Origin of the sequence: Streptomyces sp. 2A115 (assembly GCF_052245575.1) — a bacterium.
In the GTDB taxonomy this organism is placed as follows: Bacteria; Actinomycetota; Actinomycetes; order Streptomycetales; family Streptomycetaceae; genus Streptomyces.
Genome location: NZ_JBQQCG010000049.1, coordinates 1 through 83,981, shown reverse-complemented (window position 1 = coordinate 83,981; position 83,981 = coordinate 1). Strand labels below are relative to the sequence as shown.

Genomic DNA, 83,981 nt, shown 5'->3' with positions numbered 1-83,981 from the left:
GGCCCGTGCGTAGCACGCCGGGCCTGCCGCCGATCCGCTTTCACCGGGTCGCTTTCACCGGGTCGCCTTCGCCGAGCGTCGTTTCCACCCGCCTGCCCCGCCCGTCCCCCAACGCCCCGTCCAAGTCTTTCCAAAGATCCTCCACGTCCTCCAGCCCCACCGACAGCCGCAACAACCGGTCGCCGACCCCGGACCCGCGCCGGTCCTCCGCGTCCACGACGCGATGACTGATCGAGGCCGGATGCTGGATCAGCGTGTCGACGCTGCCGAGGCTCACCGCCGGAGTGATGAGGCGAACGGAGGCGATCACCTCGTGGGGAGCGCCATGGATCTCAAAGGCGATCATGGCGCCGCCGAGCCGCGGATAGTGGACGCGAGCGACGCGCGGGTCGGCGGCGAGGCGGCGGGCCAGTTCCGCGGCGTTCGCGGAGGCGGCCCGGACCCGTACGGGCAGCGTGGACAGCCCGCGCAGCAGCAGATAACCGGCGAGCGGATGCAGGACACCCCCCGTGGCGAACCGGACCTGGCGCAGCCGCCCGGCGAACTCCTCGTCGCAGGCCACCACTCCGGCCATCACGTCACCATGACCGCCCAGGTACTTGGTGGCGCTGTGCAGTACGAGCCGGGCGCCCTGCTCGGCGGGCCGCTGCAACACCGGCGTGGCGAACGTGTTGTCCGCGAGCAGTGGAACGCTCCCACAGGCGTGGGCGATCGCCCGCAGATCGAGTTCGGCGAGCGTCGGATTGGCGGGCGACTCGACCAGCACCAGACCGGTGTCCGGCCGCAGGGCGTCCGCGATCCCTGCCGGATCGACCCACGTGACCTCGGACCCGAGCAGGCCGGCCGTCAACAGGTGGTCGCTGCATCCGTAGAGGGGCCGTACGGCCACGACATGGCGCAGGCCCATCGCGTTCCGCACGAGCAGCACGGCACTCAGCGCGGCCATGCCACTCGCGAACGCGACCGCGCTCTCGGTGCCCTCCAGCCGCGCGAGGGCCGTCTCGAAGCGGGCGACGGTCGGGTTGCCGAGGCGGCCGTAGACCGGCGGTCCCTCCGGCGCGGCCCCGTCCGTGGCGAAGGCGTCGATACGGGCGGCTTCGCCGCGGCTGTCGTACGACGGATAGGTCGTTGACAGGTCGATGGGCGGGGCGTGCAGCCCCTGCCGGGCGAGGTCGTCCCGCCCGGCGTGCACGGCCTCGGTGGCCAGGGCCCGCGGCGCGGTCCCCCTCACCTTGACCCTGACCCGCACCGCTCCGTCCACGTCGTCACACGTGTCGTCCACATCAATGCTGCCGAAGTCCATGCGCACCAGCCTGAACAACGAACGGAGCGTGAGCGCGGAATCCCGTGTTACGTTCGGTCCATGGCCGAATCCGTCGTACTGGACCCGGTGGATCTCCACCTCCTGCGGCTGTTGCAGAACGACGCCCGGACCACCTACCGCGACCTCGCGGCCCAGGTCGGTGTCGCGCCGTCGACCTGTCTGGACCGGGTGACCCGGCTGCGCCGCTCCGGCGTCATCCTCGGCCATCAGCTGAGGCTCGATCCGGCCAAACTGGGCAGGGGCCTGGAAGCGCTGCTGTCCGTACAAGTCAGGCCACACCGGCGGGAGTTGGTGGGGCCGTTCGTCGAGCGGATCAGGGCCCTGCCGGAGTCTCGTACCGTCTTCCACCTCACCGGGCCCGACGACTATCTCGTGCACGTCGCGGTCGCGGACATGGCGGACCTGCAACGGCTGGTCCTCGACGGCTTCACCGCGCACCGCGAAGTGGCCCGCGTCGAGACCCGGCTGATCTTCCAGCAGTGGGACTGCGGGCCCCTGCTGCCGCCGGCCGCCCCTCGCACGGCCGCGGCGGAATCCAGCTGACGCGCACGACCTCCTCGTATGAGGATGGTTCGCATGTCAGAGACGAAGAACCCGCTGCCCCGAGAGGTCGCCGACGCGTACGTCGACGACCTCATCGCCCTCGACCCGGTCACCGGTACGTATCTCGGCGTGAAGGAGAGTTCGAGCAGGCTGCCCGACACCTCGCCCGCCGGTCAGGAGGCGCTCGCGGAGCTGGCGCGGGCGACGCTGGCACGGCTCGACGAGGCGGAGCGGCAGCCGGGCGCTGACAGTGACATCGAGCGGCGTTGCGGACGCCTGCTGCGCGAGCGGCTCTCCGCCGAACTCGCCGTGCACGAGGCCGAGGAGGGACTGCGATCCGTCGGCAACATGGCCACGGCCGCTCACTCGGTGCGGGAAGTGTTCACCGTGACACCGACGGAGACGGACGAGGACTGGGCCGCGATCGCCGAGCGGCTGCGTGCGGTGCCCACCGCCCTCGCCGGTTACCGCGAGTCCCTCGCGCTCGGCCTGGAACGCAAGCTGTACGCGGGCCCGCGCCCCACCGCGACGTTCGTCGAGCAGCTCACCGAGTGGTCGGACACGGACGGCTCGGGCCGAGGCTGGTTCGAGGACTTCTCGTCGGCCGGTCCAGAGACCCTCCGAGGCGAACTCGACGAGGCGGCCCGCGCGGCGACCGCCGCCGTCGTCGAGCTGCGCGACTGGATGCGTGACGTCTACGCGCCCGCGATCGAGGGCGCGCCGGACACGGTGGGCCGTGAGCGGTACGCGCGCTGGTCGCGCTACTACAACGGTACGGATCTCGACCTGGACAAGGCGTACGCGTACGGCTGGGCCGAGTACCACCGGCTCCTCGGCGAGATGAAGAAGGAGGCCGAGAAGGTCCTGCCCGGCGCCGAGACCCCATGGGTGGCGCTCGCGTACCTGGATGAGCACGGCCGGCACATCGAGGGCGTCGACGAGGTCCGCGAATGGTTGCAGGGCCTGATGGACCAGGCGATCGAGGAACTGGACGGCACGCACTTCGAACTCGCCGAGCGGGTACGGAAGGTGGAGTCCCGCATCGCCCCGCCGGGCAGCGCCGCGGCCCCGTACTACACGGCACCGTCGGAGGACTTCTCCCGCCCCGGCCGTACGTGGCTGCCGACGATGGGGCTGACCCGCTTCCCGGTGTACGACCTGGTGTCGACCTGGTACCACGAGGGTGTCCCGGGCCATCACCTCCAGCTCGCCCAGTGGGCGCACGTCGCGGAGAACCTCTCCCGCTACCAGGCGACCGTCGGCGGCGTCAGCGCCAACTGCGAGGGCTGGGCGCTGTACGCGGAGCGGCTCATGGACGAACTCGGCTTCCTCAAGGACGCGGAGGAACGGCTCGGCTACCTGGACGCCCAGATGATGCGCGCGGCCCGCGTCATCGTCGACATCGGCATGCACCTGGAACTGGAGATTCCGGCGGACTCCCCCTACCACCCGGGCGAGCGCTGGACCCCCGAGCTGGCGCAGGAGTTCTTCGGCTCCCACAGCAGTCGCCCGGCGGACTTCGTGGAGAGCGAGCTGACCCGCTACCTCTCCATCCCCGGCCAGGCCATCGGCTACAAGCTGGGCGAGCGCGCCTGGCTCCTTGGCCGCGAGAACGCGAAGAAGCACCACGGCGACGCGTTCGACGCGAAGGCCTGGCACATGGCGGCGCTGTCCCAGGGTTCGCTGGGGCTGGACGACCTGGTGGACGAGTTGTCACGGCTCTGAGCCCGGACAGCGGCCGGGCTCGTCGAACTGAGGTGAGCCCGGCCGCCGACCGTCCCCGCATCGACGTCACGGCCCCCGCCGGAACCCGCCCTCCGAGTCGATGACCTGACCGGTGACCCACTCCGCCTCGTCCCGCGGCCCCGGCCGAGCTGATCGCCACGGCCGCGAACCCGCCGCGCCGGCTGGCGCCGGTGACGAGGGCGGTCCGGCCGCGCAGCGGCAGGGGGTCACGGCGCAGGTCTTCGGTGGTGGGGGGAGGGAGTCGGGGCATGGCGAACCATGATGGAGGGCGCGTTCGTGCGCCGCACGTGATTTCCGGCGCCGGCCCATTCGAAGCGCGGGCCCCACTCGGAGTCAGGGCGGGCCACGGCACCGGAGATGAATCTCCATGCCGACGGCCCGAGTTGGTACACCTCCGGTCTGAATCAGCCTGCCAGCCGCCGCAGTTGGACGAGCCCGATCCACGTCTCCGGCCCCGGCTCCACACGCGCCGCACGCACCGCGTACCGCCCCGGCTCCAGCGCGACCCGCAGATGCCCCGTCTTCTGGCACTCGTTGCCGGGCCAGGCAGCGTCGAACAGGACCACGGCTCCGGGGATCTCCCAGGGCACCTCCCGCTCCCACACGGCGGTTTCGAGGGCCGTCGGAACCCCGGCGAGGAGTTCGTGCTCGGACTCCGCGGCGGACCACCGTACGAAGGTGTCGTGCTCGGGCAGATAGGCCGTCGAGGCGGGATCGTCGCCGAGGACGAGGGCCGTGGTGTTCCCGACGGGGAGCAGGCCGATGAACCCCTCCACCTCGCACGCCCTGTCGTAGTCGGACGCCAGCTCGACGCCGTCCGCCCCCGTCCAGAAGGGCAACACAACTTCCGGTATCGCAATGAGCGGTCCTCCGCCCGACTCAACCCACTCGACCGAACTCGGATCCGCGTATCTCGCCATGCGGAGAAGTTACACGCCGGGCGGGCCCAGAATTGACGATTCCTTTGCCTGACTCCCAAGATCGTCATACGACTGTTCCCGTACGGATTCCCCACGGGTTCCGTACGGATCCCGTGAGAGGTCAACAGCCGCAGTCCGCCGCGGCCACCGGCACCGTCAACGGGTCGGCGGCACGCCGCTCACGCCCTTCCCAGGTCTCGAACTCGAAGCCCTCCCGCACCCAGTACTCGAAGCCGCCGAGCATCTCCTTGACCTGGAAGCCGAGTTCGGCGAGGGCGAGGGCGCCCCGGGTCGCGCCGTTGCAGTGCGGGCCCCAGCAGTACGTGACCACCGGCACGGTCCTGTCGAGGAGTTGCTCCGCCTGCTCGGGGATGAGCGCGTTGGGAAGGTGCATCGCGCCGGGCACGTGGCCCTGGTCCCAGGATTCCGTGGAGCGGATGTCGATGAGGACGAAGCCGGGTCCGCCGTCGGCCGCCAGCGCGGCGGCGACGTCGGACACGTCCGTGTGGAAGGCGAGGCTCGCGGAGAAGTAGGCGGCGGCCGCGGCGGGCGATGCCGGGGCGACGCGCAGAACGGGGTTCGCGGCGGTGCCGGTAGTGGTGGCAGTCGTGGTGCGGGGAGGGGTACTTGTCTCGGTCATGGCCAGAAATCTACGGCTCGGTGACCTCTTCCTGAAGGGCCGATCCACGGTCCTACTCTTGATCAGCCAGGGATTTCCCTGCTATTCATCGTCCATGACCGCGTATTCCCCGGACGCCACCGACTGGCGCATCCTCGACGTCCTCCAGCGCGAGGGCCGGGCCAGCTTCGCCGAGCTGGCCCGTGCCGTCGCCATGTCCGCGAGCGCGGTCACCGAACGGGTGCGTCGGCTGGAGGAGGCGGGCGTCATCCAGGGGTACGCGGCGGTCGTGGACCCGGAGAGCCTCGGCCTGCCGATCCTCGCGTTCGTGCGGCTGCGCTACCCCAACGGCAACTACAAGCCGTTCCACGACCTGGTCGCCGCCACGCCCGAGATCCTCGAAGCGCATCACGTCACGGGCGACGACTGCTTCGTCATCAAGGTCGCGGTCCGCTCGATGGGTCACTTGGAGGAGGTGTCGGGCAAGATCAGCACGCTCGGGTCGGTGACGACGAGCGTCGTGTACTCGTCTCCCCTGCCGCGCCGCCCGATCGGTCACTGACACCGCTGTCGGTCTCCGGCCCTGCTGTCGGTCACTCTCCCCGTTGCCGTACGACCGATCCCGACCGCCCCTTCACGACCTCCAACTGCGCATGGATCCGCCGCCGCAGATCCGCGACATGACTGACGATGCCCACGCTGCGGTCCCGCTCCCTCAAGGAGTCGAGGACGTCGAGCACCTCGTCGAGCGTCTGGTCGTCGAGGCTGCCGAACCCCTCGTCGATGAAGAGCGTGTCGAGCCGCACGCCCCCGGCCTCGTCGGTGACCACGTCCGCGAGGCCCAGCGCGAGCGCGAGGGAGGCGAAGAACGTCTCGCCGCCGGACAGGGTCGCCGTGTCGCGCTCGCGCCCGGTCCAGGCGTCGACGACATGCAGGCCGAGGCCACTGCGGCCGCGCCCGGCGCGGTCGTCGGAGTGGACGAGGGTGTAGCGCCCGGAGGACATGCGCTGAAGGCGCGCGGTCGCGGCGGCCGCGACCTGCTCCAGGCGGGCGGCGAGTACATAGGACTCCAGGCGCATCTTGCGCTCGTTGTCCGCGGAGGTGCCCGCCGTGAGGGTGGCGAGGCGGGCCACGCGGTCGTACTCCTCGCGCAGCGGCCCCAGTCGGCGTACGGACGCGGCCGCCCGGACGGTGAGCCGGTCGAGCTCCGTGCAACGCCGGGCGGTCGCGTCCCGCGCGGAGGCGGCCTCACGCACCCGCCGGCCGGCGTCGGAGGCGGCCTGCTCCGCCGCCTCCAGCTCGGCGGGCGGTCGCTGCGCGGCGGCCGCCGTCTCGGTCTCGGCGAGCACCGCGCGGACGGCCACCTCCTCCTGCTGCCAGGCGTCGAGCCGCCGTTGCAGCTCGCGGTGGGCCGCGTCGTCGAGGAGCGCGGCCGCCGCGGCCTGCGGTGTGTCGAACCCGGCGCGGAAGGCCGCGTCGGCGAGTCGCGCGTCGGCGTCCTTGAGCCGCTGCGCGGTGTCGGCAGCGACGCGCGCGGTGTCCGCGGCCTCGGTGAGCAGGCCGACCCGCCGCTCCAGTTGGGCGGCGCGCGCGGACACGCTGTCGGCGGCGCCTCGGGCCTGCGTCAACTCCTCTTCCAGGGAGGCTTTTTCGCGGTCCAGCGTTTCCCGGCGGCCCACCCGGGACGCCACACTGACCGCTGCCTGCTGCCGGGCGGCGGCTCGCCGTTCGCGCTCCTGCTCGCCTCGTCTCAGCTCTTCGTTCGCGGCGTGCAGCCCCGCGGCGCTCCTCCGCGCCTCCGTGAACAGGCGCTCCAACCCCTCGACCTGCTCGGCGAGTTGGTCAGTGGGGGTGTCACCCGCCTCGGCAGTGGCGGCGGCCAGCGCCTCGCGTACGAGGCCGAGCCGCTGTTCGTCCTCGGCGCGCTGTTTGTCGGCCCGCTGGTAGACGGCCAGTGCGCGCTCCTCCGCCTCGCGGTCGACGTGCCCGGCGACCTTCCGCGCGGGTGCGGGGTGTTCGGTGGCGCCGCAGACGGCGCAGGGTTCGCCGTCGGTCAGGCTCGCGGCCAGTTCGGCGGCGATGCCGTTGAGGCGCTGCTCCTTGACGTCGAGCCAGTGGGATCGGGCCTGCAACGCCCGTTCCCCCGAGGCGAGGACCTGCTTCTGCGCCTCGTCCGTGTCGCCGGCGAGCTGGTCGCGCATCCGGGCCGCCGTGAGCCGCTTCTGGGCGGGCTCCCGCTGGAGGGCGAGCTGCTCGGCCCGGGTGGCGGACTCCTGGGCCGATTCGATGTGGGTCTGGAGGCCCGCCCGGGTCGCCTCCCACTCGGCGAGCCAGAGCTCGGCTTCTTGCAGTACGTCCTCGTCGGCCCGCTCCTGGCGGTCCAACGTGTCGCGTTCGGTGACGAGTTCGGTGAGCCGGTGCTCGGCGCGGCGGGCCGACTCCAGTCCGCCCAGCTCCTCGGCGGCCTTGCGAGCGGCGGCCGCGAGGCCCGTGGCACCGGCGTCGGCGAAGGTCTCCGGGAGCAGTGCACGCGCGCGTGCCTCGGAGTCGGCCGCCCGCCGGTGCTCCGCCTCCGTCGCCTCGCGCAGCCCGAGTGCGGGTGCCACCGCCTCGGCCTTACGGGCACGCTCCATCCGCGCCTGGGCCTCCCGGTGCGCGCCGGACCGCTCCTCCAGCCGCGCGGCCCGCTCCCGCGCCTCGGCGAACCGGCGCTGGAGCCGCGCCACTTCCCGTACGTCCTCGAGTTCGCGATCCGCCGCGACCTGCGCCGACTCGGCGGCCGTCTGCGCACAGTGGGCGACGGTGAACCTCTCGCGGGCCGTGGTCCTGGCGACGGCCGCCCACTCCAGTACGGACTCGGCGAGCCCCGGGTCACCGGGCTTCAGGTCGGGCAGGGGCAGCTCCACAATGTCACCGGCCGCCTGCTGCATGCGGTGCGCGTCGGCGAGCAACTCGGCGTCACCCGCCCGCACTCGGGTCTCGGCCGCCCGCCGGAGTTCGGCCAGCCGCTGCTCGACGGCGGCGAAGCGGCGGGTGTCGAAGAGACGGCCGAGGAGCCTGCCCCTGGCCTCGGCGTCGGCCCGCAGGAAGCGCGCGAAGTCGCCCTGGGGCAGCAGCACGACCTGGCAGAACTGCTCGCGGCTCATGCCGAGCAGCTGGGTGATCTCCTCGCCGATCTCCTGGTGGGAGCGGCTGAGGTCCTTCCAGGAGCCCGCTGAGGTGTCGTACTCCCGCAGCCAGCTCTGCGCCTTCTCCATCGTCGTGCCGGAGCCGCGCTTCTTGGCGCGCTCCCACGGCGGCTGCCTGGTGAGCTCCAACCGTCGTCCGGCGACGGTGAGTTCGAGGGTCACCTCGGTGCGGGTGCCGGACGCCGCGTGGTCGCTGCGCAGCGAACCGCCCTGGCGGGCGCCCGGCACCGACCCGTACAGCGCGTAGCAGACGGCGTCCAGGACGGAGGTCTTGCCGGCGCCCGTCGGTCCGTGCAGCAGGAAGATCCCGGCGGCCGAAAGGTCGTCGAAGTCGACCTCCTGAGCGCCGCCGAACGGCCCGAATGCGGTGATCCGCAGCCGGTGCAGCCTCATCGGGTCCCCGCCCCCTCGATGTCCACGTCGTACCGCTTCACCGGGCGACCTCGCGGACGGTGTCGTCGGTACGGACCGCGTCGAACGCGCCCTGGAGCACGGCCTGTTCGCGCGAGTCCGGTCCGGCGCCGCGCACATGGGCCACGAAGTCCTCCGCGATCTGCTGGTCGCTGCGCCCCGCGAGGCGCCGGGCGTAGGAGACGTCGGGGTCGTCCGGCGCTCGCTCGGGGTCGAAGACGAGGCTGAGCGTGTGCGGGAAGCGTTCGACGAGCCGCGCCATGGGCTCGGCCGGGCGCACCGGATCGGTCAGGGTCGCCTCGACCCACGCCTCCTCGTGGCCTGCCAGCTCGGGGTCGGCGAGCAGGTCCTCCAACCGGCCACGGATGCGGGCGAGTGCGCGCGGCACGGGGCAGTCGACGCGCTCGGCCTCGACCGAACCGTCGGCTGCCAGGTCGACCAGCCACATGCTCTTGCGGTGGTCCGTCTCCGAGAAGGAATACGGCAGCGGCGATCCCGAGTAGCGCACGCGCTCGGTGATGGTCTGGCTGCCGTGCAGATGCCCGAGCGCGGTGTAGTCGACCCCGTCGAACACCCCGGCGGGCACGGAGGCGACGCCGCCCACCGTGATGTCCCGCTCGCTGTCGCTGGCCTCGCCGCCGGTGACGAAGGCGTGGGCGAGGACGACGGAACGGGTGCCCCGCGCGCGCGTGGCGAGGTCGGCGCGGACCCGGTCCATGGCGGCGGCGAGCACGGCCTCGTGGCCTGCCTTGTCAACGCCGAACTCGTCCTTCACAAGCGCCGGTTCGAGATAGGGCAGGCCGTAGAAGACCACGTCACCGAACGCGTCCTCCAGCACCACCGGCGTGCCGCACGCCGAGGGCACGGTGCGCAGATGGATGCCCGCGCGGTCGATGAGCCCGGCACCGACGCCGAGCCTGCGCGCCGAGTCGTGGTTCCCGGAGATCATCACCGTGGGCACGCCGAGGGCGGCCAGGCGGTGCAGGGCGTCGTCGAAGAGCTCGACCGCGGCCAGCGGGGGCACCGCCCGGTCGTACACGTCCCCCGACACGACCACCGCGTCCACTCCGCGCTCGCGCACGGTCGTGACGAGATGGCCGATGAACTCGCCCTGGGCACCGAGCATGTTCACCCGGTGGAACGCCCGGCCGAGATGCCAGTCGGAAGTGTGCAGAAGCCTCATGATCCCCGAGACTAACGGCCGGGTCGGACATCACGGGCGGCTACTCCCGTAACGGCCCGTTATGCGTCCCCATACACCTCTCCGCCCAGTTCGAACACCGCTGTCCCGGCTGTGACGTCTGCCAGCCACCCCCGAAACGCCTCCACATCGGCGTCCGGCAACCCGATCTCGATCGTGACGGCCTCCTCGTAGCGCACGTCACGCACCTCGCGCCCGGTCGACCGCAGATCGTTCTGCACCTTGCCGGCCCGCTGGTGGTCGACCGTGACGGTGGCGAGACGAAAGCGTTTACGCGTGATCGTGTCGAGCGTGTCAAGGGCCTCGCCCACCGCGCCGCCGTAGGCGCGGATGAGTCCGCCCGCGCCGAGTTTGACGCCGCCGTAGTAGCGGGTGACGACGGCGACGACGTACCGCATGTCCCGCCGCAGCAGCATCTGGAGCATCGGGACGCCCGCCGTGCCGCCGGGTTCGCCGTCGTCGCTCGCCTTCTGCACTGCGGCGTCGGCGCCGATGACGTACGCGAAGCAGTTGTGCGTCGCGTCCGCGTGCTCCTTGCGGACGGCCGCGACGAAAGCCTGGGCCTCCTGTTCCGTGGCCGCCGGCGCCAGGGCACAGAGAAAGCGCGAGCGGTTGACCTCGGTCTCGTGCACGCCTGCGCGGGCCACCGTGCGGTACTCGTCCTGCATCGGGCCAGCGTATGCGCCGCACGCGCGCGTGCTGCCGTCCGGTCCGACCCGGTCGCTCCCGCCGGCGGTGCGCGTGACGCTGTGGTGAACACTCGCTCCGCACAAAACGCCGGTCGTGCGCGAGGTCGCGCCCGTGAAACCCGCGAGGTGCTGCGCCGGGCGGGGCAGGACCCGGAGCGGCGGTCGCGCGTTCGACTGAGGCCGACTCGGCTCGTAATCCGGTCGGTCAGCTCTTCTTCTTGCCGTGCTCCTTCTTGCCCCGCGGCACGATCATGTCGGTGAGCAGTGCCATGCCGTGGCCGAGGGACTCCCAGGCGTCGCCGTGCCAGGCCAGGACCGCGATCGCCGAAGTGGGGAACTTGGTCCGTACGTCGTCCAGCGCGTCGTCGAGGCTGTCCCCGGCCAGGGTGAGCACCAGTTCCTCCAGGCCGGGGTTGTGCCCGATCAGCAGCAACGTGTTGACCTCGGCGGGCACTTCGCGCACGGCTTCCAGCAACTCCGGTACGTCGGCCGCGTACAGCCGCGGATCGTGTCGTACGAGAGGAGGCGTGCCCCACTGGGCGGCGGCCAGCTCCCAGGTCTGCCGGGCGCGTACGGCGGTGGAGCAGAGCGCGAGGTCGGGCAGGCAGTCGGCCTCGGCGAGCGCGCGTCCGGCGGCGGGGGCGTCGCGGCGGCCGCGTGGCGCGAGCGGCCGTTCATGGTCGGCTACGCCGTCCGGCCAGGCGGACTTGGCGTGCCGCAGAACGACCAGCCGGCGCAGCGGGCCGGCTCCGGCGCGCGCGATCACGACGGGGCCTCGCGGCCGATGTCACGGGTGAGTTCGAGCCCGAGGAGCCGGTCCGCGTAGGCGTACGTCTCGAAGCGGGCGCCGTCCGGCACGGTCCCCGACGTCTCCACCTTCCGCAGTACGCCGAGTACGGCGGGCACGTCCAGGTCGTCCTCCCAGGCGGCGCGCAGTTGTTGGCGGACGGGATCGGGGATGGGGCCCGACGGCCGGGTGGCCCAGGTGGCGACGGCGCCTCGCCAGTGCCTCAGGTTCTCCTCGGCGTCCGCGAGGTCGGCCGCGCCGAGCCGGACGGGCTCGTGGCGGGGACGCGCGAGCAGGGCGAGGCGCAGGGCCGAGGCGCTCTCGTCGTCGTCCGCCCCGCTCTCGTCGTCGACCGGGGCGACCTCGACCCGCAGTCCGTCCACCGCCTCGGCGTCCGGACCGAGCACATGCAGAACCTGGGCCTCGCCAAGCCCGGCTCCGCTGTCCCGTTCCTCCTCGAACGGCCGGATGCCGAGTGCGTTGGCGCGCTGCCGGAGTTCCGTGCGTCCCTCCGCGCCGGTCAGCACGGTCCAGACGGGGGTCCCGCTGATTTCCAGGGCGCGCACGAGGACGTCGGCGACCAGGAGAACCCGCAGGCCGGTGGTGTCGGGGCGCGGCACATGGGCCTCGACGCGGGTCAGGCCGCGGCGGGCGGGGGCGGCGTCGGTGGGCCGGCCGGTTCGGGCGTCGGTGATACGGAGCACGGAGTGAGCGTAGGCGCGTGAGGGGCCGGGCGCAGGGAGGCGGACGGCATTTTCCGGACAGGCGTTCGCGATTCGCTCACCCGCGGTCAGCCCAAGGGTGTACCCGCGGACCGGTCCACGGTTCCCGGAAACGCGCGTGAGGCCGGTCGGCGGGGCCGCCGTACGTGACGGCGGCACGGACTCCGTACGCCTTCGCGACAACCCCCTCCGTGAGGATGTCGCCCGGGCTGCCGCAGGCCAGGACGAAGCGTCTTTCCGGACCGTCGTGCTGGTCCAGGGGCGAGGCTCCGCCCGTCACCCTCTCCGCCGCGTGTCAGCTCCGGGTTCCCACCGGATCCCCTGACCCACGTACGGATCCCCTGACCCACGTACATGGGCCGACTGGCCTCGGCAAGCTGTCACGTGCCGGGGAGACGTCCGGTCTCCGGGGAATCACCGCCCTCCTCACACCGTTGCCCGGTTGACCACGTCCTTCAGACACCCTCAAGCACCCTCGAGGAGGCCGACCTTGTACGGCGACCCGGCAACGATCCGCAAGATCCTCACCGAACTCGGCGACACCTGGGCGATCGTCGGCCTGTCGTCCAACGAGCGGCGTGCCGCGCACGGCGTGGCGGACGTCCTCCAGCGCTTCGGCAAGCGCATCGTCCCCGTCCACCCCAAGGCCGAGACGGTGCACGGTGAGAAGGGGTACGCCTCCCTCGCCGACATACCCTTCGAGGTCGACGTGGTGGACGTGTTCGTCAACAGCGACCTGGCCGGCTCCGTCGCCGACGAAGCCGCCGCCATCGGCGCCAAGGCCGTCTGGTTCCAGCTCGGCGTCCTCGACGAGGCCGCTTACGACCGCACTCGCGCGGCCGGTCTCGACATGGTCATGGACCGCTGTCCCGCGATCGAGATCCCTCGCCTGGGCTGACCCGCTCGGCCGCGTGGCCTCGACGGACGCTCACCATTTGTGCGATGGCGACGGGCCCTGGCTGTACGTGTGCCGACTCGTGTCACCTGGCGCCTCGAAGAGGGAGCCCGAGTGCGCGGGCGGCTCCGTCGGAGGGGCGGGTGCGCGTCGGCGCGCGGCCGGTCGGCTCCAGTCACTGTCGCCGAGAACCAGCAGGGGGTCGAACATCACCACGACCGCCGCCAGGACCAGGAAGACGACTGGGCCGATGAGCATGGGCAGCAGGAGCGAGTGGGCGGAATCGCCGACCCCCGCGGTACCCCCGGTCGTGTTGTGGAGGTGCACGCTGACGGCCGCCATGCCCGTGTAATGCATGCCGGACACGGCGACGCCCATGACGAGGCTCGCTCCCAGGCTCGCCACGAAACCGCGGATCGAGACAGCCGCCCAGAGCGCCGCGGTGGCGGCGATGACGGCGATCAGGACGGAGAGCGCGACGGTGAGCGCTTCGTACTTCAGGCTGCCGTCCAGACGAATGGCAGCCATGCCTATGTAGTGCATGGCCGCGACTCCGAGACCGGTGAAGGTCCCCGAGAGGAACAACGCCCTCCGGCTCGCGCCTCGGTAGCCGACGGCGAAGACACCGAGGCCGACCACGACAATCGCCACGGCGAGACTGAGAATCGTCAGGCCGACGTCATAGCGGATACGGGATTCCTCGACCTGAAAGCCGATCATGGCGATGAAGTGCATCGTCCATATGCCGCAGCCGATCGACGCCGCTCCGAGCGCCAGCCAACCCGGCTTCCACGCGTGGTTGTTGCGCAGTGATCTGGTGACGCAGCGGAGGCCGAGAGCGCCCCCCAGACATGCCATGACATAGGCCGCCACCGGTGTGACCGCGCCATAACTGAATCCGTCCAACGTGCCTTGCATATGTCAAATCCCCCCGGATTCACGGCTGTCCTGAGGGGATAGATCTACGCGCCGTAACCGTGCCGGAGCAAGCGGTTTCGTTCGATTGACAATTAACTTCACACGCCATGCATCCATTCCGGACACGCATCGGCGTTTTCCAGCCGGAGGGTGTCATTCCTGTGGCGGGATCCACACGGAGTGTGCGAGTGGCAAAGCAAGATCTGAGGCTGATGTGACAGCCGTGGCCACCACTGGCCGGGCCGAAAGCGACCCGTCACCGCCCCTTTGGCGATGCCACCGGGCCCTCTCGCGAACCTTTCACGATGTCACCGGCCCTTTCGCGAACCAATCGCGATGTCACCGCTCCGTCCGATGTTCCGGACGTCACCGCTCCGTCCGCGACGTCACCGTGAACTGCGCCCCGTCGGGATCCCGCAGCACCGCCTCCTTCGGCTGTCCCCCCGCCTGGACCGTGCCGCCGTGAGCCACCGCGGCGCGGACGCAGGCCTCGACGTCGCCGACCGCGAAGTGGATCTGCCAGTGCGGCCGGATCGACGGGTCGGGCGCCGCCTCCACCGCTCCGGAGTGGATCCGGGCCACCACATCGCCCTCGCTGCGCAGCACGACCTCGTCCCCGTCGTACTGGACCTCGCAGCAGCCGGGTCGGTCGGACGCCCACTCCAAAACCTCGCCGTAGAACATGGCGGCGTCGAAGGCGTTGCGCGTGTGCAGCCTTACGAAGGCCGGGGCGGCCCGGCGCCAGCTCTCCCAGCCGGCGACGAGCTGGCCCTCCCAGATACCGAACACGGCTCCGTCGCGGTCGGCCAGCAGGGCGGCCCGGCCCGGGGGGAACGCGATCGGGCCGACCGCTGCCGTGCCGCCGCGCTCCTGGACGCGGGACACCGCCTCGTCCGCGCTGGACACGGCGAAGTAGGGAGTCCAGGCGACGGCCATCTGCCAGCTGCCGGCCACGGCAGCGATGCCCGCGACCGGCACCTCGTCCGCGTACGCGATCCGGAACCGCTCCCCCAGCATGGCCGTCCGGAACCGCCAGCCCAGCACGGCATGGTAGAAGTCCTCGGCGGCCTGCTGGTCGCGTGCCGACAGACTGACCCAGCACGGGGCTCCGAACACCGAGTGGCTGGAGATCACATCGCTTCGGAGTGTTGTGTCGCGGTTCATGGCAGTTCCGTCCTGGTCTCGCCGGCCGGCGTGCTCAGACGCCGGTGCCGAATCGCTCCCAGACGCGGTGCTCGCCCAGCAGCCGGGTGACCTGTTCCAGGGCGCCCGAACCGCTGTCCGCGGTCACGACGCCCGGCGCACCAGCCGGTATTCCCGCGGCTTCCAGAGCTGTTTCGGCACCAGCCCAGCCGCCGATGGCCTTTCCGTGCCGGAAGGCCTCCGACAGCATCAGAAGCACCCTCGGGTCCGTGATTCCATCAGCTATAGCATCTCCCGCCTTGGCGTCCCGCGCTCCATAGGCGTCCCTCCCGGGGCCGGGAGCCCCCGCCAGCACGATGGCGTCGTACTCCACCGACCGGGCGGTCGCGAAGGTGCGCTGCACCTGGACGGGCTCACCCTCCGAGTCCAGCTTGCCGCCGGCCGGGGCGATCACCAGGGGCACCATCCCCGCCTCCTGGACCGCCTGGCGCACGGTGCGCACGCCGTCGAGGTCGCCGTCCGCGCCCGTGACGATGCCGATGACACGGCCGTCCAGCGGCCAGGTGTGGCCCAGCTGCGAGAGTGCGGGGCTGGGGTCGGCCGCCACCAGTCGCTCGGTGGCGGCCGGTGCGGGCAGACCAAGGCCGGTGGCGACCTGCTCGCACAGCTCGGGGTCGATGTTGGCGAGCACCTGAAGGCCCCGCTCCTTGACGGCCTGCTCGTAGCACTTGCCCAGCTCGAAGGTGTAGGCCGCGATGATGTGCTCGCGCTCCACCGGCGTCATGCTGAGCCAGAAGAGCCGGGGCTGGCCGAAGTGGTCGGCGAAGGAGGCCGGTGCCTTGCGGACCTTCTTCGCCTCGGGCACCTCCACCGGTGACTCGATGTACGCGCGGGTGTCGTCGCCCGCCAGGAACGGGCAGCCCCCGTCGAGGGAGTTCGGCCGGTAGGGCGCCGCACCCGTGTGCACGGCCGTCTGGTGCATGCCGTCCCGGAGCATGTCGTTGACCGGGGCGTGGGTGCGGTTGACCGGGATCTGCGCGAAGTTCGGCCCGCCCAGGCGGGTGATCTGGGTGTCCAGGTAGGAGAAGAGCCGGCCGGCCAGCAGCGGGTCGTCGGTGATGTCGATGCCGGGGACGAGGTGGCCCGGATGGAAGGCGACCTGCTCGGTCTCCGCGAAGAAGTTCGAAGGGTTGGCGTTCAGCGTCAACAGCCCGACGGGCTGCACGGGCGCCAGCTCCTCCGGGACGATCTTCGTCGGGTCGAGCAGGTCGATGCCCTCGAAGGTCTGCTCGGGAGTGTCCGGGAAGGTCTGGATGCCCAGCTCCCACTGCGGGTACGCGCCGGCCTCGATGGCGTCGGCGAGGTCCCGGCGATGGAAGTCCGGGTCCATGCCGTTGACGATCTGCGCCTCCTCCCACACGAGGGAGTGCACGCCCAGCTTCGGCTTCCAGTGGAACTTCACCAGCGTGGTGGCGCCCTCGGCGTTCACCAGCCGGAAGGTGTGCACGCCGAACCCCTCCATCGTGCGGAACGAGCGCGGGATGCCCCGGTCCGACATGTTCCACAGGGTGTGGTGGGTGGCCTCGGTGTGCAGGGTGACGAAGTCCCAGAACGTGTCGTGGGCGCTCTGCGCCTGGGGGATCTCCCGGTCGGGATGCGGCTTTCCGGCGTGGATGATGTCCGGGAACTTGATGGCGTCCTGGATGAAGAAGACCGGGATGTTGTTGCCGACCAGGTCGAAGGTGCCCTCACTGGTGTAGAACTTCGTCGCGAAGCCCCGGGTGTCGCGCACCGTGTCCGACGAGCCGCGCGAGCCGAGGACCGTGGAGAACCGTACGAACACCGGAGTCTCGACCTCATTGCCGAGGAAGGCAGCCCTGGTCACGTTGACTGCCGTGCCGTAGCCCCGGAAGACACCGTGTGCGGCGGCGCCGCGCGCGTGCACGACCCGCTCGGGGATGCGCTCGTGGTCGAAGTGGGTGATCTTCTCCCGCAGATGGTGGTCCTGCAGGAGGACCGGCCCGCGGTCACCGGCCTTCAGGGAGTGGTCGCTCTCGTACAGCCGGTTTCCCTGAGCCGTGGTCAGGTAGGGGTCGCCCTGGGCCATCGTCTCCGGTTCGGCTCCCGTGGGGCGGCCGGTGGGACTGACGGTCTCGGGGGCGCCCTGGTCGGCTTTGGGAGGCAGGGGTGCGTGGGGTTCGGTCGGCTCGGCGACGGGCGGCGTCTGCGCTCCGGGCTTGCCCGGGATGCCGTCCGCCGGCCCTTTGTCGCGCAGTGCGTCGGCGGCCTTCTCCGCCGCGGCCTTTACCGGGTTCTTCTCGCTCATCGCACTTCCAAGCGTCTAGGGTCACCTGCGCCGCCTGGGTACCCCTGGCCCGCCCCTTGAACCCCCGCGGCTCACCGGCTGTCGCGCGGCTTCGGCCAGCGGCACAGCAGGCGGAACGCCAGGATCAGAGTCAGGGGCCACACCGCGGCGAAAGCCCATATGACGGCGGGAACCGACGTGCGGGTCCCGCCATCCGACGTGCGGATCCCGCCATCCGACGTGCGGATCCCGGTCGCCATCAGGAAGACCGAGGCATGGGTCTTTCCACGGCTCTCTTCCATGGGGCTCTTTCATGCCCCGGCATGCCCCGGCTGCTCAGTCCTCGCCCAGGACGATGTTGCCCTCCGGGTCCGCCGTCTCCCGCTCACCGCCGGGGTCGCTCAGGTCGGCCCGAGCAGCGGTCACAGTCGGCGCACCACTGTCTCCGGACCGGCCGTCGTCAAGTGTCGGCTCGATGTCTGTCCTGGTGCCGGGATCCATGAGGGGCACCTCCCACGTCGTCCGCTGGTGACTCCGATTACCCAGGCGCCGCGAGCGAAACTGGCCGCCGGTTCCGGGGCCGTCCGGGCCGGGCGGATGCTTCGGCCTCCGGTTCCGGGGGACTCGGGGCCCATGACGCAGAACGCAGGCATCCGGGGTTCGTACTGGTTGGACACGGCGCCGGGCGAGCCGTATCCGGCGCTCGGCACGGACCTGACCGTCGACGTGGCCGTGGTCGGCGCGGGAATCGCCGGACTCAGCACGGCCTGGGAACTGGCGCGTGCCGGGCGCACCGTCGCGGTGCTCGAGGCCGATCGCGTCGCCGCGGGCGTCACCGGTCACACCACCGCCAAGCTCTCCGCCCAGCACACGCTGATCTACGACCGGCTGCGCCGCACACGGGGCACCGAGGCCGCGCGGCTGTACGCGCGGTCTCAGACCGAGGCGATCGAGCATGCCGCGGGCCTCGTCGACGAGTTGGGCATCGACTGCGACTGGGAGCGGACGAGCGCGTTCACCTACCTCTGCGACAAGGCGCACGTCGACGAGGTCCGGGCCGAGGCGGAGGCCGCCCGCGAGGCCGGGCTGCCCGCGGAGTTCGTGGCCGAGACCGGGCTCCCCTACTCCGTGGCGGGTGCGGTCCGCGTCAGGGACCAGGCACAGTTCCACCCCCGCAAGTACCTGCTCGCGCTCGCCGAGGAACTGCGCGCCGAGGGCATGCCGATCCATGAGCGCACCCGCGTCCTCGGCCTCGACGAGGACGACGACGGCTGCCGTCTGACGACCGAGACGGGGGCGCGCGTGACCGCCCGCGACGTCGTGGTCGCCACGCACTATCCGGTCTTCGACCGGGCGCTGCTGTTCACCCGGCTCTCGCCGCGCCGCGAACTCGTGGTGGCGGCGCCGATCGCGGCCGACCGGGACCCCGAGGGCATGTGCATCACGCCGGAGGAGGACACCCGCTCGGTCCGCACGGCCCCGTACGAGGACGGCCGGCGGCTGCTGATCGTCACCGGCGAGCACTTCACGCCCGGCACCGGCGACACCGACAAACGGTTCACGCGCCTCGGAGACTGGGCCGAGGAACACTTCCCGGGCATCACGCTCACCTACCGGTGGGCCACGCAGGACAACGACTCCACCGACACGGTGCCGTTGGTCGGCCCTCTGCATCCGGGGGCGCGGCACACGTTCGTGGCGACCGGGTTCGGCGGCTGGGGCCTGGCCAGTGGCATCATGTCCGGCCGGCTGCTGACCGGGCTCATCACCGGCGAGAGCCCGGCGTGGGCCGAGTTGTACGACCCACGGCGTCTGCGCTCCGTACTGCGCGAGGCACCGGCTTTCCTCAAGCACCAGGCCAAGGTGGCCCGGCACTTCGTGGGCGACCGCCTGACGTCGTTGCACGCGGACTCCGTGGACGACATCGCGCCGGGCACCGGCGCCATCGTCCGTCACGGCGGGCAGCGCTGCGCGGTCTACCGCGACGAGGACGGCCGTACGCAGGCGGTGTCCGCCCGCTGTACGCACATGGGCTGCCTGGTCGCGTTCAACTCGGCGGAACGCGCCTGGGAGTGCCCGTGCCACGGCTCCCGTTTCGGTACGGACGGCCAGATCGTCCAAGGGCCGGCGACGAGGCCGCTGGAACGCCGCGACCTGGCGGCGAAGACTGACGAAGACTGACCGCGGATCTCAGCCGTGAGCGGGTCTCAGTCGCGGATCCCGAGCCGGTCCCAGGCGTGGGTCTCGCGCAGGTCCCGTGCGTGGGGGTCTCAGTCGTGCACGGGCCGCTCGCTCAGCCGGTGGTCGGCGAGGTTGAGCGCCTCGTCCACGACCCGGCGCGGATGGCCGTCCCGGAGGGAGTAGATCACCCGGCGACCCTCCTCGCGGGTGCCCACCAGACCCGCGAGACGCAGCCGGGCCAGGTGCGCATCACCGATGTCCACTCCGTGCCGGAAAGGGGACCCATGTGAGCACCGAGCACCACGGGCACGCCCACGAGCATGGGCACACCCATCAACACGAGCAGGCCGATCGGCACGGGCACGCCCACAGCCATCCCGGTCACGAGTGCGGCGGACGCCTGACCGGGCTGCGCCACCGTCTCGGCCACGGCGTCGGTCATCTCCTCACCCCTCACTCCCACGAAACCGCCGACAAGGTCGACGCCGCCCTGGAGTCCTCGGCTCGCGGCATCCGCGCCCTCTGGGTCTCGCTGGCCGTTCTGGGCGCGACCGCCGCGGCGCAGGCGGCCGTCGTGGTGGTCTCCGGTTCGGTCGCACTGCTCGGCGACACCGTCCACAACGCCGCCGACGCGCTCACCGCCGTGCCGCTCGGTATCGCCTTCGTCCTGGGCAGGCGCGCGGCGACGCGCCGGTTCACGTACGGCTACGGCAGGGCGGAGGACCTGGCGGGTCTCGTGATCGTGCTGACGATCGCCGCGTCCGCGGTCTTCGCGGCCTGGACGGCGGTCGACCGGCTCGTCGACCCTCGCCCGGTCGCGCACATCCAGGTCGTCGCGGCGGCGGCCGTCATCGGCTTCGCGGGCAACGAGTGGGTGGCCCGCTACCGCATCCGCGTCGGCCGCGAGATCGGCTCGGCCGCGCTCGTCGCGGACGGACTGCACGCGCGCACGGACGGCTTCACCTCGCTCGCCGTACTGCTGAGTGCGGGCGGCGCGGCGCTCGGGTGGCAACTCGCCGACCCCGTCGTGGGGTTGGCGATCACGGCCGCGCTGCTGCTGGTGCTGCGTGACGCCGCGCGCGAGGTGTTCCGCCGGGTCATGGACGCGATCGACCCGGCACTGGTGGACGCGGCGGACCGGGCCCTGCGAGAGGTGCCGGGCGTGCAGGGGGTCGGCGAGCTGCGGCTGCGCTGGATCGGTCACCGGCTGCGGGCCGAGGTGGCGGTGGTCGTGGACGGCGAGGCGAGCGTGCGGCAGGCCCACCGCATCGCGGTCGAGGCCGAACACGCCCTGCTGCACGCCGTCCCCGGTCTCACGGCGGCCCTGGTCCACGCGGACCCGTCACCCGCTCCGGGCGAGGCGGACCCCCACCTGGCCCTGGCCCACCACACGGCGGCCTGACGGACGGACCGGAGGGACGCATCGGAGGGACGCATTGGACGGGCGAACCGGACGGACGGGGTCAGGCGACCCCGAGCCCCTCCAGCACCACGGCGTTCGGCAGCTCCGCGAACACCTTCCCCGGCACCAGCAGCTTCCCGCGCCGACGGCCGCTGCCGACCAGGACGTACGGAAGATCGACCACCGCCGAGTCCACCAGCACCGGCCAGTCCGCGGGCAGTCCGATCGGCGTGATCCCGCCGTACTCCATGCCGGTCTCACCGGTGGCGGTGTCCATCGGCGCGAACGAGGCCTTGCGCGCGCCGAGTTGGCGGCGCACGACGCCGTTCACGTCGACCCGGGTGGCCGAGAGCACGATGCACGCGGCGAGGGTGGTCTCCCCTCCCCGCTTGCCCGCCACGACGACGCAGTTGGCGGACTGGTCGAGGAGTTCCTGCCCGTAGTGCTCGACGAAGGTGGCGGTGTCGGCCCACTCCGGATCGGTGTCTACGTACACGATCTGGCCGGCGGGAACGCTGCCACGCCAGTGGCGTACGGCGTCGGCGACCGGGCCGATCAGCGCGTCGAGGCAGTCGGGAGCGGACGTGGCGTTGTCGAAGTGTCCGATGGGTGCGCGCATGACGGCACGCTAACAGCCGTCCGAACGACCCCGGACAAGGGTCTCAGTGCACGCCCGGAACCGACACCGTCATGATCATCTCCAGCGGTACGTCCCCGCCATTGGCATACGTATGGGGGGTGTTGGCCTCGAAGGAGGCGCTCGCGCCCGCCGGGACCAGGTACTCCGCGCCGTCGACGGTGAGCGTCAGTTCGCCCTTCGTCACATGGATGAGCTCGACCGTGCCGACAGGGTGCGGGTCCGAGGCACTGCTTTCGCCCGGCATCAGCAGCCAGTCCCACATCTCCAACGGCCCTGGCGCCTCGGCTCCCGCGAGGAGCCGGTTGTAGCTGCCCGCGTCGGTGTGCCAGAGCCGTACCGCCTGCTCGGCCGGGACGATCCGGACCTTCGGGCCCTGCTCGTAGTCGAGGAGCGTGGTGATGCTGACGCCGAGCGCGTCGCCGATCTTGACGACGGTGCCCAGGCTCGGGTTGGTCCGGGCCTGCTCGATCTGGATGAGCATGCCGCGGCTGACCCCGGCGCGGGCGGCGAGGGTGTCCAGGGTGAAACCACGGTCGGTGCGCCAGCGCTTGACGTTGCGCGCCAAGGACTGGGTCAGCAGGTTCAGGTCCGACACATTCCGTCCAATATTCTGAATGACAGAGTTCAATTGAGTGCACTATGGTGTGGTGCACCGGATCGTTCACCGAACTGTACTGCGAGGCCCGTCATGACAGCACTCTTCGCCCTGGCCACGAGCCTCCTGTGGGGCCTGGCCGACTTCGGCGGCGGGTTGCTGACACGACGTATGCCCGCACTGACGGTGGTCGTCGTCTCGCAGTCGATCGCCGCGGTCGTGCTCGGCACCGTCGTCGTCGCGACGGGCGCCTGGAGCGAGGTGGGCCCGCAGTTGTGGTTCGCGGTGGCGGCGGGCCTCGTCGGCCCCGTCGCGATGCTGGCGTTCTACAAGGCGCTCGCCCTGGGGCCGATGGGCGTCGTCTCGCCGCTCGGGTCCATCGGCGTGGCCGTCCCGGTGGCGGTGGGTCTCGTCCTCGGCGAGCGCCCGGGGCTGCTGCAGTTCGCGGGGATCGCGGTCGCCGTCGCGGGAGTCGTGCTCGCGGGCGGCCCGCAGTTCAGGGGCGCCCCCGTGCAGCGGCAGGCCGTGCTGCTCACCCTGTTGGCGGCGTTCGGCTTCGGCGGGGTGATGGCCCTGATCGCCGAGGCGTCGACCACACTCACCGGTCTCTTCCTCGCCCTGTTCGTGCAGCGCGTCACGAATGTCGTCGCGGGCGCCACGGCTCTGTACGTGTCCGTCAGGCGCGGCACCGAAGCTCCCCCGAAGATCGCGTGGAGTTCCCTTCCGGCGCTCGCGTTCGTCGGCCTCGCCGATGTGGCCGCCAACGGCACGTACGCGCTGGCCGCCCAGCGCGGCCCGGTCACCGTGGCCGCCGTCCTCGCCTCGCTCTACCCGGTGGTCACGGCGCTGGCCGCGCGCGGCCTCCTCAGCGAGCGGCTGCGCGGGGTCCAGGCGGCGGGCGCGGGCCTGGCGCTCGTCGGCACGGTGCTGCTCGCGACGGGCTGATCCAGGACTCGACCGCTCGCCGGACCGACGGGCTGCCCGGCCGCTCCGCCGACCGGGTCAGGACTCGGCGCGTACGTCCTTGGGGGCGTCCTCCGCCCCCAGCCCGACGAGACCGGCGATGCTCTCCGCGGTCAGCTCGGTGAGCGCCAGCAACTGTTCCGCCGTGACGCCGTCGGGGATCGGTACCGGCGCCGGCGTACGCAGCGGCGGCTGCCACCCGTCGCCGGGCGTCCAGCGCCGCACGACCCGCGCCGGCGCTCCGGCCACCACCGCGTGGTCGGGCACGACTCCGCGCACCACCGCACCGGCCGCCACCACGACGTTCCGCCCGATCCGCGCCCCCGGCAGGATCATCGCGCCCGTCCCGATCCAGCAGCCCGAGCCGATCTCCACCGGCTCCATCCGCGGCCACTGCTTGCCGATGGGCTCGTGGGGATCGTCGTACGAGTGGTTCGTGGACGTCACGTACACGTAGGGCCCGAAGTAGCAGTCGCTGCCGATCGTCACCGTCGTGTCGGCGATGACGTGGCTGCCGCGGCCGAGGACCACGCCGTCGCCGATGCGCAGGATGGGCTCTGGTCCGAGGTCGAGGTCGGGCATCAACCCGGCGGTCAGAGTGACCTGTTCGGCGATGATGCAGTGGTCGCCGAGGTGGATCCACGGCTCCCCGAAGACCGTGCCCAGCGGGAAGGCCAGTCTGGTGCCCGCGCCCATCGCCCCGAAGCGCAGCCGCCCTGGCCGCTCGGCGGTCACCGCGCCCGTCCGCTGCACCCAGGCCCAGCCCGCGTGGACGGCACGCTGGACGAGGCGGCGCCGCCAGGATGAGAACGTGTTCTTTCTCTTGGGCACCCGCTCACCGTACTCAGCGTGACGTCCGCCGATGAGGCCGTAGGGCTGTGATCTTCGCCCCACCAGGCCGGGGTCCCCGTCCCTATACGGTGCCGGTACCAACGAGAACAAGGAGACGGCGATGACGCACGAGGCGCTGATCGCGGGCGTGGGCGGCAAGGATCCGAAGGTGGATCAGGAGGCATTCGCCGCACCGACATCCGTGGTGCTCGGCGAGGTGACGCTGCACCCGGGCGCGAGCGTCTGGTACGGGGCGGTGCTGCGGGCCGACTGCGGGCCGATCGTCATCGGCGCGGACAGCAATGTTCAGGACAATTGCACGCTGCACGTCGACCCGGGCTTCCCGATCACCATCGGCGAGCGGGTCTCCATCGGTCACAACGCGGTGGTGCACGGTGCGACGGTCGAGGACGACTGTCTCGTCGGCATGGGGGCGACTGTGCTGAACGGGGCGGTGATCGGGGCGGGTTCGCTGGTGGCCGCGCAGGCGTTGGTGCCGCAGGGGATGCGGGTGCCGCCGGGTTCGCTTGTCGCGGGTGTGCCGGCCAAGGTGAAGCGGGAACTCACCGCCGAGGAGCGCGAAGGCATCTCTTTGAACGGGACGTTGTATGTGGAAATGGCCAAGGCGCACCGGGAAGCGCATGGGGGACGAAGGTCGTAGGCGGTCTGCGGGTTCGTTGTGGCTGGCCGCTCCCTCACTCTCGGCTTCGTTCGAGCGGGGGGACCCCCATCGCGGCGGAGCCGCACATTGTCACAGCCCCGCGCCCCTGAGGGTCCGCCTCGTCCCCTGAGGGGACGAGGCGGGACCTCACCCAGTCACTCGGCGGCCGGGACCGGCTCCCGCTCGGCCGTCGCCTTCTCGGCCTCGTTCTCCGCCGTCACCTTCTTCGCCTTGCGCTTGATGATCAGCATCGAGGTGAGGCCGATGAGCAGGGCCAGTACCAGGCCGAGCCAGGAGAAGCGCTTGAGCCAGGACTCGGCGACCACGCCCACGTAGTAGATGACGGCCGTGGTGCCGCCCGCCCAGAGGATCCCGCCGAAGACGTTGGCGATCAGGAACTTCCAGTACGGCATGTGCAGCACACCCGCGAGCGGGCCCGCGAAGATCCGCAGCAGGGCGACGAAGCGGCCGAAGAAGACGGCCCACATGCCCCACTTCTCGAAGGACCGCTCGGCGGTGGCGATATGGCCTTCGCTGAAGTGCTTGGGGAACTTCCCGCCGAGCCAGGCCAGCAGCGGGCGTCCGCCCTTGCGGCCGATGGCGTAGCCGATGGAGTCCCCGATGATCGCGCCGGCGCTCGCGCACGCGCCGAGGATGAACGGGTCGATCTCGCCGTGCTGGGAGGCGAGCAGCGCGGAGGAGACGAGGATGATCTCGCCCGGCAGCGGAATGCCCAGGCTCTCCAGGCCGATGACCAGGCCCACCAGCGCGTAGATGGCGACCGCAGGCACGGTCTCTAGCCACTCCTGGACGTGCAACGCCGGTTCCTCCCGTTTCACAGTGAGCCGGGCGAGCCCGGCGTGCACCCGTGCCCCGGGCGCACGCCGGGCAGCCTACCTGGTGACTCTGATGGCACGACGCCCCATACGCCTCATACGCCCACTGTCGCGCTGAGCCGCAGCTCGCTCGCCGAGGCCCCCACCCAGACGGTCCGCCGCCCGGTGCCGAGCACCCACCCGTGCCGCCGCGGATCCCACGAGGAGAGCGTGCGCACGTCGACGCGCACGGTGACCCTGCGCGACTCCCCCGCCCGCAGCCCGAGCCGCCGATAACCGCCCAACGCCCGTACCGCCTGGTCGAGTTGGAGATCGGGCGACGGGCCCACGTAGACCTGCGGGATGTCGACGCCGTCCCGCCGCCCCGTGTTGCGCACGGTGAACGCCACGTCCAGCCCGTCCCCGGACCGGTCCACGCGCAGATCCTCGTACGCGAAGGAGGTGTACGAGAGCCCGTGCCCGAACGGGAACAGCGGCCGCACGCCCTTGGCGTCGTACCAGCGGTAGCCGACGTGGACGCCCTCCGAGTACTCCTCGACGCCGTCCGCGCCCGGGTAGCGGCGCGCGTCGCCGGCGACCGGGTGGCGGTCGTCGTCCGCCGGGAAGGACTGGGTGAGCCGTCCGCCGGGGTCGCAGTCGCCGAACAGGACGGCGGCGGTGGCGGCCGCGCCCTCCTGGCCCGGGTAGTACATCTGCAGCACCGCGGCCGTGCGCTCCAGCCACGGCATCGAGGTGGAGGACGAGGTGTTGAGGACGACGGTCGTGCGGGGATTCGCCGCCGTGACCGCGTCGATCAGGTGCGTCTGGTGGCCGGGGAGGGCGAGGGTCGTGCGGTCCTGGTTCTCGGTGGCGTCCTCGTACGCGAAGAGGACCACGCTCTCCGCGGCGCGCGCGGCCTTCACGGCCTCGGCCACGTCCTGGGCGCGGGTGGCGCCGGTGACGTGCCGCAGTCGGAACGTCTGCCCCTGAGGGCCGCCCTTCGCCGTGATCTCGACCTTGTGTGCGCCCGCGGCGAGGTCGAGCGTCTTGCGGCGCACCGCGAGGCCGTCAGGCGCGGCCGACACCAAGCCGCCGGCGAAGTACTCGGCGAGTCCGGACGCCACCGGGAAGAGGTCGACTCCGTCGAGCAGCACCTTGGGCCGCGCGCCCGAGTAGTGGATGACGAAGGTCCACTCGTCGTCGTCCTCGACGGTGAGCGTCCCGTCGTACGTCCAGGTCTGGCCGGCGGCGACCTGCTGCCCTTCCGGGTCGATGCCCGCCGAGAGCGCGCCCTTCGGCAGGGCCTTGCCGAAGAGGTCCTCGCCGAGCGCGTACGACACCTGGGCGCCTTGTCCCGCGCGGGACCTGATGGCGGCGAGCGGGCTGTCGGCGTGGTCGGGAACGACGTGGGCGCTGCCGCCGCCGCTCACGAAGGGAATGGCGCCGGTGGGGCCGACAACGGCGATGCTGCGGGCGGCGGGGCCGGTCAGGGGAAGGGCGCCGTTCTCGTTGCGCAGGAGAGTGGCGCCCGCCTTGGCGACCTCCAGGGCGACCGCCGCGCCCGCCGCCGGGTCCCGGTCCGGGCGCGGCGGAGCGCTCGCGTCGAGCAGGCCGAAGTCGTCCATCGCGGTGAGGACGCGGCGTACCGCGCGGTCGACGTACTCCTCGGAGACGCCGCCGTTCTGGACGGCGGTCTTCAGGGCGGCCCCGAAGTACTTGCCGTCCGGCATCTCCATGTCGAGGCCCGCCGTGAGCGCGGCGACGGTGCTGTGGGCCGCGTGCCAGTCGGTCATCACCCAGCCCTGGAAGCGCCATCGGTCGCGGAGGATGCCGGTGAGGAGTTCTCCGCTCTCGGCGGCGTAGGCGCCGTTGACCTTGTTGTAGGCGCCCATGACGGAGCGGGTACCGGCGCCGACGGCGGCTTCGAAGGCGCGCAGCTCGACCTCGTTCATGGTCTGCGCGTCGACCCGTACGTCGATGGATTCGCGGTCCTTCTCCTGGTTGTTCATCGCGTAGTGCTTGACGGTCGCGATGAGGCCCTCGCTCTGGATGCCCTTGATCTCCTCGGCCACCAGGTCGGCGGAGAGAAGCGGGTCCTCGCTGAAGGTCTCGAAGTTGCGGCCCGCGTACGGGGTGCGGATGAGGTTGACCATCGGGGAGAGCAGTACGTCCTGGCCGAGGGCGCGGCCTTCGCGGCCGATGACCTGGCCGTAGCGGCGGGCGAGTTCGGGGGCGAAGGCGGAGGCGAGCAGGACCGGGGCGGGCAGGGCGGTGGCGTGCCGCTCGACGCGGACGCCGGCCGGGCCGTCGGCGAGGCGGAGGGGCGGGATGCCGAGGCGCTCCACGCCGGGGACGTAGCCGGCCTGGCCGAGGGAGTTCGGGTCGGTGGCGCCGTGCAGCAGGGAGATCTTCTCGTCCAGGGTGAGCCGGGCGACGAGTCGCTCGACGCGGGGGCCCACGGCCGCCGCACGTCGGGCGGCGGACGCGTGCGCGTGGGACGGGAGGCCAGCGGTCGCGGCCAGGGCGACGGCGGTCGCGCCGCCCAGCAGGTGCAGGGCGGACCGCCGGGACACGGAGTCGGAGGTGTCAGGCGTGTCGCAGGTGTCGGAGGTATCGGACATGAGGCGTCACTCCTCGTTGGGTGCGGGCACGAGGAACTATGCGACAAAAACGACTTAATACGCCGTTAGGCGCCACAGGCGCGGCGGAAACGTGTCACACCGTCGGACCCGCCAACGACTGCTCGGTCCAGATGACCTTGCCGTCCTGGGTGTAGCGCGTGCCCCAGCGCTGGGTGAACTGGGAGATCAGGAACAGACCGCGGCCGCCCTCGTCGGTCGTCTTGGGATGGCGCAGGTGAGGGGCGGTGGGGCTGGCGTCCCAGACCTCGCAGACCAAGGTCCGCGACATGATCAGGCGCAGCCGTATCGGCCCGGACGCGTGCCGGATCGCATTGGTGACCAGTTCGCTGACGACGAGTTCGGTGGTGAAGGCCAGCTCGTCCAGTCCCCACTCGCCCAGCTGCAGCGACGTCCGCTTGCGGACGTCGGAGACGGCGGCGGGGTCGCTGGGCAGTTCCCAGGACACCATCCGCTCCGCGTCCAGGCGGCGGGCACGGGCCATCAGCAGCACCACGTCGTCCGGCGGACGCGCCGGGACCAGGGCGTCGACCACGGCCTGGCAGCGGTCGTCGAGGGTGGCCGCCCGCCGCTCGAGTACGCGGCGCAAGCGCTCTCGGTCGGCGTCGGCGTCCCGTTGCCGCGCGGGCCCTTCGGCGGCGAGCAGGCCGTCGGTGTAGAACGCGAGCACGCTGTTTTCCGCGAGCGGCAGTTCGACCGACTCGAAGGGCGGGCCGCTGACGCCCAGCGCGGGTCCTGTTGGCAGTTCGGGGAACTCGACGGTGCCGTCGGGGGCGACGATCGCGGGCAGGCCGTGGCCGGCGGCGGCCATCGAGCACCGGCCGCCGACCGGGTCGTACACCGCGTAGAGGCAGCTGGCGCCCTTGGCCCGTACGCCGTCGCCGCGCGGGCCCTCGGCGGGGTCGGCCTCGTACCCGGCCCGGTCGACCAGGTCGTCGAGGTGCGCCAGTACCTCCTCGGGCGGCAGGTCGAGGTCGGCGAGGGTCTGCACGGCGGCCCGCAGCCGCCCCATCGCCGCGGCGGCTTCGAGGCCGTGGCCGACCACGTCGCCCACCACCAGGGCGACCCGCGCGCCCGACAGCGGAATGACGTCGAACCAGTCCCCGCCGAGCCCCGTCAGCTCGTCGGCCGGCCGGTAGCAGGCGGCGACCTCCATCGCGTCCTGCTCGGGAAGCCGGTGCGGCAGCAGGTGGCGTTGGAGTACGAGGGCCGCGTCGCGTTCCCGGGTGTAGCGGCGGGCGTTGTCGAGGCACAGGGCCGCGCGGGCGACGAACTCCTCGGCCAGGCCCAGGTCGTCCCGGTCGAAGGGCTCCTGGCGGCCGCGCCGGAAGAACGTGGCGACGCCCAGCGTGGTGCCCCGCGCCCGGATCGGCACGACGATCACGCTGTGCAGGCCCAGGTCGAGGAAGGTGGCGGATCTGCCGCCGGGGACGCCGGTGGCCCACTCCGGGGCCAGCGGGTCGAGCCGCTCCTCGAGCCAGGATCCGCCGCTGGTCAGGGAGCGGACCGGGGGTGCCCCGGCCCGGTATTTCGCCACGTCTCCGATCTCGACGACGGCTTCCGGCACGCCTTCGTTGACCGACTGGTGGCCGGCCCGCCGCAGCGGCACCGCGTCCATCTCGCTCCACGGTCCGGGGGCGAGCTCGCCCCCTTCGAGGACGGTCTCCAACAGGTCGACGGTGACGTAGTCGGCGAGGTCCGGCACGGCCACGTCGGCAAGTTCCTGGGCGGTGCGCCGGACGTCCAGGGTGCGGCCGAGGCGCTTGCCCGCCTGGTCGAGGAGGGTGAGCCGTTGGCGGGCGCGGTAGCGCTCGGTGACGTCCACCACCGTGTAGTACACGCCGATCGGGTGGCCGTGGTCGTCGTCGAGCCGCGTGAACGACATCGCGTGAGCCGTCTCCCGGTGCGGCGCCGACCGCACCGAACCGAGGTGTTCGTACCCCAGGACGGTCTCACCGGTGTCCAGCACCTGGCGCATCACCGCTTCCAGCGCGTCGGCGTCCAGGCCCGGCTGGATGTCCGCCAGCCGTTTCCCGATGCGCTCGTGCCCGGGTCCGCCGCCGAACTGTTCCAGGGCCGCGTTCGACCACACGAACCGCAGATCGGCGTCCACGATCGCTATGCCGATCGGCGAGTGCGCGGCCAGCCGCTCCAGCACCGAGCGGCTCATGTCCCAGCCCGCGCCACCGGTCGTGTCGGCGGCCAGGACCACCCAGCGCGGCGGGCCGTCCGCCGTCTCCATGGCCGGCATGACCCGCACGGACGTGACGACCGGGTGCCCGTCCCTGTGCCGCACCGCGAGGAGCCCGGTCCAGCCGCGGTTCCTGGCGCACCGGCGGGTCACGTCCGGCAGGCGCGCGGCGTCGTCGGGCATCAGCAGGTCGGCCGCGGTCCGGCCCACGACCTCGGCCCGGGCATAGCCGAACAGCCGCTCGGCGTCCCGGGTCCAGCCGGTCACCGCCGTGCGCGCGTCCAGCAGTACCGCCGCGGCGTCCGCCATGTCGAAACGCCGCCGCGCCACGCCGCTCTCCTCGCTCGTCACCACCCTGACCCTCTCCGTCCCTGGAGTGGTCCGACTCTCGTCCGGCACGCTCGGTGCACTCGTGCGGTACGGCCCAACGTACCGCCGCGCCCGCCTCCTGACCCCGGCGACCGCCCCGGTCAGGGGCGGACGAGGAGCTGGAAGTCGAAGGTGTAGCGGGCGGCGCGGTAGACGTGGGTGCCGTACTCTACGGCCCGCCCGGTGTCGTCGAAGGCCGTGCGCCGCATCGTGAGCAGCGCGGCCCCTTCCGGCTCGTCCAGCAGACAGCCCTCGTCGGCGGTGGCGGAGCGGGCGCCGACGGTCTGGTGGGCGCTGTGGAGGGTGATTCCGGCGGCCCGCATCACTCGGTAGAGGCCGGTCTCCTCCAGCTTGGCCGTGTCGAGGTCGAGGAGCGAGGCGGGCAGGTAGTTGCACAGGTACGCCACGGGCTCGCCGTGGGTGGAGCGCAGCCGTTCGAGCACCGTGACGTCCCGGCCCTCGGGGATGCCGAGGGCCGCGGCGACCTCCGCCGAGGCCGACTCGACCTCGTTGCGCAGGACCCGGGTGGCGGGGCTCTGCCCGGCGGCCGCCAGGTCGTCGTACAGGCTGCTCAGCTCCAGGGACCGCCGGACCTGGCTGTGCACCACCTGGGTGCCGATGCCGCGGCGGCGCACCAGCAGGCCCTTCTCCACCAGGGACTGGATCGCCTGGCGGACGGTCGGCCGGGACAGGCCGAGCCGCGCGGCGATGTCCATCTCGTTGCCCAGCAGGTTGCCCGGGGCGAGCGCGCCGTGCTCGATCGCGGACTCCAGCTGCTGGGCGAGCTGGTAGTAGAGCGGGATCGGGCTGCCCCGGTCCAGAGCGACCTGGAGGCAGTCGAACGCGGCGGCGGTCGCCGGCCGCGCGGTTTCGGTCTCTGCCACGGGAGCCTCCTCCCCTCGGGGGGTGCGGGTCAGGAGTTGCTGGGGAAGCCGAGGTTGATGCCACCGCTGTCGGCCGGGTCGGGCCAGCGGGTCGTGATGACCTTGCCCTGGGTGTAGAAGGCGATGCCGTCGTTGCCGTAGATGTGGTGGTCTCCGAAGAGGGAGTCCTTCCAGCCGCCGAAGGAGTGGTAGCCGACGGGCACCGGGATCGGCACGTTGACGCCGACCATGCCCGCCTGGACCTCCAGCTGGAAGCGGCGGGCGGCGCCGCCGTCCCGGGTGAAGATCGCGGTGCCGTTGCCCCAGCGGGAGCTGTTGATCAGTGCGATGGCCTCGTCGTAGGTGTCGGCGCGGACCACGCACAGCACCGGGCCGAAGATCTCGTCCTGGTACGCGTCCGCCGTCACCGGCACCTTGTCGAGCAGCGAGACGCCGATGAAGAAGCCGTCCTCGTGGCCCGGAACGGTGTATCCGGTGCCGTCCACGACGACCTCGGCACCCTGGGCCGCCGCACCGGAGACGTACGACGCCACCTTGTCGCGGTGCTCGCGGGTGATCAGCGGCCCCATCTCGCTGGCCGCGTCGCCGCCGGGGCCGATCTTCAGGCCCTTGGCCCGCTCGGCGATCTTGCCGACCAGCTCGTCGCCCGTGTCGCCGACCGCGACCACGACGGACACCGCCATGCAGCGCTCGCCCGCCGAACCGTACGCGGCGTTGATGGCCTGGTCGGCGGCGAAGTCCAGATCGGCGTCGGGCAGCACGAGCATGTGGTTCTTGGCGCCGCCGAGGGCCTGGACGCGCTTTCCGTGCTCGATGCCCTTCATCTGGATGTACTTGGCGATCGGCGTGGAGCCGACGAAGGAGACGGCCGCGATGTCCGGGTGCTCCAGGAGGCGGTCCACGGCGACCTTGTCGCCCTGCACGATGTTGAGCACGCCGTCCGGCAGTCCCGCCTCGGAGGCCAGCTCCGCCAGCCGGTAGGACGCGGAGGGGTCCTTCTCGCTCGGCTTGAGGACGAAGGTGTTGCCGCACGCGATGGCGACCGGGAACATCCACATCGGCACCATGGCCGGGAAGTTGAACGGCGTGATGCCCGCGACGACACCGAGCGGCTGGCGGATCGAGGCCACGTCGACGCGGGTGGAGACCTGCGTGGACAGTTCGCCCTTCACCAACTGCGGGACCGAGCAGGCGAGTTCGACGATCTCCATGCCCCGGGCGACCTCGCCGAGCGCGTCGGAGTGCACCTTGCCGTGCTCGGCGGTGATCAGCTCGGCGATCTCGTCGCGGTGCGCGTCGAGCAGCTCGCGGTACTTGAACAGGACCGACGTGCGCTTGGCGAGTGAGGCGGTGCCCCAGCTCTCGAACGCGGCCTTCGCCGAGGCGACGGCGGCGTCCACCTCGTCGACGGAGGCGAAGGGGACCTGCTTCTCCTGGGCGCCCGTGGCGGGGTTGTACACGGGGCCGAAGCGACCGGAGGCGCCCTCGACGGGCTTGCCCCCGATCCAGTGGTTCATCGTGTTCATCAGTGCGGTCCTTTTCGTGAGCGAGGGAAGTCAGGCGGGGGAGGTCACAGGTGGCGGCGGCGGTCGACGACGCTCTGGTCGTACGCCTCGCGGGCGCGGGTGGCGGCTTCGCGGGAGGCGACCTCGGCGACGGGCACGTCCCACCAGGCCTCCGCGGCGGGGGCGGTGGGCGTCGGGTCCGTCTCGACGTACACGCAGGTCGGGCGGTCCGAGGCGCGGGCGGTGGCCAGGGCGTCGCGCAGTTCGCGGACGGTTTTGGCGCGCAGGACGTCCATGCCGAGGCTGGCGGCGTTGGCGGCCAGGTCGACCGGCAGCGGGGCGCCGGTGAAGGTGCCGTCGGCGGCGCGGTAGCGGTAGGCGGTGCCGAACCGCTCGGCGCCCACCGTCTCGGAGAGGCCGCCGATGGAGGCGTACCCGTGGTTCTGGATCAGCACCAGGTTGACGGGCAGGCCCTCCTGGACGGCGGTGACGATCTCGGTGGGCATCATGAGGTACGTGCCGTCGCCGACCAGCGACCAGACGGGTGTGCCGGGGGCGGCCTGCTGCACGCCGATGCCCGCCGGAATCTCGTAGCCCATGCAGGAGTAGCCGTACTCCAGGTGGTATTGGCGTGGGCTTCGCGCCCGCCAGAGCTTGTGCAGGTCGCCGGGGAGCGAGCCGGCCGCGTTGATCACCACGTCGTCGTCGCCGACCACGGCGTCCAGGGCGCCGAGAACCTGGGTCTGGGTGGGCACCGCGTGCTCGTCGTCCGCCCGGTAGGCGGCGTCCACGACCTGCTCCCAGCGCTCCTTGCCGGTGCGGTACTCGGCCTCGTACACCGCGTCCACGCGGTGGCCGGACAGCGCTTCGGTGAGGGCCCGCAGACCCGCGCGGGCGTCGGCGACCAGCGTCCGCGCGCTCAGCTTGTGGGCGTCGAAGGCGGTGACGTTGAGGTTGAGGAACCGCACGTCCGGGTTCTGGAAGAGCGTGGCGGACGCGGTGGTGAAGTCCGTGTAGCGGGTGCCCACACCGATGACCAGGTCGGCGGTGCGGGCCAGGTCGTCGGCGACGGAGGTACCGGTGTGGCCGACGCCGCCGAGGTCCGCCGGGTGGTCGTGGCGCAGGGAGCCCTTGCCCGCCTGGGTGGACGCGACCGGGATGCCGGTGGCCTCCACGAACTCCTTGAGGGCCGACTCGGCCTCGCTGTGGTGGACTCCGCCGCCCGCGATGATCACGGGGCGGCCGGCGGCTCGTACGGCCTCCACGGCTGCCGCGAGCTCGGACGGTTCGGGCGCGGGGCGGCGTACGTGCCAGATCCGGTCGGCGAAGAACTCCTCGGGCCAGTCGTACGCCTCGGCCTGCACGTCCTGCGGCAGGGCGAGGGTGACAGCGCCGGTCTCGACGGGGTCGGCGAGCACTCGCATCGCGTTCAGGGCGGAGGGGATCAGGGCCTCGGGGCGGGTGATCCGGTCGAAGTAGCGGGAGACGGGGCGCAGGGTGTCGTTGACCGACAGGTCGGCCTCGACGGGGTGCTCCAGTTGCTGGAGCAGCGGGTCGGCGGCGCGGGTGGCGAAGTAGTCGCCGGGCAGGAGCAGCACCGGGAGGCGGTTGACCGTGGCCAGGGCGGCGCCGGTGACCAGGTTGGTGGCGCCGGGGCCGATGGAGGTGGTGACCGCCTGGGCGGAGAGCCGGTTGAGCTGGCGGGCGTAGCCGACCGCGGCGTGCACCATGGCCTGTTCGTTGCGGCCCTGGTGGAAGGGCATGGACTCCTCGCCTGCTTCGAGGAGCGCCTGGCCGAGCCCGGCGACGTTGCCGTGGCCGAAGATCCCCCAGGTGCCGGCGATCAGCCGGTGCCGTACGCCGTCGCGTTCGGTGTGCTGCGCGGCCAGGAAGCGCACCAGTGCCTGGGCGACGGTCAGACGACGGGTGGAGCGGCTCATCGGTACGTACCTCACTGGGACGGGGTGGATCGGGTCAGCCGCGGATCGACGGGCTGGCTCGGCCAGGTGTCGCGGATCCAGGCGTGGTCGGGGTGGTCGCAGATCAGCCAGGCGCGGTCGGCGCCGGGGCCCGCCATGACGTTGAGGTAGTACATGTCGTGGCCGGGCGCGGCGATGGACGGGCCGTGCCAGCCGTCCGGGATCAGGACGACGTCGCCGCCGCGCACCTCGGCCAGCACGTCGGTGCCGCTGCCGTGGCCGGACGGGGAGACCCGCTGGTAGCCGAGACCGGGTGTGCCCTCGTGGTCGGCGATCTCGAAGTAGTAGATCTCCTCCAGCTCGGACTCCTCGCCGGGCCGGTACTCGTCGTGCTTGTGCGGCGGGTACGAGGACCAGTTGCCGCCGGGGGTGATCACCTCGACGGCGATGAGCTTGTCGCACTCGAAGACGCCGGCCGCGCCGAAGTTGTGGACCTTGCGCGAGCAGTTGCCGGTGCCGCGCAGTTCGACGGGGACGGACTCGGCGGACCCGTAGCGGGCCGGCAGACGCCGGGTGCAGCGGGCACCGGTGAGCGCGAAGCGCCCGCCCGCGGGCGAGGTGAGGGCCGCGGTCGCGTCCCGCGGCACGTATACGAAGTCGCTCACGCCGCTGAACACGCTCGCGCGGCCGTGCAGCTCGAACTCGTCGCGGCCGAAGTCGTCGGTGACAGCGATGTCACAGCCGCCGCCGAGAGACGTGACGATCCATTCGCTGTCCCCGGCGGTGAACGGGTGCGTGCCGCCGGGCGGCAGTTCGAGGACACGGAGACTGGAGTGGTCCCAGCCCGCGCTCTCCGGGGTGACGTCCACGGCGTACGGGCCGCTCGCGGCCTTGCCCGACGGCAGGTGATGTGCGCTGGTCATAAGGGCGATCCTTCTGGTCAGAGCAGGCCGACCGCGGTGTCCACCGCGGTCTCCACGCTGCCTTCGGCGGGATAGAGCAGGGACCGGCCGACGACCAGGCCCTGGACGGTGGGCAGCCGCAGGGCCTTGCGCCACTTCTCGTACGCGCCCTCCTGGTCCTTGCCGACCTCGCCGCCGAGGAGGACGACGGGCAGGGTGGACGTTTCCAGCGCGGCGGCCATGTCGTCCGGGTCGCTCGTCACCGGAAGTTTCAGCCAGGTGTAGGCGGAGGTTCCGCCGAGGCCGGAGGCGATGGCGATGGAGCGGGTGACGGCCTCGGCGCTGAGGTCGTTGCGCACCGTCCCCTCGACGCGTCGGGAGATGAACGGCTCGACGAACACCGGGAGCCGGCGCCCGGCCATGTCGTCGATGGCCCGGGCGGTGGACTCCAGGGTCGTCAGCGAGCCGGGGTCGTCGTAGTCGATACGGACGAGCAGCTTGCCCGCGTCGAAGTTCAGCCGGTCGATGTCCTCGGCGCGGTGGCCGGTGAAGCGGTCGTCCATCTCGAAGGCGGCGCCCGCCAGACCGCCGCGGTTCATGGAGCCCATCACGACCTTGTTCTCCAGCGCGCCGAGCAGGAGCAGGTCGTCCAGGATGTCGGCGGTGGCGAGCACCCCGTCCACGCCGGGCCGCGACAGCGCGATGCACAGGCGCTCCAGCAGGTCGGCCCGGTTGGCCATGGCCAACCGGCGATCGCCCACACCGAGTGCGCCGCGCGCCGGGTGGTCGGCGGCCACGATCATGAGGCGGCCGCTGTCGTCGACCAGGGGGCGTCGGGCACGGCGGGCGGCCGCTTCGGCTATGGCCTCCGGGTGCCGGGCACGCACCCTGACGAGGTCGGGGATGGTGATGCTCAAGGGTTGGCTCCGATCAGGGGTGGCGGCGTCAGCCGCGGGAGGCGACGAGATCCTCGACCTCGGTGGCGGTCGGCATCGCGGAGGAGCAGGCTAGTCGCGAGGCGACGAGGGCACCGGCCGCGTTGGCGTACCGCATGGTCTTCTCCAGCTCCCAGCCGGCCAGCAGTCCGTGGCAGAGCGAGCCGCCGAACGCGTCGCCCGCGCCGAGGCCGTTGACCACCTCTACGGGCACGGGCGGCACCTCGGCGGTGGTGCCGTCGCGGTGGACTGCGAGGACGCCCTTCGGGCCCTGCTTGACGACGGCCAGCTCCACGCCCGCCTCCAGCAGTGCCTCGGCGCAGGCGTGCGGTTCGCGGACGCCGGTGGCGATCTCGCACTCGTCGAGGTTGCCGACGGCGACGGTGACGTGGCGTAGCGCTTCGGCGTAGTACGGGCGGGCCTCGTCCGGGTTCTTCCAGAACATGGGCCGCCAGTCGAGGTCGAAGACCGTGGTGCCCAGCTTGGCGCGGGACTTGAGCGCCGCGAGCGTGGCGGAGCGGCTGGGCTCCTCGCTCAGGCCGGTGCCGGTGATCCAGAAGATACGCGCCGCCCGGATGGCGAAGAAGTCCAGCTCGTCGGTGTGGATCTCCAGGTCGGGCGCCTTGGGCTGCCGGTAGAAGTACAGCGGGAAGTCGTCGGGCGGGAAGATCTCACAGAACGTGACCGGCGTCGGGTACGCCTCGACCGGGGTGACCCAGCGGTCGTCGACGCCGAACTCCTTGAGCGCCTGGTGCAGATAGGCGCCGAAGGGATCGTCACCGGTGCGGGTGACGATCGCGGTGGTACGGCCCAGGCGCGCCGCGGCGACCGCCACGTTGGCCGCCGAACCGCCGAGGAACTTCCCGAAGGTTTCGACGCGCGTGAGCGGTACGCCGGTCTGCAGGGGATAGAGATCGACCCCGATGCGACCCATGGTGATCAGGTCGAAGGACTCGGTCATACGCGTCGCTCCTCGAGCTGGGATGCGGACTTCCGGCTTCCGGCGTGCGGGCTGCCGTGTACCGGTGTGTCCTAGGTGTAAGACCGGGGACGGAGCCATGTCAATACTTTGTACTTACATTCTCACGTGAGCCTGAAATGATGTCTTAACAAAGTATTGACAGGGGGGCCTGTCAGGGACTTACATCCCGTCCCAACAACACAGCCGAGTTTTGTAGCCCTGTAGCCCGGCGTTTCTCCGTATGGGCCCCCGAGGCCCGGGCGTCCTGCCCGGACCGTTTACTCTGCTCCCTTTCCCCTGTCGCACAGTGAGGTGCCGGAAAGATGGACCGCATGTCTCGCCCCCGCTCCCGTAGATTCCCCGCCCTGGTCGCCGCGGCCGCCGCGACGGCACTGATCGTCACCGGATGTTCCAGCGACTCCGGTGGCAAGAAGTCCGAGGAAGGCGAGGACGGCGCCTCCGCGGGCAAGGCCACCACGCCCCGCATGACGGTCGCGCTGGTCACCCACCAGGCGGCCGGTGACACCTTCTGGGACATCGTCCGCAAGGGCGCCGAGGCCGCCGCCGCCAAGGACAACATCAAGCTCATCTACTCCAACGACCCGAACGCGGGCAACCAGGCCAACCTGGTGCAGAACGCGATCGACCAGAAGGTCGACGGCATCGCGATCACTCTCGCCAAGCCGGACGCCATGAAGGACGTCGTCAGCAAGGCGACCGCGGCGAACATACCCGTGGTCGGCCTCAACTCCGGCGTCAGCGAATGGCAGAAGCTCGGCATGATGGAGTTCTTCGGCCAGGACGAGACCGTGGCGGGCGAGGCGCTCGGCAAGCGGCTGAACGAGGCCGGCGCCAAGAACGCCGTCTGCGTCATCCAGGAACAGGGCAACATCGGCCTCACCCAGCGCTGCGACGGGGTGAAGAAGACGTTCACGGGCAAGACCGAGACGCTGTTCGTCAACGGCACCGACATGTCGTCGGTGAAGTCGACGATCACCGCCAAGCTCAAGCAGGACAGCGCCATCGACTACGTCGTCACTCTCGGCGCCCCGTTCGCGATGACCGCCGTGCAGTCGATCTCCGAGGGCGGCAGCAAGGCGAAGGTCGCCACCTTCGACCTCAACAAGGAGCTGACCGGCGCCATCAGCAAGGGCGACATCGAGTTCGCCGTCGACCAGCAGCCGTACCTGCAGGGCTACCTGGCCGTCGACTCCCTGTGGCTCTACAAGAACAACGGCAACTACAGCGGCGGCGGTGAGCAGCCGATCCTGACCGGCCCGGCCTTCGTCGACAAGTCCAATGTCGAGGCCGTCGCCAAGTTCGCCGCGAAGGGCACTCGGTGATGAGCATGGCTCAACAGGCTGAGCCGGCGGTGTCCACACCGCCGGCCCCCGGCCCCAAGGAGAGCGACGGGCGGACCGCGCAACGCTCCATGACGCTGCGGCTGCTCGCCCGGCCCGAGGTCGGCGTGTTCCTCGGCGCCGTCGCGGTGTTCGTGTTCTTCCTCGTCACGGCGCCGCCGGTGCGCGACGGCAGCTCGATGGCCAACATCCTGTATCAGTCGTCGACCATCGGCATCATGGCCCTGCCCGTGGCACTGCTGATGATCGGCGGCGAGTTCGACCTGTCGTCCGGCGTCGCCGTGCTCACCTCGGCACTCACCGCGAGCATGGTCAGCTACCAGCTGACGATGAACGTCTGGGTCGGCGTGATCGTCGCCCTGATCGTGTCGCTCGCGATCGGCTTCTTCAACGGCTGGCTGCTGGTCAAGACCGGCCTCCCCAGCTTCCTGGTCACCCTGGGCACTTTCCTGATGCTGCAGGGCATCAACCTCGCGGTCACCAAGCTGATCACCGGCAACGTCGCGACCGACGACATCAGCGACATGGCCGGCTTCGACCAGGCGAAGAACATCTTCGCCTCGTCCTTCGAGGTCGGCGGCGTCAACGTGAAGATCACCATCGTGTGGTGGCTGGTCTTCGCCGCGCTCGCCACCTGGGTGCTGCTGCGTACCAAGTACGGCAACTGGATCTTCGCGGTCGGCGGCAACAAGGACTCCGCCCGCGCGGTCGGCGTACCGGTGACCTTCACCAAGATCTCGCTGTTCATGCTGGTCGGCTTCGGCGCCTGGTTCGTGGGCATGCACCAGCTGTTCACGTTCAACACCGTCCAGTCCGGCGAGGGCGTCGGCCAGGAACTCATCTACATCGCCGCCGCGGTGATCGGCGGCTGCCTGCTCACCGGCGGCTACGGCTCCGCGATCGGCCCGGTCTTCGGCGCCTTCATGTTCGGCATGGTCCAGCAGGGCATCGTCTACGCCGGCTGGAACCCCGACTGGTTCAAGGCCTTCCTCGGCGTGATGCTGCTCGGCGCCACCCTCATCAATCTGTGGGTCCGCCAAGCGGCGACCCGGAGGTGAACTGACTCATGAAAAGCAACGGATCCGGCCCCGCCGGCGCCATCCTCCAGGACACCCCGCCCGACAGCGGCACCACGCCCATCGTCGAACTGCGCAACACCGGCAAGGCCTACGGCAACATCCGCGCCCTGCACGGCGTCGACCTGGCCGTCCACCCCGGCCGCGTGACCTGCGTCCTCGGCGACAACGGCGCCGGCAAGTCCACCCTCATCAAAATCATCTCCGGACTGCACCAGCACACCGAGGGCGAGTTCCTCGTCGACGGCACCCCGGTACGCTTCACCACCCCCCGCGAGGCCCTCGACAAAGGCATCGCCACCGTCTACCAGGACCTGGCGACCGTCCCCCTCATGCCGGTATGGCGCAACTTCTTCCTCGGCTCCGAGATGACCAAGGGCCCCTGGCCCGTCCGCCGCCTCGACATCACCCGCATGAAGCAGACCGCGGACGAGGAACTGCGCAACATGGGCATCGTCCTGGACGACCTCGACCAGCCCATCGGCACCCTCTCCGGCGGCCAGCGCCAGTCCGTGGCCATCGCCCGCGCCGTCTACTTCGGCGCCCGCGTCCTCATCCTCGACGAGCCCACCGCCGCCCTCGGCGTCAAACAGTCCGGCGTCGTACTCAAGTACATCGCCGCCGCCCGCGACCGCGGCCTCGGCGTCATCTTCATCACCCACAACCCCCACCACGCCTACATGGTCGGCGACCACTTCAGCGTGCTGCGCCTGGGCACCATGGAACTGTCCGCCACCCGCGGCGAGGTCAGCCTGGAAGAACTCACCAACCACATGGCCGGCGGCGCCGAACTCGCCGCACTCAAACACGAGCTGGCCCAGGTCAGCGGCGTCGACGTCGAGGAACTCCCCGAGAAGGAGGACCTCAAGGCCCCCGTCGCGACTCCCGTCCCGGCTCCCGAAGGGACCTCCTGATGACGCAGGCGCCGAACGCCCTGGACCGCATCCGCGTCGGCTCGGCCCCGGACTCCTGGGGCGTGTGGTTCCCCGACGACCCCCAGCAGGTGCCCTGGGAACGCTTCCTGGACGAGGTCGCGGGGTCCGGATACGAGTGGATCGAGCTGGGCCCGTACGGCTATCTGCCGACCGACCCCGCCAAGCTCACCGACGAGGTGGCCAAACGTGACCTGAAGGTGTCGGCCGGCACGGTCTTCACCTCGCTGCACCGCGGCCCCGACGTCTGGGACGCCACCTGGGAGCACGTCAGCCAGGTCGCCGAGCTCACCCGCGCCATGGGAGCCAAGCACCTGGTGGTCATCCCGTCGTTCTGGCGTGACGACAAGACCGCCGCGCTGATCGAGCCGCCCGAGCTGACGGTTCGTCAATGGGTCTATCTCACCAAGGGCATGGAGCGGCTCGGGCACGAGGTGAAGGAGCGCTTCGGCCTCGACATCGTCGTGCACCCGCACGCCGACACGCACATCGACACCGAGGAGCACGTCGCGCGGTTCCTCGACTCGACGGACTCGAGCCTGGTCAGCCTCTGCCTGGACACCGGTCACTACGCCTACTGCGGCGGCGACAGCGTCAAGCTGATCGAGACGTACGGCGAACGAATCGGCTATCTGCACCTCAAGCAGGTCGACCCGGAGATCCTCGCCGACGTGGTCAAGAACGAGATCCCGTTCGGCCCGGCCGTACAGCGCGGCGTGATGTGCGAACCCCCGGCGGGTATCCCCGCGTTGGAGCCGGTACTGACCGCCGCGCAGCGCCTGGGCATCGACCTGTTCGCCATCGTCGAGCAGGACATGTACCCCTGTCCGCCGGACAAGCCGCTGCCCATCGCGGTGCGCACCCGTCAGTTCCTGCGCTCCTGCGGCGCCTGAGAAGGGACCAACTGACCATGGCTCAGCGCGGAACGCTCGGCGTGGCAGTCATCGGCACCGGGAAGATGGGGGCCGACCATGTGCGTCGAATCAGCGAAGTGACCGGCGGAGCCCGCGTGGCCGCGGTCGTGGACCTCGACGCCGAACGGGTCAAGCGGATCGCCGACGGCATCGAGGGCTGCTCCGCCCACACCGACCCGTCCGCCGCCATGGCGGCGGACGGCGTCGACGCCGTCCTGATCGCCTCGCCGGGACCCGCCCACGAGGCGGCGCTGCTCACCGCCTTCGAGCACGATCTGCCGGTCCTGTGCGAGAAACCGCTCACCCCGGACGCGGCTTCGGCGTTGCGCGTCCTGGAGGCCGAGCAGAAGCTGGGGCACCGGCGCGTGCAGGTGGGCTTCATGCGCCGGTACGACACCGAGTACGCGAAGCTCAAGTCGCTGCTGCTGTCCGGGCAGTTGGGCCGGCCGCTGATGCTGCACAACCGGCACCGCAACGTCGCCACTCCGGCCGGCTTCACCAGCGCCATGCTCATCAACGACTCCGTCGTGCACGAGATGGACATCACGCGCTGGCTGCTCGGCCACGAGATCACCGCGGTCACCGTGCTCAAGCCGACGCCGTCCGGCAACGCCCCGGAAGGCCTGGACGACCCGCAGTTGGTTCTGTTCGAGACCGACGGCGGCGCGATCGTGGACGTCGAGATCAACGTCAACTGCGGCTTCGGGTACCAGGTGCAGGCCGAGGTGGTCTGCGAACGCGGCACGGCCCGCATCGGTGACGGCCACGCCCTGGTCACCAACATGGCGGGCCGCTGGGGCGGCACCATCGCCCAGGACTTCGTGGAGCGTTTCGAGGACGCCTACGACCGCCAGGTACAGGCGTGGGTGGACGCCACCCGGCGCGGCGAGGTCACCGGCCCCAGCGCCTGGGACGGCTACGCCGCGGCCGCGGTCTGCGAGGCGGGCGTACGCGCCCAGAGCGACGGCGGCCGGATCGAGGTCGACCTCGTCGAACGGCCGGCCTTCTACCGCTGAGGGAGACAGAGATCCGCCGGAGGGCGACCCCTCGTGGCGGGGCCGCCCTCCACCAGGGTTACAAACGCGGAAGGGTGGTGCGCGGCCGAGGCCGGAACCCGGCGCCTCGGTAGCAGTCGTCGATCAGCCTCATCGTGGCCACCGCGTCGTCCGCGTCGAGCGGGAGCGCCGCCCCGTCACGTACATGCGCGGCGAACGCCTCCAGTTGGTACGTGTAGGAGGACCGCTTGCCGAGTTCCTCGGTCCGCTCCCCCGCCGCCGTGCGCACGACGACACGGTCGTCCCGTTGCGGCAGAACGAAGTTCAGCGCGGTCGCCTCGCCCCGGGAGCCGACGATCCGGCAGGTCATGCGGAGTTCGCTGTAGTCCATGTGGCAGCGGGCGGAGCCGGTGGCGCCGCCCGGGAAGGCCAGGTCCGCGTCCAGCCACTCGTCGACCTCCGGGGCGCCCTCACGTCCGCCGCCTCGGGCGGTGACCAGGGTGGGCGGACCGCCCGCCCAGGGGGCCAGCATGCGCAGGGCGTGCACGCTGTAGCAGCCGAGGTCCATGAGCGCGCCGCCGGCGAGCGGCAGCGACCAGCGGGGATCGGTGGCGGGCGGCGCCGGGACGGCCACCAGGGCCTCGACGTGCCGCAGCTCCCCGAGCTCTCCCGAGTCCAGCAGCTCGTGCAGGCGCCGGGTGACCGGGTGGAAGAGGTAGTGGAAGCCCTCCATGAAAGCGGTGCCCGCCTTGGCGGCGGCGTCGCGGACCTCGACAGCCTCCGCCGTGTTGCTCGCGGAGGGCTTCTCCGTCAGCACGTGCTTGCCCGCGGCAAGCGCGGCGATGTTCCACGGCCCGTGGAGGCCGTTGGCGAGCGGGTTGTAGACGACCTCGACCTCGGGGTCCGTGACCAGGTCGGCGTACGAGTCGACGACGCGCTCGATGCCGTGCTCGGCGGCGAAGGACTCGGCGCGGGACCGGTCACGGGCGGCCACCGCCACGAGGCGGTGGCCGGTCGCGTGGGCCGGGCCGATCAGGGACCGGTCGGAGATCCGGGCGGCACCCAGCAGTCCGATGCGCAGTGGCTCGGCCTCGGTGGTCATGCGGTGCGTACCTCCTCGATCGTCACGGAGCGGTGCTCGCGCAGGGAGAGGGTGCAGGCATCGGCGATCCAGCCCGCCTCCAGCGCGTCGGCGACGGTACAGGGCGAGGTCCGCCGGCCGGCGACGACCTCCGTGAACGCGGCGAGTTCGGCGCGGTACGCCTCGGTGAAGCGGTCCATGAAGAAGTCGTGCGGGGTGCCGGCGGGGAAGGTGACGCCTGGCTCGACGGAGCGCAGCGGCAGCTTGTCCTCCAGGCCGACCGCGATGCTGTCCTGGAAGCCGTGCAGCTCCATGCGGACGTCGTAACCACGCGCGTTGTGACGGGAGTTGGAGACCACGGCGAGCGTGTGGTCGTCCAGGGTGAGGATCGCGGCGGTGGTGTCCGCGTCCCCGGCCTCGGCGATGTACGGCGCTCCGCGGTTGCTGCCGGTCGCGTACACCTCGGTGACCTCGCGCCCGGTGACCCAGCGGATGATGTCGAAGTCGTGCACGGAGCAGTCGCGGAAGATGCCTCCGGAGGCGGCGATGTACGCGGCCGGGGGCGGAGCCGGGTCCAGGGTGGTGGACCGTACGGTGTGCAGCGGGCCGAGTTCGCCGCTCCGCACGGCGGCGCGGGCCGCCACGAACCCGGCGTCGAAGCGCCGGTTGTAGCCGATCTGGATCTCGACGCCGCTGTCCCGCACGGCGTTCAGGACCTCGACGCCCTCCTTCATGGTGCGGGCGACGGGCTTCTCGCAGAAGACCGGCACTCCGGCCTCGGCGGCGGCGAGGATGAGACTGGGGTGGGCGTCGGTCGCGGCCGCGATCACGACGCCGTCCACGCCCGCGGCCAGCACCGCCTCGGGCGAGTCCGCGGCCTGGGCGCCGAAGCGCTCGACGGCCGCCGTGACCGCGCCCGCGAACGGGTCGGCGACGACGAGGGACTCGACCGCGTCGAGCCGGGAGAGGGTCTCGGCGTGGAAGGCGCCGATCCGGCCGAGGCCGAGGATGCCGATGCGCATGGTTCAGGTGCTCCTTGCTTGCGGTTCCGTGCTTGCGGTTCCGTGAGGGGGTGGGTCAGTCGAGTCCGCCGAGGACGTTCTGGTCCCAGTCGATGACCGAGCCGGTGACGACACCGCTGCGGTCGGAGAGGAGGAGGACGACGAAGTCGGCGATCTCGTCGGGCTGGCCGAGCTTGCCCATCGGCAGCCGGCTCGCCGCCTGCTCGAGCCAGTCGTCGTCCGCGTCGTGGAAGGTGCGCTGGGTGGCGTCCTCGCCCTCGGTCGCGGTCCAGCCGATGTTCAGGCCGTTGATCCGGACCCGGTCCCAGCGGTGGGCGTGCGCGGCGTTGCGCGTCAGCCCGGCGAGTCCGGCCTTGGCCGCGACGTACGGGGCGAGGAAGGGCTGTCCGCCGTGCTCGGAGGAGGTGATGATGTTGACGATCGTGCCGGGCGCCTTGCGCGCGACCATGTCCGCCACCGCGGCCTGCATCGCGAAGAACGGGCCCTTGAGGTTGATCGCGATGTGCGCGTCGAACAGCTCGGGCGTGGTGTCGAGCAGCGTCCCGCGCGAGGTGAGCCCGGCGGAGTTGACCAGGCAGTCGATCCGGCCGAGGGCGGCGATCACCTCGGCCACACTGCCCCGCGCCTGCTCGGCGTCGGACAGGTCGGCCCGTACGTACATGGCCTTGGCGCCGGCCTCGGTCAGTTCGGCCACCAGGGCCTCGCCCGGCTCGGGGCGCCTTCCCGTGACGGCCACCGTCGCGCCCGCGCGGGCGGCGGCTCGGGCGACGGCCGCGCCGACACCCTGGCTGCCGCCGTTGACGAGGACGACCTTGTCTTCGAGAAGTCCCATGTACGTCTCTCTCACCTCGAGAAGTCCCACCAGCGTGGAGCCTCAGCTCTCGCGGCGCTCGGCGCCGGCCCGCAGCGCGTCCCGCAGCCGCTCGGGGATCCACTCCTCGCCGAGGGCGCGGTGGACGGTGTCCGCCTGGGACGGCGGGGCCAGTCCGTCGACCGGCGGGTCGGAGTCGAGGTTGGTCGGGAAGGGGTAGCCCTCGGCGCAGGCCGCGACGACCGTGTCCAGCCACTCCTGGCTCGCGCCCTCGGCCTTCCGCTTCAGCAGCACCGGGTAGACGGCGTTCGCCACGGCCTCGCGGTCGACGGTCTCCATGGCCCGGCCGAAGGCGGAGGAGATCTGGAGCAGGTTGGCCATGCGCCGGATGTCCGCCGACCGGTTGTGTCCGGCGGCGTGGAAGAGGGCCGGGTTGAAGAAGACCGCGTCGCCCTCGGCCAGCGGCAGCTGTACGTGGTGGGTCTCGAAGTAGTCGCGGAACTCCGGCAGCCGCCAGGCCAGGTAGCCGGGCTCGTACTTCTGCGAGTGCGGCAGGTACATCGTCGGGCCGGACTCGACGGGCATGTCGCGGTGCGCGACCGCGCCCTGGAGCGTCAGCACCGGTGAGAGGCGGTGGACGTGCGCGGGGTACGCGGCGGCGGTCTCGGCGCTCAGGAAACCCAGGTGGTAGTCGCGGTGCGCGGTCTGCGCGGCGCCGCCCGGATTGACGACGTTGATCTGCGAGGTGACCTGGTAGCCGGGGCCGAGCCAGGCGCCGGCGGCCAGGGCGATCATGTCGTTGGCGTAGTAGTCGGCGAACGCCTCCGCGTCGAGCAGGGCCATCTTCTCCAGCGCGTTCCAGACCCGGTCGTTCGCGCCCGGCTTGGCGAAGTGGTCACCCGCGGTCGCGCCCGACGCGCGCTGCTCGGCGATCAGGGCGTCGAAGGCCTCGGTGGCCCGGGCGACGACCTCCCGGTCGGGGAAGGCGCCCTGGAACACCACGATGCCGGGTCCCTCGTCGAGCGCGCGCACCAGCTCGGCCCGCACCTCCCGGCGTCCTTCGAGCGTGCCGACCGCCGCGCGCAGGCGCTCGCTGTCGTACAGCGGGACGTTCCGCTCCACGGCGGCGGCGTACGGGTAGTCGGCCGGATCGGTGGCCTGCTCGACCAGCTCGCGGAAACCGTCGAGGTCGCAGTCGTCCACGGACAGCCACGTACGGCGTGCGGAAACGGTACGGGACATCGTCGTCCTTTCGAGGATCGCGGCGGCCTTGCGGAAACGGCGGCGGCTTCGCGGGAATCACGGCGACGCGCGCTGATGTCATTCTTGTTACGTCGCACCCCTCAAGCAATCGTCAGCGAGCCATCAAAAACCCCTCAAGGAGCCGGTGATGGGCCACCCGTACGCGATCAGGGAGATCGCCCGCCAGGCGGGGTTGAGCGAGGCGACGGTGGACCGGGTCCTGAACGGCCGGGGCGGAGTACGGGAGAGCACCGCCCGGTCCGTGCACCAGGCCATCGCCGATCTGGACCGGCAGCGGACGCAGGTCCGGCTCACCGGCCGCACCTTCATGACCGACATCGTCATGCAGACACCGGAACGGTTCTCCACCGCGGTACGCACCGCGCTGGAGGCCGAGCTGCCGTCCCTGCACCCGGCCGTCATGCGCTGCCGTTTCCACTTCCGGGAGACCGGCACACCGGACGACCTGATCTCGACGCTGGACCGTATCGCCCGGCGCGGCTCCCAGGGCGTGATCCTCAAGGCTCCGGACGTACCCGAGGTCACCGCGGCCGTCGGCCGGCTGGTGACCGCCGGCATCCCGGTGGTGACGCTGGTGACCGATCTACCGGCCAGCGGACGGCTCGCCTATGTCGGCATCGACAACCGTGCGGCGGGCGCCACCGCCGCGTATCTGATGGGCCAGTGGCTGGGTGACGGCCCTGGGCACGTCCTCACCACCATCAGCCGCGGCTTCTTCCGCGGGGAGGAGGAGCGCGAGATGGGCTTCCGGGCCACGATGCGTACGCTGCGTCCGGCACGGCACCTGGTCGAGGTCACCGACAGCGACGGCCTGGACGCCACCCAGTACGACCTGGTGCTGGCCGCGCTCCGGCAGGACCCCGACATCAGGGCCGTCTACTCGATCGGCGGCGGCAACATCGCCACGCTCGAGGCCTTCGACGCCGTGAACCGGCCCTGCTCCGTGTTCGTCGCCCACGACCTGGACCACGACAACGCCCGCCTGCTGCGTGCGGGGCGGCTGTCCGCCGTACTCCACCACGACCTGCGCCATGACATGCGCGGCGCCTGCCAGGTCATCATGCGGGCCCACGACGCCCTGCCCGCCGACACGACCGACTCCCTGCCCTCCGCCATCCAGGTCGTCACGCCGTACAACATGCCGCCGGAGGCGACGCTGCCGACGGCACCGGCGGACAGCCGCTCCTACCCGGACCTCAGCCGTTCGGCCGCAGCGTCCACGTGACGGTCATCTCCCCGGTCACGGCACCGTCCTCGCGCTGAATGGCGACGACCACCGGGAACTCCGGGCGCTCGCCCGCGTCGAGTTCGGCCACGACGTCGGCGACGGGACGGCCGAGCGTCGCGGTGGCGGTCACGGGCCCTCTGGCAAGCTTCTTGAACGCGATCTCGGCGGTCACGGGCAGCGGCACGGCCCGCGCGAGCTGGTCCCCGAAAGCGGCGAGAACGACAGCCCCGCTCGCCGACTCCCCCAGCGTGAACATCGCTCCGGCGTGCGGCCCGCCGACGTGATTGTGGTACTCGCTCTGGTCGGGCAGGGCGAGGACGGCCTTCTCCGGCGTGGTCTCGAGGTACTCGAGTTTCAGGGTCCGGACCATCGGCACGGTGGCGGCGAGCATCTCGCCGATCGACAGCTGATCTGCGTTCATGGCCGTGACGTTACCCGCGAGTAGCCACCCATGACCACAAGCGGAGGATGATCGTCGTATCGATACCGCGCATGTGGCCGGCGGAGCAGCCGCCAGGGGGCGCGATCTCCTGGTCGTTCGTGGGTGCCGAGGGCGTCGGCGAGGAGGTCCCGGACGCGACGGTCGAGAAGATCCTCAGTACCGTACGTCTCCATACGTCTCCATAAGGACCCAAACAGCCCATCGGACGCCTGAGCCGGTACACCCCTGACGAAGGGCAGTGACCCAACCGTGTCCCGGGCGGCACTAGGGTTACTGCCCATGTGGCCAGGAAACCAGCCGCCCGGGGGCGAGCAGAACCCGCAGGACCAGAACCAGAACCCGTACCAGCAGCCGGGGTACCAGCAGCCGAATCCGTATCAGCAACCCGGATATCAGCAGCCGGGATTCCCGCAGCAGAACCCGTACACGCAGCCGGGACAGCCGGCCTGGAGCGCGCCCGGTGCGCCCCAGCCCCCGCAGGGCGACGGCGGGAACGGCAACGGCAACAAGACGAAGCTCGTCGCGATCGTGGCGGCAACTGCCGTGGTCCTCGCGGCCGGTGTCACGGGCTTCCTGGTCCTGGGCGGCGACAAGGACGACGAGGCGGGCGGCGACAAGAAAAAGGTGAAGCAGTCGCCGCCGTCCAACGGGTCCCCGGCCCCGAGCGTCTCTCCGTCCACCAGCGGCGGCAATCCGCGCGGCACCGACGGCGAGAAGCCGACCATCGCGGGCTGGAAGGTGGTCGTCAATCCCCGCTTCGGCACGATGTTCGACGTGCCCGCCGAGTGGGAGATCGACAGCGCCGACACGAGCGTCGGCTTCGAGTGGGAGGAGAAGGGCAAGACGGACAGCTCCACCGTCACCGCCCCCGCCTACCTCAAGTCCAAGTGGTGCTCCACCGACAGCGACAAGGACGGCACCACGGAGGACACCGCTCTCGTCACCGCCGGAACGCGCGGCGAGAACGGCGCCAAGAACGCGAACGAGGCAGCCGAGACCCGCGTGCCGTGGTGGATCTTCGGCGGCTACACGCAGCCGGACAAGAAGAGCGTCAAGTTCGACAAGGCGAAGGCGTACACCACCACGTCGGGCCTCGAGGGAAGCATCGCCACCGCGTACTCGAGCAACACCCCGCAGAACGGAAAGTGCGAAAGCGAAGGAAAGGCCATCGCCTTCGCGTTCAAGAACGGCGCGGGCGACTTCGTCACGTGGAATCTGTTCGGCGCCAAGGGCGTGGGCGACGAAATCCCGGAGGCGACCGTCCAGAAGATCCTGAGCACCGTACGCCTTACCGAGACCGCGCCCACGGAGTCATAGAAGCCGTAGACGTCACAGATTCGAAGGAATCACGGCCTCACCGCGGAGGAGGCCGATTCCTGAGGGAACAAGCCCCCAACGGAACCGGCCGACAATTGGTTTGGCAAGCCGGCTTCGGGGCGGCGACAGTCGCCGAGTGGACCCCGCAGCCGACTCCTCCGCACGCCTGCGCCGCCCCGCCTGGGCGGGCCGCAACTACACCCTGCTGACCGCCGCCGCGGTCGTGACCAACCTGGGCAGCCAGGGTGCGTTGATCGCGGCGGCGTTCGCCGTACTGAACGAGGGCGGCGACGGCGGCGATGTGGGCCTGGTGGCGGCGGCCCGCACCTCCTTCCCCTTGGTGCTCTTCCTGCTGATCGGCGGCGCGGTCGCGGACCGGCTGCCGCGGCACCGTGTGATGGTCGCGGCCAACACCCTCAACTGCCTCTCGCAGGCTGCCTTCGCGGCCCTCGTCATCGCCGGCGAACCGCGGCTCTGGCAGATGATGCTCCTCACGGCGCTCGGCGGCACCGGCCAGGCGTTCTTCAACCCGGCGGCCGAGGGCATGCTGCTCTCCTCCGTCAGCGGCGAACAGGCCGGCCGCGCCTTCGCGTTGTTCCGGCTGGCGATGCACGGCGCGGGCCTGGGCGGCGCCGCGCTCGGCGGCGCGATGGTCGCTGTCGTCAGGCCCGGCTGGGTACTCGCCGTGGACGCCGCGGCGTTCGCGGTCGCGGGCGCCCTGCGGGCCTTCCTCGACGTCAGCCACATCGCACCCCGCGAACCGGGCAGCGGCATGCTCGCCGATCTCCGGGACGGCTGGCGGGAGGTCATCGGCCGGACCTGGCTGTGGTCGATCGTCGCGCAGTTCTCGATCGTGGTGGCCGTCGTCGGCGCCACCGAGGCGGTGTACGGGCCCCTCGTCGCCCGGGACAGCCTGGGCGGCGCCGGCCCGTGGGGACTGGCCCTCGCCGCGGGCACCGAAGGCGGCGCCCTGCTGATGATGCGCTGGAAGCCACGCCGACTGCTCCTCGCCGGCACCCTCTGCGTCTTCCCGCTGGCCCTGCCGTCGATCGCGCTCGCGGTCCCGGCACCGGTGGGCATCCTGTGCGCGGTGATGTTCGTGACCGGCGCCGCGATCGAGGTGTTCGGTGTGTCCTGGATGACCGCGCAACACCTCGGCAAGCGTTACCTCTTTCGTTTCCGCGCTCCGACACTGTCAGACCCATGAACTAGCGTGGCTTGGTGCAGCCTCATCAAGAGGCACGCGCTTCAGCACTTTCGGAGGACCAGTGGTCAAGAGGGTCAGTGCGAGTTCCATGCGACAACAACTCAGGAGTGCTCAGCGCAAGGCAGAGCAGGACGCCAAGAGGGCGCAGCGCAAGTTTGAGAACCAGGTTGAGAAGGTGGTGTCGGATCACAACCGCAAGGCCGAACGACACAACCGTCAGCAACTCGCCAAGCTCAAGCAGAGCCGCAGTTCGTCAGTCTCGTTCACCGTAGAAGAGCGGCACCTCGTCGAGCGAGTACAGGGTGCTATTGCTGAGCAGGACGAGCGCGAGATCGATGTCTTCCTCAGCTACGCGCGGAGCGACGGAGCCGACGTAGCTGAGGAGCTGCGTAGCGGGCTTGCAGCCCTTGACGTCGAGGTCTGGTTCGATGACGTCGCCATTCGAGCCGGACAGAGCCTCGCACGCGAGATGGACAACGGCATCACCCGTGCGCGTGCCGGTGTAACGCTGCTTACCGAAGCGTACTTGAGTCGACGTTTCTGGACCGAGCGTGAACTCGGGGCCCTACTACACAAGGACACGGTGATCCCCGTGCTTCACGGCGTGAGCTTCGGGGATGTCGGGAAGTTCAGTAGTTTCCTCAAGGACCGTAAGGGCTTTAGTACGGAGTATGACTCCGTAGAAGAAATCGCTCAGAAGATCGCCGAGGCCGTGCTGCTCGTCGAGGAATGAGACTGAAGATTGTCTCTCTCAGTGGAAATGGATGGCGAGCGGTCGGGTTCAGAACGGAAGCTCTGGTGTGGCCGTACCCCGTGTGATGGTCAAGATCCGTTCGTGGAAGTCGCGAGAGGCGGTCTCGCGTGGGTAGCGGGACCGCAGTTCCCTGTCCAGCTCGTTGGCGACTAAAAGCAGCGAGGGAAGCGACTTCCGGTCGGCGTCAAGCGCCGTGGTGCCCATGCCGATGGCCTCTGCTATGTCGCCGGTGCGAGCTGCGGCGACTCCGAGCGTGAGGCGTGCCTCTGCGGCGCGCATGGGGGAGATCTCGGTCCCGTCGGGGCCAGTGCTGATCTGGATCACCGAGCGAGCGTGGTTGGCGGCGCGTTCGTCGTCTCCGAGTAGACGGTAGGCGTCCATCTCGTAGAAATCCCACTTGTCCGGGTCGATGATGAAGTGATGTTCCGGGTGGTCCGGGCGGGGCAATCGATCCAACCTCGCGCGTCCGGCATCCAGGGAATCGCGGACCAGGCGGGCATCTCCCATTCGCGCGGCGGCGCGTGCTTTGTGCGCGTAGAGCTGCACGCCGACGGAATGCGTCTGATCGGCTACGTGCCCGGCTTCAACGGCATCGAGCATGTCTTGCCAGCGACTCTGAGTGAGGGCGAACCATGCTTCGATCTCCCACGCCCAAGCCATGATCTCGCCGTGTCCGGCCTCGTTGCCGATCCGGAGCGCTGCGGCCTTGCTGAGGTTGGCGGCTTCGCGCTGCCCTCGGTCGTACTGAACGCATGCGTTCAGGAGGAACAACCATCCAGCGTCAACGAGGAGTTCCCGGTGCTGACGCAGGGTCATCCGGCCCTCAAGCTGCTTGGTGACGTACTGCAAGCCGTTCCGGGTGCGCTCGTGCAGGTAGTCGGCATCGGCGTACGGGTAGGCGCGGGCCAACTGGTCAATGCCTTGTTCGATCGACTCCAGGGCAGCGCTGTTGATGGTGGACAGCTCGGTTCGCCGTAGTAGTTCGGCGACGTCCCACAGTCCCGCACCGCCCTGTGTGAGCAAGGTGCTCGGGTCCTCCGGCACGGAGATTCGCGCTCCTCGCGCCAGCTCCCATGGACGTGGGGCTAGGCCAGCGAGGTGACCGGGGATGCGTAGGCCGTCAACCACCTCAAGAATCTTGCGGTGCTGTGTGATCCGGGGGCGGACGCCCTTGCCGTCGGTCTCCGGCCGAGCCATCTTGCCGATGTGCTCGCGCTTGTAGCCGACGGCCTCGGCGATCTTGGCATAGCTGACTTTGCCGTGCAGCCTGGCGAGTCTGAAGACCTCGCCGAAATCGTGGTTGGCGATCGCGGAGCGCACGTCTGCGCGTTCCAGCACGTGCGGCGGCAAAGCGGCCGGTGTCGGAGCAGCTTCGGTCATTTCACTTCCCCATTGTGACTGACCTGATCTTCCTACTGTGTCCGTCTCGCGAGTGTACCCATGAGGGGGGTCCCCAAGAGGGGGGAGCGACAGCCGGTACGTGGGGTGCACTCTCGGTGCACCCTGCCGAGAGGGCCTCGGCAGACGTGATCAGAGACGGTGGATCGTGTCATGGACGCGAAGAAAGAGCGGCATGAGCATGTGGTGCAGGAGTTAGACGCGTTCGCTCACTGGTTTGCAGTGCCGGACCCCTCTTCCGCTGGGCACTTCCTGACGCTGACGCTCTTCGCCGAGTGCCGCGACACGGCGCGTGTAGCGCGCGACATGACGGCCGTGTTCCTCTGCCGCGCGGGTGCGAACGAGATCGTGGATGACGCCCAGCTGATCGTGTCGGAACTGGTGGGGAACGTCGTGAACCACGCGGTTCCGGATCGCTGTCTGGCGCAACCCGGTGGCTCTCGGCGTATCGATGTGACGTTCAAGATGTGGCCGGAGTGGCTGTTCATCGGTGTCACGGACGAGGACCCGGCGCCTCCGCTGCTCCCTCAGGGCGAGACGTTCTCCCCAGAGTTGGCGGGAGAACTGTCCGAGGCGATCTTGCCCGACAGCGGCCGGGGGCTGCTCATCGTTCAGCGGCTGGCAGCGGCCGCTTGGTGGACGCCGGAAGACAAGGGCGGCAAGACCGTGTGGTGCCGCCTCGACCTCGACAGCGGAGCCGAGCACAAACCGATCTGATGATCTCCGGGCCGTCGCCCGCCTGTTACTCCCCGAGAAAGGGAGTGGGTGACGGTTCGGGGCCGGTGCCTCACATCTCCGGCCAAGAGGCGCGGTCTCCTGGACCTGATCCGCCGGGTTCCCCACCCGGCTCAGGGGGCCGCGCTTCACAACCTCATACCGAGACCGGACCACCCCCGCGCCTGGCAGCTACCGGGGTGGTCCGGCAGGGGAGCCAACGGCCCCCAGTGCCTGATGGTACTGGGGCCGTTGCTCTGCGTTTCTGCCCTGGGCCAAAGAAAGTTGACGATCCGTTACCTAGATCAGGGCAGAGGTGGACAAGGTGACCGGCGCAGGTGAGGACTGGCTGAGTGACGGGCTCGACGTCGCGGGCGCGGACTCCGGACTGTGGGTGCCCGGTGTCGACTACGTGGCGGGTTGGCGCGGTGCGCGGGAGGCTGCCGACCGGTTGAACCGGGGGTTCCTGGGTGCCGGGTTCGAGCTGTCGGAGGTGCGGGCGGTCGCCTCGACGAACGAAGAGGGGCGCGGGGTCGTACGGGTCGCGGGCTGGCCGGACGCCGTGGACCGGCTTGCCGGGCTTCTGGAGGCGCTGGCCGGTGGCGACGGCGGTGCGGCATGAGGTGTGTCTTCGCTGGTGAGCGCAGCAGATGGGCACGTCGCCGGCCGCAGAGACTTTGGGCGGTAGCTGCCATGGGGCGAGTGACCAGGGGGCCTTACGCTCGCCAGCGGATCGGGCAGTCCTTGGAGCTGCCCGCAATAGCCCGATCGGCCCCCTGGTCTTCGAGGCTCGCCCCATGGGAGCTGCCTAAAGTCTCGGAGGCCGTCGACCCCCAGCCACGCTGGCCCCGGCCCGGCTCGGCGGGTCGATGCCTCTCGGCCTCTGGCGTGCTGCGGTGCGGGCAGTCGGGCGACCGGACGGGACCGGCGGCCACGCCGCACGCCCGGCCGGGGCGGCCGGGCTGCCCGGCGCGCCGCAGGCGCGCCCTTGAGGAAGTGAAGCGGGTTTCGACCGATTGCCGTCGGCCCTCAGGCGCGGGCGCGCCGCGCGGGCTGCTTGTCGGCGGTGATCCGGTAGGCGAGTTCGGCACGGTCCGCTCCGACGCGGAACTCTTCCAGCATCAGGGGACGGTCGTCGGTGCCATGCGTGACACGGGCCAGGTGCAGGATCGGCGTTGCGTCCGGGAGTTGGAGCGTGGTCCGCTCGTCGGGCATCGGCATGCGGGCGCGGACCGTCTCGGACCACCACAGCTTGTGCCCGGCCTGCGTCAGGATCGCGTACGCGGCAACGGGAGGCGGGCCCGGCGCCTCACCGAGGAGCGGGACGTCTGCGGCAACCGCGAGCGGGGTCACCGTGCGGAGCATGGCGCGCGTACCGCTGGCGGGGTCGGTGAGCAGACGGTCGCAGACGAAGAGATCTTCCTCCGTGCCGAGTCCGAGCAGGGGACCGTTGGCCTTGGTGGAGTGGGCGCGGTAGGGGGTGGGCTCTTCGGCCTCGTCCCAGACGGAACCATCCGGCAGCGCGAACTGACCGTCACGGGTGTGGCCGATGCGACGCCCGATGGTGACAGCGGGCTGGCCGTCGGAGCGTACGAAGCTGCCCTTGCCGTGCCGCACCTCGATCAGGCCTTCCGCGCGCAGAGCGGCGACAGCGTTGCGGACCGTCGGGCGGGACACCTTGTAGCGCTCGATGAGCTGCGCCTCGGAGGGCAGCGGGGCGCCCGGCTCGAACTCGCCAGACAGGATCGCTTCCCGGATCGCGGCGGCAACCTGCTGGTAGAGCGCTCCGGGGCGTTGGATCTCCGTCATCTGGCCACCTTCGGATCGAAGTCATAGTCACGTCGCACGCGCGACATCACTCGTCAGCATAAGTACTTGCGCCTTCGCCGTACAGAACTACATAGTCATAACTCGTAAGGACAAGTGACGTCTGAATATGTCGGGCGTCCCGACTGGCCAAGGAGGCCAAGCAATGCAGTCCATTCCCGTGGACACGGCGCGACTGGGCGTACTGCGGTGCGCCATCGCGCCCGAAGCAAAGATCAGCAACCCCGAGACACAGGAGGTGAAGAAGGACCGCGACGGCAACACGATCTACACGGTGGCCGTCACGGTGCGGCAGGACCGGCGGCGAATCTCCGTGATCGAGATCGCCGTGAGCGGTGAACCCAAGGGCATCGAGGAAGGACAGATCCTCAAGGTCACCGGACTGATGGCGTTCGCCTGGGCGATGGGCGACCGGCACGGAATCAGCTTCCGCGCCGATGCAATCACGCCCGTGCACGGCACGGCCTTAAAGGCCGGTGGTGCGTGATGAACGGTGCGATCGCGCTCGCCTTCGGGCTCGCCGTGCTGGCGTGGGTGCTCGTCGTCGGTGACCTGCTGCGGCGGCATCGTCCGGCCTGGCACTGGTACCTCACCGGATATCCGCTCACCACCTGCCGGGTGCTGTTCACCTGGCGCAAGGTTGCCATGCTCAACGACCTCTCCGTCTCCCGCCGTCCGGCCCGCGGGCTCCTGGGCGACCTGGTGGTCAAGGGCGATCCGCTGCGGCCGGTGGCTCCCCGGATCTCCTTCCCGCGCGCTACCCGTATGGGCCTGACGGCGGTCGTGCGGCTGCACGCGGGCCAGACCCCGGCGACGTACCTGAAGGCGGCTGAGGCGTTCGTGCACGCGTGGAAGGTTCACGCGGTGCGGGTCACGTCGCCGGAACGCGGTCTTGTACTCCTGACTGCGACGGCCAGTGATCCGCTTCAGCGGCCCGGCCTGGCCACGGCTCCCACCGCGTTGCTGTCCGCGCTCATCGGCGCGCTGGAGAGCGGCGGCGCCTGGGTGATGGATCTCCGTTTGGTGCCGCACTGGCTCATCGCGGGCGCCACCCGGTCCGGCAAGTCCACCCTGTTGGCCCGGCTCATCACCCAGCTTGCCCCGCAACCCGTCGCCCTGATCGGCATCGACTGCAAGGGCGGCATGGAACTCGGCCTGTTCGCGGGACGGTTGAGCGCGCTGGCGACGTGTCGACGCGAGGCGGTGGCGATACTCACCGCGCTCGTCGTCGACATGCAGGACCGCATGCACGCGTGCCGGTCGGCGGGCGTCCGCTCCATCTGGGAGCTCCCCGACACGCTGCGGCCCGTGCCCGTCGTCGTGATCGTCGACGAGATCGCGGAGCTGTACCTGTCTGATGGCAGACGCGAGAGCAAGGCAGAGGCGGAGCAGTGCTCCACGTTGCTGCTGCGGCTGGCCCAGCTCGGTGCCGCGCTCGGCCTGCACCTGGTCGTCGCTGGGCAACGCGTCGGCTCAGACCTCGGCCCCGGTGTCACCGCGTTGCGGGCTCAACTCGGTGGCCGGATCTGCCATCGCGTCAACGACCCCGGCACGGCCGAGATGACCTTGGGCGACCTCAACAAGGACGCGGTGACCGTCGCTCAGTCGATCACGGCGGCGGAACGGGGCGTGGCGGTGTGCACCGGGCCGGACGGCGGCTGGAGCCGGGCCCGCTCCCACCTGACACCGACAGAAGAGGCCATAGCGATCGCCCAACGGAACTCCGGCATCACCCCGGAACTGTCCGCCGTACGCCGCGCCCTGGCGGCCCTGGAAGGAGACGACAAGTGATCAGCGAAGGAACGGCGTTCACGTTCGCGGTGATCTTCGGGATCATCACCGTCCTCCTCGTCCGCTCCCGCGATGTGCGCGCCTGGGAAGCGGTCTGCGTCGGCCTCTTCGGCGTCTACCTCGGCCAGACCCCCGTGATCTTCACCGTCCACGGGCTCGTCACCTGGGTCATCAGCGGCTTCTCCCACACCTGAGCAGAAAGGACGTACGCCATGCCCATGCCTCGCGTGAGATGCCCCGTCTGCAAGGGCGACGGAGCCCGCAGGACCTGGACCGGACGGCTTCGCCGCTGCCGCGTCTGCCGGGGCGCCGGAACCATCCGCTGAACCCACAACACACCCGATCAAGCAAGGAGTGATCCACATGCCCAACAGCGCGCCACCCACCATCACCCGTGCCGCTGCGGCGGCCCACCCTGGAAGGTCACCACCATTCCCCCGGAATTCACTCCGGCTGACAGGCGCGCCGCCCTCGACCGCGCGGCGCGCCTGCGTCAGCTTCCCGAAGCAGACCGTGACGCAATACGCATCGCTCAAGATCCCCAGTTCACCAGCTGGCTGGAGCAGATCACCGCTACGGGCGGTTGCTCCCATCCCGTCCACCTGTCCGGCTCGACCGCCACCCTCGACGCAACGACCGGCGAGATCCTCCGCCGCTACGACACCCGTGACCAACCCGGCGAACGCCTCCTCGTCCGCTGCCGCAACCGACGCGCGACCGTCTGCGCTCCGTGCTCCCGCCTCCCACGCAGGCGACACATTCCACCTCGTCCGCGCTGGGCTCCTCGGCGGTAAGAACGTCCCCGGCACAGTCCGACAACGTCCCCGGCTCTTTGTCACCCTGACTGCCCCGTCCTTCGGCGCGGTCCACCGTGCCGGGGACCGGTGCCGCCCTCGTCGGGATGGCTGGAGGTGCGAACACGATCGACCCCTCGCCTGTGGCACGATCCATGACGCGAACGCTCCGCTAGTCGGCCAACCTCTCTGCACCGACTGCTACGACTACCCGGCCCACGCCCTCTGGCACGCGCACGCGGGCAAGCTGTGGGATCGCTTCGTCATCGGCGTCCGTCGCCAACTCGCCTCGTCGGCAAGCGTCGTACAGTCCCGCTTCTCGGATCATGCCCGGCTGTCCTTCGCCCGTGTCGCCGAATACCAGAAGCGCGGGGCCGTCCACGTGCACGCCATCGTGCGCCTGGACGGCCCGGCCGGACCGACCGACGAACCCCCGGAATGGGGCTCGGCCGACCGCCTGACCGACGCCGTACGCGCTGCCGTGGGTCGGGTCTCGGTCCGCTCTCCGTACAGTCCCGCCGTCGGTGAACTCACCTTCCGCTGGGGCGCTCAGGTCGACGTGCGTTCTCTGCGCGCTGACGGGAACGGGCCGGATGACGACGCCGTGGCCGCGTACGTCGCGAAGTACGTCACCAAGGGAGCCAGCGAGACAGGCGCCGGCACCGACCACAGGGTCATTACCTGCGCGGACATCGAGGCGGCATCGGTCTCCAACCACGTCCGGATCCTCATGCGGACATGTTGGCGTCTCGGCGGTCTCCCCGAGTTTGCGCCCCTGCGCCTGCGCGCCTGGGCCCACGCCCTCGGCTACCGAGGCCACATCCTGACCAAGTCCCGCGCCTACTCGACCACGTACGCGGCCCTACGCACCGACCGTGCCGAACACTTCGGCATCGGTCACGACACCGGACCTGGCACGGTCACCGATGCGCACTGGCGCTACGTCGGTTCCGGTCACACCCCGGGTGCCGCCCTTCTCGCTGCCGGGGTCGCTGAAGACCTTGCAGCCAACCGTGAGACCGCGCGTGAAGAGCTGGCCGTCGAGAGGAGACGGTCTGGTGCCGCCGCGTCCGAGTGACAGAGAAGAGGATCAGGACATGGCCTGGGCGCGGGCACATGCGCGCAAGGCTCCCCGCTGGTCGGATGCTCAATGGCGCAGGATGAACGCTGCCCTGGGCGTCGACGTCTCAACACACGACGGAGCCCGTCACCATCGCCGTACGAAGTGACGGGCGCCCGTTCTCCTGGTGCTACTTCTCGCAGTACACGGGAACCATCCGGTCCCTCAAGAGCACTCGGCGCCCACTCCCTACGGGAAGAACAACGAGAGCCGTTAGCGTTCGCGCGACGTACGACCGGCGCTCGGCAAGGGTGATCCCGTCCCTGCTCCACTCCTCGGCCATGTCCACGGGTTCGCCCTGGCCCGCGAGTGTCTGGCGCTGCCAAGCGTTTCGCTCCTTCTTCAGACGCTGCTCGTCGGCCTCGTACTCGGCAAGATCGGAGTAGTAGCGCTCAGCGCTGATCTTGCGTGCCCTGCGAGCGTCCTTGAGATCAGCAATGTCCTCGCGGACGATCTCCAGTTCAGTCGTCTTCGGCCACTCTTGCGGTGCCTTGACCGACTGCCGTTCGGTGGCCTCTTCCTCGTACTTCGTGATCACGATCTTCCTGATCAGCTCGTCGGTTTCCGGACCGCCGATCTTGACCCCGCCACACCCCCTGCCCGTGGTCTTCGCCGGGCAGACGTAGTAGAAGTATCCTTCCGGCTTGCCCCGGCTCGGTGCGGCCTTCATCGCACGCAACAGCGATCCGCAGTCATCCTTGCCGCAGCGAAGAATGCCGCTGGCCAGATAGACGCGGGCGTTGTGGCCTCCTCCGCGCATCGGACCGTCACCGATGATCTCGTTGACGGCCTCCCACTCTGAGACCTTCAGGATTGCCGTCCACTGTCCCGTGACCGGTTTTCCCTCGTCGTCGTGAGCGATCGTCATGTGCCTGCTCTCTCGGCCCGTTTCCGGGTCGAACTCGCTCACGACATGCGATCGGTATCCGCATAGGCGCGGGTTGCGCATCATGTCCCTGAGACCGATCCATGTCCACGGGTTGCCCTTGGATGTGGTGATCCCCTTGCGGTTCCAGTCGGCGACGATCGCGTGCCAGTCGGCCCCCAAGATGAGGCGCTTGACCGCATCACGGATGCACTCGGCCTCGGTCGGGTTCAGTGTGCGCTTGTCGGCCTGCCATCCGAACGGGCGGGTCCCTCCCACGGGTATGCCCCGGTCCCGTCGTGCCTTGTGGTTGCGGCGTACGCGGCGGGCGGTGTCGGCGGACTGCTTGTTGGCCATGGCGACGACCACGCGGGCCATGGCGCGGCCGTTGTCGGTCAACAGGTCCAGGGTGCCCGTGATGTCGATGATCGGCCGGTGGTAGTGCTCCACGGTCTCTATCGCGTCTTCGAGGTGCCGAGGGTCGCGGGTCAGACGGTCGATGTCGTAGACGATCAATCCGTCGATGGGCTCGCCGTTCGGTGCCGTGCCTCGCTTGAGGTCTTCCAACGCCCCTTCGAACACGGGCCGTACGACGCGGTAGCCGGTGCTGCCATCGGGGAGGCGTACACGCCTGCGCTTCCACGCAGAGGTGTCCGGCTCCATGTAGGTGTGGACGTAGCGGCCTCCGCGGTTCTCGACGAACCGTCGGCCGTCCCTCTCCTGCTCCTCCGTGCTCTTGATGTCCCTGCCCGTCATGAACCGGGGCACGGACCGGTCTAACGTGTCGTCAGAAGACAGCTCGCCCTCAGCCTCTTCGGTCGACAGGCGGGCCAGTCCAGCCCAGCTCTGCCCTTCCAGGTCTCCCCAGTGCGCTCGCTGTACCAAGTCATCGGCCATACAAAGAGGTTACGTTTGACGGGGTGCTGTGCCAACGCCCAGCACACGCCCACGCGTCTCGAACGCAGTGAGCGCCGGATGCTGCCAAGATCGCTCAGGAGATTCACCAATCGGGTGCATCAGGTCGCGAGCCTTGGCGTCCCCACCCACAGGCCCGTTCCACGCAGCCCAGCCGAGCGGCCTGGGCCGACGTGTGGCCGCGACTTTCGGTGCCTCGGATTGGGCGCAACGAGGTGGTCCTGCGTGTCGTGGTGGGAGTATGGGCGTCTGTTCCAGCGTGAGGGGGCGTCAGATGAGTGCGACAGGGCGTTGGTTGGTGGTCGTTGCCGGGGCGTTGATGGTGTTCGGGCTGTGCGTCTGGTTGGGTGATGTGCTGCTGCCGTGGGATCAGGCGACGCGGATCGGGACCGGTGCCGGAGCCGGCGCTGTGATTGCGGGAGTCGTGGGGGCGTGGGCGTCTTCACTGATCGGGTCCTCGGCTCCGTCAACGAGTCCGGCTGCGAGCGGGCCGACGGCGTCGGGTGAGCGCGCGGTAGTCACGCAGGACAATTCCGGGATCATCGTGACCGGGGACAACGGCACCGTTCAGCGATGACCAAGGCGCAGATACCGCCCGCGTCGGGAGGCCGCTCCGCTGCTGCGGGCCAGAGTTCTGGGGTGATTGCCACCGGGGATCAGGCCCGGATCGAGCAGCGGACCTTGGTCGTGCCTCCCGGTGCGTTGCAGGCGGCCGTGTCAGAAGAGGCGGTTGCGCGGCTGAATAACCTGCCCGCACCTGATAGTCGTGTGTTCAAGGGCCGCGACGACGCACTCGCCACCCTGCAAGCCCTGCCGTCAACGGGAACGGGCATCGTGGCGCAGAGCGTGCGCGGCATGGGCGGGGTCGGCAAGAGCACCTTGGTCCTACACCACGCCCACGCCTATCTGGCGGCTGGGCAAGGGCCAGTGTGGTGGATCGAGGCATCGACGCCTACCTCAGTCATAGCCGAACTCACGTCTTTGGCAACGACCCTCAACCCGGTTCATGCCGGGCTGCCACTGGACGAGGCGGCCGCATGGGCCGTGACATGGCTGCAGGGCCGCACCGGATGGCTACTGATTTTCGACAACGCCGAGGAACCCGCCGACTTGCGTCCCTACCTCGGCCGTTTGAGTACCGGTCAAGTCCTGGTCACCACACGCCGAGACCTTCTCTGGCATGACCTCGGTACCCCCCTACGCCTGGACACCCTCACTCCTGAGACGTCCCTGGCTGTCCTCCAGGAGATCACCGGACGTCACAGCGAAGGCGACGCCGGCATCCTGGCCGACCTGGCCGAGGAACTTGGGCACCTGCCGCTGGCCCTGCAGCAGGCTGGCGCCTACCTTGCGCAGACCCGCACCGGCGCTGCCACCTACCTCAGGCAGCTGCGTGCCGATCCTGCTGGTGTGTTGGCCGCCACCACTCCCGGTGACCCTCAGCAGCGCACCATTGCCCAACTGTGGAGCGTCACCCTCAACGCCGTGCACACTGCCGATCCCCACGCGGTTGAGCTACTGCGGGTCCTGGCCTACTGCGCGCCCGACCCGCTACCCCGCCACGTGCTTGGCAGCGCCTTCCCCTCGGCTCAGGTTGTTGATCACGCTCTGGGCGTCCTTGCCGCCTACAGCATGATCACCCTCACCGACACCACCGTCACCGTCCACCGCCTCGTACAGGCCGTTCTACGCACCACCACCCCAGCGCCCGTTCCACCATCACAGCCCAGAAGCATCCGGCGGCGGCTGCGCCGATCTCGGACCATCGCCCCACTACATCCCAGCGAATCCGCCCTGAACCTGCTGCATGCCGCCATCCCTTCAGGTAGCCCCGACGACGTGCAAGCCTGGCCGGAATGGCAAATGCTGCTGCCACACATGCAAGCCGTAAGTAGGCACCACGACGGCACAGGAAAGGTCTCGGAACTTGCTGCCTTGCTCGGCCAGGGAGCGTTCTACCTCTCGGCCCGAGGCCAGGCAGTTCAAGCCCTACCGCTGGCGGAGCGGGCGTTGCAGGTTACCGAGGCCGCCCTCGGGCCCAACCACCCCGACACCGCCCTCCGCCTGGGCAACCTGGCCAGGACGTTCAGTGCTCTGGGGCGTCACGGCGAGGCGTTGCCGCTGGAGGAGCGGGCGTTGCAGATCGCCGAAACCACTCTCGGCCCCGACCACCCCGACACCGCCCTCCGCCTGAACAATCTGGCATCCACGTTCAGCGATCTGGGGCGTCACGCCGAGGCTCTGCAGCTGGAGGAGCGGGCGTTGCAGGTTACCGAGGCCGCCCTCGGCCCCGACCATCCCACCACCGCCCTCCGCCTGGGCAACCTGGCATCCACGTTCAGCGATCTGGGGCGTCACGCCGAGGCGTTGCCGCTGGCGGAGCGGGCGTTGCAGGTTACCGAGGCCGCCCTCGGCCCCGACCACCCCGACACCGCCCTCCGCCTGGGCAACCTGGCCAGGACGTTCAGCGATCTGGGGCGTCACGGCGAGGCGTTGCCGCTGGCGGAGCGGGCGTTGCAGATCGCCGAAACCACTCTCGGCCCCGACCACCCCGACACCGCCCTCCGTCTGAACAATCTGGCCAGGACGTTCAGCGATCTGGGGCGTCACGCCGAGGCGTTGCCGCTAGCGGAGCGGGCGTTGCTGATCGCCGAAACCACTCTCGGCCCCGACCATCCCACCACCGCCCTCCGCCTGGGCAACGTGGCATCCACGTTCAGCGCTCTGGGGCGTCATGTCGAGGCGTTGCCGCTGGAGGAGCGGGCGTTGCAGATCGCCGAAACCACTCTCGGCCCCGACCATCCCACCACCGCCCTCCGCCTGAACAATCTGGCATCCACGTTCAGCGATCTGGGGCGTCATGTCGAGGCGTTGCCGCTGGAGGAGCGGGCGTTGCAGGTTACCGAGGCCGCCCTCGGCGCCGACCATCCCACCACCGCCCTCCGCCTGGGCAACCTGGCCAGGACGTTCAGCGATCTGGGGCGTCACGCCGAGGCGTTGCCGCTGGAGGAGCGGGCGTTGCAGGTTACCGAGGCCGCCCTCGGCCCCGACCACCCCGACACCGCCCTCCGCCTGGGCAACCTGGCATCCACGTTCAGCGCTCTGGGGCGTCACGGCGAGGCGTTGCCGCTGGAGGAGCGGGCGTTGCAGGTTACCGAGGCCGCCCTCGGCCCCGACCACCCCGACACCGCCCTCCGCCTGGGCAACCTGGCATCCACGTTCAGCGCTCTGGGGCGTCATGTCGAGGCGTTGCCGCTGGAGGAGCGGGCGTTGCAGGTTACCGAGGCCGCCCTCGGCCCCGACCATCCCACCACCGCCCTCCGCCTGGGCAACCTGGCCAGGACGTTCAGCGATCTGGGGCGTCACGCCGAGGCGTTGCCGCTGGAGGAGCGGGCGTTGCAGATCGCCGAAACCACTCTCGGCCCCGACCACCCCACCACCGCCCTCCGCCTGGGCAACCTGGCCGAACTCCGTCAGCTACTGACAGAGCTGACGAACGGCGGATCCGAATCGCCGTCGTAGTCGTGTCAGCACACTGCCTCGTGTGACACCCGCCGTGCAGTCACCCCAACTCGAGACGCCCCATGCGGAGTAAGAGCGAGTCAAAAGGAACGCGAGTCGCCACTGCCCCAGCTGCGCACCATCAGACGGGTGGACCAGCGAGCGACTGCCGCAATAGACAAGGGTGGCGGTATTTGGCGAGCTCAGGGTCGGGGGCAAATGAGCCCGCGCGTAAGCGCGACGGGCAGGAGACAGAAGCAGAAGGTTACATTCATCGAGTTGTTGCGCGCTGCACCAGGAGATCCCCGAGGACAAACTCTCCCGCGTCTCGGCGTACGACTGGTTCGGTTCGATCGCCATGCTCCCGCTCGCCATGGCACTGGCGGGCCCGGCGGAGGACGCCTTCGGGCGTACGGCGTCCCTGTGGGGCTGCGCCGTCCTCGTCGTCGTGGTGACGGCGGCCGTCCTGTGCGTTCCGGACGTACGGGATCTGACGCGGCGTACGAGGGAAGTGGCGCAGGGTGTGCCGTCGAAGAGCGAGTCGGCGCGCTCCGAGAGCTGATCCGTCAGCCGATTCCCAGCCGGCCGATTCGATTCAGCCGATGCTGAACGCCCCGTCCGGCGGTTCCGGCGAGGGCACCGCGTTCTCGTCCCTTACGGGCTCGGCGTCCCCCATGAAGATCCGCAGCGTGTCCCCGTGCTCGACCCGGGCGGGGAAGGCGTCGGAGGCCGTGCGGCGGGCGAGGGTGGCCATGTCGACGGGGCGGTGGGCGGCGACGAGGACAGCGTTGCCGAAGCGGCGGCCGCGCAGCACGCCCGGCTCGGCGATCAGCGCCAGCTCCTCGAACGCCACGGCGAACGTGGCGAGTTGGGAGCGCAAGAAGGCGAAGGGCGTGGCGTCGGCGAGGTTCGCGAGATAGACGCCGTCGGCACGCAGGACCCGCTCGGCCTCGCGGGCGTACGCCACCGAGGTCAGGTGCGCCGGGACACGCGAGCCGCCGAAGACGTCGGCGATCAGGATGTCGACGGAGCTGGAGGGGGCGGATTCGAGCCAGGCGCGGGCGTCCGCTCCGTGCAGCGTGATCCCCGCGTCGTCGGGTACGGGCAGATGCTCGACGACGAGGTCCAGCAGGCCGCTGTCGGCCTCGATGACGTCCTGCCTGGACCCCGGCCGGGTAGCGGCGAGATACCGGGGCAGGGTGAGTGCGCCGCCGCCGAGGTGCAGCACGTCCAGCGCGCGCCCCGGCTCCACGACGGTGTCCAGGACATGCCCGAGCCGTCGCGCGTACTCGAACTCCAGGTGCGTCGGCTCGTCGAGATCGACGTACGACTGCGGTGCCCCGTCGACCGTCAGCAGCCAGGCCCGCTTCCGGTCGACGTCCGGCATCAGTTTGGCGGTCCCGTGATCCACGGCTCGCGTCACGGGTATCGGCTCGTCCACGGGTCCATTGTTCCTGCTTCGGCGGCCGATCGGGTGCCCGCCGGCCGAGTGGGTGCCCGCCTCCGGTCCGGGAGGCGGGCACCCATTTGGTTCAGCCGAGTCCGGCCGAGTTCAGCCGACCGACGTCACCGTCCCCGCGCCGACCGTCCGCCCGCCCTCGCGGATCGCGAAGCCGAGCCCCGGCTCGACCGGCACCTCGCGCCCGAGCTCGACCGTCATGGTGACGGTGTCGCCGGGCCGCGCGACCGCCCGCTCGCCGAGGTCGACGTCGCCGACCACGTCCGCGGTGCGGATGTAGAACTGCGGCCGGTAGCCGGTGGACACCGGCGTCGTACGACCGCCCTCGCGCGCCGACAGGACGTACACCCGCGCCGAGAAGCGACGACTGGGTACGACGCTGCCGGGCGCCGCGACGATGTGTCCGCGCCGCACCGCGTCACGCGGGACGCCGCGCAGGAGCAACGCCACGTTGTCGCCGGCCTGCGCCTCCGCCATGGGCTTGCCGAAGGTCTCCAGGCCGGTGACCACCGTGTCGACGGCGGCGCCGAGCACCTCGACCCGGTCGCCCACGCGAATCGTTCCGCGCTCCACCGCGCCCGTGACGACCGTCCCGCGGCCGGTGATGGTGAGCACGTTCTCGACGGGCAGCAGGAACGGCGCGTCGAGATACCGCTCGGGCATCGGCACGTACGTGTCCACGGCGTCCAGCAGCGCGTCGATCGCCGCCGTCCAACGCGGGTCGCCCTCAAGGGCCTTGAGCCCGGAGACCCGTACGACCGGTACGGAGTCGCCGCCGTAGCCGTGCGCGGAGAGCAGTTCGCGGACCTCCAGCTCGACGAGGTCGGTGAGCTCCTCGTCACCCGCGTCGGCCTTGTTGAGGGCCACGACGATGTGGTTGACGCCCACCTGGCGGGCGAGCAGCACGTGTTCGGCCGTCTGCGGCATGATCCCGTCGAGCGCGGACACGACGAGGATCGCCCCGTCGAGCTGGGCCGCGCCCGTGACCATGTTCTTCACGTAGTCGGCGTGACCCGGCATGTCCACGTGCGCGTAGTGCCGGGTGTCGGTCTCGTACTCGACGTGCGCGATGTTGATGGTGATGCCGCGCGCGGCCTCCTCCGGCGCCCGGTCGATCCGGTCGAACGGTACGAACGTGCCGGAGCCGCGCTCGGCGAGGACCTTGGTGATGGCGGCGGTCAGTGTGGTCTTGCCGTGGTCGACATGGCCCATGGTGCCGATGTTCAGATGCGGTTTGGTGCGCACGTAAGCCGTTTTGGACATGGCTGTACCTCGAAGTCTCTTCAGTGTCAGTCGAATGTGTCAGTCGAACTGAGTGACGGCCCCGGCGTCGGTCGGCCGGGACGGGGACCCCAAGGACTTTCCGACCCTCCCCCTGCGGGGTCCGCCGGACGATCCGGGAAGGGTCAGCTTCGGGCGCCGTCTCCGGCGGCCACGGTGATCAGGACGGCAGCCTTCGGGGCATCCGCGAGGGCGGATGCTGTGAGAAGGAAGGCATACCGGAACATGAGGCGATCATCGCTGACACTTCCGCCCACGTCGAATGGTTTTCAGCGAGCGGGAGTTGGCGTTTCCGCAGGTGCGCCCGCTTGCGCGTCCGCTGGGGCGTCAGGGGCCGATGTTCTTGAGCGCCTCACGCACGGAGAGTGGCGAGAGCCGCTCCCGCTCGCGGGCCACGAAGTCTCGTACCGCTTCCGGATCCGTCTTCGCGTACTCGCGCAGACACCAGCCGATCGCCTTCCGGATGAAGAAGTCGGGATGTCCCGACTGGCGGACGCAGTACGCGAACAGACGTTCCGTGTCGGTCGACTTCTTGTAGAAGAGCTGGTGGAGCAGGGCCGTACGGGCGACCCACAGGTCGTCGTCCTCGATCCACGCGTCCATGTCGGCCCGCAGCTTCGGGTCGGCGGCCACCAGGTCTCCCACTACGTGGGAGGCGAGTGCGTCGACGGTGTCCCACCAAGGGACCGTGGAGACGAGATGGCGCGCCACGGGCAGGAAGCCGGACGAGAGACACCTCACATGACGGCGCAGATAGTCGACGGCGAAGTACTGGTACTCGCGCTCGGGCAGCCGCCAGCAGCGCAGTGCCACCGCCGTGCAGTCGGCCTCGTCGGGGCGCGGCGTTCCCGCCAGGACGGCGCGGGAGAGCGCGCGGCGATCAGGCGTGGTCAGGCCCAGGAAAGGGGCGATGTTCTTCAGGTACGCGCGCGTCGACGCGGCCCGTTCCGGATCGGCCGACGGGGCGTACGTGGCGGTGAGCCGCTCCAGCAGCGTGTCCGCGAGGGCACTGCGCGGCACCTCCAGACCGCCACCTGACGTTCCGAAAGCTGTGAGGCCCATAAGACGAACCATACGGCGATCACACACATTGGTCAGTTAGTGTCACCGGATGCTCGATGCCACCACCCACTCTGGGGGCACCGCCACGGCCACTCCCCCGGTCACCGCCACGGAGCTCGTCACCCTCGAGTTCACCGCCGCACCAACAGGTCTGGCCGCCCGCTTCACGAGAGCACTTCTCTCGCCATGGTCGCGCCTGTCCCTGCTCGTGTCGCTGCTGGTGGCGGCCGCCTCGACCGTGCTGCTCTTCGAGCCGCAGAAGCTGCTGGCCGACGGCTGGCCGCCGCAGCTGAACGGTGCCACGGCGGCCGTGGTCTTCGCGGTGGCGTACGGGCTGTGCACGGTCGCCTTCGTGCCACGGCCGCTCCTCAATCTCGCGGCCGGCGCCCTCTTCGGCTCCCAGCTTGGGCTCGGGGCCTCGCTCGCCGGTACCGTGCTCGGGGCCGGTATCGCCTTCGGACTGGGCCGGATCCTCGGGCAGGACGCTCTCCGTCGCCTGCTGCGCACCCGCTGGCTGAAGGCCGCGGACGGCCAGCTCAGCCGCCACGGCTTCCGCTCGATGATGGCCGCGCGGCTCTTCCCCGGGGTGCCGTTCTGGGCCGCGAACTACTGCGCGTCCGTCTCCCGTATGGGCTACCTCCCCTTTCTCCTCGCCACGGCCCTCGGCTCGATCCCGAACACCGCCGCCTACGTCGTCGCCGGCGCCCAGGCCTCGACACCGACGTCCCCGGCCTTCCTGATCGCCATGGCCTTCATCGCGATCCCGGCCGTCGCGGGCGCGGTGGTCGCCTGGCGCAAGCGCCACCACCTGCGCGGCCACTGACGGGATCCAGCCCTCCGGGCGGCTGACGGTCTTCAGCGACTACGGGTATCCGGCGACTACAAGCCTTCCAACACCATCGCGTTCGCCAGTCCGCCCGCCTCGCACATCGTCTGCAGGGCGTACCTGGCGCCGCGCATCCGCATGGCGTGGACGAGCGTGGTCGTCAGCCGGGCGCCGCTGGCGCCGAGCGGGTGGCCGATCGCGATCGCACCGCCGTGGACGTTGACCTTGGAGAGGTCGGCGCCGGTCTCCTGCTGCCAGGCGAGGACCACGCTGGAGAACGCCTCATTGACCTCGAAGAGGTCGATGTCATCCATGCTCAGCGACGCCTTGCGGAGCACCTTCTCCGTGGCCGGGATGACACCGGTGAGCATCAGCAGCGGGTCGGATCCGGTGACGGCGAAGCTGTGCAGTCGGGCCAGTGGGCGCAGCCCGAGGCGGGCCGCGGTCTCGCTCGACGTGATGAGCACGGCGGAGGCGCCGTCGTTGATGGGGCTGGCGTTGCCGGCGGTGACGCTCCAGTCGATCTGCGGGAAGCGCTCACCGAAGTTCGGGTCGTAGTAGGCGGGCTTGAGCCCGGCAAGGACCTCCGTACTGCTGCCGGGCCGGACGCACTCGTCGCGCACCACGCCCTCCAGGGGCGCGACCTCATCGGCGAACAGGCCGTTGTCCCAGGCGGCAGCCGCCTTCCGGTGCGAGCTCACGGCGAAGGCGTCCATCCGCTCGCGCGAGATCGACCACTTGGCGGCGATCAGCTCGGCGCTGATGCCCTGCGGAACCAGCCCCTCGGGATACCGCTCGGCGACCCCTGGCCCGAAGGGGTCCTTGCCCTCCGGCACGTTCGACCACATCGGTACGCGGCTCATCGACTCCACCCCGCAGGCCACGACCATGTCGTACGCCCCCGAGAGGACACCCTGCGCCGCGAAGTGCACGGCCTGCTGGGACGACCCGCACTGGCGGTCCACCGTCGTCGCGGGCACCGACTCGGGGAAGCCCGCCGAGAGGACGGCGTAGCGGGTGGTGTTCATGGCCTGCTCGCCGACCTGGTCGACGGTGCCGCCGATCACGTCGTCGATCAGGGCGGGGTCGACGCCGGAGCGCTCGACGAGGGTGCGGAGCGTGTGGGCGAGGAGTTCCACGGGGTGGACATGGGCGAGGGAACCGTTCGGCTTGCCCTTGCCTATCGGGGTGCGTACGGCTTCGACGATGACTGCGTCACGCATGGTCTGCCCCTCGGAGTCGATGGGTTTGCTTTTCAAACTCACTAAGTGACTCCACGGTAGCCCAGTGGGTTGGAAGAACCAACCCACCCTCTAGACTGAGTCGCATGAAGGACGCCCGCCCCTGCTCGATCGCCGACACGCTCGCTCTCGTCGGCGAGAAGTACTCCCTGCTCGTCCTGCGCGAGGTGACCTTGGGCGCCACACGCTTCGATCAGCTGGTCCGCAACATCGGCGCCCCGCGCGACGTACTGACGACCCGGCTGAAGCGGCTCGTCGAGGCCGGCGTACTGGAGAAGGTCGCCTACAGCGAGAAGCCGCGGCGCTTCGAGTACCGGCCCACCCGGGCCGGCCTGGAGCTGGAGCCGGTGCTCCTCACGCTCATGGCGTGGGGCGACCGCCATCTCAACGACGGCGATCGCCCCATGGTGCTCGAACACGTCGGCGGCCCCGGACACACCGGCGGCCACGAACTGGTCCCGGTCGTCACCTGTGCCGAGTGCGGCGAGCACGTCCGCCACGACGACCTGACGTCCCACCCGCAGGCCCCGGGGTGGACGGTGACGGGGCCCGCGGCGGCGTAACCCGAGAACCGGGTTCACATAGCACCCGGCTCACGTCCCCCGATAGACGTCGAGCCGCCCGCACATCCCGAACTTCCCGTACGCCGAGGGCTGCTCGGCCCGCACGGCGGCCTCGGCGAGGTGGGACGCGTCCCCGCGCTCCAGCCGGTCGAGCTGCTCCCCCGTCGCCGCGGCCGCCGCCTCGGCACCCCGGCGCCAGCGCTCACGCCAGTCGGCGAGCCGGGGCCGTACGAGCGCCGCGGCGGCCTCGTGGAACGCTGCGAGCGGCTCGGGCCCGTCCGCCTCGCGCAGCGCCATATAGCCCTCCAGAGCGAGGTCACGCCGGACGCGGGCGATCCGCTCCTTCTCCGCCTCGGGCGCGTCCGCCGGGATGACCGTCGCCGCGGCGTACGTCTCCGGGTCGGTCAGGTACTTCGGCGGCAGCGTGAGCACCGCGTCCCCCGCTTCCGGCAGCCCGCTGTTCTGCATGAGGACGGTGATGCGCAGGTTGTCCTCGTTGACGAGCCGGTGGATCGTGCCGGGCGTGAACCAGGCCACCGTGCCGGCCGCGAGAGGTGTGACCTCGTACCCGTAGGTCGTCAGGGTCTGCACCGCGCCCCGCCCGCCGGTGACGACGTACGCCTCCGAACAGGTCAGGTGGAGATGGGGAGTTCCGCCGCACACCCCGTCGGCGGCGGGCCAGTCGTAGACCGAGAGATGCGAGACAGCGACACCTCCGGGGAGGCCTGTGAAGCCTCCCGGGAGCCCGGTGAGGCCTTCGGCGCTCACCACGGGTGCTCCGCCAGGTACTTGGCGATCTCCTCGCGCTCCCAGGCACCGTCGGCGACGACGACCCGGTAGCGGCGGGTGAGGGTGTCGCCGGGAGCGAGTTCGAGCTCGTCGAAGAAGGCGAAGGAGGGGGCGACGGCGGCGAACGGCTCGTTGCGCACGAACCAGTGGGCCGGATGGGTGCCGTCCGCGCCCGTGTGGTCGTTCTCGGGAGCGTGCGCGAAGACGAGGGTGGCGTGGCCGTCGGTGACGTCGTGCTCTCCGGAGTACGCGAGCCAGGGCGCCTGCTGCCCCATCAGGTCGGGCCCTTCGCTGTCGGGCCCGATGATCCGCCCGTCCCGGAAGGCACGCGGACCCCGCCAGAACAGCCCGGTGTAGCCGGCCATGTCACGTCCGGCGGTGGTCGGACTGCCGAACCGCAGCGGCTCGTCACGCCGGTTGGTGACGGCGGTCGTCCAGGTCAGCGCCCAGGAACCGGACGCCGGGTCCACGTCGTGCACCTCGACGCGACGCTCCTCCTCGGCCCACAGCGAGCCGTCGTACGGGTGCCAGGTGAGCCGCTCGGCGATGACCGCGCGGCCACTGTCGGCATCGTCCGCGGCGACCTCGTCAAACTTGACGTGCGCCATCGACCCGACACGCTCCGGGAGTTCGAGATACCCATCTCCGTGAACGTATGTGTTGCCGCCCCACAGGTTCGCCCCCGACAGATGCGAGGCGGTCATCTGCAGGCCCTTGTGCCAGCGGTGGTCGTTGGGCCGGTAGTCCGTGACAACGTTGCCCGCCAGCGTCCTGAGCGGATGCAGATACGGCTTCGGCGCTTCCCAGGCCGCCTCGGGTGCGTAGACGTAGCTCAACAGGTCTACGCCGGTGGTGGGTTCGGTGATGGTGATCCGGTCGCCGTGGGCGTGGACGATGCGCAGGCCGTCGCGTGCGGTCATGCCGATACCTCCTGGTGCGTCGCGGGTGCCCAGCCGGGCGCGCCGCCGTGCAGGGCCGTGTAGTAGGGGTCGCCGGGACCGATCTCCCCGGCACGTACGGTCGTGTCCGCGAACGCCGACTTGTAGAGCGCGGTGATCAGCTCGAGGCTGGTGCGCCCGTCGGCGCCGCTGCTGCGCGGCCGCTCGCCCGCGCGCATGCTCGCGACGAGTTCACGCAGTTGGGCCAGATGCGAACTCGGCACGTCCGTACCGAAGTCCTGCCACACGGCCACGTCCGCGACCGGCGCGTCCGGGATCGGGGTGATGCGCCAGTTGTCGTTGCTGTGCCCGTAGAGATGGGTGAGTTCGACCGTCGCGCGCTCGCAGTCGATGCGGATCCGGCTGACCTCGTCCGGGCTGAGCACACTGTTGACGATGGTCGCGAGCGCGCCGCTCTCGAAGCGTACGAGCGCGGTCGAGACGTCCTCCGTCTGCACGTCGTGCACCAGGCGCCCGGCCATGGCCCGCACCTCGCTCCACGGCCCGAGGAGGTCGAGCAGCAGGTCCATCTGGTGAATGCCGTGTCCCATGGCGGGCCCGCCGCCCTCGGTCTGCCATTTCCCACGCCAGGGCACCGCATAGTAGGCGGCGTTGCGGTACCAGGTGGTCTGGCAGTGCGCCACGAGGGGCCGCCCCATGGCTCCCTCGGCGAGCAGGCGCCGCACATGCCGCGCGCCCGAGCCGAAGCGGTGCTGGAAGACGATCGAGGCGTACGGGCCGCCGTCGGTGCCCTCCTCCGCCTCCACGGCGTCGAAGTCGGCGAGCGTCGGCACCGGCGGTTTCTCGCACCACACCCAGGCTCCGGCGCGCAGCGCGGCGACGGTCTGATCGCGGTGCAGGGTCGGCGGGGTGCAGATGGAGACGAGATCCGGGCGTTGTTCGGCCAGCATCCGGTCGAGATCGGTGTACGCGTGCGGGACTCCGCCGTCCGCGCAGAACCGCTTCACCGCCTCGGCGTCGATGTCGACCGCGGCGACGATCTCCACCTCGCCCTCGGCGGCGAGGGCGGCGAGGGCGGGCAGATGGCTGCCGGAGGCGATGGCTCCGGTGCCGATGAGGGCGGCCTTGATACGACGGCCGTCGAGCGGGACCGCAGGCAGCTTCGCGTGCTCGATGTTCTCGTACTCGGCGCTCTCGTACTCGGCGCTCTCGTTCTCGGTCGTCTTGCTGGTGGTGGCGTCGCGGGAGGTACGCATGGACGTGATCAGCACTCCATCGGACGTGACGGCGGATCTACAGCGGATCGTGCGGGCGCCGGCCGACCGCGATCGCCATGAGGTGGCCATCACGGCAGCAAGCGCTTTCACTCCCCGCCGCAACGTAAGCGGCGGCATCACGGCGGGTCAACACCCTGGTCCCCGTCGCGGACTCTCGCTGGTCACCGTCGTGGGGTCCCGGCTGTGGAGGCCCTGTCGCAACACGCTTCCCATGGGGCGCTACGCTGCCCCGGGCGCGCCTGATCACCGCAAACGACAGCAACGACAACACGGCACGTCCGTCCCGCCATTCGCTTCGCTCCCGCCATCAGCACTTGGATCACGTAACTTCATGTCTTGGTTTGAATCCCTCATCCTCGGACTCGTCCAGGGGCTGACCGAGTTCCTGCCCATCTCCTCCAGCGCGCACCTGCGGCTGACCGCGGCGTTCGCGGGCTGGGAGGACCCGGGGGCGGCCTTCACCGCGATCACCCAGATCGGCACGGAGACCGCGGTGCTGATCTATTTCCGCAAGGACATCGTGCGGATCGTCTCGGCGTGGTTCCGCTCGCTCACGAACAAGGCGATGCGGCGCGACAACGACGCGCAGATGGGCTGGCTCGTGATCATCGGCTCGATTCCGATCGGTGTGCTGGGTGTCACGCTCAAGGATCAGATCGAGGGACCGTTCCGCGATCTTCGCATCACCGCGACGACGTTGATCGTGATGGGCATCATCCTCGGCGTCGCGGACCGGCTCGCGGCGCGCGACGAGACGGGCGGGAAGCACCGGGCGATCAAGGAGCGCAAGTCGCTCCAGGAGCTGAGCGTCAGGGACGGCCTGATCTACGGCGTCTGCCAGGCGATGGCCCTCATCCCGGGCGTCTCCCGGTCCGGCGCCACCATCAGCGGCGGCCTCCTCATGGGCTACACCCGCGAGGCCGCGGCCCGCTATTCCTTCCTGCTCGCCATCCCGGCGGTGCTCGCCTCCGGCCTCTTCGAGCTGAAGGACGCGAGCGAGAGCGGACACGTCTCCTGGGGCCCCACGATCTTCGCGACGATCATCGCCTTTGTGGTGGGTTACGTAGTCATCGCATGGTTCATGAAGTTCATTACGACCAAGAGTTTCATGCCGTTCGTCTACTACCGCATCCTGCTCGGCATCCTCATCATCGTCCTGGTCAGCATGGGCGAGCTGAGCCCGCACGCGGCGGAGTCGGCGGGCTGACGGTAGCCCGCCTCCCCAGGTGAAAAGCGCCGCACATGACAGAGCCGCCCGCCTGATTCCCCCGTGGCGGGCGGCCCGTGCTCGGTGTCCAGAGATCGGACTCGGCGGCGGCGACGTAAGCGTCCTGGGCCACTGGACGACACCGGCCTGAGCCGGCGACGGGATTCGAACCCGCGTCTCTCTCTTGACAGGAGAAGTAGCCGCAGCCTTCGCACCTGGACGTGAATCACCGTAGCGGGGCGGGGCGTTACGGGCACCTGATTAACGCACCGGACCACTGCGCCAGGGCGACGGAGTCACCGACCGAGGCCTACCGCCGTCCACTACTACGGCCTGGACGCCACCCGGCGCGCTCACCCCTCCGGAAACGCCAACGCCCACGGCTCCCGCTCGATCTCCAGCCCGTTGACCACGTATGCGATGGTGCGATACCAGCCTGCCAGGACCAGGAACTCCAGGGCTTCGAGTTCGTCGAGGTGAACGCGGAGGGCGGTCCAGGTCTCGTCGGTCAGACGGACCGTGTCGTGGAGTTCGTCGACGGCTTGGAGGAGCGCCGTCTGACGGGGAGTCCAGGCCGGGTCGGCCGGCGTGCCGGTCGCGGTCAGGGGGATCTGCTCCGGGCTCAGGCCGACGGCCTCGGCGTACGTGGCCATGTGAACGCCCCACTCGTACGCGCACCCGCAGCGGGCCGCGACCCGGGCGATGACCAACTCGCGGTCGGCGTCGGAGAGTCGGCCGTGGACGAGCAACCCCGCACCGAGGTCTCGCATGCGGGAGGCGAGGCCGGGGTGGCGTTGCAGGACCTTGAAGAGCATCAGGGGTTCGCGGGTGACGCCGGGCGGCATCCACCGGTGTAGCGCGCGTTCGGCTTCGGGCTCGTAGGGCGGCGTGACGCCGTCGATGCGCTGCTTCATGCCTCCCGACTCTTGCGCTTCTGAAATCGAAGCGCAAGGGTGGGAACGCACGAGAATGGACGGGGAGTTGTCAGTTCGGTGAGGCAGTCGGCGCTTCCGGGGAGGCACCCGGCGCCGAGAGCAACCGGCGGCGTGGCAACCGACGCGGAGGGGAGGCATCTTGGGAACGGCACCCCGCCCCGGCCGTCCCGTGCGCGGTTCGGCCACCGGCCGCCCCGTGATGGCCGCACTCGACCTCCTCGGCCGCCGCTGGACGCTCCGGGTGATCTGGGAACTCCACCAGAACGGGACGCCGATCGGCTTCCGCGACCTCCAGCGCCGCTGCGACGCCATGTCCTCCAGCGTCCTCTCGGCCCGCCTCACCGAACTCCGCGAGGCAGGCATCGCGACCCCCACGGACGACACCACCTGGCGCCTCACACCCCTCGGCGAGGACCTCGTGACGGCCATGGGCCCATTGCTCGACTGGTCACGCGGCTGGGCCGAACAGCAATGAGGCGGGCCGGAATCACCCTGCGGCCAGCGTGCCGCCCACGTGGTCCAGGACCTGGCGCAAGCCGTCGACCGCTCCGCACTCGCCCTCGGTGGCTCCTCAAACGTTTATGGCGTGACCAACCACATACGTCATGGGTAGTCGTCCGGTAGCGGGCTGTCAGTCCTTGGCCCTACGCTTGTGCGCATGTCCCCCAACTCCGTGACTCCTGGTTCCGCGCGGTCTGCTGCCGTGCTGAATGAGCAGATCCGCGCCTTATGGATACGCGCGGGCGGTTCCTTGTCGGCCCAAGAGCGGGCCGAGTACGAGCTGCTGGTCGTGGAGTGGGCCGCGGCGGTACGCGACGAGGTCGTCGAAGCGGCGTGAACTACGGCGCGGGTGGGCTTCTGAGCGGGTTCGCGGCCCCTGCTCCTCACGGCCGCCCGCCACACATCCCTCAGCGACCGCCCGCCACCCGCAGCACCGCGCCCGTCGTGTACGACGACTCCGATGACAGCAACCACGCGATGGCCGCCGCGATTTCGGCGGGTTCGCCGGCGCGGCCTAGCGGGATCGTCGGGGCCATCCGAGCCGGGCGGCCAGGGTCCCCCATCGCGGCGTGCATGTCCGTGTCGACGAGGCCGGGGGCGACGGCGTTGACGCGGATACCGTCCCGGCCGAGTTCTTTGGACAGCCCCACCGTGAGCGCGTCCACCGCCGCCTTGGTGGCCGCGTAGTGCACGTACTCCCCGGGACTGCCGATCGTGGCCGCACCCGAGGACACGTTGACGATGACGCCGGTGCCCCGGGGCGCCATGTCCCGCGCGGCCCGGCGTGAACACAGCAGCGTGCCCAGGAGATTGACCTCCACGACCCGCCTCAGCACGGCGGTGTCCGTGTCCGCGAGCCGGCCGAGCGGGCCGGTCACCGCGGCGTTGTTCACCAGGCCTGTCACCGGGCCGAGTTGCTCAGCGGCCGTGTCGAAGAGCCGCTCGACGTCCGCCTCTTCGGAGGTGTCCCCGCGCACCGTGACACACCGCGCCCCCGCCTCGCGCACGGCGGCGGCAGTCCGCTCCGCGGCGGCCTCGTCGCGCGTGTATCCCACCGCCAGGTCGTGCCCGTCCGCCGCCAGCCGCAGGCAGGTCGCGGCGCCGATCCCCCGACTGCCCCCCGTGACGATCGTGACGGGACGAGGCATGTGCGCTCCTTCGTGATCCATACTTCGTGATCCATACGTCGTGATCCATCTGCGGGCCACCTACGATCGCAGACGCGCCAGTACGTCCTCGTCGAGGGGGTACGGCCGCTCCTCGGGCAACAGCCCCCGCGCCCGGTCGAGTTCACCGGCTCGCACCAGCCCGTGCACCTCCGCCGCGAGCGGAGTCACGTCCTCCACGCCCACGATCCACTCGTCCGCGTAGCGCGCCGCCGCCTCCCCGGAGAGCCCGAGCTGCAAGGACCGGTACGGGAGGGCCTGAAGCCGCAGATCCCGTTCCGGGTCCCACTGGATCCGCGCCGGCGCCCGTCCCAGTCGGCGCTTCCAGTCGGCCCGGTCCTCGTGCAGCCCGGAGACGTAGTGCGAAAGGCACGAGTTCCGCAGCGCCCACTCGAACCCGTCCCGGCTGATCTCGAGGGCCAGCACAGTCTCCTGGCCCTCCTTCGTGCCCCAACCGCAGCGGTACATCATCCACAGGAACGACGGCTTGATCCATGTCATCCGGTCGCGCTTCCACGCCGCCGGAAACCGTCCTTCCCGCGCCGTCGGCAGCCCGATCTCCGGCCGGTAGGCCTGGTAGACGGTGATCGTGGAGGCCGTATGGCGGGCGCGGACGCGGTACATGGGTTCGTCTTCGGGAAGAGACTCGGGGAGCGGAGTGGGGAGAGAAGCCGGAAGAGCAGTGGGAAGAGCAGTCTGATCGTTCACAGGGAACAGATTCGTTCGTACGCACGGCGGACGGCCAGTGAATATCCCTGCGCGCCCCTTGGCGCGACCCTCCTCGTGGCCAACACTGAGCCGATGACGCAGCGTGTGGAACTGGCGACGGTGATGGACCGGCTCGGGGTCGACGGACTGATCACGGAGTACGCGGTGGCGGTCGACGACGGGGACTGGGAGGCGTACCGAGGGCTGTTCACGCCCGACGGGCGGGCGGACTACCGGTCGGCGGGCGGTATCGAGGGGGATGCCGGTCAGATCGCCGAGTGGCTCGCGAAGACCATGGAGCTGTTCCCGATGCGCCAGCACCTGATCGTCAACCGGCGGCTGCGGTTCGGGCTGCTGGAGCGGGACACGGGTGACACGGCCCGGGTCCAGGCGGACTACGTCAATCCGATGCGGTTCGCGGGACACGACGACGGATCCTCCGCGCCGGACTTCGTGTGCGGCGGCCGCTACGACTTCGGGCTGCTGCGTACGCACAGCGGCTGGCGGCTGCGCGAGGTGGTCGTCCAGGAGAAGTGGCGCCGGGCGCCGCAGACGCGTGCGCAGGCAGGGGCCCAGTGAGCCGGCGGACGCCCCGACACGAGGGTGCCTCACCTGAGCCGGTGCCCCCTTACGGAGATCGTCCGGGTGCGCGCACACTGGAGGCACGCACCGTGCTTCGGGGGGTCGAGGGAGGCGCTGCATGAAGCTGTCCGCCGCTGACTGGCGCCGACGTCTCGGCTCCCGCGGGTGGCGCGGTGCCGCGGCGGCGCTCGCCGGTGCGCTGCCGATGCTGAGTTTCCCCGCGCCGTCCCTGTGGTGGTTCGCGTACGTCGCGCTGGTGCCGTGGATCCTGCTCGTGCGCTCGGCCCCGACGGGCCGACGCGCGATGTACGACGGATGGCTCGGCGGGCTCGGCTTCATGCTGGCCGTGCACCACTGGCTGCTGCCGAACCTGCATGTCTTCACGCTCGTCCTGGCGGCGCTGCTCGGCGTGCTCTGGGCCCCGTGGGGCTGGCTGATACGCCGGTTCCTGGCCGGAGTGCCCTCGCTCGGGCGGGTCGTGGCCGCGCTCTTCGTGCTGCCCTCGGGCTGGCTGATGGCGGAACTCGTGCGCTCCTGGCAGGGGCTGGGCGGGCCGTGGGGGCTGCTCGGGTCGAGCCAGTGGGAGGTGGAGCCCGCGCTGCGGCTCGCCTCGGTGGGCGGCGTGTGGCTGCTCAGCTTCCTGATCGTCGCGATCAACGTCGCGGTCGCCGTACTCGTCGCCGTACGGCAGGCTCGTATCCCCGCCGTCGCCGGACTGGTCGCGACGGCCGCCGCCACCTCGGCGGTCTGGGTGTGGTCCCCGCGCCCGGACGTCGACGGCCAGACGCGGATCGCCGTCATACAGCCCGGTGTGGTCACCGGCGGCGAGAAGCGGTTCGCGCGCGAGGAGGCGCTCACCCGGCAGCTGATCGGGCAGGACCTGGACCTTGTCGTCTGGGGCGAGAGCAGCGTCGGTTACGACCTCGCCCAGCGGCCCGACTTCGCGAACCGGATCGCCGCGCTCTCCCGCGAGCTCGACGTGAACATCCTGGTCAACGTCGACGCGCGCCGCTCCGACCGGCCCGGCATCTACAAGAGTTCGGTGCTCGTGGGGCCGCAGGGCCCGACCGGCGACCGTTACGACAAGATGCGGCTCGTGCCCTTCGGCGAGTACGTCCCGGCCCGTTCCGTCCTGGGCTGGGCCACCTCCGTCGGCGAGGCGGCGGGCGAGGACCGCAGGAAGGGCGCCGAGCAGGTCGTGATGAACGTCGGGAACGGGCTGCGGGTGGGCCCAATGATCTGCTTCGAGTCGGCGTTCCCCGACATGAGCCGCCATCTCGCGCAGGACGGCGCCGAGGTCTTGCTCGCGCAGTCGGCGACCTCGACGTTCCAGCAGAGCTGGGCGCCCGAGCAGCACGCGTCGCTGGCGGCACTGCGGGCCGCGGAGACCGGCCGTCCTATGGTGCACGCGACGCTCACCGGCGTCTCGGCCGTCTACGGACCGAGCGGCGAGCGTGTCGGCTCCTGGCTCGGCACCGATGAGAGCGCGTCCGCGGTGTACGACGTGCCGCTGGCACGCGGTGTCACGCCGTACGTGCGGTTCGGCGCGTGGCCGGTGTACGCGGCCCTGCTGATCCTGGCTTCCCTGTGCGCCACCGAGGGCGTACGGTCGCTGCGGCTCAGGCGGACCGGTCCACCACCGCACGCACAACCCGCTCGCACAGCTCATGGGTCGCCAGTGCGTCCCGGGCGCTGAGCACCTTGCCCGCGCGCACGGCGTCGAGGAAAGCGAGCACGCTCTGCTCGATGCCGCGCTGCCTGGCCACCGGCACCCAGTCACCGCGACGCCGTACGGTCGGCTGTCCCTTGTGGTCGATGACCTCGGCGAGGTTGACGACCTGGCGCTTCGTGTCCTGCCCGGACACCTCGAGGATCTCCTCGTTGGAGCCGCTCAGCCGGTTCATCACACCGAGCGCCGTGAATCCGTCCCCGGCCAGCTGCAGTACGACATGGTGCAGCAGCCCGTTGTCGACGCGGGCCCGCACGGTCACGTCGTCGATCGGCCCGGGCACCAGAAACCGCAGCGTGTCCACGACATGAATGAAGTCGTCGAGGATCATCGTGCGGGGCCGCTCCGGCAGCCCGACGCGGTTCTTCTGCATCAGGATCAGCTCGCGCGGGTGTTCGGCGCACTGCGCGTACCCGGGTGCGTAGCGCCGGTTGAAGCCGACGGCCAGGCTGGTGTTCCGCGACTCGGCAAGCTCCACCAGGCGTTCGCTGTCGGCGAGTTCGTACGCGAGCGGCTTGTCGACATACGTGGCCACGCCCGCCTCCAGCAGCCGGGTCACGATGTCGGGGTGCGCGTCCGTCGAGGCGTGCACGAACGCCGCGTCGAGGTCCTGCGCGAGCAGCTCGGCGAGGTCGGTGTGACGCCGTTCGCCCGGGATGTGGAAGGTGTCGGCGACCCTGGTGAGGGTGGCGGGCGTCCGCGTGTGCAGGTGCAGCTCGACCCCCGGCCGGGTGGCGAGCACCGGCAGATACGCCTTCTGCGCGATGTCGCCGAGTCCGATGCAGCCGACCTTCACAGGGGTCTCCTCTAACGGGTGCCTACGCCTACGGCGCGCACGTCTGGGTACGTCCGCGCACGTCTGTGGGATAGCTGCGCGCGTCTCGTCGGAAGCATACGGCGGCTGCGGCGGCCGCCAGTCGGCGATTCCGTCGAAACTCGGCGGGAAGAGGGCGGTACGGCCTGGACAGGGCGGCGACCGTGGCATTCCGGGACGCGCTCACCGGGCCGCCGGCCGCTGCGGGTTCACCGGATCCGGCGCGGCACGTGCTGCCGCTGGTGGCCTGGTCGGACGGCTGATGTTCTCGTGCGCGGCGGGTTCGTTCCACGCGGAGGTGCCCGCACTGGGCGAGGTGCGGGACGGGCCGCGGGAGTTGCCGCGCGTGATGCTGCGGGGCTGAGGCGGTCACGGCCGGCGGCGCGGGGCGCCGGGGAGGGGAGAGGGCGGTGAAAGCGGGCGGCGGAAAAGAGGATGGCCGAGTAGAGCGTGATGGCCCGTCGGCTCTCCGGGATGATGCGGGCATGACGATTGAACGCAGCGAACCCGCGATCGACGCCGGCGAACGAGCCATGCTGGAAGGCTGGCTCGACTACCACCGCCAGACCCTCGCGTGGAAGTGCGAGGGTCTGGACGACGCGCAGCTCAGAACCGCCTCTGTCGAGCCCTCCGAACTCTCCCTGCTCGGTCTCGTCAGGCACATGGCGGACGTGGAGCGCGGTTGGTTCCGCAAGGTTCTGGCCGACGACGACCCGGGGCCGATCTACTACAGCGCGGAGGACCGGGACGGCGAGTTCCATCTCACCGAGGAGGACACCTGGGAGGAGGCGTACGGCACCTGGCAGCGGGAGATCGAGATCGCCCGGCGCAACGCGGCGCGCTTCGCCCTGGACGACCTGTCCGAAGGCAAGAGCAGATTCACCGACAAGCCCTTCAATCTGCGATGGATCTACACCCACATGATCGAGGAGTACGCGCGCCACAACGGCCACGCCGATCTGATCCGCGAGCGGATCGACGGGGTCACCGGCGACTGAGGCCGCGGCTGAGGTATGGCTGAAGCGCGGGCAGCGCTACGGCTGAAGCACCCATCGGGCGCGGCTGAGGTGTGCCTCCGGACGTTCACCCATGCGGGGCATCCTCCGCTCGCCAGCCCGCCAAATCGAGCCGGGCACACCAGAGTTGGGTGGGTGTATCGAACCACGACCACAGCAACGCTCCTGGTCGCCGTGGCTGTCTCGGCCGTGTCGGGCTGTGTGACCGTCCAGCGACCGCCCTCGCCCGGCGTACCGTCCGCCCCGTCTCCGAGCCCGGAGCCGCGCCCGGACGGCAGTGCCGAGCCCCAGGTCGTGCAGGCTCCGGCCCGCGAGGCGCTGGAGCGCGTCGGTCCGTCGTGGCGTCCCTCGGCATCTGTGTCCGCGCCCCGGCGTACGGCCCCTTCGCACTCTTCGACTCCTGCCGCGGCCGCCCCGGCGGCCCCTCCGCGCCGCGGCCCCGCCGATCCGCCGCGGCGGCCTGAGCCGGAGCGGCCGGATCAGCGCACCGTCCCGCGTCTGCCGACGCACGCCGGTCCGGTGGAGACGGATGTGTGCGCCTTGGGTCGGAAGTACGGGGGGTGGGATCCGGACAGTTCACAGGCGGCGATCTGCAAGGACGTGTACGGGCGTTGACGGGCTGGATCGGATTGGGGTGACGGTTGTTGCCGGCGCGCTGCGCTGCTTGGATCCGCGGCTGGGCCGCTATGCGGTTTTCGCCCCCGCCGCCCCTACCCGTCCCATCTCTCTGGGGCTCCGCCCCAGACCCCGTTTCGGGGGCCGGCCCCCGAACCCCCGCTCCTCAAACGCCGGAG

At 70.5% G+C, this 83,981-nt stretch carries 75 protein-coding genes, 1 tRNA gene and 5 pseudogenes; 34 read left to right on the top strand and 47 right to left on the bottom strand.

Annotated features, from left to right (window positions below):
• Positions 1-40: 40 nt before the first annotated feature.
• Positions 41-1,303 carry a trans-sulfuration enzyme family protein gene (locus ACTWQR_RS34270; protein ID WP_443231102.1) on the bottom strand — a complete coding sequence of 421 codons (1,263 nt, stop codon included), beginning with the start codon at positions 1,301-1,303 and terminating at the stop codon, positions 41-43.
• A gap of 60 nt (positions 1,304-1,363) precedes the next feature.
• Here ACTWQR_RS34270 and ACTWQR_RS34265 point away from each other — a divergent pair, with 60 nt between their 5' ends.
• Both ACTWQR_RS34265 and ACTWQR_RS34260 read left to right on the top strand, forming a co-directional pair.
• Positions 1,364-1,867 (top strand): Lrp/AsnC family transcriptional regulator, encoded by a 504-nt coding sequence (locus ACTWQR_RS34265; RefSeq protein ID WP_443231101.1) that lies wholly within the window; start codon positions 1,364-1,366, stop codon positions 1,865-1,867.
• A gap of 33 nt (positions 1,868-1,900) precedes the next feature.
• Complete coding sequence (locus ACTWQR_RS34260; protein ID WP_443231100.1) at positions 1,901-3,592, top strand: DUF885 domain-containing protein; 1,692 nt, start codon at positions 1,901-1,903, stop codon at positions 3,590-3,592.
• Between the two features lie 165 nt (positions 3,593-3,757).
• Here the strand turns inward: ACTWQR_RS34260 and ACTWQR_RS34255 are convergent.
• From ACTWQR_RS34255 to ACTWQR_RS34245, 3 genes and pseudogenes are all read right to left on the bottom strand, one after another.
• Positions 3,758-3,863 (bottom strand): annotated as a pseudogene (locus tag ACTWQR_RS34255) (SDR family oxidoreductase); the annotation flags it as partial.
• Positions 3,864-4,017: 154 nt separating this feature from the next.
• A complete protein-coding gene (locus ACTWQR_RS34250) occupies positions 4,018-4,533 on the bottom strand; it encodes an immunity 21 family protein (RefSeq protein ID WP_443231099.1) in 516 nt (171 codons plus the stop codon).
• A 121-nt stretch (positions 4,534-4,654) separates the two neighbouring features.
• Positions 4,655-5,173: a rhodanese-like domain-containing protein gene (locus ACTWQR_RS34245; RefSeq protein ID WP_443231098.1), complete on the bottom strand. Its 519-nt coding sequence runs from the start codon at positions 5,171-5,173 to the stop codon at positions 4,655-4,657.
• Between the two features lie 94 nt (positions 5,174-5,267).
• Here ACTWQR_RS34245 and ACTWQR_RS34240 point away from each other — a divergent pair, with 94 nt between their 5' ends.
• Positions 5,268-5,714, top strand: a complete 447-nt coding sequence (locus ACTWQR_RS34240; protein ID WP_443231097.1) for an Lrp/AsnC family transcriptional regulator — start codon at positions 5,268-5,270, stop codon at positions 5,712-5,714.
• Positions 5,715-5,745: 31 nt separating this feature from the next.
• On the opposite strand, the gene ACTWQR_RS34235 is transcribed toward ACTWQR_RS34240, so the two are convergent.
• From ACTWQR_RS34235 to ACTWQR_RS34215, 5 genes are all read right to left on the bottom strand, one after another.
• The gene (locus tag ACTWQR_RS34235) at positions 5,746-8,733 is read right to left on the bottom strand and encodes an AAA family ATPase (protein WP_443231096.1); all 2,988 of its coding nucleotides are present in this window, start codon (positions 8,731-8,733) and stop codon (positions 5,746-5,748) included.
• A 37-nt stretch (positions 8,734-8,770) separates the two neighbouring features.
• On the bottom strand, positions 8,771-9,934 hold the full coding sequence (locus ACTWQR_RS34230) for an exonuclease SbcCD subunit D (RefSeq protein WP_443231095.1): 1,164 nt from the start codon (positions 9,932-9,934) through the stop codon (positions 8,771-8,773).
• Positions 9,935-9,993: 59 nt separating this feature from the next.
• On the bottom strand, positions 9,994-10,620 hold the full coding sequence (locus tag ACTWQR_RS34225) for a YigZ family protein (protein ID WP_443231094.1): 627 nt from the start codon (positions 10,618-10,620) through the stop codon (positions 9,994-9,996).
• A gap of 226 nt (positions 10,621-10,846) precedes the next feature.
• Entirely contained in the window at positions 10,847-11,407 is a 561-nt protein-coding gene (locus tag ACTWQR_RS34220; RefSeq protein ID WP_443231093.1) for a SixA phosphatase family protein, read from the bottom strand.
• The gene (locus tag ACTWQR_RS34215; protein ID WP_443231092.1) at positions 11,404-12,132 is read right to left on the bottom strand and encodes a hypothetical protein; all 729 of its coding nucleotides are present in this window, start codon (positions 12,130-12,132) and stop codon (positions 11,404-11,406) included. The genes ACTWQR_RS34220 and ACTWQR_RS34215 overlap by 4 nt, the downstream gene beginning before the upstream one ends.
• A gap of 508 nt (positions 12,133-12,640) precedes the next feature.
• Between ACTWQR_RS34215 and ACTWQR_RS34210 the strand changes: the two genes are divergently transcribed.
• Complete coding sequence (locus ACTWQR_RS34210) at positions 12,641-13,048, top strand: CoA-binding protein (RefSeq protein WP_443231091.1); 408 nt, start codon at positions 12,641-12,643, stop codon at positions 13,046-13,048.
• 30 nt (positions 13,049-13,078) lie between these two features.
• Here ACTWQR_RS34210 and ACTWQR_RS34205 read toward each other — a convergent pair whose 3' ends face one another.
• The 5 genes from ACTWQR_RS34205 to ACTWQR_RS34185 all read right to left on the bottom strand — a co-directional run bounded on the left by ACTWQR_RS34205 (position 13,079) and on the right by ACTWQR_RS34185 (position 17,912).
• On the bottom strand, positions 13,079-13,963 hold the full coding sequence (locus tag ACTWQR_RS34205; RefSeq protein WP_443231090.1) for an MHYT domain-containing protein: 885 nt from the start codon (positions 13,961-13,963) through the stop codon (positions 13,079-13,081).
• Between the two features lie 366 nt (positions 13,964-14,329).
• Positions 14,330-15,127: a VOC family protein gene (locus tag ACTWQR_RS34200; RefSeq protein WP_443231089.1), complete on the bottom strand. Its 798-nt coding sequence runs from the start codon at positions 15,125-15,127 to the stop codon at positions 14,330-14,332.
• A gap of 34 nt (positions 15,128-15,161) precedes the next feature.
• Positions 15,162-17,432, bottom strand: a complete 2,271-nt coding sequence (locus ACTWQR_RS34195; RefSeq protein ID WP_443231088.1) for a catalase — start codon at positions 17,430-17,432, stop codon at positions 15,162-15,164.
• Between the two features lie 71 nt (positions 17,433-17,503).
• Positions 17,504-17,713, bottom strand: a complete 210-nt coding sequence (locus ACTWQR_RS34190; protein WP_443231087.1) for a hypothetical protein — start codon at positions 17,711-17,713, stop codon at positions 17,504-17,506.
• A gap of 34 nt (positions 17,714-17,747) precedes the next feature.
• Positions 17,748-17,912, bottom strand: coding sequence for a hypothetical protein (locus tag ACTWQR_RS34185; protein WP_443231086.1), 165 nt, complete (start codon positions 17,910-17,912; stop codon positions 17,748-17,750).
• Positions 17,913-18,044: 132 nt separating this feature from the next.
• Between ACTWQR_RS34185 and ACTWQR_RS34180 the strand changes: the two genes are divergently transcribed.
• Positions 18,045-19,592 carry an FAD-dependent oxidoreductase gene (locus ACTWQR_RS34180; protein WP_443231085.1) on the top strand — a complete coding sequence of 516 codons (1,548 nt, stop codon included), beginning with the start codon at positions 18,045-18,047 and terminating at the stop codon, positions 19,590-19,592.
• A gap of 89 nt (positions 19,593-19,681) precedes the next feature.
• Here the strand turns inward: ACTWQR_RS34180 and ACTWQR_RS34175 are convergent.
• Positions 19,682-19,837, bottom strand: a pseudogene (locus ACTWQR_RS34175) (transcriptional regulator); the annotation flags it as partial.
• 41 nt (positions 19,838-19,878) lie between these two features.
• Between ACTWQR_RS34175 and ACTWQR_RS34170 the strand changes: the two are divergent.
• Complete coding sequence (locus tag ACTWQR_RS34170) at positions 19,879-20,994, top strand: cation diffusion facilitator family transporter (protein WP_443231084.1); 1,116 nt, start codon at positions 19,879-19,881, stop codon at positions 20,992-20,994.
• 61 nt (positions 20,995-21,055) lie between these two features.
• Here ACTWQR_RS34170 and ACTWQR_RS34165 read toward each other — a convergent pair whose 3' ends face one another.
• The gene (locus tag ACTWQR_RS34165) at positions 21,056-21,613 is read right to left on the bottom strand and encodes a YbaK/EbsC family protein (protein ID WP_443231083.1); all 558 of its coding nucleotides are present in this window, start codon (positions 21,611-21,613) and stop codon (positions 21,056-21,058) included.
• Positions 21,614-21,656: 43 nt separating this feature from the next.
• The gene (locus ACTWQR_RS34160) at positions 21,657-22,229 is read right to left on the bottom strand and encodes a helix-turn-helix domain-containing protein (RefSeq protein ID WP_443231082.1); all 573 of its coding nucleotides are present in this window, start codon (positions 22,227-22,229) and stop codon (positions 21,657-21,659) included.
• Positions 22,230-22,322: 93 nt separating this feature from the next.
• Between ACTWQR_RS34160 and ACTWQR_RS34155 the strand changes: the two genes are divergently transcribed.
• Positions 22,323-23,174 carry an EamA family transporter gene (locus ACTWQR_RS34155; RefSeq protein WP_443231081.1) on the top strand — a complete coding sequence of 284 codons (852 nt, stop codon included), beginning with the start codon at positions 22,323-22,325 and terminating at the stop codon, positions 23,172-23,174.
• 57 nt (positions 23,175-23,231) lie between these two features.
• On the opposite strand, the gene ACTWQR_RS34150 is transcribed toward ACTWQR_RS34155, so the two are convergent.
• A complete protein-coding gene (locus ACTWQR_RS34150; protein WP_443231080.1) occupies positions 23,232-24,023 on the bottom strand; it encodes an acyltransferase in 792 nt (263 codons plus the stop codon).
• A gap of 121 nt (positions 24,024-24,144) precedes the next feature.
• Here ACTWQR_RS34150 and ACTWQR_RS34145 point away from each other — a divergent pair, with 121 nt between their 5' ends.
• Positions 24,145-24,684 carry a gamma carbonic anhydrase family protein gene (locus ACTWQR_RS34145; RefSeq protein ID WP_443231079.1) on the top strand — a complete coding sequence of 180 codons (540 nt, stop codon included), beginning with the start codon at positions 24,145-24,147 and terminating at the stop codon, positions 24,682-24,684.
• 155 nt (positions 24,685-24,839) lie between these two features.
• Here ACTWQR_RS34145 and ACTWQR_RS34140 read toward each other — a convergent pair whose 3' ends face one another.
• The 9 genes from ACTWQR_RS34140 to iolC all read right to left on the bottom strand — a co-directional run bounded on the left by ACTWQR_RS34140 (position 24,840) and on the right by iolC (position 37,804).
• Positions 24,840-25,502, bottom strand: coding sequence for a DedA family protein (locus ACTWQR_RS34140; RefSeq protein ID WP_443231078.1), 663 nt, complete (start codon positions 25,500-25,502; stop codon positions 24,840-24,842).
• Between the two features lie 113 nt (positions 25,503-25,615).
• Positions 25,616-28,120, bottom strand: a complete 2,505-nt coding sequence (locus ACTWQR_RS34135; RefSeq protein WP_443231077.1) for a beta-glucosidase family protein — start codon at positions 28,118-28,120, stop codon at positions 25,616-25,618.
• Positions 28,121-28,214: 94 nt separating this feature from the next.
• Positions 28,215-30,638: a SpoIIE family protein phosphatase gene (locus tag ACTWQR_RS34130; protein WP_443231105.1), complete on the bottom strand. Its 2,424-nt coding sequence runs from the start codon at positions 30,636-30,638 to the stop codon at positions 28,215-28,217.
• A 161-nt stretch (positions 30,639-30,799) separates the two neighbouring features.
• Positions 30,800-31,582, bottom strand: a complete 783-nt coding sequence (locus ACTWQR_RS34125) for a GntR family transcriptional regulator (RefSeq protein WP_443231076.1) — start codon at positions 31,580-31,582, stop codon at positions 30,800-30,802.
• Between the two features lie 29 nt (positions 31,583-31,611).
• The gene (locus tag ACTWQR_RS34120) at positions 31,612-33,108 is read right to left on the bottom strand and encodes a CoA-acylating methylmalonate-semialdehyde dehydrogenase (RefSeq protein ID WP_443231075.1); all 1,497 of its coding nucleotides are present in this window, start codon (positions 33,106-33,108) and stop codon (positions 31,612-31,614) included.
• Positions 33,109-33,152: 44 nt separating this feature from the next.
• Positions 33,153-35,027: a 3D-(3,5/4)-trihydroxycyclohexane-1,2-dione acylhydrolase (decyclizing) gene (iolD, locus tag ACTWQR_RS34115; protein ID WP_443231074.1), complete on the bottom strand. Its 1,875-nt coding sequence runs from the start codon at positions 35,025-35,027 to the stop codon at positions 33,153-33,155.
• An 11-nt stretch (positions 35,028-35,038) separates the two neighbouring features.
• Entirely contained in the window at positions 35,039-35,929 is an 891-nt protein-coding gene (iolB, locus tag ACTWQR_RS34110; protein WP_443231073.1) for a 5-deoxy-glucuronate isomerase, read from the bottom strand.
• 17 nt (positions 35,930-35,946) lie between these two features.
• Positions 35,947-36,825, bottom strand: coding sequence for a Cgl0159 family (beta/alpha)8-fold protein (locus tag ACTWQR_RS34105; RefSeq protein ID WP_443231072.1), 879 nt, complete (start codon positions 36,823-36,825; stop codon positions 35,947-35,949).
• Between the two features lie 28 nt (positions 36,826-36,853).
• The gene (gene iolC, locus ACTWQR_RS34100; protein WP_443231071.1) at positions 36,854-37,804 is read right to left on the bottom strand and encodes a 5-dehydro-2-deoxygluconokinase; all 951 of its coding nucleotides are present in this window, start codon (positions 37,802-37,804) and stop codon (positions 36,854-36,856) included.
• A gap of 323 nt (positions 37,805-38,127) precedes the next feature.
• On the opposite strand from iolC, the gene ACTWQR_RS34095 reads away from it, so the two are divergent.
• From ACTWQR_RS34095 to ACTWQR_RS34075, 5 genes are read left to right on the top strand one after another with little or no spacing between them, the layout of a single operon-like run.
• Positions 38,128-39,147, top strand: a complete 1,020-nt coding sequence (locus ACTWQR_RS34095; RefSeq protein WP_443231070.1) for a sugar ABC transporter substrate-binding protein — start codon at positions 38,128-38,130, stop codon at positions 39,145-39,147.
• Positions 39,147-40,223 carry an ABC transporter permease gene (locus ACTWQR_RS34090; RefSeq protein ID WP_443231069.1) on the top strand — a complete coding sequence of 359 codons (1,077 nt, stop codon included), beginning with the start codon at positions 39,147-39,149 and terminating at the stop codon, positions 40,221-40,223. The genes ACTWQR_RS34095 and ACTWQR_RS34090 overlap by 1 nt, the downstream gene beginning before the upstream one ends.
• Before the next feature lie 8 nt (positions 40,224-40,231).
• Positions 40,232-41,155 carry an ATP-binding cassette domain-containing protein gene (locus ACTWQR_RS34085; protein ID WP_443231068.1) on the top strand — a complete coding sequence of 308 codons (924 nt, stop codon included), beginning with the start codon at positions 40,232-40,234 and terminating at the stop codon, positions 41,153-41,155.
• The gene (locus ACTWQR_RS34080; protein ID WP_443231067.1) at positions 41,155-42,066 is read left to right on the top strand and encodes a sugar phosphate isomerase/epimerase family protein; all 912 of its coding nucleotides are present in this window, start codon (positions 41,155-41,157) and stop codon (positions 42,064-42,066) included. The genes ACTWQR_RS34085 and ACTWQR_RS34080 overlap by 1 nt, the downstream gene beginning before the upstream one ends.
• A gap of 17 nt (positions 42,067-42,083) precedes the next feature.
• Positions 42,084-43,103, top strand: coding sequence for a Gfo/Idh/MocA family protein (locus ACTWQR_RS34075; protein WP_443231066.1), 1,020 nt, complete (start codon positions 42,084-42,086; stop codon positions 43,101-43,103).
• Positions 43,104-43,161: 58 nt separating this feature from the next.
• Here ACTWQR_RS34075 and ACTWQR_RS34070 read toward each other — a convergent pair whose 3' ends face one another.
• From ACTWQR_RS34070 to ACTWQR_RS34055, 4 genes are read right to left on the bottom strand one after another with little or no spacing between them, the layout of a single operon-like run.
• The gene (locus tag ACTWQR_RS34070) at positions 43,162-44,184 is read right to left on the bottom strand and encodes a Gfo/Idh/MocA family protein (protein ID WP_443231065.1); all 1,023 of its coding nucleotides are present in this window, start codon (positions 44,182-44,184) and stop codon (positions 43,162-43,164) included.
• Entirely contained in the window at positions 44,181-45,185 is a 1,005-nt protein-coding gene (locus ACTWQR_RS34065) for a Gfo/Idh/MocA family protein (RefSeq protein WP_443231064.1), read from the bottom strand. Before ACTWQR_RS34065 ends, ACTWQR_RS34070 begins: the two co-directional genes overlap by 4 nt.
• Positions 45,186-45,240: 55 nt before the next feature.
• Complete coding sequence (locus ACTWQR_RS34060) at positions 45,241-46,017, bottom strand: SDR family oxidoreductase (protein WP_443231063.1); 777 nt, start codon at positions 46,015-46,017, stop codon at positions 45,241-45,243.
• 42 nt (positions 46,018-46,059) lie between these two features.
• Entirely contained in the window at positions 46,060-47,238 is a 1,179-nt protein-coding gene (locus tag ACTWQR_RS34055) for a phytanoyl-CoA dioxygenase family protein (RefSeq protein ID WP_443231062.1), read from the bottom strand.
• A 148-nt stretch (positions 47,239-47,386) separates the two neighbouring features.
• Here ACTWQR_RS34055 and ACTWQR_RS34050 point away from each other — a divergent pair, with 148 nt between their 5' ends.
• Complete coding sequence (locus ACTWQR_RS34050; protein WP_443231061.1) at positions 47,387-48,484, top strand: LacI family DNA-binding transcriptional regulator; 1,098 nt, start codon at positions 47,387-47,389, stop codon at positions 48,482-48,484.
• Here the strand turns inward: ACTWQR_RS34050 and ACTWQR_RS34045 are convergent.
• Positions 48,456-48,893, bottom strand: a complete 438-nt coding sequence (locus ACTWQR_RS34045; protein ID WP_443231104.1) for a DUF4442 domain-containing protein — start codon at positions 48,891-48,893, stop codon at positions 48,456-48,458. The two genes, ACTWQR_RS34050 and ACTWQR_RS34045, sit on opposite strands and share 29 nt — an antisense overlap.
• 62 nt (positions 48,894-48,955) lie before the next feature.
• Between ACTWQR_RS34045 and ACTWQR_RS34040 the strand changes: the two genes are divergently transcribed.
• The 4 genes and pseudogenes from ACTWQR_RS34040 (at position 48,956) to ACTWQR_RS34025 (ending at position 52,186) form a co-directional block, all read left to right on the top strand.
• Positions 48,956-49,114 (top strand): hypothetical protein, encoded by a 159-nt coding sequence (locus tag ACTWQR_RS34040; RefSeq protein WP_443231060.1) that lies wholly within the window; start codon positions 48,956-48,958, stop codon positions 49,112-49,114.
• A 94-nt stretch (positions 49,115-49,208) separates the two neighbouring features.
• Positions 49,209-50,246 (top strand): hypothetical protein, encoded by a 1,038-nt coding sequence (locus tag ACTWQR_RS34035; RefSeq protein ID WP_443231059.1) that lies wholly within the window; start codon positions 49,209-49,211, stop codon positions 50,244-50,246.
• A gap of 136 nt (positions 50,247-50,382) precedes the next feature.
• A pseudogene (locus ACTWQR_RS34030) lies at positions 50,383-51,399 on the top strand (MFS transporter); the annotation flags it as partial.
• A 142-nt stretch (positions 51,400-51,541) separates the two neighbouring features.
• Positions 51,542-52,186 carry a toll/interleukin-1 receptor domain-containing protein gene (locus ACTWQR_RS34025; RefSeq protein WP_443231058.1) on the top strand — a complete coding sequence of 215 codons (645 nt, stop codon included), beginning with the start codon at positions 51,542-51,544 and terminating at the stop codon, positions 52,184-52,186.
• Positions 52,187-52,234: 48 nt separating this feature from the next.
• Here the strand turns inward: ACTWQR_RS34025 and ACTWQR_RS34020 are convergent, their stop codons facing one another.
• A complete protein-coding gene (locus ACTWQR_RS34020; protein ID WP_443231057.1) occupies positions 52,235-53,587 on the bottom strand; it encodes a tetratricopeptide repeat protein in 1,353 nt (450 codons plus the stop codon).
• Between the two features lie 171 nt (positions 53,588-53,758).
• Here ACTWQR_RS34020 and ACTWQR_RS34015 point away from each other — a divergent pair, with 171 nt between their 5' ends.
• Positions 53,759-54,322: an ATP-binding protein gene (locus ACTWQR_RS34015; protein WP_443231056.1), complete on the top strand. Its 564-nt coding sequence runs from the start codon at positions 53,759-53,761 to the stop codon at positions 54,320-54,322.
• Positions 54,323-54,644: 322 nt separating this feature from the next.
• A complete protein-coding gene (locus ACTWQR_RS34010) occupies positions 54,645-54,941 on the top strand; it encodes a hypothetical protein (protein ID WP_443231055.1) in 297 nt (98 codons plus the stop codon).
• 407 nt (positions 54,942-55,348) lie between these two features.
• Here ACTWQR_RS34010 and ACTWQR_RS34005 read toward each other — a convergent pair whose 3' ends face one another.
• Complete coding sequence (locus ACTWQR_RS34005; protein WP_443231054.1) at positions 55,349-56,128, bottom strand: GntR family transcriptional regulator; 780 nt, start codon at positions 56,126-56,128, stop codon at positions 55,349-55,351.
• A 163-nt stretch (positions 56,129-56,291) separates the two neighbouring features.
• On the opposite strand from ACTWQR_RS34005, the gene ACTWQR_RS34000 reads away from it, so the two are divergent.
• From ACTWQR_RS34000 to ACTWQR_RS33985, 4 genes and pseudogenes are all read left to right on the top strand, one after another.
• Positions 56,292-56,633 (top strand): SCO3933 family regulatory protein, encoded by a 342-nt coding sequence (locus ACTWQR_RS34000; RefSeq protein WP_443231053.1) that lies wholly within the window; start codon positions 56,292-56,294, stop codon positions 56,631-56,633.
• A complete protein-coding gene (locus ACTWQR_RS33995; RefSeq protein WP_443231052.1) occupies positions 56,633-57,937 on the top strand; it encodes an FtsK/SpoIIIE domain-containing protein in 1,305 nt (434 codons plus the stop codon). The genes ACTWQR_RS34000 and ACTWQR_RS33995 overlap by 1 nt, the downstream gene beginning before the upstream one ends.
• Positions 57,934-58,131 (top strand): hypothetical protein, encoded by a 198-nt coding sequence (locus ACTWQR_RS33990; RefSeq protein WP_143638908.1) that lies wholly within the window; start codon positions 57,934-57,936, stop codon positions 58,129-58,131. Before ACTWQR_RS33995 ends, ACTWQR_RS33990 begins: the two co-directional genes overlap by 4 nt.
• Before the next feature lie 294 nt (positions 58,132-58,425).
• Positions 58,426-59,809: pseudogene (locus tag ACTWQR_RS33985) on the top strand (replication initiator).
• 172 nt (positions 59,810-59,981) lie between these two features.
• Here ACTWQR_RS33985 and ACTWQR_RS33980 read toward each other — a convergent pair.
• Positions 59,982-61,613 carry a recombinase family protein gene (locus ACTWQR_RS33980; protein ID WP_443231051.1) on the bottom strand — a complete coding sequence of 544 codons (1,632 nt, stop codon included), beginning with the start codon at positions 61,611-61,613 and terminating at the stop codon, positions 59,982-59,984.
• Between the two features lie 591 nt (positions 61,614-62,204).
• Here ACTWQR_RS33980 and fxsT point away from each other — a divergent pair.
• Entirely contained in the window at positions 62,205-65,153 is a 2,949-nt protein-coding gene (gene fxsT / locus ACTWQR_RS33975; RefSeq protein WP_443231050.1) for an FxSxx-COOH system tetratricopeptide repeat protein, read from the top strand.
• A 265-nt stretch (positions 65,154-65,418) separates the two neighbouring features.
• Positions 65,419-65,694, top strand: a pseudogene (locus ACTWQR_RS33970) (MFS transporter); the annotation flags it as partial.
• 33 nt (positions 65,695-65,727) lie between these two features.
• Here the strand turns inward: ACTWQR_RS33970 and ACTWQR_RS33965 are convergent.
• The 3 genes from ACTWQR_RS33965 to ACTWQR_RS33955 form a co-directional block, all read right to left on the bottom strand.
• A complete protein-coding gene (locus tag ACTWQR_RS33965; protein WP_443231049.1) occupies positions 65,728-66,573 on the bottom strand; it encodes a spermidine synthase in 846 nt (281 codons plus the stop codon).
• A 111-nt stretch (positions 66,574-66,684) separates the two neighbouring features.
• Positions 66,685-67,854, bottom strand: coding sequence for an elongation factor Tu (tuf, locus tag ACTWQR_RS33960; RefSeq protein WP_443231048.1), 1,170 nt, complete (start codon positions 67,852-67,854; stop codon positions 66,685-66,687).
• A 345-nt stretch (positions 67,855-68,199) separates the two neighbouring features.
• Positions 68,200-68,934 carry a DNA alkylation repair protein gene (locus ACTWQR_RS33955; RefSeq protein ID WP_443231047.1) on the bottom strand — a complete coding sequence of 245 codons (735 nt, stop codon included), beginning with the start codon at positions 68,932-68,934 and terminating at the stop codon, positions 68,200-68,202.
• Positions 68,935-68,983: 49 nt separating this feature from the next.
• Here ACTWQR_RS33955 and ACTWQR_RS33950 point away from each other — a divergent pair, with 49 nt between their 5' ends.
• Entirely contained in the window at positions 68,984-69,757 is a 774-nt protein-coding gene (locus ACTWQR_RS33950; RefSeq protein WP_443231046.1) for a TVP38/TMEM64 family protein, read from the top strand.
• A 56-nt stretch (positions 69,758-69,813) separates the two neighbouring features.
• On the opposite strand, the gene ACTWQR_RS33945 is transcribed toward ACTWQR_RS33950, so the two are convergent.
• Entirely contained in the window at positions 69,814-70,983 is a 1,170-nt protein-coding gene (locus tag ACTWQR_RS33945; RefSeq protein ID WP_443231045.1) for a thiolase family protein, read from the bottom strand.
• Between the two features lie 104 nt (positions 70,984-71,087).
• Between ACTWQR_RS33945 and ACTWQR_RS33940 the strand changes: the two genes are divergently transcribed.
• Positions 71,088-71,564, top strand: a complete 477-nt coding sequence (locus tag ACTWQR_RS33940) for a winged helix-turn-helix transcriptional regulator (protein WP_443231044.1) — start codon at positions 71,088-71,090, stop codon at positions 71,562-71,564.
• Between the two features lie 30 nt (positions 71,565-71,594).
• Here the strand turns inward: ACTWQR_RS33940 and ACTWQR_RS33935 are convergent, their stop codons facing one another.
• From ACTWQR_RS33935 to ACTWQR_RS33925, 3 genes are read right to left on the bottom strand one after another with little or no spacing between them, the layout of a single operon-like run.
• Positions 71,595-72,332: a cupin domain-containing protein gene (locus ACTWQR_RS33935; protein WP_443231043.1), complete on the bottom strand. Its 738-nt coding sequence runs from the start codon at positions 72,330-72,332 to the stop codon at positions 71,595-71,597.
• Positions 72,329-73,273 (bottom strand): PmoA family protein, encoded by a 945-nt coding sequence (locus tag ACTWQR_RS33930; protein ID WP_443231042.1) that lies wholly within the window; start codon positions 73,271-73,273, stop codon positions 72,329-72,331. The genes ACTWQR_RS33935 and ACTWQR_RS33930 overlap by 4 nt, the downstream gene beginning before the upstream one ends.
• The gene (locus ACTWQR_RS33925; RefSeq protein ID WP_443231041.1) at positions 73,270-74,508 is read right to left on the bottom strand and encodes a Gfo/Idh/MocA family protein; all 1,239 of its coding nucleotides are present in this window, start codon (positions 74,506-74,508) and stop codon (positions 73,270-73,272) included. Before ACTWQR_RS33925 ends, ACTWQR_RS33930 begins: the two co-directional genes overlap by 4 nt.
• A gap of 352 nt (positions 74,509-74,860) precedes the next feature.
• Here ACTWQR_RS33925 and ACTWQR_RS33920 point away from each other — a divergent pair, with 352 nt between their 5' ends.
• Positions 74,861-75,736 carry an undecaprenyl-diphosphate phosphatase gene (locus ACTWQR_RS33920; protein ID WP_443231040.1) on the top strand — a complete coding sequence of 292 codons (876 nt, stop codon included), beginning with the start codon at positions 74,861-74,863 and terminating at the stop codon, positions 75,734-75,736.
• Between the two features lie 153 nt (positions 75,737-75,889).
• Here the strand turns inward: ACTWQR_RS33920 and ACTWQR_RS33915 are convergent.
• A tRNA-Asp gene (locus ACTWQR_RS33915) sits at positions 75,890-75,966 on the bottom strand.
• Positions 75,967-76,089: 123 nt separating this feature from the next.
• Positions 76,090-76,650 (bottom strand): carboxymuconolactone decarboxylase family protein, encoded by a 561-nt coding sequence (locus tag ACTWQR_RS33910; RefSeq protein ID WP_443231039.1) that lies wholly within the window; start codon positions 76,648-76,650, stop codon positions 76,090-76,092.
• A 220-nt stretch (positions 76,651-76,870) separates the two neighbouring features.
• On the opposite strand from ACTWQR_RS33910, the gene ACTWQR_RS33905 reads away from it, so the two are divergent.
• Together ACTWQR_RS33905 and ACTWQR_RS33900 are read left to right on the top strand one after the other, a co-directional pair.
• Positions 76,871-77,146 carry a winged helix-turn-helix transcriptional regulator gene (locus ACTWQR_RS33905; protein ID WP_443231103.1) on the top strand — a complete coding sequence of 92 codons (276 nt, stop codon included), beginning with the start codon at positions 76,871-76,873 and terminating at the stop codon, positions 77,144-77,146.
• A 183-nt stretch (positions 77,147-77,329) separates the two neighbouring features.
• Positions 77,330-77,509 (top strand): hypothetical protein, encoded by a 180-nt coding sequence (locus ACTWQR_RS33900; RefSeq protein WP_443231038.1) that lies wholly within the window; start codon positions 77,330-77,332, stop codon positions 77,507-77,509.
• Between the two features lie 70 nt (positions 77,510-77,579).
• Here ACTWQR_RS33900 and ACTWQR_RS33895 read toward each other — a convergent pair whose 3' ends face one another.
• Positions 77,580-78,320: an SDR family oxidoreductase gene (locus ACTWQR_RS33895; protein WP_443231037.1), complete on the bottom strand. Its 741-nt coding sequence runs from the start codon at positions 78,318-78,320 to the stop codon at positions 77,580-77,582.
• 60 nt (positions 78,321-78,380) lie between these two features.
• A complete protein-coding gene (locus tag ACTWQR_RS33890; RefSeq protein ID WP_443231036.1) occupies positions 78,381-78,962 on the bottom strand; it encodes a DUF4291 domain-containing protein in 582 nt (193 codons plus the stop codon).
• A 177-nt stretch (positions 78,963-79,139) separates the two neighbouring features.
• Here ACTWQR_RS33890 and ACTWQR_RS33885 point away from each other — a divergent pair, with 177 nt between their 5' ends.
• On the top strand, positions 79,140-79,625 hold the full coding sequence (locus tag ACTWQR_RS33885; protein WP_443231035.1) for a nuclear transport factor 2 family protein: 486 nt from the start codon (positions 79,140-79,142) through the stop codon (positions 79,623-79,625).
• Between the two features lie 121 nt (positions 79,626-79,746).
• Positions 79,747-81,324 (top strand): apolipoprotein N-acyltransferase, encoded by a 1,578-nt coding sequence (gene lnt / locus ACTWQR_RS33880; RefSeq protein ID WP_443231034.1) that lies wholly within the window; start codon positions 79,747-79,749, stop codon positions 81,322-81,324.
• On the opposite strand, the gene ACTWQR_RS33875 is transcribed toward lnt, so the two are convergent.
• Positions 81,248-82,153: a Gfo/Idh/MocA family protein gene (locus ACTWQR_RS33875; protein ID WP_443231033.1), complete on the bottom strand. Its 906-nt coding sequence runs from the start codon at positions 82,151-82,153 to the stop codon at positions 81,248-81,250. The two genes, lnt and ACTWQR_RS33875, sit on opposite strands and share 77 nt — an antisense overlap.
• Before the next feature lie 503 nt (positions 82,154-82,656).
• On the opposite strand from ACTWQR_RS33875, the gene ACTWQR_RS33870 reads away from it, so the two are divergent.
• Positions 82,657-83,169 carry a DinB family protein gene (locus ACTWQR_RS33870; RefSeq protein ID WP_443231032.1) on the top strand — a complete coding sequence of 171 codons (513 nt, stop codon included), beginning with the start codon at positions 82,657-82,659 and terminating at the stop codon, positions 83,167-83,169.
• The last annotated feature ends 812 nt before the right edge of the window (positions 83,170-83,981 follow it).

Coding starts and splice junctions, on each gene's coding strand:
- ACTWQR_RS34190 (WP_443231087.1), bottom strand. CDS start 17,713: ATGGAAGAGAGCCGTGGAAAGACCCATGCCTCGGTCTTCCTGATGGCG.
- ACTWQR_RS34020 (WP_443231057.1), bottom strand. CDS start 53,587: ATGACCGAAGCTGCTCCGACACCGGCCGCTTTGCCGCCGCACGTGCTG.
- ACTWQR_RS34090 (WP_443231069.1), top strand. CDS start 39,147: ATGAGCATGGCTCAACAGGCTGAGCCGGCGGTGTCCACACCGCCGGCC.
- ACTWQR_RS34015 (WP_443231056.1), top strand. CDS start 53,759: ATGGACGCGAAGAAAGAGCGGCATGAGCATGTGGTGCAGGAGTTAGAC.
- ACTWQR_RS34165 (WP_443231083.1), bottom strand. CDS start 21,613: ATGCGCGCACCCATCGGACACTTCGACAACGCCACGTCCGCTCCCGAC.
- ACTWQR_RS33900 (WP_443231038.1), top strand. CDS start 77,330: ATGTCCCCCAACTCCGTGACTCCTGGTTCCGCGCGGTCTGCTGCCGTG.
- ACTWQR_RS33925 (WP_443231041.1), bottom strand. CDS start 74,508: ATGCGTACCTCCCGCGACGCCACCACCAGCAAGACGACCGAGAACGAG.
- ACTWQR_RS33940 (WP_443231044.1), top strand. CDS start 71,088: ATGAAGGACGCCCGCCCCTGCTCGATCGCCGACACGCTCGCTCTCGTC.
- lnt (WP_443231034.1), top strand. CDS start 79,747: ATGAAGCTGTCCGCCGCTGACTGGCGCCGACGTCTCGGCTCCCGCGGG.
- ACTWQR_RS34025 (WP_443231058.1), top strand. CDS start 51,542: ATGCGACAACAACTCAGGAGTGCTCAGCGCAAGGCAGAGCAGGACGCC.
- iolC (WP_443231071.1), bottom strand. CDS start 37,804: ATGACCGAGTCCTTCGACCTGATCACCATGGGTCGCATCGGGGTCGAT.
- ACTWQR_RS34040 (WP_443231060.1), top strand. CDS start 48,956: ATGATCGTCGTATCGATACCGCGCATGTGGCCGGCGGAGCAGCCGCCA.
- ACTWQR_RS34135 (WP_443231077.1), bottom strand. CDS start 28,120: ATGTCCGATACCTCCGACACCTGCGACACGCCTGACACCTCCGACTCC.
- ACTWQR_RS34050 (WP_443231061.1), top strand. CDS start 47,387: ATGGGCCACCCGTACGCGATCAGGGAGATCGCCCGCCAGGCGGGGTTG.
- ACTWQR_RS34205 (WP_443231090.1), bottom strand. CDS start 13,963: ATGCAAGGCACGTTGGACGGATTCAGTTATGGCGCGGTCACACCGGTG.
- ACTWQR_RS33905 (WP_443231103.1), top strand. CDS start 76,871: ATGGCCGCACTCGACCTCCTCGGCCGCCGCTGGACGCTCCGGGTGATC.
- ACTWQR_RS34065 (WP_443231064.1), bottom strand. CDS start 45,185: ATGCGCATCGGCATCCTCGGCCTCGGCCGGATCGGCGCCTTCCACGCC.
- ACTWQR_RS34250 (WP_443231099.1), bottom strand. CDS start 4,533: ATGGCGAGATACGCGGATCCGAGTTCGGTCGAGTGGGTTGAGTCGGGC.
- tuf (WP_443231048.1), bottom strand. CDS start 67,854: ATGTCCAAAACGGCTTACGTGCGCACCAAACCGCATCTGAACATCGGC.
- fxsT (WP_443231050.1), top strand. CDS start 62,205: ATGACCAAGGCGCAGATACCGCCCGCGTCGGGAGGCCGCTCCGCTGCT.
- ACTWQR_RS34130 (WP_443231105.1), bottom strand. CDS start 30,638: ATGGCGGACGCCGCGGCGGTACTGCTGGACGCGCGCACGGCGGTGACC.
- ACTWQR_RS33980 (WP_443231051.1), bottom strand. CDS start 61,613: ATGGCCGATGACTTGGTACAGCGAGCGCACTGGGGAGACCTGGAAGGG.
- ACTWQR_RS34270 (WP_443231102.1), bottom strand. CDS start 1,303: ATGGACTTCGGCAGCATTGATGTGGACGACACGTGTGACGACGTGGAC.
- iolD (WP_443231074.1), bottom strand. CDS start 35,027: ATGAGCCGCTCCACCCGTCGTCTGACCGTCGCCCAGGCACTGGTGCGC.
- ACTWQR_RS34145 (WP_443231079.1), top strand. CDS start 24,145: ATGACGCACGAGGCGCTGATCGCGGGCGTGGGCGGCAAGGATCCGAAG.
- ACTWQR_RS34095 (WP_443231070.1), top strand. CDS start 38,128: ATGGACCGCATGTCTCGCCCCCGCTCCCGTAGATTCCCCGCCCTGGTC.
- ACTWQR_RS34245 (WP_443231098.1), bottom strand. CDS start 5,173: ATGACCGAGACAAGTACCCCTCCCCGCACCACGACTGCCACCACTACC.
- ACTWQR_RS34085 (WP_443231068.1), top strand. CDS start 40,232: ATGAAAAGCAACGGATCCGGCCCCGCCGGCGCCATCCTCCAGGACACC.
- ACTWQR_RS33910 (WP_443231039.1), bottom strand. CDS start 76,650: ATGAAGCAGCGCATCGACGGCGTCACGCCGCCCTACGAGCCCGAAGCC.
- iolB (WP_443231073.1), bottom strand. CDS start 35,929: ATGACCAGCGCACATCACCTGCCGTCGGGCAAGGCCGCGAGCGGCCCG.
- ACTWQR_RS33950 (WP_443231046.1), top strand. CDS start 68,984: ATGCTCGATGCCACCACCCACTCTGGGGGCACCGCCACGGCCACTCCC.
- ACTWQR_RS34060 (WP_443231063.1), bottom strand. CDS start 46,017: ATGGGACTTCTCGAAGACAAGGTCGTCCTCGTCAACGGCGGCAGCCAG.
- ACTWQR_RS34155 (WP_443231081.1), top strand. CDS start 22,323: ATGACAGCACTCTTCGCCCTGGCCACGAGCCTCCTGTGGGGCCTGGCC.
- ACTWQR_RS34180 (WP_443231085.1), top strand. CDS start 18,045: ATGACGCAGAACGCAGGCATCCGGGGTTCGTACTGGTTGGACACGGCG.
- ACTWQR_RS34225 (WP_443231094.1), bottom strand. CDS start 10,620: ATGCAGGACGAGTACCGCACGGTGGCCCGCGCAGGCGTGCACGAGACC.
- ACTWQR_RS33870 (WP_443231032.1), top strand. CDS start 82,657: ATGACGATTGAACGCAGCGAACCCGCGATCGACGCCGGCGAACGAGCC.
- ACTWQR_RS34240 (WP_443231097.1), top strand. CDS start 5,268: ATGACCGCGTATTCCCCGGACGCCACCGACTGGCGCATCCTCGACGTC.
- ACTWQR_RS33930 (WP_443231042.1), bottom strand. CDS start 73,273: ATGACCGCACGCGACGGCCTGCGCATCGTCCACGCCCACGGCGACCGG.
- ACTWQR_RS34055 (WP_443231062.1), bottom strand. CDS start 47,238: ATGTCCCGTACCGTTTCCGCACGCCGTACGTGGCTGTCCGTGGACGAC.
- ACTWQR_RS34070 (WP_443231065.1), bottom strand. CDS start 44,184: ATGACCACCGAGGCCGAGCCACTGCGCATCGGACTGCTGGGTGCCGCC.
- ACTWQR_RS33955 (WP_443231047.1), bottom strand. CDS start 68,934: ATGGGCCTCACAGCTTTCGGAACGTCAGGTGGCGGTCTGGAGGTGCCG.
- ACTWQR_RS34235 (WP_443231096.1), bottom strand. CDS start 8,733: ATGAGGCTGCACCGGCTGCGGATCACCGCATTCGGGCCGTTCGGCGGC.
- ACTWQR_RS34260 (WP_443231100.1), top strand. CDS start 1,901: ATGTCAGAGACGAAGAACCCGCTGCCCCGAGAGGTCGCCGACGCGTAC.
- ACTWQR_RS33920 (WP_443231040.1), top strand. CDS start 74,861: ATGTCTTGGTTTGAATCCCTCATCCTCGGACTCGTCCAGGGGCTGACC.
- ACTWQR_RS33885 (WP_443231035.1), top strand. CDS start 79,140: ATGACGCAGCGTGTGGAACTGGCGACGGTGATGGACCGGCTCGGGGTC.
- ACTWQR_RS33895 (WP_443231037.1), bottom strand. CDS start 78,320: ATGCCTCGTCCCGTCACGATCGTCACGGGGGGCAGTCGGGGGATCGGC.
- ACTWQR_RS34120 (WP_443231075.1), bottom strand. CDS start 33,108: ATGAACACGATGAACCACTGGATCGGGGGCAAGCCCGTCGAGGGCGCC.
- ACTWQR_RS34080 (WP_443231067.1), top strand. CDS start 41,155: ATGACGCAGGCGCCGAACGCCCTGGACCGCATCCGCGTCGGCTCGGCC.
- ACTWQR_RS34185 (WP_443231086.1), bottom strand. CDS start 17,912: ATGGATCCCGGCACCAGGACAGACATCGAGCCGACACTTGACGACGGC.
- ACTWQR_RS33890 (WP_443231036.1), bottom strand. CDS start 78,962: ATGTACCGCGTCCGCGCCCGCCATACGGCCTCCACGATCACCGTCTAC.
- ACTWQR_RS34200 (WP_443231089.1), bottom strand. CDS start 15,127: ATGAACCGCGACACAACACTCCGAAGCGATGTGATCTCCAGCCACTCG.
- ACTWQR_RS34230 (WP_443231095.1), bottom strand. CDS start 9,934: ATGAGGCTTCTGCACACTTCCGACTGGCATCTCGGCCGGGCGTTCCAC.
- ACTWQR_RS34005 (WP_443231054.1), bottom strand. CDS start 56,128: ATGACGGAGATCCAACGCCCCGGAGCGCTCTACCAGCAGGTTGCCGCC.
- ACTWQR_RS33995 (WP_443231052.1), top strand. CDS start 56,633: ATGAACGGTGCGATCGCGCTCGCCTTCGGGCTCGCCGTGCTGGCGTGG.
- ACTWQR_RS33945 (WP_443231045.1), bottom strand. CDS start 70,983: ATGCGTGACGCAGTCATCGTCGAAGCCGTACGCACCCCGATAGGCAAG.
- ACTWQR_RS34195 (WP_443231088.1), bottom strand. CDS start 17,432: ATGAGCGAGAAGAACCCGGTAAAGGCCGCGGCGGAGAAGGCCGCCGAC.
- ACTWQR_RS34035 (WP_443231059.1), top strand. CDS start 49,209: ATGTGGCCAGGAAACCAGCCGCCCGGGGGCGAGCAGAACCCGCAGGAC.
- ACTWQR_RS34265 (WP_443231101.1), top strand. CDS start 1,364: ATGGCCGAATCCGTCGTACTGGACCCGGTGGATCTCCACCTCCTGCGG.
- ACTWQR_RS34000 (WP_443231053.1), top strand. CDS start 56,292: ATGCAGTCCATTCCCGTGGACACGGCGCGACTGGGCGTACTGCGGTGC.
- ACTWQR_RS34075 (WP_443231066.1), top strand. CDS start 42,084: ATGGCTCAGCGCGGAACGCTCGGCGTGGCAGTCATCGGCACCGGGAAG.